At 40.0% G+C, this 115,343-nt stretch carries 116 protein-coding genes and 1 tRNA gene (1 of these 117 running past the window's edge); 65 read left to right on the forward strand and 52 right to left on the reverse strand.

From position 1 onward, the window contains the following. Positions 1-884 precede the first annotated feature (884 nt). From ABJN95_RS16110 to ABJN95_RS16140, 7 genes are all read right to left on the reverse strand, one after another. Entirely contained in the window at positions 885-2,147 is a 1,263-nt protein-coding gene (locus tag ABJN95_RS16110) for a hypothetical protein (protein WP_348371884.1), read from the reverse strand. Positions 2,148-2,220: 73 nt separating this feature from the next. Further along, positions 2,221-3,354, reverse strand: coding sequence for a carboxypeptidase-like regulatory domain-containing protein (locus tag ABJN95_RS16115; RefSeq protein ID WP_348371886.1), 1,134 nt, complete (start codon positions 3,352-3,354; stop codon positions 2,221-2,223). Between the two features lie 432 nt (positions 3,355-3,786). Continuing rightward, positions 3,787-3,945: a hypothetical protein gene (locus ABJN95_RS16120; protein WP_348371887.1), complete on the reverse strand. Its 159-nt coding sequence runs from the start codon at positions 3,943-3,945 to the stop codon at positions 3,787-3,789. Between the two features lie 105 nt (positions 3,946-4,050). Then, positions 4,051-4,176 carry a hypothetical protein gene (locus ABJN95_RS16125; protein ID WP_348371888.1) on the reverse strand — a complete coding sequence of 42 codons (126 nt, stop codon included), beginning with the start codon at positions 4,174-4,176 and terminating at the stop codon, positions 4,051-4,053. Positions 4,177-4,284: 108 nt separating this feature from the next. Beyond that, positions 4,285-6,177 (reverse strand): prenyltransferase/squalene oxidase repeat-containing protein, encoded by a 1,893-nt coding sequence (locus ABJN95_RS16130; RefSeq protein ID WP_348371890.1) that lies wholly within the window; start codon positions 6,175-6,177, stop codon positions 4,285-4,287. Positions 6,178-6,248: 71 nt separating this feature from the next. Further along, the gene (locus ABJN95_RS16135) at positions 6,249-6,533 is read right to left on the reverse strand and encodes an HTH domain-containing protein (RefSeq protein ID WP_348371891.1); all 285 of its coding nucleotides are present in this window, start codon (positions 6,531-6,533) and stop codon (positions 6,249-6,251) included. Positions 6,534-6,797: 264 nt separating this feature from the next. Next, positions 6,798-9,134 (reverse strand): DUF5916 domain-containing protein, encoded by a 2,337-nt coding sequence (locus ABJN95_RS16140; protein ID WP_348371893.1) that lies wholly within the window; start codon positions 9,132-9,134, stop codon positions 6,798-6,800. 240 nt (positions 9,135-9,374) lie between these two features. Between ABJN95_RS16140 and ABJN95_RS16145 the strand changes: the two genes are divergently transcribed. Further along, positions 9,375-9,830 (forward strand): Lrp/AsnC family transcriptional regulator, encoded by a 456-nt coding sequence (locus ABJN95_RS16145; protein WP_348371896.1) that lies wholly within the window; start codon positions 9,375-9,377, stop codon positions 9,828-9,830. Positions 9,831-10,072: 242 nt separating this feature from the next. Further along, positions 10,073-11,476 (forward strand): metallophosphoesterase family protein, encoded by a 1,404-nt coding sequence (locus ABJN95_RS16150; RefSeq protein WP_348371898.1) that lies wholly within the window; start codon positions 10,073-10,075, stop codon positions 11,474-11,476. Between the two features lie 50 nt (positions 11,477-11,526). Here the strand turns inward: ABJN95_RS16150 and ABJN95_RS16155 are convergent, their stop codons facing one another. The 5 genes from ABJN95_RS16155 to ABJN95_RS16175 all read right to left on the reverse strand — a co-directional run bounded on the left by ABJN95_RS16155 (position 11,527) and on the right by ABJN95_RS16175 (position 17,535). Next, a complete protein-coding gene (locus tag ABJN95_RS16155; protein WP_348371899.1) occupies positions 11,527-12,804 on the reverse strand; it encodes a PQQ-dependent sugar dehydrogenase in 1,278 nt (425 codons plus the stop codon). Positions 12,805-12,851: 47 nt separating this feature from the next. Next, the gene (locus tag ABJN95_RS16160; RefSeq protein WP_348371901.1) at positions 12,852-14,135 is read right to left on the reverse strand and encodes an amino acid permease; all 1,284 of its coding nucleotides are present in this window, start codon (positions 14,133-14,135) and stop codon (positions 12,852-12,854) included. 132 nt (positions 14,136-14,267) lie between these two features. Further along, a complete protein-coding gene (locus tag ABJN95_RS16165) occupies positions 14,268-15,641 on the reverse strand; it encodes an FAD-binding oxidoreductase (RefSeq protein WP_348371903.1) in 1,374 nt (457 codons plus the stop codon). A 134-nt stretch (positions 15,642-15,775) separates the two neighbouring features. After that, complete coding sequence (locus tag ABJN95_RS16170; protein WP_348371904.1) at positions 15,776-16,285, reverse strand: nuclear transport factor 2 family protein; 510 nt, start codon at positions 16,283-16,285, stop codon at positions 15,776-15,778. A gap of 179 nt (positions 16,286-16,464) precedes the next feature. Continuing rightward, positions 16,465-17,535: a nickel-binding protein gene (locus ABJN95_RS16175; RefSeq protein ID WP_348371906.1), complete on the reverse strand. Its 1,071-nt coding sequence runs from the start codon at positions 17,533-17,535 to the stop codon at positions 16,465-16,467. 381 nt (positions 17,536-17,916) lie between these two features. Between ABJN95_RS16175 and ABJN95_RS16180 the strand changes: the two genes are divergently transcribed. The 6 genes from ABJN95_RS16180 (at position 17,917) to ABJN95_RS16205 (ending at position 23,601) form a co-directional block, all read left to right on the forward strand. Then, positions 17,917-18,114, forward strand: coding sequence for a hypothetical protein (locus tag ABJN95_RS16180; RefSeq protein ID WP_348371907.1), 198 nt, complete (start codon positions 17,917-17,919; stop codon positions 18,112-18,114). 39 nt (positions 18,115-18,153) lie between these two features. Beyond that, complete coding sequence (locus tag ABJN95_RS16185) at positions 18,154-19,380, forward strand: hypothetical protein (protein WP_348371909.1); 1,227 nt, start codon at positions 18,154-18,156, stop codon at positions 19,378-19,380. Between the two features lie 104 nt (positions 19,381-19,484). Beyond that, positions 19,485-20,216, forward strand: coding sequence for a hypothetical protein (locus ABJN95_RS16190; protein ID WP_348371910.1), 732 nt, complete (start codon positions 19,485-19,487; stop codon positions 20,214-20,216). A 2-nt stretch (positions 20,217-20,218) separates the two neighbouring features. Continuing rightward, entirely contained in the window at positions 20,219-21,100 is an 882-nt protein-coding gene (locus ABJN95_RS16195; RefSeq protein ID WP_348371912.1) for a hypothetical protein, read from the forward strand. Beyond that, entirely contained in the window at positions 21,097-23,010 is a 1,914-nt protein-coding gene (locus ABJN95_RS16200; RefSeq protein WP_348371913.1) for a penicillin-binding transpeptidase domain-containing protein, read from the forward strand. The genes ABJN95_RS16195 and ABJN95_RS16200 overlap by 4 nt, the downstream gene beginning before the upstream one ends. 204 nt (positions 23,011-23,214) lie before the next feature. Next, complete coding sequence (locus ABJN95_RS16205) at positions 23,215-23,601, forward strand: hypothetical protein (RefSeq protein WP_348371914.1); 387 nt, start codon at positions 23,215-23,217, stop codon at positions 23,599-23,601. Here the strand turns inward: ABJN95_RS16205 and ABJN95_RS16210 are convergent. The 4 genes from ABJN95_RS16210 to ABJN95_RS16225 all read right to left on the reverse strand — a co-directional run bounded on the left by ABJN95_RS16210 (position 23,590) and on the right by ABJN95_RS16225 (position 27,141). Further along, positions 23,590-24,309 (reverse strand): hypothetical protein, encoded by a 720-nt coding sequence (locus tag ABJN95_RS16210; protein WP_348371915.1) that lies wholly within the window; start codon positions 24,307-24,309, stop codon positions 23,590-23,592. The genes ABJN95_RS16205 and ABJN95_RS16210 overlap by 12 nt on opposite strands. A 155-nt stretch (positions 24,310-24,464) precedes the next feature. Beyond that, entirely contained in the window at positions 24,465-25,349 is an 885-nt protein-coding gene (locus ABJN95_RS16215) for a dienelactone hydrolase family protein (protein WP_348371917.1), read from the reverse strand. 59 nt (positions 25,350-25,408) lie between these two features. Then, the gene (locus ABJN95_RS16220; protein ID WP_348371918.1) at positions 25,409-26,116 is read right to left on the reverse strand and encodes a LytTR family DNA-binding domain-containing protein; all 708 of its coding nucleotides are present in this window, start codon (positions 26,114-26,116) and stop codon (positions 25,409-25,411) included. Beyond that, positions 26,113-27,141: a histidine kinase gene (locus tag ABJN95_RS16225; protein ID WP_348371920.1), complete on the reverse strand. Its 1,029-nt coding sequence runs from the start codon at positions 27,139-27,141 to the stop codon at positions 26,113-26,115. Before ABJN95_RS16225 ends, ABJN95_RS16220 begins: the two co-directional genes overlap by 4 nt. 186 nt (positions 27,142-27,327) lie before the next feature. On the opposite strand from ABJN95_RS16225, the gene ABJN95_RS16230 reads away from it, so the two are divergent. Beyond that, positions 27,328-29,712: an outer membrane beta-barrel family protein gene (locus tag ABJN95_RS16230; protein WP_348371922.1), complete on the forward strand. Its 2,385-nt coding sequence runs from the start codon at positions 27,328-27,330 to the stop codon at positions 29,710-29,712. 194 nt (positions 29,713-29,906) lie between these two features. Next, a complete protein-coding gene (locus ABJN95_RS16235; protein WP_348371923.1) occupies positions 29,907-31,202 on the forward strand; it encodes a prolyl oligopeptidase family serine peptidase in 1,296 nt (431 codons plus the stop codon). 164 nt (positions 31,203-31,366) lie between these two features. On the opposite strand, the gene ABJN95_RS16240 is transcribed toward ABJN95_RS16235, so the two are convergent. Beyond that, positions 31,367-32,464: an alkaline phosphatase family protein gene (locus ABJN95_RS16240; protein WP_348371925.1), complete on the reverse strand. Its 1,098-nt coding sequence runs from the start codon at positions 32,462-32,464 to the stop codon at positions 31,367-31,369. 107 nt (positions 32,465-32,571) lie between these two features. Between ABJN95_RS16240 and ABJN95_RS16245 the strand changes: the two genes are divergently transcribed. Together ABJN95_RS16245 and ABJN95_RS16250 are read left to right on the forward strand one after the other, a co-directional pair. Beyond that, a complete protein-coding gene (locus ABJN95_RS16245) occupies positions 32,572-33,591 on the forward strand; it encodes a kelch repeat-containing protein (protein ID WP_348371926.1) in 1,020 nt (339 codons plus the stop codon). Between the two features lie 21 nt (positions 33,592-33,612). Further along, complete coding sequence (locus tag ABJN95_RS16250; RefSeq protein WP_348371927.1) at positions 33,613-34,026, forward strand: VOC family protein; 414 nt, start codon at positions 33,613-33,615, stop codon at positions 34,024-34,026. Between the two features lie 18 nt (positions 34,027-34,044). On the opposite strand, the gene ABJN95_RS16255 is transcribed toward ABJN95_RS16250, so the two are convergent. Next, positions 34,045-36,612, reverse strand: a complete 2,568-nt coding sequence (locus tag ABJN95_RS16255; protein WP_348371928.1) for a zinc-dependent metalloprotease — start codon at positions 36,610-36,612, stop codon at positions 34,045-34,047. A gap of 368 nt (positions 36,613-36,980) precedes the next feature. Here ABJN95_RS16255 and ABJN95_RS16260 point away from each other — a divergent pair, with 368 nt between their 5' ends. From ABJN95_RS16260 to mscL (ABJN95_RS16285), 6 genes are all read left to right on the forward strand, one after another. Beyond that, a complete protein-coding gene (locus tag ABJN95_RS16260) occupies positions 36,981-37,340 on the forward strand; it encodes a fructose 1,6-bisphosphatase (RefSeq protein WP_348371931.1) in 360 nt (119 codons plus the stop codon). 8 nt (positions 37,341-37,348) lie between these two features. Next, a complete protein-coding gene (locus ABJN95_RS16265; protein ID WP_348371933.1) occupies positions 37,349-38,212 on the forward strand; it encodes a cell envelope biogenesis protein OmpA in 864 nt (287 codons plus the stop codon). Next, positions 38,199-38,696 (forward strand): Rab family GTPase, encoded by a 498-nt coding sequence (locus ABJN95_RS16270; RefSeq protein ID WP_348371935.1) that lies wholly within the window; start codon positions 38,199-38,201, stop codon positions 38,694-38,696. Before ABJN95_RS16265 ends, ABJN95_RS16270 begins: the two co-directional genes overlap by 14 nt. Further along, positions 38,689-40,221, forward strand: a complete 1,533-nt coding sequence (locus ABJN95_RS16275; RefSeq protein WP_348371936.1) for an ATP-binding protein — start codon at positions 38,689-38,691, stop codon at positions 40,219-40,221. Before ABJN95_RS16270 ends, ABJN95_RS16275 begins: the two co-directional genes overlap by 8 nt. Before the next feature lie 938 nt (positions 40,222-41,159). Next, complete coding sequence (locus ABJN95_RS16280; RefSeq protein ID WP_348371938.1) at positions 41,160-42,260, forward strand: OmpA family protein; 1,101 nt, start codon at positions 41,160-41,162, stop codon at positions 42,258-42,260. Between the two features lie 602 nt (positions 42,261-42,862). Further along, a complete protein-coding gene (gene mscL / locus ABJN95_RS16285; RefSeq protein WP_348371940.1) occupies positions 42,863-43,267 on the forward strand; it encodes a large conductance mechanosensitive channel protein MscL in 405 nt (134 codons plus the stop codon). A gap of 1,062 nt (positions 43,268-44,329) precedes the next feature. Here the strand turns inward: mscL (ABJN95_RS16285) and ABJN95_RS16290 are convergent. Then, on the reverse strand, positions 44,330-45,085 hold the full coding sequence (locus ABJN95_RS16290) for a sulfite exporter TauE/SafE family protein (RefSeq protein ID WP_348371941.1): 756 nt from the start codon (positions 45,083-45,085) through the stop codon (positions 44,330-44,332). A gap of 75 nt (positions 45,086-45,160) precedes the next feature. On the opposite strand from ABJN95_RS16290, the gene ABJN95_RS16295 reads away from it, so the two are divergent. From ABJN95_RS16295 to ABJN95_RS16305, 3 genes are all read left to right on the forward strand, one after another. Next, complete coding sequence (locus ABJN95_RS16295) at positions 45,161-46,972, forward strand: sodium:solute symporter family protein (RefSeq protein WP_348371943.1); 1,812 nt, start codon at positions 45,161-45,163, stop codon at positions 46,970-46,972. 62 nt (positions 46,973-47,034) lie between these two features. Beyond that, complete coding sequence (locus ABJN95_RS16300) at positions 47,035-48,120, forward strand: DUF5009 domain-containing protein (protein ID WP_348371945.1); 1,086 nt, start codon at positions 47,035-47,037, stop codon at positions 48,118-48,120. A gap of 2 nt (positions 48,121-48,122) precedes the next feature. Further along, positions 48,123-48,734 (forward strand): hypothetical protein, encoded by a 612-nt coding sequence (locus ABJN95_RS16305; protein ID WP_348371946.1) that lies wholly within the window; start codon positions 48,123-48,125, stop codon positions 48,732-48,734. A gap of 23 nt (positions 48,735-48,757) precedes the next feature. On the opposite strand, the gene ABJN95_RS16310 is transcribed toward ABJN95_RS16305, so the two are convergent. Further along, complete coding sequence (locus tag ABJN95_RS16310; RefSeq protein WP_348371948.1) at positions 48,758-49,348, reverse strand: riboflavin synthase; 591 nt, start codon at positions 49,346-49,348, stop codon at positions 48,758-48,760. A 59-nt stretch (positions 49,349-49,407) separates the two neighbouring features. Here ABJN95_RS16310 and pdxA point away from each other — a divergent pair, with 59 nt between their 5' ends. The 14 genes from pdxA to ABJN95_RS16380 all read left to right on the forward strand — a co-directional run bounded on the left by pdxA (position 49,408) and on the right by ABJN95_RS16380 (position 62,208). Further along, on the forward strand, positions 49,408-50,454 hold the full coding sequence (pdxA, locus tag ABJN95_RS16315) for a 4-hydroxythreonine-4-phosphate dehydrogenase PdxA (protein WP_348371950.1): 1,047 nt from the start codon (positions 49,408-49,410) through the stop codon (positions 50,452-50,454). Positions 50,455-50,583: 129 nt separating this feature from the next. Then, a complete protein-coding gene (locus tag ABJN95_RS16320; protein ID WP_348371951.1) occupies positions 50,584-51,117 on the forward strand; it encodes a DUF177 domain-containing protein in 534 nt (177 codons plus the stop codon). A gap of 8 nt (positions 51,118-51,125) precedes the next feature. Beyond that, complete coding sequence (gene rpmF / locus ABJN95_RS16325) at positions 51,126-51,323, forward strand: 50S ribosomal protein L32 (protein ID WP_348371953.1); 198 nt, start codon at positions 51,126-51,128, stop codon at positions 51,321-51,323. A 214-nt stretch (positions 51,324-51,537) separates the two neighbouring features. Then, positions 51,538-52,533, forward strand: coding sequence for a beta-ketoacyl-ACP synthase III (locus ABJN95_RS16330; protein WP_348371955.1), 996 nt, complete (start codon positions 51,538-51,540; stop codon positions 52,531-52,533). Between the two features lie 29 nt (positions 52,534-52,562). Then, on the forward strand, positions 52,563-53,057 hold the full coding sequence (accB, locus tag ABJN95_RS16335; RefSeq protein WP_348371957.1) for an acetyl-CoA carboxylase biotin carboxyl carrier protein: 495 nt from the start codon (positions 52,563-52,565) through the stop codon (positions 53,055-53,057). 93 nt (positions 53,058-53,150) lie between these two features. Further along, a complete protein-coding gene (accC, locus tag ABJN95_RS16340; RefSeq protein ID WP_348371959.1) occupies positions 53,151-54,500 on the forward strand; it encodes an acetyl-CoA carboxylase biotin carboxylase subunit in 1,350 nt (449 codons plus the stop codon). Positions 54,501-54,813: 313 nt separating this feature from the next. After that, positions 54,814-55,926 carry an FAD-binding oxidoreductase gene (locus tag ABJN95_RS16345; protein WP_348371961.1) on the forward strand — a complete coding sequence of 371 codons (1,113 nt, stop codon included), beginning with the start codon at positions 54,814-54,816 and terminating at the stop codon, positions 55,924-55,926. Between the two features lie 345 nt (positions 55,927-56,271). Then, positions 56,272-56,817 carry a hypothetical protein gene (locus tag ABJN95_RS16350; protein WP_348371962.1) on the forward strand — a complete coding sequence of 182 codons (546 nt, stop codon included), beginning with the start codon at positions 56,272-56,274 and terminating at the stop codon, positions 56,815-56,817. A gap of 15 nt (positions 56,818-56,832) precedes the next feature. Beyond that, entirely contained in the window at positions 56,833-57,282 is a 450-nt protein-coding gene (locus ABJN95_RS16355) for a 3-oxoacyl-ACP synthase (RefSeq protein ID WP_348371964.1), read from the forward strand. Positions 57,283-57,351: 69 nt separating this feature from the next. Beyond that, a complete protein-coding gene (locus ABJN95_RS16360) occupies positions 57,352-57,885 on the forward strand; it encodes a helix-turn-helix domain-containing protein (RefSeq protein WP_348371966.1) in 534 nt (177 codons plus the stop codon). 6 nt (positions 57,886-57,891) lie between these two features. Further along, a complete protein-coding gene (locus ABJN95_RS16365; RefSeq protein ID WP_348371967.1) occupies positions 57,892-58,500 on the forward strand; it encodes a hypothetical protein in 609 nt (202 codons plus the stop codon). 15 nt (positions 58,501-58,515) lie between these two features. After that, entirely contained in the window at positions 58,516-59,004 is a 489-nt protein-coding gene (locus tag ABJN95_RS16370; RefSeq protein WP_348371969.1) for a (2Fe-2S)-binding protein, read from the forward strand. Further along, the gene (locus ABJN95_RS16375) at positions 58,997-61,150 is read left to right on the forward strand and encodes a molybdopterin cofactor-binding domain-containing protein (RefSeq protein ID WP_348371972.1); all 2,154 of its coding nucleotides are present in this window, start codon (positions 58,997-58,999) and stop codon (positions 61,148-61,150) included. The genes ABJN95_RS16370 and ABJN95_RS16375 overlap by 8 nt, the downstream gene beginning before the upstream one ends. Before the next feature lie 14 nt (positions 61,151-61,164). Then, positions 61,165-62,208 carry an MBL fold metallo-hydrolase gene (locus ABJN95_RS16380; RefSeq protein ID WP_348371974.1) on the forward strand — a complete coding sequence of 348 codons (1,044 nt, stop codon included), beginning with the start codon at positions 61,165-61,167 and terminating at the stop codon, positions 62,206-62,208. A gap of 10 nt (positions 62,209-62,218) precedes the next feature. Here ABJN95_RS16380 and arfB read toward each other — a convergent pair whose 3' ends face one another. From arfB to ABJN95_RS16420, 8 genes are all read right to left on the reverse strand, one after another. Then, positions 62,219-62,623, reverse strand: a complete 405-nt coding sequence (arfB, locus tag ABJN95_RS16385; protein WP_348371976.1) for an alternative ribosome rescue aminoacyl-tRNA hydrolase ArfB — start codon at positions 62,621-62,623, stop codon at positions 62,219-62,221. A 2-nt stretch (positions 62,624-62,625) separates the two neighbouring features. Beyond that, positions 62,626-63,603, reverse strand: coding sequence for an ABC transporter ATP-binding protein (locus ABJN95_RS16390; RefSeq protein WP_348371978.1), 978 nt, complete (start codon positions 63,601-63,603; stop codon positions 62,626-62,628). Positions 63,604-63,740: 137 nt separating this feature from the next. Then, positions 63,741-65,897, reverse strand: a complete 2,157-nt coding sequence (locus tag ABJN95_RS16395) for a prolyl oligopeptidase family serine peptidase (RefSeq protein WP_348371980.1) — start codon at positions 65,895-65,897, stop codon at positions 63,741-63,743. Positions 65,898-65,992: 95 nt separating this feature from the next. Further along, positions 65,993-66,295 carry an antibiotic biosynthesis monooxygenase gene (locus ABJN95_RS16400; RefSeq protein ID WP_348371981.1) on the reverse strand — a complete coding sequence of 101 codons (303 nt, stop codon included), beginning with the start codon at positions 66,293-66,295 and terminating at the stop codon, positions 65,993-65,995. A 67-nt stretch (positions 66,296-66,362) separates the two neighbouring features. After that, positions 66,363-67,352, reverse strand: coding sequence for an aspartate-semialdehyde dehydrogenase (locus ABJN95_RS16405; protein ID WP_348371983.1), 990 nt, complete (start codon positions 67,350-67,352; stop codon positions 66,363-66,365). A 314-nt stretch (positions 67,353-67,666) separates the two neighbouring features. Further along, entirely contained in the window at positions 67,667-68,068 is a 402-nt protein-coding gene (gene mscL, locus ABJN95_RS16410; RefSeq protein ID WP_348371984.1) for a large conductance mechanosensitive channel protein MscL, read from the reverse strand. A 99-nt stretch (positions 68,069-68,167) separates the two neighbouring features. Then, the gene (alr, locus tag ABJN95_RS16415; protein WP_348371985.1) at positions 68,168-69,277 is read right to left on the reverse strand and encodes an alanine racemase; all 1,110 of its coding nucleotides are present in this window, start codon (positions 69,275-69,277) and stop codon (positions 68,168-68,170) included. After that, entirely contained in the window at positions 69,270-69,914 is a 645-nt protein-coding gene (locus ABJN95_RS16420) for a thymidine kinase (protein ID WP_348371987.1), read from the reverse strand. The genes alr and ABJN95_RS16420 overlap by 8 nt, the downstream gene beginning before the upstream one ends. A 253-nt stretch (positions 69,915-70,167) precedes the next feature. On the opposite strand from ABJN95_RS16420, the gene ABJN95_RS16425 reads away from it, so the two are divergent. The 8 genes from ABJN95_RS16425 (at position 70,168) to ABJN95_RS16460 (ending at position 75,322) form a co-directional block, all read left to right on the forward strand. Next, positions 70,168-70,857, forward strand: coding sequence for a hypothetical protein (locus ABJN95_RS16425; protein ID WP_348371989.1), 690 nt, complete (start codon positions 70,168-70,170; stop codon positions 70,855-70,857). Between the two features lie 109 nt (positions 70,858-70,966). Next, a complete protein-coding gene (locus ABJN95_RS16430; protein ID WP_348371990.1) occupies positions 70,967-71,323 on the forward strand; it encodes a DoxX family protein in 357 nt (118 codons plus the stop codon). Between the two features lie 18 nt (positions 71,324-71,341). Next, the gene (rsmI, locus tag ABJN95_RS16435; protein WP_348371993.1) at positions 71,342-72,013 is read left to right on the forward strand and encodes a 16S rRNA (cytidine(1402)-2'-O)-methyltransferase; all 672 of its coding nucleotides are present in this window, start codon (positions 71,342-71,344) and stop codon (positions 72,011-72,013) included. A 63-nt stretch (positions 72,014-72,076) separates the two neighbouring features. Continuing rightward, positions 72,077-73,129 (forward strand): helix-turn-helix domain-containing protein, encoded by a 1,053-nt coding sequence (locus tag ABJN95_RS16440; RefSeq protein WP_348371994.1) that lies wholly within the window; start codon positions 72,077-72,079, stop codon positions 73,127-73,129. 74 nt (positions 73,130-73,203) lie between these two features. After that, a complete protein-coding gene (locus tag ABJN95_RS16445) occupies positions 73,204-73,557 on the forward strand; it encodes a hypothetical protein (protein ID WP_348371996.1) in 354 nt (117 codons plus the stop codon). Positions 73,558-73,578: 21 nt separating this feature from the next. Then, on the forward strand, positions 73,579-74,049 hold the full coding sequence (locus ABJN95_RS16450) for a YHS domain-containing (seleno)protein (protein WP_348371997.1): 471 nt from the start codon (positions 73,579-73,581) through the stop codon (positions 74,047-74,049). A 32-nt stretch (positions 74,050-74,081) separates the two neighbouring features. Next, entirely contained in the window at positions 74,082-74,435 is a 354-nt protein-coding gene (locus ABJN95_RS16455) for a hypothetical protein (protein ID WP_348371999.1), read from the forward strand. Between the two features lie 308 nt (positions 74,436-74,743). Then, a complete protein-coding gene (locus ABJN95_RS16460; RefSeq protein WP_348372001.1) occupies positions 74,744-75,322 on the forward strand; it encodes a uracil-DNA glycosylase family protein in 579 nt (192 codons plus the stop codon). Here the strand turns inward: ABJN95_RS16460 and ABJN95_RS16465 are convergent. From ABJN95_RS16465 to ABJN95_RS16475, 3 genes are all read right to left on the reverse strand, one after another. After that, positions 75,308-75,892 (reverse strand): Crp/Fnr family transcriptional regulator, encoded by a 585-nt coding sequence (locus tag ABJN95_RS16465; RefSeq protein ID WP_348372002.1) that lies wholly within the window; start codon positions 75,890-75,892, stop codon positions 75,308-75,310. The two genes, ABJN95_RS16460 and ABJN95_RS16465, sit on opposite strands and share 15 nt — an antisense overlap. 32 nt (positions 75,893-75,924) lie before the next feature. Next, positions 75,925-76,506, reverse strand: a complete 582-nt coding sequence (locus ABJN95_RS16470) for a DinB family protein (RefSeq protein ID WP_348372004.1) — start codon at positions 76,504-76,506, stop codon at positions 75,925-75,927. A 118-nt stretch (positions 76,507-76,624) separates the two neighbouring features. Further along, complete coding sequence (locus ABJN95_RS16475; protein ID WP_348372006.1) at positions 76,625-77,227, reverse strand: carboxymuconolactone decarboxylase family protein; 603 nt, start codon at positions 77,225-77,227, stop codon at positions 76,625-76,627. A gap of 105 nt (positions 77,228-77,332) precedes the next feature. Between ABJN95_RS16475 and ABJN95_RS16480 the strand changes: the two genes are divergently transcribed. From ABJN95_RS16480 to ABJN95_RS16500, 5 genes are read left to right on the forward strand one after another with little or no spacing between them, the layout of a single operon-like run. After that, positions 77,333-77,761: an OsmC family protein gene (locus ABJN95_RS16480; RefSeq protein WP_348372007.1), complete on the forward strand. Its 429-nt coding sequence runs from the start codon at positions 77,333-77,335 to the stop codon at positions 77,759-77,761. A 4-nt stretch (positions 77,762-77,765) separates the two neighbouring features. Beyond that, positions 77,766-78,656, forward strand: a complete 891-nt coding sequence (locus ABJN95_RS16485) for a haloalkane dehalogenase (RefSeq protein ID WP_348372009.1) — start codon at positions 77,766-77,768, stop codon at positions 78,654-78,656. Between the two features lie 45 nt (positions 78,657-78,701). Further along, on the forward strand, positions 78,702-80,390 hold the full coding sequence (recJ, locus tag ABJN95_RS16490) for a single-stranded-DNA-specific exonuclease RecJ (RefSeq protein ID WP_348372010.1): 1,689 nt from the start codon (positions 78,702-78,704) through the stop codon (positions 80,388-80,390). Continuing rightward, a complete protein-coding gene (locus tag ABJN95_RS16495) occupies positions 80,387-80,773 on the forward strand; it encodes a VOC family protein (RefSeq protein ID WP_348372012.1) in 387 nt (128 codons plus the stop codon). Before recJ ends, ABJN95_RS16495 begins: the two co-directional genes overlap by 4 nt. Continuing rightward, entirely contained in the window at positions 80,773-82,047 is a 1,275-nt protein-coding gene (locus ABJN95_RS16500; RefSeq protein ID WP_348372013.1) for an MFS transporter, read from the forward strand. The genes ABJN95_RS16495 and ABJN95_RS16500 overlap by 1 nt, the downstream gene beginning before the upstream one ends. Here ABJN95_RS16500 and ABJN95_RS16505 read toward each other — a convergent pair. The 7 genes from ABJN95_RS16505 to ABJN95_RS16535 all read right to left on the reverse strand — a co-directional run bounded on the left by ABJN95_RS16505 (position 82,037) and on the right by ABJN95_RS16535 (position 88,121). Beyond that, positions 82,037-82,807, reverse strand: a complete 771-nt coding sequence (locus ABJN95_RS16505; RefSeq protein WP_348372015.1) for a UDP-2,3-diacylglucosamine diphosphatase — start codon at positions 82,805-82,807, stop codon at positions 82,037-82,039. The two genes, ABJN95_RS16500 and ABJN95_RS16505, sit on opposite strands and share 11 nt — an antisense overlap. A 33-nt stretch (positions 82,808-82,840) precedes the next feature. After that, positions 82,841-83,290, reverse strand: coding sequence for a 6-carboxytetrahydropterin synthase (locus tag ABJN95_RS16510; RefSeq protein WP_348372017.1), 450 nt, complete (start codon positions 83,288-83,290; stop codon positions 82,841-82,843). A 121-nt stretch (positions 83,291-83,411) separates the two neighbouring features. Then, on the reverse strand, positions 83,412-84,632 hold the full coding sequence (locus tag ABJN95_RS16515) for a histidinol-phosphatase (protein WP_348372019.1): 1,221 nt from the start codon (positions 84,630-84,632) through the stop codon (positions 83,412-83,414). Positions 84,633-84,697: 65 nt separating this feature from the next. Continuing rightward, a complete protein-coding gene (locus tag ABJN95_RS16520; RefSeq protein ID WP_348372021.1) occupies positions 84,698-85,129 on the reverse strand; it encodes a hypothetical protein in 432 nt (143 codons plus the stop codon). 234 nt (positions 85,130-85,363) lie between these two features. Next, positions 85,364-86,131 carry an enoyl-CoA hydratase/isomerase family protein gene (locus ABJN95_RS16525; protein ID WP_348372022.1) on the reverse strand — a complete coding sequence of 256 codons (768 nt, stop codon included), beginning with the start codon at positions 86,129-86,131 and terminating at the stop codon, positions 85,364-85,366. 148 nt (positions 86,132-86,279) lie between these two features. Further along, entirely contained in the window at positions 86,280-87,617 is a 1,338-nt protein-coding gene (locus ABJN95_RS16530) for an MATE family efflux transporter (RefSeq protein WP_348372024.1), read from the reverse strand. A gap of 3 nt (positions 87,618-87,620) precedes the next feature. Continuing rightward, positions 87,621-88,121 (reverse strand): GNAT family N-acetyltransferase, encoded by a 501-nt coding sequence (locus ABJN95_RS16535; RefSeq protein ID WP_348372026.1) that lies wholly within the window; start codon positions 88,119-88,121, stop codon positions 87,621-87,623. 53 nt (positions 88,122-88,174) lie between these two features. Here ABJN95_RS16535 and ABJN95_RS16540 point away from each other — a divergent pair, with 53 nt between their 5' ends. From ABJN95_RS16540 to ABJN95_RS16595, 12 genes are all read left to right on the forward strand, one after another. Further along, a complete protein-coding gene (locus ABJN95_RS16540) occupies positions 88,175-88,969 on the forward strand; it encodes a universal stress protein (RefSeq protein WP_348372027.1) in 795 nt (264 codons plus the stop codon). A gap of 72 nt (positions 88,970-89,041) precedes the next feature. Further along, positions 89,042-89,118, forward strand: a tRNA-Ala gene (locus ABJN95_RS16545). 295 nt (positions 89,119-89,413) lie between these two features. Continuing rightward, positions 89,414-89,719, forward strand: a complete 306-nt coding sequence (locus ABJN95_RS16550; protein ID WP_348372029.1) for a hypothetical protein — start codon at positions 89,414-89,416, stop codon at positions 89,717-89,719. A gap of 168 nt (positions 89,720-89,887) precedes the next feature. Further along, on the forward strand, positions 89,888-90,445 hold the full coding sequence (locus ABJN95_RS16555; protein ID WP_348372030.1) for a type 1 periplasmic binding fold superfamily protein: 558 nt from the start codon (positions 89,888-89,890) through the stop codon (positions 90,443-90,445). Between the two features lie 653 nt (positions 90,446-91,098). Continuing rightward, on the forward strand, positions 91,099-93,351 hold the full coding sequence (locus ABJN95_RS16560; RefSeq protein ID WP_348372031.1) for a DUF5916 domain-containing protein: 2,253 nt from the start codon (positions 91,099-91,101) through the stop codon (positions 93,349-93,351). After that, positions 93,352-93,642 carry a hypothetical protein gene (locus ABJN95_RS16565; protein WP_348372033.1) on the forward strand — a complete coding sequence of 97 codons (291 nt, stop codon included), beginning with the start codon at positions 93,352-93,354 and terminating at the stop codon, positions 93,640-93,642. Then, complete coding sequence (locus ABJN95_RS16570; RefSeq protein WP_348372035.1) at positions 93,639-94,049, forward strand: MerC domain-containing protein; 411 nt, start codon at positions 93,639-93,641, stop codon at positions 94,047-94,049. Before ABJN95_RS16565 ends, ABJN95_RS16570 begins: the two co-directional genes overlap by 4 nt. Before the next feature lie 464 nt (positions 94,050-94,513). After that, complete coding sequence (locus ABJN95_RS16575) at positions 94,514-95,611, forward strand: helix-turn-helix domain-containing protein (protein WP_348372037.1); 1,098 nt, start codon at positions 94,514-94,516, stop codon at positions 95,609-95,611. A gap of 102 nt (positions 95,612-95,713) precedes the next feature. Continuing rightward, entirely contained in the window at positions 95,714-96,640 is a 927-nt protein-coding gene (locus ABJN95_RS16580) for a hypothetical protein (RefSeq protein WP_348372039.1), read from the forward strand. Between the two features lie 27 nt (positions 96,641-96,667). Next, entirely contained in the window at positions 96,668-97,279 is a 612-nt protein-coding gene (locus ABJN95_RS16585; RefSeq protein ID WP_348372040.1) for a hypothetical protein, read from the forward strand. Then, positions 97,279-98,331 (forward strand): alpha/beta hydrolase, encoded by a 1,053-nt coding sequence (locus ABJN95_RS16590; RefSeq protein ID WP_348372042.1) that lies wholly within the window; start codon positions 97,279-97,281, stop codon positions 98,329-98,331. The genes ABJN95_RS16585 and ABJN95_RS16590 overlap by 1 nt, the downstream gene beginning before the upstream one ends. A 479-nt stretch (positions 98,332-98,810) precedes the next feature. Beyond that, complete coding sequence (locus ABJN95_RS16595; RefSeq protein ID WP_348372044.1) at positions 98,811-99,227, forward strand: hypothetical protein; 417 nt, start codon at positions 98,811-98,813, stop codon at positions 99,225-99,227. A gap of 70 nt (positions 99,228-99,297) precedes the next feature. On the opposite strand, the gene ABJN95_RS16600 is transcribed toward ABJN95_RS16595, so the two are convergent. From ABJN95_RS16600 to ABJN95_RS16620, 5 genes are all read right to left on the reverse strand, one after another. Continuing rightward, the gene (locus ABJN95_RS16600; protein ID WP_348372045.1) at positions 99,298-99,921 is read right to left on the reverse strand and encodes a DinB family protein; all 624 of its coding nucleotides are present in this window, start codon (positions 99,919-99,921) and stop codon (positions 99,298-99,300) included. A 214-nt stretch (positions 99,922-100,135) separates the two neighbouring features. Next, positions 100,136-101,557, reverse strand: coding sequence for a DNA/RNA non-specific endonuclease (locus ABJN95_RS16605; protein WP_348372047.1), 1,422 nt, complete (start codon positions 101,555-101,557; stop codon positions 100,136-100,138). Between the two features lie 106 nt (positions 101,558-101,663). Further along, positions 101,664-102,470 carry a hypothetical protein gene (locus ABJN95_RS16610; RefSeq protein WP_348372049.1) on the reverse strand — a complete coding sequence of 269 codons (807 nt, stop codon included), beginning with the start codon at positions 102,468-102,470 and terminating at the stop codon, positions 101,664-101,666. A 75-nt stretch (positions 102,471-102,545) separates the two neighbouring features. After that, positions 102,546-102,848: a hypothetical protein gene (locus ABJN95_RS16615; protein ID WP_348372050.1), complete on the reverse strand. Its 303-nt coding sequence runs from the start codon at positions 102,846-102,848 to the stop codon at positions 102,546-102,548. A 12-nt stretch (positions 102,849-102,860) separates the two neighbouring features. Beyond that, positions 102,861-103,472, reverse strand: coding sequence for a Crp/Fnr family transcriptional regulator (locus ABJN95_RS16620; RefSeq protein WP_348372052.1), 612 nt, complete (start codon positions 103,470-103,472; stop codon positions 102,861-102,863). Between the two features lie 35 nt (positions 103,473-103,507). On the opposite strand from ABJN95_RS16620, the gene ABJN95_RS16625 reads away from it, so the two are divergent. Continuing rightward, positions 103,508-104,467 (forward strand): nucleoside hydrolase, encoded by a 960-nt coding sequence (locus ABJN95_RS16625; protein WP_348372054.1) that lies wholly within the window; start codon positions 103,508-103,510, stop codon positions 104,465-104,467. A gap of 43 nt (positions 104,468-104,510) precedes the next feature. Here ABJN95_RS16625 and ABJN95_RS16630 read toward each other — a convergent pair whose 3' ends face one another. The 9 genes from ABJN95_RS16630 to ABJN95_RS16670 all read right to left on the reverse strand — a co-directional run bounded on the left by ABJN95_RS16630 (position 104,511) and on the right by ABJN95_RS16670 (position 110,855). Further along, positions 104,511-104,882: a hypothetical protein gene (locus ABJN95_RS16630; RefSeq protein WP_348372056.1), complete on the reverse strand. Its 372-nt coding sequence runs from the start codon at positions 104,880-104,882 to the stop codon at positions 104,511-104,513. A 177-nt stretch (positions 104,883-105,059) separates the two neighbouring features. Then, positions 105,060-105,380, reverse strand: a complete 321-nt coding sequence (locus ABJN95_RS16635; RefSeq protein WP_348372058.1) for a hypothetical protein — start codon at positions 105,378-105,380, stop codon at positions 105,060-105,062. Positions 105,381-105,439: 59 nt separating this feature from the next. Next, the gene (locus ABJN95_RS16640; RefSeq protein WP_348372060.1) at positions 105,440-105,841 is read right to left on the reverse strand and encodes a hypothetical protein; all 402 of its coding nucleotides are present in this window, start codon (positions 105,839-105,841) and stop codon (positions 105,440-105,442) included. Between the two features lie 232 nt (positions 105,842-106,073). Beyond that, on the reverse strand, positions 106,074-107,195 hold the full coding sequence (locus ABJN95_RS16645) for a tetratricopeptide repeat protein (protein WP_348372062.1): 1,122 nt from the start codon (positions 107,193-107,195) through the stop codon (positions 106,074-106,076). Positions 107,196-107,285: 90 nt separating this feature from the next. Then, the gene (locus ABJN95_RS16650) at positions 107,286-107,687 is read right to left on the reverse strand and encodes a hypothetical protein (protein WP_348372064.1); all 402 of its coding nucleotides are present in this window, start codon (positions 107,685-107,687) and stop codon (positions 107,286-107,288) included. A 146-nt stretch (positions 107,688-107,833) separates the two neighbouring features. Further along, positions 107,834-108,691, reverse strand: coding sequence for an SUMF1/EgtB/PvdO family nonheme iron enzyme (locus ABJN95_RS16655; protein ID WP_348372065.1), 858 nt, complete (start codon positions 108,689-108,691; stop codon positions 107,834-107,836). 185 nt (positions 108,692-108,876) lie between these two features. Beyond that, positions 108,877-109,665, reverse strand: coding sequence for a hypothetical protein (locus ABJN95_RS16660; RefSeq protein ID WP_348372067.1), 789 nt, complete (start codon positions 109,663-109,665; stop codon positions 108,877-108,879). A 169-nt stretch (positions 109,666-109,834) separates the two neighbouring features. Next, the gene (locus ABJN95_RS16665) at positions 109,835-110,254 is read right to left on the reverse strand and encodes a hypothetical protein (protein ID WP_348372068.1); all 420 of its coding nucleotides are present in this window, start codon (positions 110,252-110,254) and stop codon (positions 109,835-109,837) included. A gap of 34 nt (positions 110,255-110,288) precedes the next feature. After that, a complete protein-coding gene (locus ABJN95_RS16670; protein ID WP_348372070.1) occupies positions 110,289-110,855 on the reverse strand; it encodes an outer membrane beta-barrel protein in 567 nt (188 codons plus the stop codon). Positions 110,856-111,470: 615 nt separating this feature from the next. On the opposite strand from ABJN95_RS16670, the gene ABJN95_RS16675 reads away from it, so the two are divergent. From ABJN95_RS16675 to ABJN95_RS16690, 4 genes are all read left to right on the forward strand, one after another. After that, positions 111,471-113,123, forward strand: coding sequence for a helix-turn-helix domain-containing protein (locus tag ABJN95_RS16675; protein WP_348372072.1), 1,653 nt, complete (start codon positions 111,471-111,473; stop codon positions 113,121-113,123). Positions 113,124-113,262: 139 nt separating this feature from the next. Continuing rightward, complete coding sequence (locus ABJN95_RS16680; protein WP_348372073.1) at positions 113,263-113,640, forward strand: BlaI/MecI/CopY family transcriptional regulator; 378 nt, start codon at positions 113,263-113,265, stop codon at positions 113,638-113,640. Continuing rightward, on the forward strand, positions 113,630-114,850 hold the full coding sequence (locus tag ABJN95_RS16685; RefSeq protein ID WP_348372075.1) for a M56 family metallopeptidase: 1,221 nt from the start codon (positions 113,630-113,632) through the stop codon (positions 114,848-114,850). The genes ABJN95_RS16680 and ABJN95_RS16685 overlap by 11 nt, the downstream gene beginning before the upstream one ends. A 140-nt stretch (positions 114,851-114,990) precedes the next feature. Further along, on the forward strand, positions 114,991-115,343 hold the 5' portion of the coding sequence (locus ABJN95_RS16690; protein ID WP_348372077.1) for a DUF664 domain-containing protein. The gene runs 211 nt beyond the window's last position; 353 of the gene's 564 nt are visible here — the first part of the coding sequence; its start codon is at positions 114,991-114,993; its stop codon lies off the right edge, out of view.

Here is a 115,343-nt window from a genome sequence, read left to right on the forward strand (position 1 = left end):
TCAGGACAGTTTTTTTCATCCTTAAGAAACAGCAAAAGAGCACAGTGGGCTCAGTACAGAAATTTTAATCGCTAAAACCTATTGGAAAGAAAATAATTACAATTGAGTCTTTAAAAACCACAACTCAGTAATTTCAATTTCCTTTCCCAAACAAATCAAAGCATTTTTGTACCAACATTAAACAACAAACAATTTTAAAAACATAGAAATTATGAAAGCAGCAATCAACAGAACAGCAACAGAAGCAAAATCAGGACAGTTTTTTTCATCCTTAAGAAGCAGCAAAAGAGCACAATGGGCACAGTACAGAAACTTTAACCGCTAATCACGGTTAGATATAATTAAGACCAACATTTAAAAAACAACATCATGAAAGCATCAATCAACAGAACAGCAACAGAAGCAAAATCAGGACAGTTTTTTTCATCCTTGAGAAGCAGCAAAAGAGCACAATGGGCTCAATACAGAAACTTTAACCGCTAATCACGGTTAGATACAATTAAGACCAACATTTAAAAAACAACATCATGAAAGCATCAATCAACAGAACAGCAACAGAAGCAAAATCAGGACAGTTTTTTTCATCCTTGAGAAGTAGCAAAAGAGCCCAATGGGCACAGTACAGAAACTTTAACCGCTAATCACGGTCTAGGAGTACATCATCATCAAACGAACAACGTCACTAAAACGACAATCATCAATCAAGCAGCAGCAGCGATAAGGTTCCCCCATTTTTTCTACTTCCAAAGACCATGAACCAAAACCTCGAGCCGCGGCCTGTAGCAAAACGAATTTAAAAAAGGGATAGACCTTCATCAAAGTCTATCTCTTTTTGATATATACCATCGCAACTGAAGGCCGTATTGCTTGATTCAAAACCGAAACTATGCAGGTTCTTTCATGCCTTTATTAACCAAAACTTTTATGATCACCCTTTTTATGAATCTATACACCAAATAATAAAATACCATGGGAACCAGAAATTGCTTTAGATCCGATAAGTTAAAGTTGATGGCATGGGTACTGTAAATCTCTTGCGCGTAATGATACAGGTTTTTGGGAAAATATAAAACCGAATCAATATCGTAAAAAAGCACGGATATAATATAAAATAAGATGAGGAAATTATTGACAAAGCCGTAACAAAGCAAAAAGACCATTTTCGGACTATAAGTATAGCTGTTGCCTTGGCACAAGCTTTTAAACCATTCCAGGAGATGTCTACTTGATTTTTTACTCAGATTTGGTGTGCCCAAAGCATCTGATAACACCCAATACCCATCATTGCGAATAAATGGCAAGAGGTTATAGAGCGAGTGCAAAAAAACGATAAATGCCATTACGCCTAAATACGAATTGGAAATCAACAACGAAAGCACACATAAAAAACTGCAAAATAATAACTCGAAATATACTCCTGCTACATTAACCATGATCCGTTGATTTACAGGAAGTCGCCATATATCGGTCACATCAGCATAATAGACTGGTGTAAATAAATAGAAGCCGCCACCAATTCCACCATGTCTAGCCCCATAGAACTTCGCTGCTGAAACATGTCCTATTTCATGAAAAGTAACGCTCAAAAACATAATGCCAAAAAAACATAGTACTGCTTCTGTAGTAGGAATGAACATATAAAAAAATTCTTTGATTTCTTCAAAATTGAGCCAGAGTGTTCCAAGGCAAATAGCAGCTGAAGCGATAAAAAAGAGTTTGATTAACCTAGGGACAAACAAAAATGCAAACAAGGGGGTAATGCCATCTAATGTTTTTGCGTCAACAAGGGTAAAACTAAGTTTAAGATAGTCGGGCTTTTCAATGTATTTTGCCAAATCGGAAGTATTTGTGAGTAGGCCATATTTAACCAGCTTCTTGAAAAAAAGGGTATAGGGCAGCTCTGCTGTGATCGCCTGCTTATACCTTGCGTTGTATTCGTCTGTAATCAATTGAAAGCTTTTTTTGCCATCGATCAACTCAAGCAATTGATACACCGCTTTGGATACTTTTACATAATGCCCATATTTTTTCTGATGCAACAAATAGGCACTATTAGAAAATTTTTGAATATGCAATTCAGGTGCTAGTATCGGCACAATATTGGCTATATCCTGTACTATGAATTGTCTGTCTATAGTAGAAATCATGGTGGTCTATTTTTGGAGAAAATCTAGGTTCTTCTGGAGTTGATTTTAATTACGTGCTATTGTTTGTGCTTACTTATTTCAATTTTCCTAGTGTACTTAATATTTGTTGTTGTTCTTTGAGAGGTAAAATGCCGTTCAATCTCGCCCAGTCCTCGGTATGATATTTTACCTTTAGTTTGCGCAAAGACTTCCCCTTTTTTAGACGTATCATTTGCACTTTTTCGGGGCAATTAAGCAAGGTTTTGGTGGTCAAGTAAAGTTGCTCTGAAACAAACTGATGTTTCATTGAACCATCGGTACTTACCAAAATACCTTTCCCTTTTTGATAAATGCGATTCAAGTAGTATTTACCTCCTATTTTCCGGTAATCATATTCAAGAAAAGCACCTTGCAAATAGCCGTTAAATTCGATTTTCTTACCGTCAATACGAATGGTTTGATTGTTATATTTATGCTCAAGTCCATCTGTTAAACTGTTCTGCAGAACTTTTATAATAGCGTAGTCGTAAATATTAATGGTTAAGGTCGATAGGGTTTTAGTATTTTCATCTTCCACAATGGCCTCTATTAGGTCAGAAGTAATCCAATTATAATCTACAATCGACCCCGCCTTTAGTAAATCTGCTGCAGTAGCTCTTAAAAGCCCTATAATTCCGCCGGATCGCATATTGATATAAGAGGTAATTAGATTATCTGTTTTTCGTAAGCCCTTGATAAATACCTCTGGGGTTTCAACACTAGATAAATACGTAACCAGACCTGTGGCTTCCAAATAATTTACGTAAGCTCCATTTTCCCTTAAAAATTGCTTGTAAAAAAACGCATCACAATCTGGATTGGAGTCATAATTTTTGTTGAGACTCGAAAGGATTTTATTTTTTAAATCGTCGGTGTCAATTAAAACTATCTCATCTAATTCGTAAGCTTTGGGAGAAAGATAAATGGTATCGCTCAACGCCATGGAATTCAATCGCAACTCTTTGTAACCAATGTGGGAGATAGTTATATGAACGCTATCTGACGAATTAAGAAACAACTCATACCTGCCTTCCTCATTGGCGATTGCCCCTTGGCTACTGTTCCAACTAAGCGCCGCATAGCGCAACGGCTCTTTAGTTACTGAATCGAGGATTATACCCCTATTATCTTCTTGACAAGTCAATGTGAGGCCACTATATAATAGCATGGCTATCAGTACGTTTTTCATAAGTTCAGAGTTAAGGTGCCAGAATATATCATAAAAATCAAGTGATAAGCTGCTACTTCACTTTTAAGGCAATCTAGTATTGCGATATGAAATTAAAACATATTTGGCACCTAAAACTTCGCCGCTGGGGTTGAAATCTAAAGGATTATTTCTCCTGGCAATCGTTTTCGTTACCAACACAAATGTCGGCCTTTACTCTCCAGCCCATCTCGAATCTTTGTTCCAATTCTTCAGAATTGAATAATTCTAACATGTCATTTTTCATAATATTTGGTTTATGTTATCACCTACTCTATTCAAAGGCTTTTCGGCTTCCTCCTTTTGGTATTTAAATTTTACGCTTCTTTACAATTCCTATCCGAACAAATTTTTATTGGCAGCCCAGCCCCATCTCCTATCGTTGCACCAGTTCTTCGTTGGTGCATAATGCTACTACCGCGTCTTTAATTTGACGTTCAATTGCGTCGCTATCGCATTGCCTTTGTAGTTCCAATCAAAGTCTCGGCTTCCTTGTTTTTCTATTGTAAAAGTACTTTCCTTCACTGCACCAAGCTTGCAGAAGGCCAGTGTTTCTGTAGAATTGGATACCATAACCCTGATTTTCGGTTTTGGATGTGACTATTAGAACCCGAACCATCAAAATTTAAAAGGGCCCAAAATATTTCGGGCCCCTATTTTTCCAAGTTGTACTAAAAACTATGCAATAGCAGGGTAGTCATCGGTATCAAAATCGTTGTATTTATTTTTACTCCACCCCATTTCAAAACGTCTTTCAAGTTCTTCTACTTGAAAGTTTACCAGCATTTCATTTTCTTGATTCATGATCTCGTAATTTTAAATTAGTAGTATGACCTTCTTTTTTGTAGTACTGGCCTCAGTAGTTTCCAGAGTATTGCATTTTGAGTTGCAATGCCTATTCGTATAATCTATTTATTCAGCAATCGATAAGGCCTTTAAGCAGAATGCGGTTGTCAGTGTTTTGCTTTTATAGGGCTCCTGTGTTTTGGGCTTTATAAAGTCGGTGGCCTCCCAGTGTCCTTCAGTACGTTGATTTGCTTTTAGAAAGGCTACAGCATTTTTGATCGAACTATGACTTGTATTTAAGAAGAAGCTTAGCGATAAGACTGCGAAGGCGGTGGAAAGGGCATCGGATACCTTATCGTTGGTCATTGAAAATCCGCCATCGGTAAGCTGTTGATCTAATAGATATTCCAAAGCTTTTTGAATAGCGAGCGCACACTCAGCAGCAGATGAATGCAATACGCGTAAACACACATAGGTGCCATAATAGTTTCCATAATACCATCTACTCTGCCAAAACCCAAGCGCGTTTTGATGATCTAGAATATAGGCTGTCGCATTTGCTATCGTCGCTGCATATAAGGTTGCATTATGCAGCGATAGCGCATATACAAAATTTGCGACCACCTCAACATCAGGACCCTTGCCCCATTTTGTACTATTAAATAGTTCTTGCTTTTCCTGCAGACTAGTTCTATCTACCTTGGGTATGATCCAGGTTTCTATGCCGCCAGATGAGTGCACCCTATCGGATAACGCCAAGTCGATTGCAGCTTGACAATAGTCTTGTACAAAATGGCTATTATCAGATTTGATAAACAGCTGCATGATTTGGCCCAAATCATCAATATCTGCGGCTATCTCTTTCACCGAAGGAAAATAAGACCATCCACCAATCTCATCTGTATTGCGCTGGCGAATTAAATACTGGCATTCGTTATCAAAAAAATCGGAAAAATCAAGCTTGTATTTTTCACAAATAGCTATAAGACAATCGTTGAGCATTGCACGCTGAAAAACGTCAGTCACATGAATATCTTCTCTGTTTTCAAAACCCTCACGATCACTTAAATACATAATGTGTTTCAAATCTGAATAGTTATTCAGGTAGCAGCCTTTCAAATAGTGTAGGCCAAGCTTCACCTCTTTACACTGTAGTTCGGCATAATCTATAAAAATGTAGAAGCCAGAGGTATTCTCTTTAATTTTTATGCGCTGCTCAATAGTTTTCACGTAACCCACGGTAATATCAAGATAATTGGCAAGGGTTCCTTTCATTTCTTCAATAACCCCCTTCCACTCACTTTCAACCTTCAGGCTTCCAAGAATATCAACAGCTATTTGGAAAAATGAAATAGCCGTGCTCATTACTTTTTGAGCTGTTCCATGTATAAAAAGTAGTTTGTGCAAGATTTCGATATCGGCTTTAAAATCTTCATAGTAACCCGCTCTTCGCAGCTCATAAATGGCCCAATTGAACTGTCCTTTTTCGAAATCTTCCCTAAAATCTTTTACATCATCGTACAACTGGAAGCCAATGGAAAAATAATGATGGCTTCTTAACAATACCTGATATAGCTTTTCATCTTTTTTATTCGATAAGAGGTAAAGACAATCAATCGCCACCTTTCCGAAAGCTGCTTTTTTATCAGCTAAATCTTTATAGGTAGCTAGGGTTACTTCTGCATCGTAGTTCAGTTTTTTTTCAATTTTTACCGCTTCAAAATAATCTTCCCTACGGGCATTCCAATACTTCCAAAATTCAGATTTCATACCATAGATATCGGTAAGCATCTTTATGGTCTCTTCCTGTAGCATTGTGATGATGGGAAAATTGGAAAATTTCCTATCGTCAATCAAGGCATCGCTTAAAAGCGTCGCGTGATAATAAAGATACCCCGCCTTCGAAAGTTGTACTACCTTAGCCGCATCGACCCCTTCAAAATAGCTATAAAACAAGCGGGGATAACGCTTATAAAATTCTGGTGATCCATCGTTTTCAAAAAAAGTATTTGGTATCATAGTTGTTGTTTGAATACGTTTTCATTTTATATCATATGTTTTTCGCTATGCGTGCTTTGTAAAGACCTAATTCAGGTAAGATAGCTAACACCAAAAATCTCTTTGGTAAGGTCATCGTGATTGATTTGAACCGATATGCTTACTTTGAATTGAAAGTCATCGCCATAGTAATAGGTTCTTCTACCACGGTCATAACAGATACAAGCATCGAACTCCTTGAACTGTTCAATCAAATTATAAACCATACGCTCACTTATGTGCATTCGTTTAGCCAACTCTTTTGGAGAACCGGTAGCTTCCTGCTCTATGAGCTGGTGCAATCGTTGCAGGCGTTCTAGGTTTTTAATGGAGTTCAAATCGTGGTCCGTTGGTTTTTATTTCATGCTTGTCAAAGCAATGAAACACATTTTGCTGGAACCAAAGTGCAACAGAAAACTAATATTTACAACCCCTTATTCCCCTGATTTATAAATGATTGCTTTGATTTATTAATCGTCGGGAAATAGAGCGTCAAACGGGCACTTTTGCCAGCTCTTCGGCTCTATTGACACAATACAATCCACTGTCCAAATTGATTCGTGCGTAGCAATCGGAAAGGCATAATCAGTTTGGTGATAGCGTTATAATTGAAAGGTATAGGTGTACTTCAATTGAATACTTTGATAATTGGTGGTGGGTAAAAAAGGTTGAACCCGGCCAAGGTCTTGGTTAAAATCTCCATTGTAGACCAGGAAGAAGTCGTTGCCTTCTTTTGGATTATACCGCAATCTGAAATTGCCAGCATAGGTCTTACTTAAGCTGTTGTATTGCAGCTGAGAACTCAACGTTAACTTAGTGCTAAAGGTGTACAAGAGTTTGAGGCTAGCCAGGGTGATATCTGTATTACTATTCGTATTGTCAAATGATAAGTTGTTATAAGACAGACTTCCTTGTACAATAAAATCAGGTGTGATATTCATAAAAGGAGCTACGCTAATGGTAGTTTTTCTTCCATCATAAAAATTTCCTATATCAACCGATGTGGCGTATGATAGGCGTTGCGCTACCGGACTTACTAGCGATGCACTTAGGGAGTTGAAATTATATACCCCTGTATTTAGGGTAATACCTCCAGCCAATTGCAAGGCTTCCAATAGAAGCTCTTTATTATTATTCAAAGAAATCGTGTAATTCCATCCAAGCTTGGTCAGCAATTGAAACCCCAGTTCATTGTTTCTTGATTCTAATGCTTTGGAGGTATTCCCCCAGATAGAAATGCTGTTGACATAGGGCCCGTATTGAACAATTTTCGAATCAGAACCCGGAAAAAAATTATAGGCCAACTGGGTTCCCAATTGGCTATAATCTAATCTCCTTTCGAAACCCATCTTTGGGAGGTAGTCTTTGCCAGTTCTGGCATAGTTAAGGGTGTAAACAACTCCTTTCTGAGATCTTTTGTTCATTTGAATGAAATATTTTGAATTGTCGGTTTCCTCGGTATTCAGCTTGGTATCATAACTTTGTGCCCAACGTGCAGACAGGTAATTATCACCAAATAGTTTAATATTCGTATCAATACCATATACAGTATTGTTGTTTCCCCTTAAGTCTGTACGATTGGTCGCAATCAGCCCAAAATAAGAGTTCTCATTTAGTATCCTTCTTCGTATTCGAAATACGCCAAAATTCTCAGAGGCGATATCATCTTGAGCCGCGGTCTGCATGTTTATGAACCCCGCTTCCCACTTTCCAAATTTCGCTACGGTGCGCAAACCTCCATAAATTCTAGTTTGGCGTCCATTTACAATTCCTATTTGTCTACTGTAAAAGACTTTATCGAATGCTCCGAAATTAAAATCGAATAAGCTGGCTCTCTCTTGAAAGAACAGTCTTTTCTCTGGAAAGAATAAATTGAATCGACTTAAGTTTACTTGCTGATCATCTACCTCTACTTGGGCAAAATCGGTATTCAATGTGATATCGGCAATTACATTACTACCAAGACCAATTTTGGCGTCCAAACCAATTTCACGCTTGAAGGTCTCCTCTAACTCGTATGCTTGTTCATCTTCAGAGAGGGTGTTATTGCTTTCCCCGCCCGTTAAAACATAAGGGGCAATTCGAAATGGCTTTTTTTCATCAATGTCTTCGAAAACAAATCGCTGGGTCAATGAGGGTCTAAAAGAACTGCCTGTACTAAGATCTCTTGGCGGGAAAATATCGGTTTCATCATTCCGTGCAAGATACCGCCAGGTAGTTATGCCCATAACGGTTTTGCCATCTACAGCCTCAAATGGAAGGCTTGAAAAAGGAATTCTGATTTCGGCAAACCACCCATCTTCTGTTATTTTTGACGCGCCATCCCAGAAGGTATTCCAGCTCAAATTAAATGCATTCGGGCCTACAATGTCATTCGACAAAGCCATATCTAGTCTTGCTCCAGTGGGGGTAACGAAGAATGCAAGCGCATTCTCTCGGTCATTATAGGTATCTATAAGCAGGCCACACCATTCTGTATTTTCGGTAAGATCATCGCGCCTTTTCGTATTCGTATTTATCTTATCGGGCTCATTGTCGAAAAGTCTTCCTGATAGATAGAGGTACTTTTCGTCGTAGGCAATTCTAATTTCGGTTTTTTGCGTTGGCTCGTCTCCAGCATTGGGTACCTTTTGTGTACTATGTAATGGTTCAATGGTTTCCCAAAATGGTTCATTCACTACCCCATCTATGATTACCTTGTCGGTAATTTTCACGATTTTTTTGATCGAAGTAAAATCATGCCCCTTTCGCGTATTCTTTTTGGAGTTTGTTTGCTGCTCCAATTGCGAAACATCTTGACTATAAGAAACCGACATTCCCATAAAGTATAGCGCAGTCAATACGTATAGGACAGGCCTTGTCTTTGCATCATGATTTTTAAATTTTGTTGCGTATACTTGATGACTTCTTCTTTTAGTACTTAATATACGTATAATCATAATATGAAGCTTTTGTTGTTTATTACTTCAAAATTAGACCGTATACATTTATATTATATTAATAATATAAGGCCATATATATTTAAAAATTAATTATATAATGTTAACGTTAATGTTTTAATTATTTTATTTGTTTAGCCTATTTATATCAAGTAATTATCTATAATATCCGTGAAAAAAATGGCAAATACTCCATAATTCTAAATATTTGAAGTATCTTTACCTATAGAATAAGGTATTATGCAAATAGATAAATTGAATTGGGCCATTCTCACAGCCTTGCAAAAAGATGCTAGAATTGCCGTTAAGGATATTGCCAAAACTGTCGGACTATCGTCGCCCGCGGTTTCAGAACGTATTCAGAAACTAGAAGATTTGGGAATTATAAAGGGCTATACAGCCAAGATCAATATTGAAGCTTTAGGATATCCGTTAGAAGTTATTATCTCTATTAAAGTACGCTATGGGCAGACACAAAATTTTATGGACTTTATCAATACCGTTCCTGAAATCTTCGAGTGTCAACAGCTAACGGGTCGCGATTGCATGCAGATGAAGGGTTATGTAAAAAACCCCAGTCACCTTCAAAACCTCAATAGCAGGTTGGCCGCTTACGGAGAGATGACGACATCATTGGTTTTATCTTCGGTGATTTCCGATAAAGTATTGGATGGGGAAATGCCATTTGCTGGATAATCTGGCTAGTAGTGCCGCACGACAGCACTTATAAATTAAAATCCTCCTTTCCACTTCAACATACAATAAGTGCCCCCAAGGCGCAACACCTAGCAACATCATAGCAACTTCCAAAGACGGTTCAACACCTCATCTGTAGTCTTGAATAGTTGATGTTGGTGTTAAGTTATCGATAAGATCTTCAGAGAATAGAGATAAATTATCGATATAAAACTATTTTAGTAGCTCCAAAGTCAAAACAAATGAAAGTACGACGGCATTCTGGTTCATTAGCCATAATACTATTGATAGTAGGGCTAATAGTAAATCAAGAATTGGTGCACGGGCAATCGCATGCAGCGGATGGGCATACCCATTATGAGGAACAAGATCGGGTTATTTCGCATAAATTGATTTTTCCTTCGAAGACTCCAGATCGTATTATAGCGAATCTAACAGCTGACCCAACCCATAGTTTTGCGGTCAATTGGCGAACAAATCAACAAATCGATTCAGGCTTTGTTGAGATTGCCATAGCTACAGATGGACCTGAATTTTTATTGAATGATATACGCAAAGTGAAGGCCGTTTCACAACTATTTGAAAATCAAAATAGCAGGGAGCCTTTGGTCAAGGCTAGCTATCACTCCGCAGTTATTTCAGACCTTAAACCCAATACTGCCTATGTGTATCGTGTTGGAAATGGATCTGAAGCGAATAGCTATTGGAGTGAATGGTACCAGATTACCACAGCAGACGATGACTTCGACACCCCCTTTAGTTTTATTTATTTCGGAGATGCCCAAAACGATGTGAAATCATTGTGGTCTAGGGTTATTCGAAACTCTTATCGGCAGTTCCCCGAGGCAGACTTTATGTTGCATGCAGGAGACCTAATTAACGATAGAGATGCTAATTTGGAATGGGGCGAATGGTTTCATGCCGGCAGCTTTATTCACGCTACAATTCCGAGCATTATGACACCGGGCAATCATGAATATCGAGAAGGTGTATTGTCTTCGTTGTGGAAGCCGCAATTTACCTTGCCTGAAAACGGACCCTTAGACGAATTGAAAGAGACCTGTTATGCCATCGATTATCAAAATATGAAATTGATATCTATCGATGCGGAAGGCTTTTATGCAAGCCAAGAGGGGCGCCTGGCTCAAGTCAAATGGCTCGATTCGGTCTTAGTCAATAACAAAAAAAAATGGACCACTATCACCTTGCATTTCCCGATTTTCTCCACAGCCGTTGGTAGAGACAACAAAGAATTACGAGAGGCCCTTAACCCTTTGATGGACAAATACAAGGTTGATTTGGTATTGCAAGGCCATGACCATACCTACGCCAGGGGATTTGTAGAAAATGAAGGAAAAGGACTTACCGTGGTAAAGGATGCCGGAACCATTTACGCAGTTTCGGTAAGCGGACCTAAAATGTACGAGTCAAAAGACCAAGATTGGATGGTGAGAAGGGGAGAATACACTCAGCTCTTTCAAATTATTTCGGTTTCTAAAGATAGGATAAGCTATGGAGCCTACACTCCTATTGGAACCCTTTACGACGCTTTTGAATTGGTAAAGAAAAATGGTAAAAAGAAGTTAATCAACAAAGTACCCGATACCCCCATTCGATTGCGAAAAGACTTTATAAAAGAGGAATAGCTTATCAAGCAAAAGGGGTTCTTTAGGCTAAGCCAAAAAAGGATTCTCGCTCAATAGGTTACTTTAAAAATACTACCGCCAAAATCATCTGCGATATATAATGCACCATCGGGGCCCTGTGCCAATCCGCATGGACGATGTTTTAATCCAGCACCTTCCGCTGGGTTCGCCAAATCCATACCAGCAAAGTTATCTAAGAATATCTCCCATTCGCCATCGGGCTTGCCATTCTTAAAAGGCACAAAGGCCACAAAAAAGCCTTTTTTAAGCTCTTTCGATTGGTTGTGAAAAGCAATAAATGCGCCATTCTTATACTTTTCAGGAAACATATCTCCGCTATAAAACAGTACATCATTCGGGCCTAAGTGTGCCGGAAAGGCTACAATCGGATCAACGAATTTTTCTTCACTTACTTTTTCGCCATCACCGCCGTATTCAGGCGATAAGACCCTCTTATTCTTTTGATGATCATAATAGGTCGATGGCCAACCTGCATCATCGTTTTCTTTTAATTCGTAAAAGGTTTCTGCCGGCAATTCATCATTTTGTTTTTTGGTGAATACCTCCGGATAAAAATTACTCAAACCACCACGGCCATGATCAGTCGCAAATAGAGAGTTGGTTCTAAAATTCCATGTGATCCCGACCGTATTTTTAAGGCCCGTGGCATATCGCGAACCGTCTGCATAGGTCTGATTCAGTTTATCAGCCTTGAATTTCCAAATTCCCCCTGCAGAATCTAGGATGGTACAGGGTATCATACCCGTATTCGTTTCTTGGTCTCTACAGGCATCGTTCCAAGAACCTATGGTCACATATAGGTTATCTTCTGTGTCGATGGCAAAAGGTTTTGCATTGTCACGCCCCATATCGATGAGACCTTCCACAATGGTTTCTGGATTATCGGTATCAATAATTTCGTGACGCTCATTCATCGCATAGCGATTCACTCCTGAATTTGTTGCCGCATAGAGGTAATTCCCTTTGACTAACATACCTGTTCCAGGAAGATCAGCAAACTCTTTTTGGTCATCTATGACCCCGTCTTCATCTTTATCCCAGAGCATAACAATGCCCTTTGCTCCATCTTTAACTACAGAACGATTCGCATAAATAGCACCATTTTTGGCAATGGTAAGATGACGAACTGCGCCCAATTCTTTTCCTATTTCTGCAACTGAAAATCCCTCGGGAGCTTTTAAGATGGTTTTATTGACCGCTACTTTGATCTCTTTTTTGGGTTCACTTTTACACTGTAAGCATACTAACGCCAGTAGCATCGCGGCTGCACATAATGTTAAGTTTCGCGGAGTGGTTGCGCTTTTCATAAATTGGTTATAAGAGGTTATCGATGGTTAAAGTTACTATTTCAAGATCATTTTGACTTCCTGTTCGACATAAAATATGTACCCACCCCAGTGGCTACAAAAAGCAACCCTATTGCACTTTCTTTGGGTCGTTCGAAGAGCATATAGCCCAATATCCAAACACTAAAAAGCACAAAAGCGATTTGAAGAACTGGTTTAAACGGACTCTTATAAGCGCCCTTCCTTCCTTTAAGCCAAAAAGCGGAAGCTATCGTTAAAGTGCCCATGAGTTGCAATACAAAACTGGCGTAGAGCAGCACTTGCTCAAAAGTGCCTGTTAAGGTAAATACGATGCTAATAGCAGCCTGTAACCAAAGGGCTCGTACGGGTATGCCATTGCTATTCTTTATCGCGATACTATGCCATAACGAATGGTCTTTGGCCATGGCAAAGGTCACTCTAGACCCGATCCATAAATACCCACTTACGGTGGCGATGAGCTGAATCGCAATAAAATAGCTAACCCAATTGCCCCCTTCAGGGCCGAATAGGTTTTCGAAGGCTATAAAGGCCACTTCCACTTTGCCCGATAGTTGATCTACAGAGGCATGCTTTAAGAAGATTATTTGCATTAACACGAACAAGATGGTCACAAAGGCGGTACCCACAATGAGGGCCCTGGGCAAATTACGCCGTACATCATTGATTTCATCTACAATATAAGCCGCTGTGTTCCAGCCGGTATAGGCATAAGTGACATACAATAAGGCGACAGCAAAACCGGGCAACCAAATTTCATCTTGCCAGCCCATGCTCCAATCCATGGCGTTTTCTTGTACGGGGAGATAACTGAACCCGAGACCAAGTAGCAGGAGAATAAAGGCAATTTTTATGGCCGTAGAAACATTGTGGAATTTTTCGCTTTGCCCAATACTTATAGAATGTATGCCCGCCAAAACCAAAATGACCCCTACCCCAAACCAGTCATTGAACAGTGAGGGGTTTATCGGACTCAAATAACTCTTCATCGCCATCACCGAAATCGCAATGGGAGCAGTAAAACCTACCGTCAACGATATCCAAGCGTAGACATAGCCCACCAAAGGATGTATCAATTTGGAAAGAAAAATATAGTCGCCGCCCGATTCATCAAAATTGGTGCCCAGCTCGGCATAGGTAAAGGCCCCAATAAGCGCAAAGACCCCACCTAAGACCCAAATCAAAATAATGCTCCAAGTATTTTGAATGTCGGTCAACTGAAAGCCTAAACTGGTAAACACCCCGGTACCGATCATACTGGAGATCACCAAAGCGGCTGCCGTTTTCCACCCTATTTTTTGATTTTGGTTCATGCAGCTAGCAAGCTACCTAAAAAAGTAACCCCTTGCAAAATGCTGATTTTGCAAGGGGTTACTTTTTTGAAAGGTTGCACAGAGCAGGCTAAAACCATAGGTAAAATTAGTAGCCTATACAGAGCTACATTCCTAATCGGCGGGTTTGATATTTTGATTGATATGAAAGAAATTAGTGGGATCATAGGTTGTTTTGATTTGCACCAATCGTTCATAATTGCCTTTGTAACTTATCTTTACACGATCTTGCCCTTCTTGCATCATAAAATTGACATAGGCGCCTCCCTCAGCATAAGACGCGACCCCTTCATGGTATGCCTTGCACCAATTTGTAATTTTATCCGCTTCCGAAGGGTCAGGAGAAACCCCTACAATGACCTGCACCCATCTCATATCTCTATTTGCCCAAGCGGTATCTTCCTGTGCTGTTTCATGTACTTTACCATCAATAGGATAAAAATGTGTTGTAGAGTGGAAATTGGGTACGGCAGAACCGTGCTTTATGTTTTCTTGAATGCATTCAGGGCTAAGTTCTTTGAGGTAATGCGCCCTCCAATACCATTGCATCCCTGTAGGATATAAATCATCGAACATTCCATTAAGTGCAGGCATCGGCATTTCACTTACCCAATCGAGAATTGGTGGTCCAAACGCACGAATGGGCGCGAAAATTTCTTCGGCTTTTTCAATGGGTCCGGTATAACACCATACCACTCCGCATACTTTTTTATTATGCAACTCCTTAGGGAATGGGTCGGCTGGCGGGACCATCAAAAAAGCAAAGAAACCATAGAAGTCATTGGAGGCATTTTTAGTTAGCTCATCATAAAATTTCATAGCTTCTTCAGCTTGCTCCATGGGCCAGAACATAGGGCCTGCATACACATTTTTGATGGGCAACAAATTGAATGTAAATGAGGTGACCACACCAAAATTTCCACCACCACCGCGCAATGCCCAGAATAAATCTGGATGTGAAATAGCATTCGCCGTGACCAACTCCCCAGAGGCCAATACCACTTCCGCCTCCAACAGATTATCTATTGCAAGACCCCCCTTCCGACTCAAGTAACCCAAACCTCCACCAAGGGTAAGCCCCGCTACTCCGGTAGTGCCATTTATACCTACTGGCAATGCCAAACCATATTCATGAGTAGCCTTATCTAAATCACCTAGAGTATTGCCTGGTTGTAGTTTGGCAGTTTTTTTCTCGGGGTTTACTTTGATCTCCTTCATCGTAGACAAATCGATGACAAGTCCGTCTTCAACCAAGGCCAATCCGGCCCCATTATGACCCCCGCTCCGTATGGAAACTTCCAAACCATTTTCTCTTGCAAAATTCACGGCCATGATAACATCATCTACATCTTTACATTTAAAAATTAGCGCAGGATGTTTATCGATCATAGCGTTATAAATTGTTCTGGCCTCGTCGTATTTTTTATCTGTGGGTAGAATAATTTCACCGCTTGCGCGTCCTTTTAATTCGGCTATGTTGCTTTTCATATCTAGTACTATTTTATTTTATGGGTTTGAGCGATTTTCGCTCTTACAGATTCATTGAGTTCTTTCATTTTTGCTGCCCGGCTAAACTCCATTATCCTTTTGGGTACATTAGTAATTGGCGTGCTATAGCACATTTATAGGATCCAAGGGGAGTGATGTTCGTGAACAATTTTCCATCCATCGGTTGTTCGTACAAATAACAAGGATATTTGTTCATTAATTATGGCTAAATCTTGTCCAAATTTCAAGTGAAAATCAGATTGAAAAGTCACATTAGCTACCTCACCATAAACCGCAACTTTGAAATCTTCTGTATCAAATTTTACTACTTCGGTTACTGCACCAAAAGCAGCTCGTTCGTAAGCTTCGTTTGCTTCAGCATTCTTTACCGCTTCTCCATTTGTATATTCAGTAAATTTCGGACTATAGCCGTGAAATTCAATGAGTTGATCGATATCACCAGCTCTAAGGCTTTGTACGATGGCATCCCAGGTTTCGACCACTTCTTGTTTCGCTTCTGGAAATTCAGTAGTAATTAGGTCAATTGGAACGGTTTCAAAAGTTTTTTTAGGGTCATCAGACTTACATCCTGAAATACATGATACTCCTATTATAAGTGCTGTAATGGTCAATTTAGCTTGCATAACTTTACATTTAATTGATTAATGGTTGGTTAACAGCTTATGAACTTCGGTTCTCATAAAGTGTTAAAACGATGATGTAAAACTAGAATGTCACTAGCTTCTACGATGTAAGTTTTGTTCCAAAAGCTGAAACAAATTCGACATTTGGGGACTTAAAAAAGTAAATTTGGGAATTCGTCTTATTTGAAATTCGCCATCAATGTAGGAAGTACGTTAAACCTGTTCCGAAATACTCGTGTAAAATAGGTCGGACTATTAAACCCCGAATCATAGGCTATTTCAGAAACGGTCTTATCGCCCTTTCTTAAGGCTCTAGCCGCATGTACCAAACGTAATTCAGAGAGTAATTTATTAGGTGGAATGCCAAATAAGGCCGATATTTTTCGATAGGTTTGGGTCTTGCTAAGACCTAACTCCTTGCTGAGGGCATCACTATTAAACGCGGAATTATTCAAATTCTTAAGCAGTACACGATCTAAATTTTCTATTTCAGCATATGAGGTTCGATCTACAACGGTAATGGTGGTGCTATCTATTTTGGAAACACCTGTACTCTTAGCTGCAGCGAGTTTGGTATCTAAATCCATACATAATTCTAATTGTAACCCGAGTCTGGACAGAACATGTACTTTTTTCTTCGTTTCTTCGAACAAATCTTTCCCATGCGCGTCAACTGGTTTTCCGGTGGCCAGACCAATACTGAATATCGTTTTGCCCTTTAAAGGTTGGAATTTTGTAGCAATTTCAAGACCACAGGCAACCGCATCATAGGCATCTATAAAAGAAGCCATCAACTTTTCACTAGGTATCTTGACAAGATTTCCGTTGTGGTTTTTGATATCATCTAAAATCTTCGCAGCCATCGAAGCATGACCTTCCTCTAATGCTAAAAAGTCTACCAACATAAGCGTTCGAAAGCCACTATCGATTGCTCCTGATACGGTCAAGGCCAAATCCATTTCGTTCTGACCCCCCTCGCCCATAAAGGGAATAAATTCATTATCACGTGATACCTCTATTACATTGCATGCGCCAATACCATGAGCCTCTTTATGGCTTTCCATACAGGCTTCTTTATTAGGGCTCTCCATTAAACAAAAAGCTGTTTTCTGTTGAAGATTTAGATAGTACTTCCTATAGATTAAACCGTGTTTATTCTGAACTGCCACATCTTTTAAATGTGCTCGATACATATCTTCTTCTGTAATTGCATCCCCATCGATTTGGTGAAAGTCCATGAATAATGGCATAAGTATATTTTAGAAAGCTTGATTTTAGATCAAAGTATAGCTAGGGGGAAAGCACTAATATACAATTTTTACAAAGGTATTTTAATTGGAAAACGATGGTATTCTTGTACACGAGATGACCAAAGCGGCTGCAGTTTTCAAATCGATTTCTTGGTTTTGTATTCGTAAGTGGTGCAAGCTACTCTAAAAATCATTGTACTTGCTGTTTTTTAACTTTGCAAAGAATCAACTCTTTACAGCAAGCAACTTCGGCCTAGAGTTAAAAAGCTCAAGTTGACTTTAAACAGTATCAAAAACTACTTTCAACAAAAAAAATTCAAAATAAAATGTCCCCAAATTTCAATGTGCCTGATTAACCAATGAACCACAAAACACATTGAAATGAACTTAGGTAAAAATCTCTTCAAAAAAGACCAGTCGATTTGGGGCAAACCCCTAATCGCCTATGACGACAGCAAAATGGATCAGCTGTTTTCAGAAATTCAACAAACTGAAAGCAGCGAGACAATCACTACCGTAGCTTCCAACAGCCCAGGTATTTCTTTAGAAACCGAGTTGTACCTCATGCTACATTCGTAACCGCTGGCACGCAACATCTAGCATCAAACATCACGCATCATGGTATTTTCAAATCAAGAGCTAAAAAATATGGCCTACCGTTCAGCGAACCTGGGTATGCTACCGTCGGAAGATTTTATTCTCGACGAAAAGAAGATCATCAACGGCTATAAAACCAAAAAGTATGGTCTGAACGAACGGATAGGCGAATTGGGCGAATCCTTATCTGACCATATACGTAAAATGGAAATCGTAAAAGGGCAATTGTCTAAAGAAGTGGTGGCACTCAACAAATCGAACACGGCCGCTATTGAACAAGAAATCATTCATCAAAAAGGGCTCATCACCCAACAAAAAACGGACATCAAAAACCATATTCGTCGTTGTCAACTCAATGGCGATACCCTAGAAAGTAAGTTCAACGTAGACGAAATTAATAGTGCCGAAGATTTCGAACCGTCAAAGGAGCAACCGAAACCAAAAACAAAAGCAACGAATGGCCCCAAAAGAATTCCGATATGGCTGCTCTATGTCATAGAAGTCATTTTTATTTTTGGAGAGGGTATTTTGTTTTACAACATACTCACCGAAACGCATGACCTGCCGGAGATCATCTTACGAAGCGTCTTTTTTATTCCTATTGTCTTTGCGGCCAGTTTTCTGACCTCTCGAAAGATTCCGCTGCGATGGGTATGGTTGCCAACACTGTTAATTCTCAGTGTATATGCCATTCTTTCCTTTACTGTGGCTGAATGGTTCTTTGAATCACAGGCCTTAGACGAAACCTTGACCTTTACCGATTTCTTTATCAAAAACGGCTTCCTGATTCTCGGGGCGGTCATGATGGTAACCCTGGCGCTCTTTTTATCTAATGCCGTAAAGAGCATTTACAATCGAGCTGATGGTAAAACCGGACGAAAGAAAAAACAAAAACCCATAGTGATAGTCGAAGAAGAGCCCGTTGAAAAGTCGCCCCAACAATTGGATCTGGACTTAAAATTTCACGAACTCAAGGGGTCGTACAAACGTCTGAAAAAGCTGGAAAATCAGCTCATGGAATCACATGATGCGGGAAAAAACGAATTCAAGCGCATCTTGGGTGACGTTTCCGTCTTGGAACAGAAGGCTGCAGGCATCTCCGAAAAAATTGGGGAGTGCGAAAAAGAACTGAGCACCCTAGAAATCAACTCCTTCGAAGAACTCAGCAAATACCGCGAGCATTTCGAGAATTACTGCGATAGCAACCAGGTCGTACGCTGGAAGAATTATGATTTTATGAAGATATAAAGGGGTAGGCAAGGAGAAGCTCGAAGTCGGAGAATAAATGTAGCCGAAACCCAAATAGTGAAAAGCAAATGCTCCGATTTCAAACAAATAAAAAACACAAGAAAATGAAAAAAACAACAATCATATGCAGCTTGGTCGTAGTGCTAGCATTCTTCAGCAGCTGCGAAACGGAATGCAAAACCGTTATGACCAAAAATATTACGGTGCTTGTTGATGCAACCGACTCGACACTTATCGATAAGGCCAAGTACGAGTTGCGCAAGGAGAACTTTGAACAGCTGATCAGTCAGGAGTTGGATTTGGAGGATAACCCAAAATGCTTTACGGTTAACTATGATTTCGGCATCATTTCTACCCACAGTTACTACAATCCGACTTCCACAGCACTTTCTCATACCGATTGGGGACAGGCTCGAAATAAATTGGTCATAGGTTGGCGAGATTTTTATGCTTCCCATGAGGAAAATCTAAAAAGTCTAGATTCTATCAACCAAATGGAAAGCACCTCACTCTTTCCTACCTTAATGAAAGCCATCAACAAAACAGACGGCACCATCATTGTAGTCAGTGATTTGATCGAGAACAATCCTGTGGTGAACTTTTATAAAAATCCGCCATCGACGCCCGAGCAGATGGAAAAGACCTATAATGAAATGGTCGGCTATTACTTGCCCGATAGTGTACGAAAAGGCGCAGAACGTGAGGTGGTCTTTATCGTGATGTCAGAACCGAAAAATTCGGGCGTAGTGCATAAAGCAAGGGCCTTTTGGAAATACGCCCTCGAAGAACATCTGGGGCTTAATGTAACCTTTGCCGACGGAATCTCAACCATTTAAACATGCCCGCTATAGTCGTATATCTCTTGCTAATTGTATTGGCCTTGGTCGTCTGTGTCTTTTTCTATATTCCGAGAAAGAACTGGTTTAAGCTACAGGTAGCCAAAGAAGAGGGCTGGGGCACCTTAAAGGTCTTAATTATTGGTATGGCCACCAGTTTGCTGTGTTTTGTCTTTAGCAAACTTCTTTTTTCGGCTTTGTGTCTGAGCATATCATCTAGCATTATCGAATACAACATTTTGATGAACAATGTGTATTGGTTGGGGTCTGATTTGCTCTCGCCACTAGCGAATCTCAAATACCCTATTTCCTATTTCGGCCTGCATGCAGTTTCCTATTTCTCAGGCTTATATGCCGTGCTGTTTTGCCTTAGCAAATTGAATATTACCTCGAGCTATAATCTATCGCATGACCGTTTGAAGCTGCAGTTGATGTGCTTAGGCTTATTTATGTTTTTTGAAACCTTATTGTATGTCTCCTACCCCTTTCAAACATTTGATAGTGGCTGGCGTATCTTCCATAATTTCTTTGCGGTATTTATCGCCAGGTTACATTTCACAGCCTGTTTGTTTATCGCAGCATGGTTGCATTTTCATTATACGTGGGTTAAAATGGCCCTCGAATCAAAAGTATTGTCTGTTCGATTTTACTGGCTGTCTGGTGTCTTCGAATCGACCAAGAATATGGTCGTCTTTTTTGTAGCCTTGGGGGCGCTGTTCTTGTTACCAGCTTATATACGTATGTATGCTCCATCCAATCTTGGGCTCATCATCTCCTTGCTTTTTAACGGTAGCCTTCTCGTTGTTTTTTGGAGATGGGTGAGCCCCGCCATCTATCACCTCATTAAATTTATTTCTGATTTTGAAAAACGAAAAGTAGCATGAACGACTGGTTAAAAGCGATAAAAATTGTAGGCGGAGTTTTCTTGGCGCTTATTCTCTTTCATGTGATTTGGCCGTCGAAAATGAAGTTGGAGCCCAATGCCAATTTTATTTCTTCGGTGCGTGATGAAGATCATAAACTCTTGGCAGTTTTTGGGGAAAACACCGTACTCAATAATCAGTTGAAAACGGAGGAATTGCAAGAACTCAATCGAAAGGGGGCCTTGAATAAATTTCCTATTGTTCCGATACTTTCCTATGAAGAACTTCCCGAGAGCTATGTCTATTTTTTGACCAAGGTAGAGAGTAAGAATTTCTTCGGCTTCGGAAAGGACAATGCCTATGGAATGTCTTTTTCAGGGATTGCCAGATTGTTTAAGGGAAAGGCAGACGGCGGTTCGAACATTCCCCAACAATTACTAAAAAACGCCATCCATAAAAAAGAAGGAATAGGCACCATTTACCTCTCCCGGAAGTACGGCGAGCAGTTAGCGGCCTTTCAAATGGTAAAGTCAGCCACGCCCGAAGAAATACTCATGGCCTATACCAACTACTCCGGAAACTTCTTTTACGAACGCGACTTCTCTGGACTCATTCTAGCTTCTTATGCCATTTTTAATCGGGCGCCACATGATTTGAACGATTTGGAAATGCTGCTGACCATCAAAACCTTAAAGGGCGCCAGTGAACTCAAAGCACTTTGCAATGACCGCTTTGCCAATCAAAAAGAAATCAAGGAAAATATACTCGGGTATTTCGAGCTCATTGCAGAAGAGGATATAGATAAAAAGAAATTGGCTGCCATGCGAACGATGGAATTGCGCTTTGCTCAACGCAACAGTCTTCGAAAGACAACCGCTTTTACCAACTTTCTAAAGGCGACCCGTGGTAAATCGAAAGAACGCTTTGCCACCCAGTATGTTTCCTCGATTACGAAGGCGAATCAGGAGAAACTGGCAGAAGCCTTGGCGCTTTTTACGAAATACAACCGTTCTCGCCTATCAGTAAAAGGCTATGATTTGGAAGCCTCCCTTATCGCCATAGATATCAAAACGGGGCACATTGAAGCCACATTGGGTAATCGTAAGAACAGTGGCGCCATGGCAAATTTTGTCGACTACGGTGACGGTTTCCAATGTGGTTCAGTACTCAAACCCTTGGTTTTTCTGGAGTTATTTGAAAATCATGATTTTGATGCCAACACCAGGCTGTTTAATGGCGATTTAAAGGAATACAAATACAATCCCGGTAATACAGGCAAAAAGTTGTTGAATAAGGAGGTAGTTGTGGGCGATGTACTCAAATACAGCCTGAACAAGGCAGCGGTCAACTATCGAGTACATGCGAACCCTTTAAAGGTGGCTCGAAAAGTGGAACAGCAGTTGCAGAAGTTAGATATTTCTTCAAATCCCTCATATAGCATAGGTGAATCTTACATTTTAGGCACCAAAACCATGACTCCATGGGAGGTGGCCCAGGCCTATCAAATGCTTTTCAATAAGGGCCAGGCAATTCCCTTAACGCCCTGGAAATACATTATTGACCCTCACCTGCAAGATACTATTTTCGATGGCAGCTCAAGAAAACGTAGAACGCTATACGCTACGAAAAGTGCCAACAGCATTAAAAGCTTGTTGCCCCTCGCTTTTGAGGCTGGCGGCACTTGTCATCGATTACTCCCCTTTCTACCAAAAGAACGCTCCTACTACGGCAAAACAGGTACCACTGGCAAAGCCAAAGATGGCTGGACAGTGCTTAGTGACGGAAAAAAATTAGTGGTGGTTTGGGTAGGCTATGTAAAAAATGACGAGGGTGTTTTGACTCGAAAAGGTGCTCCCGCCATTCCCTCGAAGTCAGGGGCAGGTTCCGCAGGAATTCTAGCCGCCATGGCCTACTCCAAATTGTATAAGTAGGAATAATTGGGTATTTTTATAGTACAGACCAACTATTAAAGAATTAATATTCGAAAAAACACTACTTGCCAAGTGTTAGTAACATTGTTGCTACAACTGAAATTCCTTCTATACTTTTACCACCAAACCTTGAATAATAGTACTGTTCAAAACAGGCTATCGTACCTTTGCAAGTAGATATAAATCACATAGAGCGTACCATCGATGAACGATTTAAGCAAAAAGGAAGCAACACCTAAGGAGGATAAGGCAACAACAAAGGAGAACTCCTTGTTGCAAAAAAAGCTCGAGAGTTATCTTTTGCTTAGCTATCAAGCCTATTTAAAAGGCGAGACGGTTCTTGCCCCTGAAATACGTACTGCGTTCTTGAGTAGGGTAAAACAAAACGAAGAGCTAGCGTTTAAAGTGCGTATGCTGCAACTCGATTACCTGCATTTGGAAAATCTGGTCTTGGAAGGCCCTTGGGATGAGCTTACCGAATTACTCTTTCCTAAAATTGAGGCCCTTGACAAACCGCTCGAGGAAGGTCGACAACATACGCTCGACGAGTATAGCGATACCATTCTTGCATTGTTAAACTCATCGAGCTAGCTTCGTTCTCAGGCCTAACAAATACTTTTCAATGAGTCGCGGATCGATTTTTTTGCTGATCGGCAAGCGGTGAAATTCGATAAAGGCAGGCAGTAGAATTTCTGCAATGATAGCCGCTATTTTTTTACCCTGTCTACAAGCCCATTTTCGCTGTGCTTCAAAAACGCTACGGTCAACATCCCTTAAAATCTCGGGGAATTTTCGCCCTTCGATAAAGCGTTTTCGTAACACCTCTCTTTTAGCGCGTGCAAAGCCTGAAAACTCAATAAATTCTTTGATATGGCGGCTCATTTCGGTCAACACCATATTCTTGTGTTCACCCCACAGCGAATCGAATACCCCGACTTCCGCCTCCAAATCAAGCGCTGATGGGTCTTCCGTAAAATGGGTTTCGCTTCGTAGCACTTTGATATAATCTAGGCAGAGGTTCTTAATCACCGGAAAGTAATAGGTGGTGATTTTGGCTGTACACTTTTCACGTACCAACTTCCCAGAGCGGTAGCGTTTCAGTTCTTTGAGAAAAAGGTCTGAGAAAATACTCTTGGCATGCCCCTCAAGGTCATCTTTTAAACCCAATCGAAGCAACCAATGCTTGATAATGGGTTCTACAGCAGTATAGAAGTGTTGATGTTTTATACGGTTACCCGGATCGTTCAAATAATCGTAGACGGTATTCCACGAAGTGTTATATAGTGTTTTGTGCCCCATAATTAAAATTTGGTCAGAAATGCGTCTCGAATGCAGATTCTAAAGTAAAAGTGCTATATAACTAGGAATTTATAGGGCTATGTTATTATAACGGAGGTTTTGGCTACTTATTTTAACAAAACCTTGAAAAATCGCTAAAAAAGTGGGGCATAAGGCTATCCTAATTTTTCTTTGAAAAAATCGACGGTTCTGCTCCATGCCAATGTTGCCGCTTCGCGGTCATAGCGCGGGGTGGTATCGTTGTGAAAACCGTGATTGGCATTCTCATACATATGAGCCTCGTATGCTTTGCCATGCTCCTTTAAAGCAGCTTCATAAGCTGGCCAGCCGGCATTTACACGCTTATCTAAGTCCCCGAAATGAAGTAGAAGTGGGGCTTTTATTTTGTCAATATCTTCTTTGGGCTGTCCGCCATAGAATGGTACGGCAGCACTTAGGTCAGGCACCCTTACCGCCATCATATTTGAAATCCATCCGCCGAAACAAAAACCGACTACCCCAACTTTTCCAGAACAGTCTGGGTGCTTTTTTAGAAACTCAAAAGCAGCGATAAAATCTTCCAACATCTCGTTGCGGTCACGCTGTCGTTGCAAGGTACGGCCCTCGTCGTCCGTTCCCGGATACCCCCCTAAAGGCGTCAAAGCATCAGGTGCTAATGATACAAAACCGGCTAAACCAGCACGTCTTCCCACATCTTCAATATGCGGATTCAACCCACGGTTCTCATGCACAACAACAATACCCGGAAGTTTTCCTTTGACATCTTTGGGTCTTGAAAGCAGCCCCTTCATCGAACCCCCGCCTTTTGGTGAATCATAATTGATGAATTCCGATCGCAAGCGTGAATCATCTTGTTGTATTTGAATCTTTTTGACGTAATCTGGAGAAATAAAGCTTAGCAAGGAAGAAACGGTAAGCCCCCCAACAGCATAGGTTGATAATTTATCTAAAAACAGTCTTCTACTCACCCTATCATGGGCATAATCATCATAAAGGTCAAATACCTCTTGTGTGATGTCTTCTTTTTTTAGCTTTTTCATGATGGTATGTTTTAATCAATTGTATATTCAAAGCTACGCTCGCGCTGCCTCAAAGCAGATTATTTTAAAACGTGCTTCATAAACCGCTCCTTAAAGGCCCGACCTATGGGTATCTTCGTTTGGTCATCTAAACGCACTTGGTTACCGATAATCTTTTCGATTTTCGAGATATTTAAGATAAAAGATTTATGAGTTCGAACAAATTTTTTCGAATCGAGCTGTTCTTCCCAAAAACGCAGCGGTTCTTGTGACAGGTATTTCTTTTCCGCAGTACTGATTTCAGTATAATCAGAATCGGAGGCTATATAAAAGATATCGGCAACGTCAATTTTGATATGTTCATAGCCCGATTTAATAAAAATCATATCTGACAAAGCGGTGTTCTCCATTTGATTTTCGCCTTTTACCTCTTGAGATATCGGTGATTTGACTTTAGAAATTGCCAGTACAAATCGTTCGAAAGAGAAAGGTTTTAACAGATAGTCTACTACATCATATTCATAACTTTCCAAGGCATAATCAGGAAAAGCCGTAGTCAAAATTATGTGCGGCTTCTCTGCCAATACTTTTAGGAAATCGATGCCCGAAATCTTCGGTAAATGAATATCTAAAAAAATAAGGTCTACAGTTTCTGCTTTTAGGAAGTCGATCGCCTGAAGTGCATCTGCAAAGGTGGCCAACAACTCCATATTGCCCATATCATTGATATACTTCTGTAGTACTCTTTGCGCTGGTGGCTGGTCTTCGATGATAATGCAACGTATCATGCCGGGTCCTTTTTTAATTGCATCTTCAAATATACCGTAAATAGGTCATCAATAACCTGAATGGCCAGTTCATGGGCATCAGGATACAAGAGTTGCAAGCGTTTTTTGACATTCTGAAGCCCTATTCCACTAGAGAGGTTGTCGACATTGGTAAGTTGTTGGAACGAATTTCTACATTCGAATGCAAGCATGCCACTATCTGTCACCTTAATCGCTACGTCGACGGTGATACCCTTTGATTGACTTGCCGTACTGTGCTTGAATGCATTTTCGATAAAGACGGTTAAGATTAAAGGCGCAATGCGATAGCCCGATTTGATATTTTTCGTTTCGAAGCTCACCGTGCCGCGTTCCTCGATTTGCAGCTCGTTCAATTTGGTGAAATTTTTTAAGTGTTCGATTTCCTTGTGTAATGCAACGTATTGCTCCTTGCAGTCATACAGCATATAGCGGAGTACCGAGGAAAGTTCCAAAATGATAGACGGTGTTTTTGCAGATTGCACCATAGCATAGGAATACAAATTGTTCAGGTTATTGAATAAAAAATGGGGGTTAATCTGCGATTTTAAAAACTGTAGCTCACTTTCTTTGACCGATGAGCGAAGCTCGTCAACTTCCAACTGCTTTTTCGAGGCATCCCATGCAAACTTAAAACCAGACAGTATCATAATCACAGGCATAACATCTAAGAGACTAAAGACAATACCTGGAAAATGTTTTCCGCGAGTGTCGGGGTAATAGATCACCTCAAGCACCATCTCTTCGATCATAATATTTGCCGTGATTATCACCGTTACGGAGAGAAAGAAAAGTAAGTATTTCTTGGTGTAGAAAAAACGGGGCAACAAAATGTAATTGATAACGAAAGCGCCAAACGCATAGTTTAAAAACGCCATTATTTTATATTCTTGAATCGAGGGTTCGTTCTTGTCGAAGGAGAAAAACAAGAAAAGCACAATATGAAGCAACAGCTGAAACACCACCTCTTTGGAAGTGCTATTTAAGAACGATAGTTTCGATGCCATATTCCAAAAGTAAACTATTATGCCAAGTGACCTTGTTTAAAACTGCCATCGACCGATTTAGCACCGTAAACGTCTATTTAAGCCAAGGGTGTTGTTTAAGGGGCAATCCCTGTCGTTCACAGAATATAGTCTATTGCTCTAAAATAAAAGTCCAACTTTGAGGTATCAATAAAAACGAATTCACTCATGATACATAAACTGTGCTATGGCCTACTTCTTGCGTTCCTATTTTTTACTATGGATGTGGTATTGGCCCAATCCAAGACCACTACCATTACTGGTAAAGTACTCGAGGAAACCAGCCAACAACCTATTGCCTTTGCGACTGTTATGGTGGGCGATAATGAAACCAAAAAGCCCATTGACGGCACCACAACCGCAGATGATGGCACTTTTGTTCTGGAAACAGATGCCACTGATTTCTTTATCGAAATTAGTTTTCTAGGTTTCGAAACCAAGACGTTTGGACAACCCCCTGCCCCAGGTGAAAAAATCGACCTAGGCAATGTCACTCTTTCGGAAGATGCCGAGCAATTGCAGGAAGTTGTGGTAGAGGGTGAAATTTCTCGTACTGAATTCAAATTAGACAAACGCGTTTTTAATGTGGGCAAGGATTTGAGCTCTACGGGTGCCAGTGCCTTAGAAGTTTTGAACAACGTACCCTCAGTAAACGTCGACATTGAAGGGTCGATTAGTTTGCGCGGAAGTCAAGGGGTGCAAATTTTGATCAATGGTAAACCTTCGGTAATCGCCAGTGAACAAGGCAATACCCTAGGCACACTTACTGCCGATATGATCGACCGGGTAGAAGTGATTACCAACCCCTCTGCGAAATATGATGCTGAAGGCACTTCGGGTATTATCAATATCGTAATTAAGAAAGAACAACGCAAAGGGCTGAACGGTTCGGTATCGGTAAATACAGGAGCGCCTGATGCGCATAGTATTGGCGTTAGTCTCAATCGACGTGGCGAAAAATTTAATTTGTTTAGCCAACTCGGCTTTGGTATTCGCGAACTACCCGATGACCGCATAAATCGGAATGTTGATTTGGTAAACAACACCACAGTACTTTCAACCGGAACGGAGTTTCGCAATGAAACCTATTACAATTTTGTGCTGGGCACCGACTATTACATCAATGAAAATAATATTCTGACACTTTCCGGAAATTTTTCGTTGGAATTGGAAGACCAGCCCTCCGCAACCAATTTCACCACACTTGATGCTGCAAACGAATTGGTATCTGAATGGCAACGTACCGAAGTTACAGAAGCCAGAAATCCGAAATTCCAATATGAATTACAGTACAAGAAGGAATTTAAAGATGATGAAGATCACACCTTACTGTTCAGTGGATTGGGGAGATACTTTGGTAAGGACCAATCTTCGGAATTTATAAATTCAACGATTTCGGGCATCGATAACGATGCTACCCAAGAAACCAGAACCGACTTCAAGGAAGCGGTTTATACCTTTAAATTAGATTATACTCGGCCCTTTGCAAAAAAGTGGAAATTGGAGTCTGGAGCCCAGTTTGTATTGAATGACGTTGCGAACGATTTTGAAGTCAATAATCTTATCAACGGAAGTTTTGTAAATGACCCCGGTTTGACCAACATTTTTGAATTCAACCAAGATGTATTGGGCCTCTATAGTACAACTGCCTATGAGGGAGAAAAATGGGGAGTGAAGGCGGGCCTACGTTTGGAGCAAACTAATCTCAATACCCTGCTGGCAACTACCAATGAGGTGAATGATCAGCGCTATACCAATCTATTTCCAAGCATGCATTCCTCCTATAAGTTTTCAGATAAGATTTCTATACAAGCAGGCTATTCAAAACGCGTTTACCGGCCTAGAATGTGGGATTTGAATCCGTTTTTCAATATTCGCAACAACTTTAGTATTCGGCAAGGAAATCCGAATCTACAACCCGAATTCACCGATTCTTATGAAATTACCAGCATTTATATTTTGGGAAACGCATCCTTAAATTTTGGCGTGTATTATAGATATACTACTGATGTCATTGAACGGGTATCGATCTTTGAAAACAACGTGAATACGGTAAGGCCCGAAAACATCGGTGTGAATACAATCACCGGACTTGAATTTAATGGCAAATATAGTCCGTTCAAATGGGTGACTTTAAACGGTGATTTCAATTATAGCCAATTCGCTCGTGAGGGTACTTTTGAAGCAACAGTTTTCGACTTTACAGGCGATCAATGGTCGTCAAAACTAATGGCAAAGTTTAAGTTGCCGGCCGATTTCGAATTTGAAACTACCGGAAACTATCGGTCGCGGGTACGAACGGTTCAGGGCATCAGAAGTGACTTTCTATATATGGATTTGGGTATACGAAAAGACATCATGAAAGGGAAAGCGGTATTGAATTTAAGTGTTCGTGATCTGTTTGCTTCGCGCGTCAATGAAAATTTGATCGCCCAAGAAGATTTTGAGGTGTATAGTCGCAGGTTGCGTGGTACTTTTGTGGCTTTTGGTTTTAGTTATGGCTTCGGCAAAGGCGAGGCCATGCAGTATTCAGGTCAGCGTAGACGATTTTAAAAGAATTTCTAAATAAAGAGCGATTGCTGTTGGAGCTAGTAAGAGAATCCCCAAGATGATTACAACGACCATCAGAAAGAATATTGATGCTTGCAAGCCTCAATGAGGGCTAATTTGATGAATAACATTGTTGTTCATGCCTAAAAACCAACCGTACTAAAATAGTATCTTGTTCCTCTAAAACTACATACTCCATGGAGAATACCAAAAAGTTCAGAAGCTTACCATTCCTTTTAGCCCTTATTTTTACGATCTCAAATTTGACTGCCCAAGTGGCCGAAGGGCAAGGCGATTACAAGCTTATCGTGAGTGCATATGACTGGGGCCCCGGTGTGAATAAAGTTGTTTTACCTGTGGAGAAAGAAGTCACCGAGGCAAAAGCAGCTGAATTTTCAGTTCGTGTCGAGCGAAGTGCAGCAGGGGTAGCAATGAGACCCGATGAAGCTGAAGGCGATAGAAAGGTGGTGTATGCCTATGTTTCAGATAACAAGGGAAACAGAACTTCTAAGGGAAATCATATTACCCTTGTTTTGTTTGTTAGTCCAGATGATGCGCTTACCTCCCCCATCAAATATGTTTTTCAAAATGGCCGCGGAAGCAATCAATGGATTGATTATAAATTAGTCATTAGCCATGTTTCAGGAAGCGTTTGGAATACCGAAGCGGCACGTATTGTATCCGAGATTGACAAGTTTGACTTGAGCGGAAGGCATACTCAAAATGGCATCACTTTGACCTATGGATCCTTTGAACCGAAAAGTGCAGACGAAAAATCTCCTTTGCTAATTTGGCTTCATGGGGGTGGCGAAGGAGGAACCGACCCAAGTATTGCGCTAATTGCCAACAAGGCAACGAATTATGCCTCTGAAGAAATACAGTCTATTTTTGGTGGAGCTTATGTTTTAGTTCCGCAAACACCCACTTTTTGGATGCAGCAAGCGAACGGTACCTATACCCGCGGAAAGGAAAACGATATTTATAATGAGGCATTGATGGGCTTGATCAAAAAATATGTAGCTGACCATCCTAAAGTAGATAAAGATAGAATTTATATCGGGGGTTGTTCTAACGGAGGTTATATGAGCTTAAAATTGTTGCTGTTGCATTCAGAGTATTTTGCTGCGGCCTATATCAGTGCTCTGGCCTACCACGAGCAATACATTACTGATGCCCATATCGCTAGCATCAAGAACAAACCCATATGGTTCGTGCATTCCAAAGATGATCCGGTAACCAAAGCTGATGAAACCGTGGTGCCATTGTACCATCGATTAATAGCAGCGGGCGCACCCAACATTCATTTTTCGTACTACGATCATGTTACCGACCTCAGTGGGGTATATGGAGGAAAAGACTATCATTTCAACGGCCACTGGTCGTGGATATATTCGCATGCCAATCATGCCGATTTTGACTTTAATGGTAAGCCTGTGATGTTTGACGCTACGCCGGTAACTTTAATGGAGTGGATGGCCAAGCAAAGTCGGTAAGATATCAAATGGCAAACTTCTGAAATCAAAAAACCGATGTCTCCACACCGGTTTTAACCAACTAACTCAAACCAAACCACCTCCGATAAGGTGAGTGGCAAAGTTCTGGCACAATAGTAATTCTTAGGTTATCTAAGCTTTAAGTTAATATTATCTCTGCGTTCTTATTCCTTAAAAATTGGTAAAGGTTTCCCAACCATAGCCGTACTTATCTTTTGCAATTCTAAAATTTTAGCTATGGTGGGTGCAATTTGGTTGCTGTGCAATTGTTCGTTTGTGCTCACTTCCCCGTCAGCTTTAATGCCACTTCCGAATAGAATAAGCCAGACGCTTCCCGCATCTTTTACCTTACTCCCATGGCCTGTCCATGTCTTAAGATCAATCGCTCCTCTTCCGTGATCTGTAGAAATTATAAAAACCGTATGATCTTTGTAAAAGGGGTCTTGTTGAGTAAAGTCCCACAGTGTTTTAATAAAAGAATCGGTAGTGTTTGCCGATTTTAGGTAGGCATCATAATGGCCTTCATGTGCAAAATCATCAGTTTCCCCATAGGCGATATACACTAGTTCAGGATGGTTTTTTTTCATATGCTCCAGGGCATAATTATGGGTAAAAGCATCTAGACGAACAGTGCTCCAAGGGCTTGGCACGGTGGGTTGTAATTCATTCAAGAACTTTTCGCCTGCTGTCAAATCATTACCTATGGCCAATTCAAAACCTGCATTTACGGGAACCCCAGAGCGTTCTTCGTTTATGATGTAGGGAAAGACATCCCAGCTACCAAAAGCGGCGACTTTGCCCTTATAGCGTTGGTCTTTGTTGGCGATTTCTAAAATGGTGGTGTTGGGGTTATTAATTTTGTCATTGCTATCTATTCTTGAGTCGTCTGCTTTTCCAGATAGAATTTCGTTATAACCTGGGTAGGAAAACCATTTGGTATTGGTCAAGTCTACCTTACTACCCAAATGTCTATTTCCGTGAATTTGTCCCATTTTTGATACTTCCTTCCATAGAAATGGAAATAGTAACTCGCGACGTTCTTGAGGTGAATCTCGCCAAAAACGTTTCTTCAATGCCGTAGTATCACTTACATATTCTTCATGGTTTATTAAAAGTGGGTCAGCGCCCGAAAAGAGTTCTTGCCAGCGTAAACCGTCTAAAGTAATCAACACCACTTTCATAGATGATGCTTCTTGTGCCATGGAAAGCGATGTAATAAAGCACACCATTAGGGCAATGGAAAAAGGAAAAATACGTCTCATACGGCTGAGTTTTTATCAATTTTGAGAAATCAAAAGAATAAAAGCAATAAATTTATGACTCATCTTAAGTTCACAACGCTAAAATTAAGACTTAACACCTAGAAATAATGCTAAAGACCCTTTTTTATATCTGTTGTTTGTTGCTATTAACCCAATGTAAGGAGGCTCCAAAAGAAATAGAATCTGAACCCCTGGCAGAGGAAGAAAAGGCCGATTTAATCTGGCAATCTGTAGTTTCAAAAGATGAAAGCAAACCCGTGCAGCGCCATGAAGCCGCTTTTGTTCGCGTTGGCCAGAAGTTCTATTTGTTGGGCGGTAGAAGCATTCGACCAGTGAGTATTTATGATACACAAACGGGCAGCTGGACGGAAGGCGCTGAACCACCCATTGAAATGCACCATTTTCAACCCGTGGTTTATAAAAATAAAATCTATTGTATTTCTGCAATGACGGGAGGGTGGCCCGATGAAACGCCGACTACACACGTATACATTTACGACCCGGCTACCGATGCTTGGAGTACAGGCCATGAGATTCCTGAAGAACGAAGAAGAGGTTCAACTGGCAATGTGTTGCACAATGGAAAGATTTATGTTGCTTGCGGCATCAAAAACGGACATATAGGCGACCACAAAACTTGGATGGATGTATACGATCCTGTTACGGGGAAATGGGAAGTCTTGGCCGACGCCCCACGGGCGAGAGATCATTTTCAGGCGGTTTTGGTCAATGGAAAAATTGTTGCCCCAGCCGGAAGAAATACTGGAATAGTACCCGATGAACCTTTTGGAGGAACAATTGCTGAGGTGGATGTTTATGATATCGCTTCAAATACTTGGGAAACCTTACCAAATAATATTCCCACAAAGCGGGCAGGCAACGCTGCTATTCTCTTCGAGGAGGAGATTGTAGTGGTTGGCGGAGAATCAACTACCCAAGAAAAAGCCCATGCCGAGGTAGAGGCACTAAATTTAGAAACCAATATATGGCGAACACTTCCTTCGCTTATCGAAGGGCGTCATGGTTCTGGCCTATTGGAATATGAAGGTGCTATTTATATTGCTTCTGGCTGTGGTAATCGCGGTGGTAATCCTGAGCTTTTTACCATGGAGAAATATGGCAATTAAACCGCTTAGAGGCCATTGTAAATGAAGCAGCATATTGCGCATATCGCCTTGGTTGTCAAAGAATACGATGAGGCGATTCAATTTTATACAGAGCAATTGGATTTTACGCTCCTTGAAGACACCCAATTAAGTGAAAATAAGAGATGGGTGGTAGTAGCTCCTCCGGGAGCAAATGAATGCGGTCTCTTATTGGCCAAAGCGGCAAACGAAAAACAAGCTCAAAGCATCGGAAATCAAACGGGAGGAAGGGTATTCCTTTTTCTTTTTACAGATGACTTTTGGCGCGATTATAACAAGATGCTCGCTAAGGGAATCAACTTTGTCAGACCGCCAAAAGAAGAATCGTACGGAATAGTTGCCGTTTTTGAAGATTTGTACGGGAATATGTGGGACTTACTAGAACCCAAAGAAAATAAGAGAGTAATTCGAAATTGAGCGATGTAAGAGCAGCCCTTATTCCTTCCCGTCCTCTTTAATCGAAATATCTTTCCGAAACGGAATAAATAGTGGATCTACATCTTCCGTTTCCCCTACAACGGCTTCAATTTCTCTTTTCAAATAGTTCAGGTGGGCAATGGTGAGTCTATCAGTCATGACGGGAATGGTTCTTTTAATTTTCCCTTGAAGGTTTAAGAGATTGTCTAGCGCCAAAGAACGAACATCGGTATTTGAAGTATATCCTTTCGAAAGTTCCGCTAAAAGTCCCTCAACAAAACCTTCGGTCACATCGGGTTTGTACAGCGCAATCATATTGGAAACATATGATTTCTGCAATTTTCTTCTATAGGCATTCGTCTGATAAAATACGTTCATGTCTCCCCACACCAACTGGTTTAAGTCATCGATATAATCTTCAGGCCGATACGGATTTTCATCTTCATACCGCTCAGCGATAAAGGTCATTCTACTAAGTCTGCTGCCTCCTAGCAAGTTTATCATCACGCTCTCCATCGTCTTGGTCACTGATTCTTTAGATCGTGGTGACTGTATCGCATTCAAAATATCGTTCCGCATCAACCATTTGGGTTCTTGAAAAATATAGTTGTTCAAAAATACCAACGCCTGTTTTTGGGTTTGAATATCTATTGGTCGATAAACTTCACCTTGCTCTCCCATTGTTTTCGGAGTTACGTAGATACCCCCAATATTTTTGGTCACGTGAAAAATGTAGTCGCTATATTGATTGACCAAATCGCTATAAATCTGATCAAGATTGGAGTAATCATCACTGTCACTTTCTTTCACCCAGTCTTTTATACAAGGTGCTATTCGCTGCAGGTTTAAAATACCATACATACTAGCCTCCATGGCATTATCCCCTAAGTCTTCTGTCTGTGATCTAGGGTCAAAATCACGCCCCTCACCACCAAACCACAATCTGCGGTTATTGCTTACGCTATCAACGATCATTTGACTTAACAGCTCTCGCTCTTCATTACGGTCAAGCGCTTCGCTACATCTTGCGTAACCCCATTGAATGGCCCATTTGTCATAGTCTCCAATACGTGGCATAAGATCTTCAACCGGAATATTATCTTCGGGCTGGGCAACATAATTGAAGCGTGCGTAGTCCATTATAGAACTCGTGTGACCGTTCTTTTTCAACCATGCAGCATCTCTCAATTTTTCTACCGGAGTTGCCGAACTTGCGCCCATATTATGACGAAGTCCTAGGGTATGCCCAACTTCATGTGAGCTTACAAAGCGAATAAGGTTCCCCATAAGGTCGGTATCGAATTCCATTTTTTGGGCTCGTTCATCAACCGCCCCCGCCTGCACCATGTACCAGCTATGCAACAAATTCATAAGGTTGTGATACCATCCGATATGACTTTCTAAAATTTCACCACTTCGTGGATCGACGATATTTGGCCCGTACGCATTCTTTGAGGGAGAGGCAAAATATCGCAGTACAGAAAAACGGGCATCCTCCAAACTCATGGTCGGATCATTTTCGGGCCATTCCATACCTATTATAGCATTTTTGAAACCAGCTTGTTCAAAAGCAATTTGCCAATCATTGATACCTTGAATCAAATAGGGTCTCCATTTTTTGGGCGTAGCCGGATCGATATAATATACAATGGGTTTTTTAGGCTCCACCAATTCGCCACCTTTCCATTTTTCGAGATCTTCTTCATTAGGTTCAAGTCTCCAACGATGAATGTAGGTGTTTCGATCTACCTTTTGCTGATCATCTCCATATTCTAAATAGGAACTGGCAAAATAGCCCACACGTGCATCGGCATACCGTTTTCGCATGGGCTCCTTAGGCAATAAGATAAAGGAATTGTTGATTTCTAGGGTAACTACCCCAGCAACAACGGCCGCCGGAAGTTGTTTTTTTCGTTTTCCGGTGGTTGATTTTGCCTTATAGGTTTTAACCGTTTTGATTTCGGTATTTATGGGAAAAGAATTGATGGCCTTGATATACGACTTGTCTTTTTCGATTCCTAAAAGTTTGTACGCATCTTTTTGAGGGCTGCTAAGCGCTAAAAGCGGGTTTTCACTATTTAAAAATGAGGTGACTTCAATCAAATGGGATGCTTTCTTTTCGTGAGAAGCCTTTATATCAAACGCCTCTAAAATAGGCGTAATATTCGAATTGTTGACCGCTTTTGAAATGGCATCATTTTCATCGGCAGCACTTACCAAGGTAGCAATGCGAAGAAAGACATTGTTGGTTGGACCTCTTTCAAAAACAATGGTGTTCTCTGAAATTTTTTCTCCCCCATAGTTACCCGCTCCAGATGGGGTTTTAATAAACCGAGTTACCACTAGAATTTCTCTATTGAACAGACTATCTGGAATTTCGAAATAGTACTTTTCACCTACCCTATGTACATCAAAAAGGCCTATTTGTGTAATGGCTTCCTTTGTAATAATACGGTCGTAAGCCTTGGTTTTACTAACAATTTGACTGGCAGAATCGCTAGATGTATTCTTTTTGTCAAAAATATTCAAAGAACTACAAGAAGTATTTAACAATAACAAACCAATAAGTAGGACAACAGGTCTCATATGTAGCGAACGTGTCAATTTTTAGTTTCGTATGAAGTAGTTGGGTCGGGGTATCTATTTAACATAATTGTATGTGAACAATACGTTATAAGTGACATAGATAGATTACTAAGATACAATTATTGACCCAAAATGGTGGTTTATCTAAATAAAAAGGCCTACGTACCCAGTAGCAATTCTATGTGTAAAATTCAACTGTAAGCTGCGGTAACAGTTCAGCTTGATAATGTGAACTTGAAAGAATTTCTAACACAAAATGAATGACAAAGCCCTGAAATGTTGTATTTTAGCCCTCCCTAGTTTATCAAACTATTGCCAGACTATTGATGAATCTTTGCTAGACCTGTTCCATTTAAAATAAAGACGCCATGGCCAAGAAAAACGACACTATGTTTAAGCTCGAAGATAAAATCGAAAGCTCAGTCTCTAAAATTGACGTTATCAAAAACCTGATTTTCGGCGAAACGATGCAGGCCTATGATACTGAGTTTGAAGCACTCAAGAAAGATATTCTTAAGAAAAAGAAAGTTTTGGAAGATCTCATTGAGGAAGTTCGAACTGATCTAAATACTACCATAGACAATGTATCGACTGATGCGAATATACGCATCACCGAATTGGAGAAGAACCTAGAGACAAAATTAGAAGACCTTGGTGAAGAAAGTGTCAACAAAAAGATTCTTGGGAAACTTCTGGTCGAGCTGGGCGAAAAAATCGGCTCTAAATAATTATTGTCATGTATCCTAAAATGGATGAAAAAGACAAGTTAGAAATCTTAAAGGATATTCTTCTGGCTGACGAGCATGAATTCGAGGCTAAGATTTCTCGTCGCATCGAACAGCTAGAACAAACAGTAAATGAACGTGAAAAGCTGTCTGAAAAAGTAGATCCTATTATTGCTTTTCAACTTCAGGAATTTAAAGAGAGTATTCCAGAAAATTTAGGACCTACAATTACCGAAACACTTAGAAAAGAAATAAAAATCAACAAAGATGTTGTGGTAGATGCATTGTATCCAATTTTGGGTAAAATGATAAAAAAGTATGTAGCACAAGAAATGAAGCTGCTTTCAGATAAAATGAATAATCAGCTAAGTTTCTTATCCATTGGTAAAAGAAAGTTCAGGTCATTTTTTACAGGAAAAAAAGAGGAAGAACTTATGATGGATGATTTGGCTACGGCTAGAATTCAGCAAGTACTTCTAATTGAAAAAGACTCTGGTATTTTAAAGGCAAGTTTCTCTCAGTCTGACGCAATGGATGAAGAAATGGTCTCGGGAATGCTCACTGCGATCAAATCTTTTGTTGAAGATGCCTTTAATCAAAGAGATCAGAACCTAGAACTTATAGAATACGAATTATATCGAATTCATTTACAGAGTTTCGCTACGCACTATGTTGCGGTTGTAATATCAGGTAATTTTGTGCTGAGTGCTAAAAACAAACTGCAAGATATCATCTTTGATTTCTACAACAGTTTTATGGCCATGAACCTTGATTTGGTCTTTGAAACGAACAATGCGCAAAAAAGTATCGTCCCAGTTCCCAAATCTCGAGTAGAAAGGGAATTGGCTAAATATTTTGGTAATGCAAAGCTCTAAAAAAGTTGTTGTTTTAGGGCACTTTGGTGTAGGCAAAACTTCTTTAATTCGCAGGTTTGTAACCGACACTTTTTCGGATAATTATAAGGTTACTATAGGAGTTCATATCACCAAAAAAGTGGTGGAAATAGCTGTTGATAGCACAATTTCTTTAATACTTTGGGATTTAGAAGGCACCGATGATATCCAATCAATAAGACAATCCTATTTGTTAGGCACCCACGGTGCTGTTTTTGTATTCGATATTTCTAGGCCATCAACCTTTCAACATTTGAATGAGGATTTACAACTTGTTGCTGAAAAAATGCCCGAAGTTCCACTCATGGTGGTTGGCAATAAGTCTGATTTAGTCGAAGATGCTGAATTGAAAAATCTATTGCAAGCACAAGAGCTAACGGTCGACTTTCTTACGAGTGCTAAAACAGGTAGTGCGGTCAATGAGCTGTTTTTAAAGCTGGCAACCATACTTTCTTCTGATGCTTAAAGAATTCAGACAACAATATACCAGTACAAATGAACAATTTGTTCTTACAGATAAAACAGGTCTGGTTCTTGAAAGTGAACAAACACTCTTCCATATTAAAAAAGGGAGTTCGATTTTTGAATTTCATCTCTTTTTTGAGAGTCTAGTACCCCTATTGGAAGGCATAGCGGATGAGGAAACCAGTTTTCATTGTATTCATATTGAACATGATGGTCAGTTATACATCGTTGACATTCTGGCTGTAGTGAAGAAAGCGGGTTTGCTGCTGATTATCAAAAACCTTACTGACCACTATAACGCCTATCAGAACGTTACCCAAACCCGCAATGAGTCGGTCATTAAAACAGAGTTGACGGTGCTAAAGAATCTCGAACTGCAAGAAAGAGAACGCTTTAAGAATCGATTCATACAGAATTTTAGTCATGAGTTGAGAAATCCGTTGACCAGTATTATGGGCATTACCGAATTGCTTGGTGATACCAAAATGAGCGATAATCAACAGAAAATGCTCGATTTTCTAAAAGAATCAAATACGAACTTGCGGTTGATGTTAGAAGACACCCTCAGCATTGGAATGATCGATGCTGGAAAGTTAGAAATTAAGCAAAAACTATTCGGGTTACAGCGACTATTTGAATTAATTCAATTTACTTATAATGCCAAGGCCAAGAGTAAAGCGTTGAATTTTGATTGCTCTTGGGATGTCAAAATACCCGAATTTGTGGAAGGTGATCGCTTAAGACTTTTTCAGGTTGTAACGAATTTACTAGATAATGCTATCAAATACACGGAAAAAGGAACAGTCTCTTTTAGCGTACAATTAAACCAAAAAAGAGCGAATACCGCAAGCATTCGATTTCGTGTGACCGATACGGGATTGGGTATTTCTAAGGAAAATCAAGAAGTAATTTTCGAAAGCTTTTATCGTTCAGATGGGAGTGAGAAAACCAAAGGTACCGGATTGGGACTTACCATTACAAAGAGGTTATTGGAACTTATGGGAAGTAAAATCAGGTTAAAATCGGAGTTGGATAAGGGATCGGAATTTTATTTTGATATGGTTTTTAAATACCCTTTACTTTCTTCATTGGAAACCAAATCACTACATACTGATCAAGAATCGTCAATTACATCAAACGGGAAAGAGCAACGCAAGTTCAAAATTTTATTGGTTGATGATGATGCGTATGTTCAAACTACCTTGTTCAAAATGCTATTAAATACCAATAGATTTAAAATTGACCTTGCTTATGACGGAGCCATGGTGTTTCAAGAAGTAGTTAGTAATAATTATGATCTGATTTTGATGGACGTTAACCTTCCCAATCTTAATGGAATTCAAATTACCAAGCTTATCAAAGATTTTCCTTTTAATAATATTAAAAACATACCAATAATTGGCATAACGGCAAATGCCTATCAAGAAAATATAGACCAATGTCTAAAGGCAGGTATGCGCAAGGTTTTGATCAAACCCTTTGAAAAAGAAGAGCTTCTCCAGACGCTTTACAAGGTGTTACTTTAAGCATATTCGTAGGAAAAAGATTATAAATATGTATTTTATCGATAAAACTTGCTGTTTATCGACACTCTAAATTAAAAATCTCATTCTTCTTTCAAATAGCCATTGACTGTATAGTTTTGGAGTACAAGGAAACTATAAGGCATGAATATTTTAGACACCCCATTTATTGCAGAATTTTTTTTCGTTCTCAGCACTACAGTATTCGCGATAACATTATACGCCATATTACCCGCTTTAATTTACGATAAAGCAACGCTTTCAAAGCCGTCTATGATCAATAGGTTGTGGCGTAGGTTTATGAGTACAAGAATTTCTAGTATGCCTTAATTGAAGTGATAAAAAAATGAACCTAATAATGACGATAATAAACAGTTGCAGGAACTATACTAACACTAACCATTAAGTTATGTTCCAGTACCAACAATGAGAATAGCTCAAAGCTAAGTTTACAACAAAATGGCGACGTTTTAATTGCTTGAAAAAAACTGTCGCAGGTAGTTCCCCCTTGCGATAAGTTGGGTTTGAATTTGAATAGTTGGTTGTAAAAGGCTCTGTAAATCAGGGCCTTTTTTCTAGAGTAAGCACAAGAGGAAAATTGAAAAACCCAATCAAAGAAAAATTTGCATAACCGTAAAGAAACATCAACAAAAGCGATACAAAAATTGGTATTTGGCTTTTCAAACAGCGCACTTAAGTTAAAGAAGAAATGATTTCAGAGTTCAAGAAATTCTATTGCCCCAAGAGACATCTTTTGGCATCATCGGTGATCTTGAACTATCATCCTGGAAGATCTCGATTATTAATTAGTTTGGTTGGATACAAAGGTCCACGGGGAATGGGCCTTTTTCTTCCCAAAATAATATTGAATATCTCTAAGCAGGAGGTAAACACTTCACAAAAATAGTAACACAAACAAGTATTAATTAACACTAACAATTATGAAACGAGTACTTTTTTTATGCGCGACTATGGTCGCAACACTAGGTATGGCCCAAGACCTACCAACCAACCCAGAACCAGGTAAATGTTATGTGCGTTGTACTACGCCCGACGTTTACGTTAATGAGACCCTGTCAATTACAGTAAAACCTGCCTATAAGGTTTTAAAAACCGTTCCAGCAACCTACAAAACCGTTACGGAACGGGTTATGGTTAAAGCAGAAGGGAAAAAATTAACGATCGTTCCTGCAAAGTGGGGTACTGAGACGGTAACCTATGTTTCCAAAGAAGGAGCGAATAGCTTAAAAGTAATTCCAGCTTCTTTCTCCTCCAGTTCACAAACAATCGAAGTGAAGCCGGCCTATGCCCAATGGGAGTTGGGAGCTGCCGCCCCCGATTGTGCATCTGGCAACCCAGATGATTGTAGGTATTGGTGTTATAAGGGCTATCCAGCCGAATTCGCCACCTATTCTGGTCAGGAGTTGGCACAAGACGCCTCGGTGAGTAGATCTCCAATCGCATCGCAAAACGGCTCGTATACCAAGGCGGTTATGCTAGAACCAGCTAAGGTATTGGAGGAAGTTATACCAGCTCAATACAAAGAAATAACCAAAACAGTTTTAGACAAAGACGCGTATACCACTGAAGAAACGATACCCGCTCAAACTAAAACAGTAACCAGAGAGGTATTAAAGGAAAAAGGTGGATTAACCACTTGGAAAGAAGTAGAGTGTTCATTAGTTGAATACCAAGCACTTCCTATCAATTGGAATACAGGTAGCGCTACTTTAACTGCTGCCGCGAAGTCAATCATTGATACACGCCTAATGCCAGTTTTAGCTCAGAACCCAGGCGTAAAAGTGGAGCTTGCTTCTCACACTGATGTTAGAGGAGGTGCATCTTCTAACCAAGCCCTATCTGAACGTAGAGCTAAGGCCGTTGCCGATTATCTAATTAGCAAGGGAGTGAACTCAAGTTTACTGGTAGCTAACGGCTATGGAGAGACCAAGACCAAAAATAGATGTAAAGAAGGCGTGTCTTGTACAGAAAGAGAGCACGCTGTAAACCGAAGAACTGAGTTTAGATTGATAAATAACTAAGACACTTACCTAAGTTCTCAGGATTGCCAATAGCAAATAGGCTACTCCGGTTCCTTACCGCTATTGGCTCAATTCCTAGGTGTAGAAAAAATGGGACAAAAATACATAGCAAATTGGTTTAGGGCCTATTATACATTTGTTTGTGTTTCCCTAGGGGGCATATTGAGAGTAATTTCACATGCCCCTTTTTATTGAGATGTTAAGACACTATAAATTATCAAATACTATACAGATGGAAAAACCATTTTTCCCTCTTCTCTTAGCCGGCTTACTGCTGCTTTTCACGATGATAAGTATTCTCTTGTTGATCTTTTCGTAAACAATGCGTAAAGAGACGCGGAAAGTACGAACAAAAAGAGGAGTTAAAATATCAATAGGTAGTATTACAATAGTAAATAAAGTCGCCCTAAAATCTCATATACAAATAGGAAGCCCTTGTCGGCAAACAACATCTTTGAATTGTTGCATTGGAGAAACGCATCACATACCAAGACAGAGAGCAAAAACAACCTTAGTAGTTTAAATCAATTAGGTTGCTCCTAAAGCTAAGATTCAAACAACCTTTTAATTCAATTATTAATTAATTTTTAAACCAATACAAAATGCTCAAAGAATTTAAGAATTTTATTATGACGGGCAATGTGATCGACTTTGCCGTTGCGGTTATTATGGCAACAGCACTTGGAGCCGTAATTACTGGATTCGTCGAAAATGTTGCAATGCCATTTGTTGGATATTTTTCAGGCGGAGCCGATTTCGCAAATATGTTTACAGCCATGGATGGGAAGGAATATGCAACTCTCGATGCAGCCCGTGAGGCAGGAGGTGCCGTCATTGCATGGGGAGCATGGATAAATACCATTGTGAACCTATTAATTGTTGGGCTGGTAATGTTTATGATTGTAAAAGCCTACAATAAAACAAAAGCTCCTGAACCAGAGGCGGCTCCAGCAGGACCAACGGCAGAAGAATTGCTAGCAGAGATTAGAGATGCATTGAAAAAGTAATGCAGTAAAGCAGTTTTACCAATTAAAAGCCTAGAATTAATTTCTAGGCTTTTTCTATTATTACCCTTTGAGAGCTACTTCGATAGATTTTGCAAACTTGTATACATGAGTATTTTCTTGAATAGTTAGCATACTGTGATTTATATGCATTTTAGAACGCAGCGCAAACGCCACAAAACCGATTTTAGTTGGTATTTTTTCTGAGCATTCGGGCAATTGTACATTATAAATACGCAGGAATAAACCTACTTATATGCCGTTTATCTGTAAAATTTGCTGTTCATCGACATGAAAAATTAAAATCATGCGCTTTCTTTTCAATCGCAGCTCACTTTTTAGTTTTGCGCAAAGCCAGTCCCCTAATCAGGCATGGCTACATGAATGGCTTTTTGAAAATAGAATCAGTTAATGAACATTTTAGACATTCCATTTGTTATTGAGATTTTTTTTGTCATTAGCACCCTAGTATTTGCGCTAGCCTTATATGCTATTTTACCGGTGTTCCTTTACAAAAAAATAAAAATTTACAAACCGTCTTTTATAAGTTCATTGTGGCATAAATATGTGAAAAATATCTTTTTCGGTGTTGGAAAAACATCCTTTCCACCGAAGTAAAAAGAAATTAAAAATTTGTTCTTGACTAGCTATAAGGGTTAAGATATTGAAATTGTGATATAAGACAGCACAGGGCTATACGAAACACTAACCGTTATGTATTACCCCATGTCCAACTAAGGTAAAAACCGAGTTTGATTTGTTGTAAGCTAGGGGCTTTTTTTACTCAAGCGAAGAAAACTCTCGTGGGTTTAGTACACCCACTCTTGGTTGTGGTTTTTACAAGTTGGACTCAAAAGCCTTGATTTTCAGGGCTTTTAAAAACTTGCCTTCCAATTCAACTGATATCAAATGATATCGGTTGAAGATAGGCTTTACATAGGATGGTTGCCAGTTTGGTTTTAATTATAAAAAGGGTTTCGTTAGTCCCACATTTCGAATATTCATTTTTATATAAAACCTTCCCTCAGCTGGCAGGTAATCCTCCTTTGGCTTCCAAAGTGAATCTTATTTGAAGAAAATAACGATGGCCCCTAAGGCCGTGAGTACCAAAATCATCTTGCGATAGAAATCATCTTTGATTTGTTTTACCACCTTTATTCCCACGATAATCCCTAAAATAATTCCTGGAATCAACTTTAAGTCAAACAACAGCGTCTCTGTAGAAATGGTCTCCCATATAAAAATGTGGAAGGGTAGTTTAATGATGTTTATGATCAAGAAAAGCCAGGCCGCTGTACCTATAAATTCGTTTTTAGGTACCCGCATAGCCAGAAAGTAGATGTTGCTAAAAGCACCACCTAGATTACCGATCATGGTTGTTATACCCGCTATGGTTCCTACCGTTCCAGCAAAAAGCCAGTGTGTTGGTACTGTTTTTGATTTCCTTTTATCCCACCAATACATCATCCCAACACTCACTAAAATGATAATGGCCATGCCTATTTTAAAGGCCTGCTCATCCAAATCATTTCCTAACAAAACACCTATAAGGATTCCAAAAATCATCCAGGGCAAAAATCGAATGATGTACGACCACTGTGCATGCCTATTGTAGTAAATAACCGCAAAAACATCTCCAAAAATCAATAAGGGAACTACAATACCTGTTGATTCTTTTGCTTCGAAGGCCAGTGCCATCAACGTGACATTAACAATAGCAATACCCTTGATTCCAGCTTTCGAAAGTCCAATTACAATAGCAGCAGAAATCGCTAATGCCCAGGCAGAAATTGAAATAGTAGAAGCTTCAAATATGGTCACAAGTAAGGTTTAACGACAAAAGTATTCTAATTTATTTTATCTTTAAACATTAACAACGAACCAAACGACCCAACTATGGAATTAAGCTCGCTCGATTATGGCTTTATAATTGTATTCTTCTCAATTGTCTTAGGAATTGGAATTTATGTTTCCAAAAAGTCAGGCGAAAGCTCCTCTGAATTTTTTCTTTCCGGCAGAACCATGCCATGGTGGTTGTTAGGGCTTTCAATGGTAGCTACTACCTTTTCTACAGATACGCCAAATTTAGTAACCGATTTGGTAAGAACAACCGGGGTTTCGGGTAACTGGGGCTGGTGGTGTTTCTTACTGACTGGAATGCTCACCGTTTTTGTGTACGCCAAACTATGGCGGAAATCAAATGTAAAAACCGATCTGGAGTTTTATGAATTACGGTATGGAGGCAAACCTGCTAGTTTTTTGAGAAAGTTTAGAGCCGTCTATTTAGGTGTCTTATTTAATGTGATAACCATGTCAGCCGTTACTTTGGCCGCCATTAAAATAGGTGGAATTATGCTAGGCTTAGAACCCTGGGAAACTGTAGTAGGGGCAGGACTAATCACGGTTGTATTCAGTGCTTTGGGCGGATTTAAAGGTGTGGTTTATACCGATTTCCTTTTATTCTTTGTAGCGATGGCAGGTGCTATCGGAGCGGCCTTTTATTTGGTGAATATTCCTGAAGTGGGGGGCTTACAAGCCGTAATAGAAAACGAGGCTGTAAAAAATAAGATGGATATTCTACCTGATTTAAGCGATACGAAAATGGTGATTACCATATTGGTAATTCCGTTGGCGGTGCAATGGTGGAGTTCTTGGTACCCTGGAGGTGAGCCTGGGGGTGGAGGTTATATTGCGCAGCGAATGTTAGCGGCTAAAAATGAAAATCACGCCATTGGCGCTACCTTCTTTTTTAACATCATGCACTACGCATTACGGCCTTGGCCCTGGATTTTAGTGGCGCTGGCTTCTTTGGTTGTTTATCCAGATGTCGCAAGCATTGCAGAGGCATTTCCAAATGTTCCCGCTGATAAATTAGGCCATGATTTAGCCTATTCAGCCATGTTGACCAAACTACCCAGCGGGTTACTCGGCGTTGTGCTTGCCTCTTTGATTGCCGCCTATATGAGTACCATTTCGACCCAATTGAACTGGGGTTCTTCGTATTTGGTGTTTGATTTTTACAAGCAACAAATCAACCCAAACGCCACAGAAAAACAAATGGTAACTTTTGGAAGATTATCAACCGTTTTGTTAATGGTATTAAGTGCAATTTTGGCGTTATTAATGCAAAATGCAATGGACGTATTCAACCTGCTCTTATCTTTCGGCGCTGGTACCGGACTGATTTTTATTCTGAGATGGTTTTGGTGGCGCATCAATGCTTGGAGTGAAATTTCTGCGATGTTTGCATCGGGAATATTATCGATTCTTATCGCAACAACCTCTTTGAAATCTTTCCTTTTTGATGCTGAAACCGGACTTTTACCCGAATGGGGAGAGCTGCCTTTTATTATGGTCACAACTACTATAATTTGGGTGTTTGCCACATTTGTAACACAGGCAGAATCAAAAGAGGTGCTTCGTAGTTTCTATCGTAAAATTCAACCGGGAGGACCTGGTTGGGCCAAAGTAGTTGAAGAGGCAAAAACCGACAATGTTGACATCGTAAATTCCAATGAAAAATGGAGCGTTCCGTCGGGCATTACTGCTATGATATTAGGGGTGGTACTTATCTACTCCATCATGTTTGCTACGGGCTATTGGATTTATGGCCGAACCACTTCGGCTGCCATCTTGACTGCGGTGGCAGCGCTTTCTGGGTTCCTTCTAATCAAAGCCTGGAATCGAATGAAAGAAAATATCCTGTAAAGTGTTGACCAAAAAATAAAAAGAATTCCGTCTTCACTGGAATCACCATAAAACATTTTATCATGAAAGACAGAATCTTATCCGTAGATATTTTCAGAGGGGCGACCATCGTTTTGATGATTTTGGTAAATACCCCAGGCACTTGGTCTGCAGTCTTTCCCCCCTTACGACATGCCGAGTGGGATGGTTATACCCCTACAGACCTTGTATTTCCTTTCTTTTTGTTTATCGTGGGCACCTCAATTGTATTTGCCTACCAGCATAAGGTAGTCAATCAAGGCACCTATCGAAAGATTACGGTTCGAGCGCTAAAATTAATCGGCCTTGGACTTTTTCTTGGGGCATTTACGCTTAGCTTTCCGTTTTTCAAAGATTTCGCCGATATCCGTTTCCCGGGAGTTTTGCAGCGTATTGGTGTAGTTTTCTTTTTTGCGTCTATACTGTTCCTAAATTTTAATTGGAAAACCTTAATAGGCATTGCGGTTTTTTTCTTGATTGGATATTGGTTGTTGATGACGCTAGTTCCGGTAGAAGGGGTGGCCTCAACCTTGGAGCGGGCCCCTAACAATTTGGCGAATTGGTTAGATGTCAAAGTATTTGGAACACACAACTATAAAGCAGATTACGACCCAGAAGGTCTTTTAAGCACCATTCCTGCTATTGCGAGTTCGCTACTTGGAATTTTTACAGGACTTATTTTGACATCAAAACAAGAGAAAAAAGCCACTATTTTAATGGGCATTGGTGGTGCAATGCTAATCATAGGTCATTTTTGGGATGTCTTCTTCCCAATCAATAAAGCCCTTTGGACAAGTAGTTTCGTTTTGGTTACCGCTGGATGGGCCAATTTAATTTTGGCATTGATTTACTATATGACAGATGTAAAAGGAATCCAATTCGGAAGCATATTCCGATATGCAGGTGCCAATGCAATCATACTCTATTTTCTGTCAAGTTTTATCAGCAAGGTAATGGGCATGATTAAGGTAGGCGAGACCTCGTTACACGGGTGGCTTTTTGATACCGTTTATACGCATGATTTTATATCAATGCAACTGTCTTCTCTACTTTACGGATTAACAGTGGTTGGCTTTTATATACTATTGGCACACGTTTTGTACCAAAGAAGGATATTCTTTAAGGTATAACTATGTACAAAGTCTTCCGCTTAGCGGGATTTCTGCTCACATTGACTTTATTAGCCTTGCCGTTGCAAAGCGCAGCTCAAAATGACGCTCAAGAGGGGTATGTGGTAACCTCTGCCAATGACACTTTATATGGTTTGCTACGAGACCGAAAAACTGGTGCTTTTAGCAAACTATACAAGAAAGTCAAATTTAAAGGGAAAAGAGGAAAATCGAGATATGGACCTAAAGAAATTAAATCATACACCATAGGGAGTAGTACTTTCGAAAGCCTTCAAATCATTCAAACTGGTGGCTTTTTAGACGATGAATATACCGAATCTGCTGCAGGTGATTTTCAATTCTTAAAAGTTGTTGCAAAAGGATCTCTATGCTATTACCTAATGGAATTTGAAGATGCGGATTCAGGATATATAGACACTATTGCTTTTTTTAAAAAAGAAGATGGCCATACCTTGGTTCGGGTGAACCAAGGCTTATTTGGTTTAAAGCGAAAGAAACTAGCGCTATTTTTATCAGATTGCCCTGAGCTAGCACAAAACATTATAAATAAGCGCATCAAACACCCCATGGAAATAGTTCGTTTTTACAACAATTGGAAACACAAAGATTTGTAAAAGAGTACGGGCTAAAACCGTTATCAATGGGTTTGCTGCATCAATTTAGCCACATATTTTCCAATTACATCAAACTCTAGGTTAACCACAGTTCCAACCTTATAGCTGTTGAATCGGGTATGCTCATAGGTATATGGTATGATGGCTACACTAAATGTATTCTTGCCAGAGTCAACCACCGTCAGACTGGTTCCGTCAATAGTAATTGAGCCTTTTTCTATAGTTGGGTTGTTGGTAGATACATCATATTCAAAAGAAAATAACCAACTCCCCTCTTCTTCTCGCACAGCAGTACATACTCCGGTTTGGTCGACATGACCTTGAACAATATGGCCATCTAGACGACTTCCCAAAATCATGGCACGTTCTAAATTGACTTTATCTCCAACTTCAAGATGGCCTAGACTTGACTTTTGAAGTGTTTCTGATATAGCCGTAACGGTATACGAATTCTCTTGCAAGGATACTACGGTCAAACATACCCCATTGTGCGCCACACTTTGGTCAATTTTCAATTCTTGGGTAATAGCAGAATTGACGGTAATATGCAGATTGCTCCCGTCTTGTTCCAATTTGGTGATTTCCCCCAAAGTTTCAATTATTCCCGTAAACATCTTCCGTTTAAATTAAGTAGTTTTGTAAATTCAACCCTCGCGCAAAGGTAAAAAATAAGATGGACGAAAACAGAAAAATAACGCTGGGCATTTCCATTGGGGACTTGAACGGAATAGGGTGCGAGGTAGCCCTTAAAACCTTTCAAGATTCAAGAATGCTCGATTTCTGTACTCCTGTTTTTTTTGCGTCTAACAAGACCATTGCGGCGCAAACAAAGGCACTCAGAATGGATATCAAGTACAATGGTATTCAAGAGGCGTCAAAAGCGATTGATGGGAAAATCAATGTTGTAAATGTTTGGAAAGAAATACCAAACCTCCAATTCGGTGAAGCCACTGAAGAAGCAGGATCCTACGCCATACAATCGCTAAAGGCGGCCGTAGAAGCACTTAAAAACAATGAAATCGACGTATTGGTCACTGCTCCCATCAACAAAAACAATATTCAATCTGAAGACTTTAAGTTTCCTGGCCATACCGATTATCTAGCACAAGAACTGGAAGGTGAAAGCCTGATGTTTATGGTTACTGACGGGCTTAAAGTGGGCTTGCTTACAGATCATGTGGCCGTCAAAGATGCCCCTGCTGCCATCAACCCCATATTAATACGAACCAAAGTGCGAACGGTTGAAAAATCACTACGGGCAGACTTTGGTATTCGCAGTCCGAAAATAGCATTGCTAGGTATTAACCCCCATAGCGGAGATAATGGCACTATTGGGAAAGAGGACGACGAAATATTGAAACCTGTCATCAAAGAAATGTCAGATGCTGGTCATTTCGTTTTTGGGCCTTATGCAGCCGACAGTTTTTTTGGTTCAGAATCACATAAGAATTTTGATGCCATATTGGCAGCGTATCACGATCAGGGGTTGATACCCTTTAAGACGCTTTCTTTCGGCAAGGGGGTGAACTATACTGCTGGTCTAAGCAAAGTGAGAACCTCTCCAGACCATGGCACGGCTTATGAAATTGCCGGAAAAGGGGAGGCAGATTTTGGCTCATTTAAAGAAGCCGTTTTTACAGCACTTCGTATATTTAAGAATAGGAAAGAATATGAAGGGCTAACTGAGAATATTTTGCAAAAACAAAGGGTACGACGTTAGAAACACAACGCCTTGTCACCCTTAGTTTAAGAGTATATTTTTTCGCGTTTTCGCTGTTGTCTATTATTAAAATAATAGTATCTTTGCAGCCGCCTTTCATACAGGTGCAGCGTTATAAACAACTGGGTTATGATGAAAAAAAAGGAGTTTAGCATTCCTTTTTCAGGATTGAAGCAAGGAAAACACAAGTTTGAATACGCAGTAAATAATGAGTTCTTTGAATCTTTTGGATACACTGATTTCAACGATGCAAAATTAGATCTGCAGGTTTTACTCCATAAAACGAGTACGATGCTGGAGTTTGAATTGAAAGCAGACGGGCTGGTTAATGTAGATTGCGATAGTACGAGCGAACCCTACGATCAACCCATTTCCACAGCGCTGGAGTTGGTGGTGAAGTTTGGTGAAGCTTACAATGATGAGGATGATGAAATATTGATCATTCCACATGGTGAGCATCAAGTGAACCTTGCACAGTACGTATATGAAATGATTGTGCTGGCTGTTCCTCAAAAGCGAATTCACCCCGGAGTTTTAGATGGGTCATTGGATTCTGAAGCTCTAAAAAAGCTTGAAGAACTCCAACCAAAAGAAAGAAAAGACAATACAAAAGATACGGATCCCCGATGGGATGCTTTAAAAAAGTTAATAACGGATAAATAAGTTGTAAAATGGCACATCCTAAGAGAAAAATTTCCAAAACTAGAAGAGACAAAAGAAGAACGCACTACAAAGCTGTAGCGCCAACTTTGGCCACCGATTCTACTACTGGTGAAATGCACTTGTACCACAGAGCACACTGGCACGAAGGTAAATTATACTACAAAGGTCAAGTTTTGATCGATAAAACAGAGGAAGCCGAAGCTTAGGCCGTATGCTGAGAAAAGTAAAAATAGAACTCCCGCTTTAAGTTGGGAGTTTTTTAGTGAAAAAGGGTTTCAAAAACAAACCAAACCCATTATTTTAAGTGGGAAAGCGCAATTTTTAAAAAAAAAGCTTTTTGTGCAAAATGTCATGAAAAATGAGTAATTTTCACCGTTTTTTAACCTTTTTTGAAGATTTTTTGACAAAAACCGCTTCAGTATGAGCAAAGTAACGGCAGCTATAACGGCTGTGGGATCGTATGTTCCCAAATTTGTTATGACCAACAAGTTGTTGGAGGAATTGGTCGAAACCAATGATGAGTGGATAACGACCAGAACAGGAATCAAGGAAAGAAGAATCTTAAAAAAAGATGAAGGAGAGGGGTCTTCTTATTTGGCAATTCAAGCGGCTACTGATTTACTTCAAAAAAGAAACCTAAATCCATCTGAAATAGACTTGATTATTGTGGCTACAGCTACACCAGATAGTATGGTAGCCTCTACAGCTGCCTTTGTAGCCTCTGAAATTGGGGCAACAAACGCTTTTGCATACGATTTGCTGGCAGCATGCTCAAGTTTTCTTTTCGGCATGTCGACCGCTGCAAGCTATATTGAATCGGGCAGATACAAGAAAATATTGCTAATCGGTGCTGATAAAATGTCATCTATAATAGACTATACAGACCGAACTACCTGTATTATTTTTGGTGATGGGGCTGGAGCCGTGCTTTTCGAACCAAATACGGAAGGTTTGGGCTTTCAAGATGAATATTTAAGAGCAGATGGATCAGGAAGGAAGTTTTTGGGTATGGAAGCAGGAGGTTCTTTGTTACCTGCAACTCATGAGACCGTAGATGCCGGACAACATTTCATCTTTCAAGACGGTAAATCAGTATTCAAGTTCGCCGTTTCAAATATGGCGGATGTAGCGGAGAAAATTATGATACGCAACAAGCTTACCGACGCTGATGTTGCTTGGTTAGTGCCACATCAAGCCAATAAACGTATTATTGATGCTACTGCCAATCGAATGGGCTTAGATTCAGAACGAGTGATGATGAACATTCAAAAGTACGGCAATACAACCTCGGCTACTTTGCCATTGCTTTTGTCAGACTACGAAAGTCAACTAAAAAAAGGAGATAACTTGGTTTTCGCCGCTTTCGGTGGAGGCTTTACTTGGGGCTCAATTTATTTGAAATGGGCTTATAACTAAAACGATACAGAACTTAAACCGAAATCTATATGGACATTAAAGAAATTCAGAGTCTCATCAAGTTTGTGGCAAAGTCAGGAGCCAGCGAAGTAAAGCTTGAAACCGATGATATTAAAATAACAATTAGAACAGGAGCCATTGGTAATGCGCCAGAGACCACCTATGTTCAACAATTGCCTGTAGCCCAGGCTACCATACCTCAAGTGATGGCCCCTCCTCCAATCGAGGCTGCAAGTACTCCCGCTGAAACTGCTGCTACAGATGCAGCGGAGGATGATTCGAAATATATCACTATTAAATCACCTATAATTGGTACCTTTTATCGCAAACCCGCTCCTGATAAACCTTCGTTTGTTGAAGTTGGTTCTGATATTGCAAAAGGAGATGTGCTATGTGTTATTGAAGCTATGAAGCTTTTCAATGATATTGAATCTGAGGTTTCCGGTAAAATCGTTAAGATTTTAGTTGATGATTCATCTCCGGTGGAGTTTGACCAACCCCTATTTTTAGTAGATCCATCATAAGTTAAATCCCAAATTCCAAAAAACAAATTCCAAAAGGAGCGTTTGTAATTTGGTACTTGATCCCGAAACATCGGGAGAAATTAATCTAATGATATGTTTAAAAAAATATTAATTGCGAATAGGGGAGAAATAGCACTTCGAGTGATTCGAACCTGCAAGGAGATGAGTATAAAGACGGTAGCGGTCTACTCCAAGGCCGATGAAGAGAGTTTGCATGTTCGTTTTGCTGATGAAGCGGTTTGCATTGGGCCTGCACCGAGTAGCGAATCATACTTGAAAATACCGAATATCATTGCGGCCGCTGAAATTACAAACGCTGACGCAATACACCCAGGGTACGGATTTTTATCTGAAAACTCCAAATTCTCTAAGATCTGTGCAGAACATGATATCAAGTTTATTGGTGCATCTGGTGAGCATATTGACAAAATGGGAGATAAGGCCACAGCTAAAGCAACCATGAAAAAAGCGGGTGTGCCCTGCGTACCAGGATCCGATGGAATTTTAAAAGATGTAGCCGAAGCGAAAAAGGTTGCGAAGAAAATGGGTTATCCGGTCATGATTAAGGCGACTGCCGGAGGTGGTGGAAAAGGAATGCGAGCGGTTTGGTCAGAAGATGCAATGGAAGACCTTTACGATAGTGCGGTAAAAGAAGCCACAGCAGCTTTTGGTAATGGCGGCATGTATATGGAGAAACTGATTGAAGAACCACGCCATATCGAAATTCAGGTCGTAGGTGACCAATATGGTAAAGCTTGTCATCTATCGGAAAGAGACTGTTCTGTACAACGAAGACATCAGAAATTGACAGAAGAGACACCTTCTCCCTTCATGACTGACAAACTTCGTGAGGAGATGGGTGCAGCGGCTATAAAGGCTGCGGAATTTATTAAATACGAAGGCGCGGGTACAGTAGAGTTTTTAGTTGATAAACATCGCAATTTCTATTTTATGGAAATGAATACGCGTATTCAAGTAGAACACCCTATAACTGAGCAGGTAGTTGATTACGATCTGATACGCGAGCAGATATTGGTGGCCGGGGGCGTTCCTATTTCAGGTAAAAACTATCTCCCGAAGCTACATTCTATAGAATGTCGTATTAATGCCGAAGATCCTTATAATAACTTTAGACCCTCCCCAGGAAGGATAACAACTTTGCATACCCCTGGTGGTCATGGGGTGCGTATGGATACCCATGTTTACAGCGGGTATACTATTCCTCCTAATTACGATTCAATGATCGCCAAGTTGATAACCACAGCTCAAACCCGAGAAGAGGCTATAAATAAGATGAAAAGAGCCTTAGACGAGTTTGTAATAGAAGGCATAAAAACAACGATTCCATTCCATAGGCAATTGATGGATCATCCAGATTATTTGGCCGGAAATTATACCACCAAATTCATGGAAGATTTTGAAATGGAGCCCGAAACCGAATAATATAAAAAACCCTCGATAAATTCGAGGGTTTTTTTGTGGCTTACATCAAAATTAAGTGTGGTCTTAAAAGTCTTAAAACCAACCCCGGAGTTGGTTGTGCAAGCATTTGATCGATCACTATCATAAGAATTGGTGCTTCATCGATAAAATACATCACAAAAACACAGTATTCACAAAGAGAAAGCGACTATTATTTGCTTAATAACAGACTGATTAGTCTGTTCAAGGGCCAGAATGAACATATAGACAAACCGCAAAAAGCGCGCTAAAAACACAGTGCTTTTATCATTCCTTTTGTTTGTATTTTAGTAGCATGAACCTCAGTTATTGGGAATACCAAACCTGGCTTTCCAACATCGATTTTACGGTTGTTGGAAGCGGTATTGTTGGGCTTAATTGTGCGCTATATCTTAAAAAGATGTATCCTGCGGCAAAAATATTGGTTTTGGAAAAAGGACCGCTTCCTCAGGGTGCCAGCACCAAAAATGCAGGTTTTGCCTGTTTTGGAAGTATTTCAGAGATTTTAGCCGACCTCAAACTTCATGCGGCGGATGAAGTGAAAGAACTAGTTCAAAAACGTTGGAATGGCATTCAACTCCTGCGAGAAAATCTTGGAGATATCAATATCGATTTTCAACAACACGGCGGACATGAATTGTTTCTAGAAACGCATAATATCCTTTATCAAAGGTGTTTAGATACTTTAGACGAAGTAAATAGGTTGTTGCTCCCGGTTTTTGGTGCAAAGGCATTTGAACCCCATGAGAACAGCTTCAATTTCAAAAATATCCAAGAAAAGTATATCACCAATCGTTTTGAAGCTCAAATAGATACAGGCAAGATGATGTCGGGCTTGCTGCGGTTGGCCCTAAAAAGCGGCATTACCATCTTAAATTCTATTAGCGTGGAGGAATTTGTTGAAAACCAAGATACTGTTGTTGTGAAAACGAAGCAGTTCGAATTTCACACCAGAAAACTATACGTTGCAACCAACGGTTTTGCTTCACAGCTGCTAAAAGAAAAGATAAAACCCGCTCGGGCACAGGTTTTAATCACCAAACCTATAAAGAACCTGCATATCAAAGGCACATTTCATTTAGACGAGGGGTACTACTATTTTAGAAATATAGATGATCGTATTCTATTCGGAGGAGGTAGAAATCTTGACTTTAAAGGTGAAGAAACCACCAAATTTGGAGCAACTGAATTGATTCAAAACCAATTGGAAACCATCTTGAGCGAAAGTATTTTGCCAAACACACCCCATGAAATCGAAAGAAGATGGAGTGGTATTATGGGAATGGGCCATCAAAAGAAGCCCATTGTCAAGCAGCTTTCCAACAACGTATACTGTGGCGTACGATTAGGTGGTATGGGTATTGCAATAGGGAGTTTGGTTGGCAAAGAACTTGCAGAGCTCATGTAGCAAACCATAGGAGTAGCTTCCTTTGAGATGTATGGTTGCAAAAGGCAATGATAATCTCCTTAATATTGTATAAATAGCTGACAATAAGCATATTGTAATTCCCTTTTTTCGAATATTCTAAAAAGGAGGTGTTTTTATTGCTACCAATTCCTTTTTATCGCTATATTGTCGTCCCCCGAAACAGCAGAATTCAGCCCTGAGTCCTGTGTTTTAGTAGAACTCAACCTTTCTTCCGATGTGAAATCATACATGTGGTCTTGTGCAATTGATGGTGCAGCATAGCAATAAAAAGGTCTAGAACAACCTGTTTATTGGCTGTGTAGTATTGTAACGAGAACACTATATATGAAAAACGGATTTGACCTATTTCAAAGGGGGTTTCTTTTGCTGCTATTTTTAGTTTGCAGCCCACTTTTCTCTCAAGAAAATGAGGGTTTATATGCAAGTGCAGAACAAACTAGTGTTCTTGTTTTAGAGCCTTCATACCGAAGTTCAAAAACCAATAAATCATTCGGAAAGAAATATCATTATCTCGTAGCTCGAGCCTATTTCAAATTACTTGCTGAAGCCCAAAAGTCTGAAAGAAAACTTAGAACAGAATTTGAGCGCTACACTTTTGAAAATGAAAAGTTCGATCGAGACGGAAATATTGCTTTTCAAAAAAAACTGAACCTTGCCTACACCAAGTATAAGGCGCATAGTGCTATGTTGTCTGGGTTAAAATCGTGGAATCTTTTCAGCGAGAATAGAACCGGAGATATGTTTTATTTCATGGCAGAAAACGAGGATCGTATTTTTCAAATGTACAAGGGAAAATTGGCAGAAGATAAAATGGTCAAATATTTAATCTATAAATTGGCCGACCTCTATCATCTTGAAGGAGAGAAATGACTATCTTCCCCCTCAATGAATGTAAAACAAGAACTTTCCGAGTTTTGCCAAGAATATGTCAATAGCAGAACCCTACGTATTCAAGACAGTATTAAGCGTATTCAAGAGTCGCTAAATGCCGAAACCAAAAGCAGTGCAGGCGACAAACACGAAACGGGTAGAGCCATGTTGCAGCTAGAAAGAGAGAAGCTTGGGCAGCAGCTACTTGAAGTTGAAAGAATGGCTATCATTCTTTCGCGGATTTCAATTGCAATTAAGACCAACGCCGTGGTTCTAGGCAGCTGGGTTAAAACTTCAAAAAGAGATTATTTTTTAGCTATTTCGGCAGGGGCTTTTGAAGGTACCACCAAGCCTATTTATTGTATCTCAAGAGCAACGCCAATCGGAAAATTATTGTTAGGGAAGTCTATTGGTGACGTAGTAGACTTTAATGGAGAGAAAATCAGAATATCAGAAATAGTATAAGAAACCTTTTCTTTGAAACGCTGTTGAATAATTTTTTATATCTTAGTAAGTGAGTACTCACTATTTTGAATGACAGACAAAAAAGAACAAATCTTATTTGTAGCCTTAGAGCTATTTGCTAATGAAGGCTTCAAAGGAGTTCCTACAAGCAAGATCGCGAAGCAAGCAGGGGTTTCTGAAGGGTTAATTTTTCGACATTTTACAAATAAACAAGGGCTTTTAGAAGCAATACTAGGTCTTGCCGTAGAAAAAACGAAAACCATATTTAAGCCCATCATAGCTGAAATGGATCCAAAAAAAGTACTTGAAAAAACGATTTTGTTTCCCTTTAGTATCAAAAAAGACGAATATCATTTTTGGAAACTACAGTTCAAATTAAAATGGGAGCTCGAGCTTTCTGGGAAAGAAAAAATGCAGCCGCTAATCGATAAACTAGCTTGGGCGTTTAGAGAATTGAACTATAAAAATTCAGAGCAGGAAGCAGTAATGCTAAACCACATCATCGAAAGCGTATCTGGAGGAATTCTAAAGGAAGGTTTGGAAACCCAACTTGCGTTAAAAGACTTTTTATTGAACAAATATGATATCACCCCTAAAAACTAGAACCGCATGAGTAAGTCAGTACTGTCTTTTTTAATCACGGTGCTCATCGTTGGAGGAGTCGTTTTTGCCTTAAACTATTCAAGTACGGAGTCAAATTATGTCCCTATGGCGCAAGTGACCGCTGTGGCCGAGCATGACGCCTACAACAAAATGATGGATGTTTTGATGAGTCCGAGATGTATTAACTGCCACCCAAATGACCATATCCCCAAACAGGCAGATGATGGTCATCCACATTATTTTGGAATGTCAAGAGGCGTAAATAATTTGGGCTATCAGGCTACAAAATGCACTACCTGTCACCAAACAGAAAATAATGATTATTCTGGCGTTCCAGGAGCTCCTGAGTGGTCTCTGGCACCCGATAAAATGAAATGGGAAGGATTGACTAGAAGTCAAATCGCACGCTCAATGCTTAACAAAGCGAACAATGGAAATCGCAGTCTAGAAGAACTTGAGCATCATTTGACCGAACATGAACTCGTACTTTGGGCTTGGAATCCCGGAGTGAATGCAGATGGCGTTCCACGAGAGCCACCACCTGTTCCTTTAGCCGAATATAAAGCCGCTGTTAAAGAATGGATTGAACATGGTGCTATCGTACCTGAAGATTAAAAATAGCTATATAGTATGAAAATATCATTCTTTATTAACGGCACTTCACAATCGGTTGAGATTGCAGACGAGAACACGCCATTACTTTGGGTAGTGCGCGATATACTTGACCTCAAAGGAACAAAATTTGGCTGTGGAAAAGCCGCTTGTGGCGCATGTACGATTCAGGTCGATGGTGCGGCAGTTCGTTCGTGTTCGTATGCGGTGAAGTTTGCTGAGGGCAAGCGAATTACAACCATAGAAGGGCTTGGCACCAAAGACAATCCGCATCCAGTACAACAGGCGTGGATTGAAGAAATCGTTCCCCAATGCGGGTACTGCCAACCTGGATTTATGATGGCAACGGCTGCTTTGTTAGAACAGAACCCAAAGCCTACCGATGAAGATATTGACAAGGATATCATCAATGTATGTCGTTGTGGCACGTACTATCGTATGAGAAAAGCGATTCACCGAGCGGCTGAAATCACCCAAACAAATTTAAATACCGAAGAAAATGGCTAAGGAAAAAAAGAAAGTCTCCAGAAGAAAGTTTTTGGTTCGAGGTGGCTTAGGAACGGTTGGCGTTTTAGCGGTAGGTTCCTATATTTTCAGAAATCCAATACGAAGGTCGCTATTGGCCATGGCGAACACCTTGGATGTGGCGTATATGGGTGATACTAGTCATCCGATGTTGTGGTTTGAATTGACCAAAGACAATAGGATCATATTACACTCTCCAAAGGTGGAAATGGGGCAGGGCTCCTTTACAAGTATGGCACAAATGGCCGCAGATGAACTTGAAATTGCCATTAATAAAATAGAGGTAGTTCACGCAGCTACCGCTACAGGTAATATTGATGGAATGAGCACCGGAGGCAGCACTTCCGTGTCTGGGCTCTGGCAACCTTTACGCGAAATTGCAGCAACCTTTCGCGAGATGCTTAAGAACGAGGCTGCTAATAAAATGGGAGTTGAAGCATCAACTTTGACAGTAAAACATGGCACTTTTACAGCGAATAGCAAGCAACTTACTTTTGCGGAAGTAGCTGAAGGTGTTACCGAATGGGAAATTCCAGACACGCCAATCCTTAAAGATATCAAAGACTATAAATACATTGGAAAACCCATTCCGCGAGTAGATTTAAACGCGAAAGTTTATGGCGAACCGATTTTTGGTATGGACGCAACGATGCCCAATATGCTATTTGGTACCGTGGTTAGACCAACCAAAATCGGAGCAAAGTTCATAAGTGCTGATGTTTCTAAGGCTGAGACTATGCCCGGGGTTGTAAAAGTTATTCAAGAGGATGATTTTGTAGGCGTTGTTGCGCATTCCTTGATCGAAGCCGAAAATGCCAAGAAAGCCATAGTAGTAACATGGGATAGTTTGACAAATCTTCAAACAGAAGATATTACTTCGGTAATGACTGTGGGTAATGGAAAATCGACGATAATTCAAAAGGAGGGTGATGAAGTGGATGAGGATGGTTTGGTATCTATGGAGTTTAGAAGCCCTATTGGCGCACATGCACAGATAGAACCCAATGGCGTATTAGCATCAGTAGAAGGTACCACAGCCACCATTATAATCTCCACTCAGGTCATTGGTATTACGCGTAGAGAAGTAGCCGATAGGTTGGGCCTAGAGGAAGAAGATGTAAACGTTATTCCCACCTATTTAGGCGGTGGTTTTGGACGTCGTTTGCATACACCGCATGCCGTTCAGGCAGCGGTAATGTCAAAAGCCGTAGGCAAACCCGTCAAGTATTTTTTTAGTAGAAAAGAAGAATTTCAGCATGATATGTTCCGCCCTCCTACGCATCATGTAATGAAGGGAAAATTAAATGCAAACGGGCTATTAGAACATCTCGAACATCATTTCGTTAGTGGTGATGTGGGAAATAATTCCGCTATGATTCCAAGTATGCTCCCTACCATTATCGGTGCCGATGTCGGAGCTATACGGGGGGGATTTATTCAATACGGCAAAATTCCCAACTATAGGTCGGTCTACTGGCATGTAGATTTACCCTTCGCGACAAGCTGGTGGCGTAGTCTGGGCCTTTTGGCCAATACATTTGCGATAGAAAGTTTTATGGATGAAATGGCGTTGCGTGCACAAAAGAATCCCGTTGAATTTCGATTAGCTCATATTCAAGACGATGAGGCTGGTACGCGATTGCGCCAGGTCATACGAGCTGCTGCCGACAAAGCTGGCTATACAGATGAGGTGATAAACGGGCGAGCCATGGGATTTGCAGCTTCTACAGATGCAAACACACCTTGCGCCCAGGTAGCTGAGGTTTCAATCGAGGGTAATGAAATTAGAGTGCATAAAGTAACGCTTGCAATGGATCCGGGAATTTCCGTAAATCCAGATCAAGTAAAAGCCCAATGTGAAGGATGCGTTATTATGGGCATGAGTGCCGCTATGTTTGAACAAATGCATGTTAGTGATGGCGAACTCAGCCCAACCATCTACGGCCCCTATAACATGGCTTTAATGAAGCATGCTCCTAAAGAAATCGATGTGGTTTTACTACAGGGTACGGATAAACCAGGAGCGGTAGGTGAGCCTCCTTTAGGACCAATCGGAGCAGCAGTGGCGAATGCTGTTTTTAGACTTACAGGAAAACGATTGCAAAATATGCCATTACAACTTAGCTAAAAATACAATCCTATATGAGCAAACAGTTTGGCGGAAAGGTGACCAAAGCCTTGGAAAATAGTTATGGTCGATCCGAACATTGGGATGGTAAGAAATTCCTAAACATAGAGGAAACTAGCATGAACATTAGCCCCAGTAAGATTCCAAAACTCTTTTACAAACAGTTTTTCGAAAAATCAGGTAGAGCTCCCAAAAAAAAACTCCCTATCCTTCCTTTTGAACAAGATGCCTTTCTTAGTCCTTCCGAAAGAACAAAAATTATTTGGTACGGGCACTCCGTTGCTTTACTGCGCATAGCTGGCAAGACCATATTAATAGACCCCATGCTCGGGCCAAATGCTGCGCCGATTTCTCCTTTTCCAATCCGCCGGTTTTCCGAAAACACCTTGAATTTGATCAACAGCTTTCCTGAAATTGATCTGGTTCTAATGACGCATGACCACTACGATCATTTAGATCTGGCAAGCATAGCAATGCTAAAGCCCAAAGTGAAGCAATATTTCGTGGCGCTAGGAACTTCTAGACACTTAGAATCATGGGGTATTTCTAAAGACATCATTCAAGAATTTGACTGGTGGAATACGGCAAACTTTGAAGACATTGAAATTACCTTCACCCCTACCAGACATTTTTCGGGAAGGGGTTTAACCGATCGGGCAAAATGCCTATGGGGTGGTTGGGTCTTGAAATACCAAACAGAAAATATATATTTCAGCGGCGATAGCGGCTATGGCCAACACTTCAAGGAAGTTGGATCAAAATTGGGTCCATTTGATTTAGGCCTTATGGAATGTGGACAATACAACGAAAATTGGCATCAAATACATATGTTTCCTGAAGAAGCGGTACAAGCCGCTCGCGATGCCAAGGCGCAAACGATTATGCCTGTGCATTGGGCCGGTTTTGCACTTGCGCAGCACCCTTGGAAAGACCCCTTTGAACGATTCATCAAGGCCTGCGCTGATGCGCAACAAGCGTTTATCGTGCCGAGACTAGGCGAATTGGTCAACTTGAATATACTTACAGATTCAACGGAATATTGGAAGGCATTGGAATAAACCCGATTCATTATTCCAAATCAGGCTTGGTACGATTGGCTTTTTTCAGTGCCGCCTTTTTCTTGTGCATCAACCTTTTTTCAACCGATGCCTTAGATGGTTTCGTTGCCTTTCTCTTTTTTGGAACTTTTAAGGCAGCTGCTATTAGTTCTAAAAAACGCTTGATAACAAGTGCTTTGTTTTTATGTTGGCTACGACTTTCATCGCCTTGAAGATGCAAAATATTTTCTTTGGTAAGGCGATGCCCCAATTTCAATACAATGCGTTCCTTTTCAGTATCAGAAAGCGCATCGGACGCATTCAGGTCAAAAGACAATTCGATTTTGGTAGCAACCTTATTGACATGTTGGCCACCTGCTCCACTACTTCGTACTGCTTTAAATTTGAGTTCCTGAATGATTTTCGATCTATCCATGCCTAGGAGTTACCCATTCGTTGGTTGATGGTTTCTATCGAGATATTTAGAAAAACTTCCTTCCCATCTTCCAAAGCTTCGTTGTGGTTAAAATATACATCCTTCCCTTCATAGGTGCCCACAATTAAATATTGCCCTCCCATATAGTAAGACCCCTTAACAGTGGCAGGGAGACCCGACTTGGCAGACACCTTGAATTCATGGGCATAAACAATGATCTGGCGTTTGGTATCGGCATAAGATTTTACAATATTGATAGGGATTTTATTGGCTTCCCCAAAAAGAGACGCAACGTAAAGGTCTTTTGGGTTTCGATATAAATTTTCAGGACTGTCTTTGGCTATAATTCGCTTGTCACGCAGTACTATAACACGATCTGCAAATGGAAGCATGTCATTATGGTCATGTGTTGCTGTCAAAACTGTAATATGCTGTTTTCTCAGATATGCGAAAAGATTTCTTCGCATGCTATTCTTTCTAAAGTTGTCAATATGACTAAAAGGCTCATCAAGCAATAGCAAGCGGGGTTCTTGTGCCAAGACTCTTGCCAAGGCCACGCGCTGCTGCTGCCCACCACTTAAAAAACGCACCTTGGTTTGCGCGAGATCTGTCATTTCAATCATCGCTAACAACTCATTGGTTCGCTCCTCTAGAAGTTCGGGTTCAAGAACAGAAAGGTATTGGCTTACATTTTCATAAACCGTGGTATACGGCATGAGGTCAAAGTCTTGCGAAAGGTATTTCATGTAAGGCTCCCCTGGAACAAGATTATATAACGGCCCTAAAACTTGCGAGTCGTTCCAATACACTTCTCCAGTTTTTATTTGAAGTAGCCCATAAATTATTTTGAGAAGGGTGCTTTTTCCACAGCCACTCTCCCCGATTACACAAACGTGTTCTCCTTGATTTACCTTTAGATTGATATCTTCCAAAACGAGGGTCTCGTCATATGCAAAAGAAACATGATCTACTTGAAGCATGATATAGGCAGAAATTTGATTGAATGTACTCTTTATTCGTTACGGAAATAAAGGTATTCTCTTAAGCAAGAGTCGGGGCCATACATTTAAAAGTACGGCTCTATCAAAGAAACGGACTTTAACATTAAATATTGAAGTTACTCTTTAAATTCTTTTAAAACTGCTTGGTTAGGTAACTCCTTAAACCCCATGTTGTGCAGTGTAAACCCAAAAATATCAGCATATTGTTCAATGGTTTTGCTCACAGGAGTACCTGCTCCATGCCCGGCGTTGGTTTCGATGCGGATCAAAGTGGGGTTTTTTCCCTCTTGTTTTTCCTGCAATTCGGCCGCGAATTTAAAACTATGCGCAGGTACAACGCGATCATCGTGGTCTCCTGTTGTTATCAAGGTTGCTGGGTATGCTACCCCTGCTTTCACATTGTGAACCGGAGAATATCCTTTTAAATAGTCAAACATTTCCTTGCTATCTTCTGAAGTGCCGTAATCGTAGGCCCATCCGGCGCCCGCAGTAAATGTATGATATCGCAACATGTCAAGCACCCCCACGGCCGGCAACGCCACTTTCATCAAATCTGGGCGTTGTGTCATAGTGGCTCCAACAAGCAAGCCACCATTACTACCTCCACGTATCGCCAAATAATCAGAAGAAGTATACTTGTTTGCAATTAAATACTCGCCTGCCGCTATAAAATCGTCGAATACATTTTGCTTTTGCATCTTGGTGCCTGCATCATGCCATTTTTTGCCGTACTCTCCCCCTCCGCGAATGTTAGGTACTGCATAAATACCGCCTTGCTCCATCCAAATCGAATTTACAATGCTGAACGACGGGGTGATACTGATATTAAAACCCCCATATGCATACAGAATTGTTGGATTCTTTCCATTCAATTCAATGCCCTTTTTGTGCGTGATCATCATTGGAATTTTAGTACCATCTTTAGACTCATAGAAAATCTGGTTACTCTCATATTCTTCGGGATTAAAGTCAATTTCGGGTTTCCAATAGGATTGGTATTCGCCTGTTTCTACATTGTATTTATAGGATGAACCAGGAATAATATAGTTCGTAAAATAGAAGTAAAACTCCTTGTCTTCCTTTTTACCTCCAAAGCCAGAAGCGCTTCCCAAGCCGGGAAGCTTTACCTCTCGAATCAACTTTCCATTATAATCGTATTGCAATATTTTAGAAAGCGCATCGACCATATATTCAGCAAAAAAGTATCCGCCGCCTGTATTTGGCGTAAGCACGTTTTCCGTTTCAGCAATAAAATCGACCCAATGCTCAGGGGCAGGGTTTTCAGCATCAACGGTAACTATTTTAGTGTTAGGGGCATTTCTATCTGTGACGATGAACAGTTTTGAGCCCACATTTTCAATGATCGTATTATCAGATTCAGTGTCTTCTACAACCGGAATCAGAAGGGCGTTAGGGTCTTTTAAATTTTGAATGAAAAGTTTATTCCCCGAGGTAGAAGTAGCCGCTGAAAGTACCAAATAGTTTTGATCTTCGGTTACACTAGCACCGATATAACGGTGTTTTTCATCAGGCCTGCCCCCAAAAACAAGTTCATCTTGATCTTGTGAGGTTCCAAGTTTATGAAAATACACCTTGTGTTGGTCGGTCTTGGCCGAAAGTTCACTCCCTTTGGGTTTGTCATAGCTTGAGTAATAAAACCCCTCATTTCCCCTCCAAGAAAGTCCGCTGAACTTGATATCAACAAGGGTGTCTCCTTTAATTTCTTTGGTCTCTGTATCAATTACAATGGCCTTTCGCCAGTCGCTTCCTCCTTCAGAAATGAGATAGGCTGCCATAGTACCATCTTTGGTAAAACTCAAGCCCGCTAACGAGGTCGTTCCGTCTTCTGAAAAGGTGTTTGGGTCTAAAAAGACCTCCGCTTCACCTTCGCCCTTTTTCCGGTAAACTACATATTGGTTTTGGAGTCCATCATTCTTATAGAAATAAGTGTAGTTGCCTTCTTCAAAAGGAGCCGTAATCTTTTCATAATTCCACAGTTTTTCCAATCGATTTTTGAGGTCATTTCGAAACGGAATTTGCTCTAAGTACCCGAAGGTTGTTCTGTTTTGGGTTTTTACCCATGCCTCGGTTTCAGGGCTGCGATCGTCCTCTAACCAGCGGTAAGGGTCTTTGACTTCAGTTCCGAAATACGTGTCAATGGTGTCGGCTTTGGCGGTAGTAGGATAATTCACGGCAATAGGTTCTTTTTTGGTTTGTGTTTGACAGGCGAACAGGAAAAGGGCAAGTGGCGATAAAAGGGCTATTTTCTTCATTACGAATTCATATTGATACACTCTAAAAATACCATAAAAAAACCTTTGACAACCAACTTGTGCCAAAGGTTTTAACATTCTTTAACGCATTCTAGTTAAGATGCGAAAACTTCGTAATGCTGTACGTTTTCTGAAAATTCTAGTAGAAAGTCGACATCCTCCGGATAATACTTTGCCTTTTCCATATCATCTCCTGCGAACTGCTTTATGACCTCTAAACTCTCCCAATAGGTAATCAAGGTGAAATGACCTTCTTTATCATTTGGTTGTCTTAGGAAACTAAGATTCACGAAGCCTGGTGTCTTTTGATAATCTGGAATTGCCCTGGCTTTTAAGAATGCAGTGTAGGCCTCCATATGCTCGATTTTAGTTCTTCCCTTCCAAATTCTGGCTATCATAATATGACGTTTACCGTTGCTATACCCGAATGCCTAAACAAGCAACCTATGACTCCCTACTACGGTTTTATACCAGTGCGTTTTCAACCAAATATTCGGCAATCTGCACCGCATTGGTAGCTGCGCCTTTACGCAAATTATCAGATACAACCCACATGTTCAAGGTATTGCGCTGGGTTTCATCTCTGCGAATGCGCCCTACAAAAACCTCATCCTTGTCATGTGCGTAAATTGGCATTGGATAAGTATTCGTATCTGGATTGTCTTGAACCGTTACCCCGGTGGTCTCGTTTAGAATTCGACGAACCTCATTAAGTTCAAAATCAGTATGAAATTCAACATTTACCGATTCTGAATGCCCCCCAGCCGTTGGAATGCGTACTGCGGTTGCGCTTACTGAAAAGGTTCTGTCATCTAGTATTTTTTGGGGCTCGCGAGCTAATTTCATCTCTTCTTTGGTATACCCGTTTTCTAAAAACACATCACAGTGTGGCAAGGCGTTTCTACTAATAGGATAAGGATAGGCCATCTCTCCTTGAATACCCGCCATCTCATTTTCAAGCTGTTTTACCGCTTTGACACCTGTTCCAGATACTGATTGATATGTTGAAATGACTACACGTTTCATTTGATACTTTTTATGCAGCGGAGCCAGGGCCATCACCAATTGAATCGTAGAGCAATTGGGGTTAGCAATAATTTTATCATCGGCAGTCAATAGGTCTGCGTTAATCTCAGGAACCACCAGCTTTTTAGAGGGATCCATTCGCCAGGCCGATGAATTGTCAATCACAGTAGTACCCACCTCAGCAAACTTTGGTGCCCATTCTAGGGAGGTATCACCTCCTGCTGAAAATATGGCAATGTCTGCCTGTGATCTTACCGCTTCTGAAAGACCAATGATGGTATGTTCGACTCCTTGATACGATAACTTTTTACCAATAGAACGTTCAGATGCTACCAATAGCAACTCTGTAATCGGAAAATTACGTTCCGCCAATACTTTCAACATAACTTCGCCAACCATTCCGGTGGCACCTACAACGGCTACTTTCACTTTTGTATGCGTTTAGAATTCGAGAGGTCAAAGGTAGCCAATGTCTTGAACTGTACAAGCACCAACATCAAGAATAATTAAAATATAACAAAATGTTATACATATCACAATAAATACTCTTAAAGGTCATCCTGAGTGCCTGCCTGACATGGTCGTTCAGGTATGCGAAGAGGTTGAAAGTTATAGGCTTATTGCGCTGAGGATGACATTTGGGTATAAAAAACCGCCAAACTCTTTAATAATAAGGAGATTGACGGTTAAAGGTTGGTTAGTATAGGGTGGTTATCCTAAAACAATTAGGACAAATATTCCTATTACTTTCTTAATGAATCGCGAATTTCGGTAAGCAATTCTTCTGCAGTAGGTCCTGACGGCGCAGCCTCTGGCTCAGGTGCTTTTGTTTTGTTATAGGCCTTAACAATTATGAACATTACAAATCCTACAATTAACAAATTAACAATAGTATTTACCCATGCGCCCCATCGAATAGCATTTTCAGCCACATAACCATCTGCGCCTTCTACTCCTTGGGCTTCGGTAAGTACAACCTTTAAATTCGCAAAGTCTACTCCTCCTGCAAAATGACCTACCACAGGCATAATAATATCGGCAACAAAACCATTAATAACAAGACCTATAGCTCCTGCCATAATAACCGCCACGGCAAAGTCAATGACGTTGCCTGTCATAATAAAATTCTTAAATTCCTTTAACATGATAAATAGTGTTTTAGTTGGTAAATTGTACTATTTGCAAATCAATGCAATGCAATGTAAGAAAAAAAAACATTCCTAACGAAATGTTAAATAATAAATTTATAGCTCTGTGTATACGCGTTTTACGCGTTGTGAAATACCTGTCAAGAGTTCGTAGGAGATTGTATTTGTGGTAGCTGCAAATTCTTCAGCGGTGGGATTTTCGCCGAAAACAACAACCTCATCACCTTCTTTACAATCAATATTTGTAATATCGATCATGATCATATCCATACAAACATTACCTATAAGAGGAGCCTTTTGTCCATTGACACTGACAAAAGTTTTGCCGTTGCCGTATTGCCTACCAATACCATCAGCGTGCCCTATAGGCAGCGTAGCGGTTATTTGGTAGCCGTTTGAAACAAATGCCCTATTATACCCCACGGTTTCACCGGGTTCGATTTTGTGAATTTGCGAGATGATGGTTTTCAAAGTTGCAACGGGTTTGAGTTCGGCATCAATATGAGGGTTATTACCAAATCCGTAGAGACCAATTCCACTGCGCACCATGTCGAACTGCGCTTCTGCATAATTGATTATTCCAGAGGTATTTAAAAGGTGTTTGAAAGCGCTATGAGCTATCTTCTCATCAAATTCGCGAGCTATTTTCTTGAAATTATCGATTTGGGATTGTGTAAATGATTTTTCGTTCAAATCTTCCGAAGCGGCCAAATGTGAGAATAGTGAAGTTACCTTAATCTCGTTTCGGCCATCAATTTTTTCCTTGATATAGTCTATATCGTTTTCCCAAAACCCTAAGCGATTTAGGCCGGTGTTGAATTTGATATGACAGGGATAATTTACCTGTTCAAGTTTTTTCGCCACCTTCAGAAACTCCCTTAAAATTTTGGGAGAATACAAGCTGGGTTCCAAACCACGCTCAATAAGTACCTCAAAATTGGTTGCCTGTGGGTGCAACACTAAAATCGGGGTTTTGATTCCAGCATCACGAAGTTGTACCCCTTCTTTTACATAAGCTACTGCAAAATAATCAATTCCCAATTGCTCTAATTTCTGGGCGATTTTGACCGCATCGCTGCCATAGGCAAACGCTTTTACCACTCCGAGAAACTTGGTTTCTTCTTTTAGCTTTCCCTTTAAATAGCGGAAGTTATGTTCTAAATGGTTAAGGTTGATTTCTAAAACAGTCTCTGCGGCTTTAGGCATTGGCGTCCTTTTTGGTTGAAGTGATTTCTTCAGAATCAACTTTCATTTCTTTCACCTTTTCTTTGAGCATGGCTTTATAAAAAGCTGCTCTGCTTAGGGGCTCGTATTCTTCGGTTTCTCCTAACATCACCAAATCGTCATTGTTCGATTTTCGAAAACTGTAGCTGGCCAAATTCCCTGTTCTTGTACAAATGGCATGCACCTTCGTAACATATTCAGCGGTTGCCATCAAGGCCGGCATGGGGCCGAAAGGATTTCCCTTAAAATCCATATCAAGTCCCGCAACCACAACTCGAACTCCTTTGTTAGCCAAATCGTTGCAAACCGTTACAATCTCATCGTCAAAAAATTGGGCTTCATCTATACCAACCACGTCGCAGGTATCTCCTAAAATTCGAATATTCGCAGCGGCCGGAACCGGTGTGGAACGGATCTCATTCGCATCGTGTGACACGACCATATCTTCATCGTAACGAACATCGACCATCGGTTTAAAGATTTCAACTTTTTGTTTGGCGAATTGCGCGCGTTTAAGACGACGAATCAATTCCTCGGTTTTACCAGAAAACATGGAGCCGCAGATAACTTCTATCCAGCCGAATTGTTCTTTGTGATTAACGGTATTTTCGAGAAACATTTTGTAATTTTAGTGACTTCGATGCAATCTTAAGGTAAACTTGAAATATCTAGAATTACCTAAAAATTTCAACGAAGTTATGTGCTAAATGAGACATAAAAAAGCAATTGAACCATTTTAAAACAGTCTCTTAAACTAAAATAGGGTGTTTTTTCGTTCTGTTTATACAGAACTTCAAGATTTCCTAAAGAAAGGCATGGGTTTTGCTAAATAAATTAAAGGAAAGCATTCCGATTTTTTAAAATAAGGCCAGATGAAACGAAAATTAAAAGAAGAGTTGGTAAAACTATCTACGGATATTATCACCTCTCGCGATATGAACGAGATAACCGATATGTACGAGGCGGCCAAAACCTTGTATGAGAAGCTGGCGGTCTTAAAGTTTATTGATGAGAAATTGACAGATATAGAAATAGATGTTTCTAAAAATGTTATTGCAGCCAAGTTTGAAAAAATGGCCAACGCGGTACTAAATGCCAATTCTACAGTACCTGAGAGCAATCCGCATGAAGAAGATATCGTGATTCCCGGTATGGATACCATAAAAGATATGGTTTCCGAAATGCCGACGGAAGCACCTGTTGATGAGGTTTTGGCAGACTTTTTAGGGAAACCAGATTTGATGAAAAACGACAAAGAGCTTTTTATGCCAACCAAGGAAGCTGGCCTTAAGAAAGAAACAGCGACCAAGTCACTCAACGACAAATTAAACAGCAAAGAAATAAAGGTAGATTTGAACAACCGTCTGGCTTTTGTAAAACACCTATTCAACGGAAGTACCGAAGATTACAATCGCGTACTGTCACAATTAAGTACAATCGATACTGAAGAACGTTCGATTGCATTTATTGAGAATATGGTGAAGCCCGATTACAATCATTGGGAAGGTAAAGAAGAATACGCCGAACGATTAATGGAATTAATCGAACGCAGGTTCAATTAAAGTAAACCACATAAATTTCAAGACCCTTCTCCGAATAGGACGAAGGGTTTTTTTACGCTCAAATTTATTTGCTTTCACTACCTTGGTACTTCACAAAAATAATAGGTGTATGAAAACGCAAAAGATTTTGTATTGGATAGCTACAGCTTTGTTATCTCTTATGTTTTTAGGTTCGGCTACTATGTATTTTGTCAAGAATGCCGATGTAACCTTAGTTTTCGAGAATTTGGGTTTTCCCACTTGGATAATTTACCCTTTGGCCATTTGTAAAATTGGTGCCGTTGCCGTGATCTTAAGTAATAAAGGAGGGGCCTTAAAGCAATGGGCTTATGCCGGACTCTTTTTTAATACCACCTTAGCCTTTTTTGCTCATTATATGGTTGGTGATGGTGAAGAAATAGGGGCGTTGATAGCAATGGTCCTTCTGCTTTCCTCCTACTTTTTAGGTAAAAACGTACGCCCTTAACGAAAGAAATACAGTTTCATGGGGAAATTATTTTTGGTTCCTACACCAATAGGCAATTTGGAGGACATCACTTTACGCGCCATTCGCATTTTAAAGGAAGCTGATGTAATCTTAGCGGAAGACACGCGCACTAGCGGGAAGTTGTTGCAGCACTTCGAAATAACAACGCCTATGCAGCGTCACCATATGCACAATGAACATAAAACGGTTGATGCTTTGGTAAAACGAATGTTGGCAGGAGCAACCTTTGCACTAATCTCTGATGCCGGTACCCCAGCGATCTCCGACCCCGGATTTCTATTGACCCGTGCTTGTGTTGCAAAGGGTATCGAAGTTGAATGTTTGCCAGGGGCAACAGCGTTTGTTCCTGCCTTGGTGAATAGTGGGCTTCCCAATGATAAGTTCGTTTTCGAGGGGTTTCTTCCTGTTAAAAAGGGAAGACAAACGCGTTTGACCTTTTTAGCCGAAGAAACGCGCACCATGGTTTTCTATGAATCACCGCATAAACTACTAAAAACATTGGAGCATTTTGTGGCGTATTTCGGCGCTGATAGGCCGATATCTGTATCACGGGAGTTGAGCAAACTTTACGAAGAAACAATTCGCGGAACTGTTAGCGAAGTACTCCAGCACTATATTGAAAAACCGCCTAAGGGAGAAATTGTAATTGTGGTAGGAGGCAAAAAATGACTACACTTTTGACTGTCAGTACTTTCACTATGCTACGACTAAACCTCTAAAAACCAACACCTCGTGGTCAAGAAGCTTCTTCCAGAAATTGATAAGGTTTACTTTATCGACAGCTATACGCTACTACATATCCTTAAGGGAACGGGAAATATACAAGTTGATTTTGAAAACTATTTTGATTGGCAAGACAAGGCCATTTACCTTGAGAAGGGCCAATACATCAAATTTTTATCAGATGATTTTGTAGTGCGTAAAATAGAGTTCCCTGATGAAACAATGTTCAGGAACAAAGACGTTCGTGTTCTTTTTAAACATCTAATATCTTTAGGATACATTGATTTTGCAGCATGTTCTGATTGCAAGCGTTTTTTAGATAACTCTATTTTTTCAGAAGATACCAAAGAGATTATCGATATTTCTTCCAAACAATGGTATTGGCAAAACCCCTTTAAAGCCAGCAAAAGCGAATACCAAATTATTTTCGATGTCAAGGAAGTGATTGATGAACAGTTTTCCAACAACCTGACCAATACTGACTTGGTCAAGTTGATTAATGAAAACGGGGTGGACGCGCAAGCATTGGTAAATAAAAAAGTTGGCTTGTCAATCAACAAATTATTGGGTAAAAAAAGATTGGTAGAGAGCAAACGCAAAATCGCTTTTACCGATAAGAACATACAGGAGATTTCCTATGAAACGGGTTTTAAAGACGTTGCATATTTTAACAGAGTATTTAAAAACACCACCGGAAATACACCTTCTGAGTTTCGATTGAATTTCGATTTTAAGGAACGAGATACTTTTGTTCAAGATATCATTAGTCTTATAAAAGCCTATCACACCGAGCAACGCTCATTGGAGTTCTATGCCGATAAAATGAACCTAGCGGTAAAGACCCTATCTAAAAAAACCCGAGATAAACTGAACACTTCCTTGGGGCAATTGATTCGAGCTGAACTGATAAGTTCTTCGAAGATTAGACTGGCAGAAGGTATGCCGATTCAGGAGATCGCATATCAAATGGGTTTTGAGGAATCCAATCATTTTTCGAACTTTTTTAAACATTACACAGGCATAACCCCTACAGAATTCAACTCAGAAAAGTACAATTCTTAGCGCCTTTTTTGTAGCATTTAAACTTCGCTCTTCCTTCATCTTTGCAGTGTAAAAATTCACTAAAAATTATAAAGATGAATATTAAAGCACAAGTAACAAAAATGGATGCTATAGTAGCTCAAGGAGCTATTGTTGAAGCCGTAAAAGAATTTTTTGCTGACCATGCCATTACATCAGACTACGGAAATGGCGAAACAAACGGAAAGCCCGAAATGATCAATAAGATGGAAGGTTTTGCCGGAGCGATTGCCCAGGTAAATGGTATTACACATCATCATTCTATTGTTGATGGGCATGTATCCGCCTCAGAATTCACATTCGATTTTGACATGAAAGATGGCAGTAAAATTTACTGGCACGAAATCATTCGACGTGTATGGAATGACGAAGGGAAAGTAATTCAAGAAGAATATTTTAACGCAGCATAGTTAGCATAAAAACATCTAATAATGAAAACAATAAAATCAACATTTGTATTAATCACATTCGTTTTTGCCAGCATCGTATCTGCCCAAGATAAGATGGCGAACAATATTGATAATAGTAATATAGCCCTTGAAGGGTATAGCCCAGTATCCTATTTAGATTTAGGGCTAGCACAAAGAGGAAGCAAAGAATTTAAGTCTGAGCATAATAAGGTGACGTACTACCTGACCTCTGCAGAGCAGAAAGCCACTTTTGACAAAAACCCAGCCAGGTACTTACCTCAATATGGTGGGTTCTGTGCTTTTGGAGCATATGCAGGCGCTAAATTTAGAGTAGACCCCAATAAGTTTATCGTTAAAGACGGAAAGTACTACTTGTACTTGAACAATGTCGAATTAGATGCAAAGCAACTATGGCTGCAAGAAAATAACCATGGCAAGTTAAAACGTATAGCCGATACGAACTGGGAAAAGTTGAGTAAGACACACAATTAAAATTCTTTTTATAAATTTTTAATACTAAAATCATGAAATTCATAACCAAGAGAATACACGCATTTTTAGATTACCCCGTTGCCCTTGCGCTGATAGCCCTTCCCTTCTTGTTGGGTCTAGGGAGCTCAAATCCATTGGCCTTACAGCTTTCAGTTGCTACGGGAATAGCAGCACTTATTTTGACCCTGCTAACCAATCATCACTTAGGCGTACTTAAGGTTATTCCTTATACGTTTCACCTAGCTGTTGACTTTTTGGTCGCTATCGTATTCATTTTAGCACCTTTTATTTTTTCCTTCGAAGGAATAGATGCCTATTACTATTGGATTAACGGTATCGCCGTACTTGTTGTTGTAAGCTTACACAAGTCAGAAGTGGCCGTATAGCATAGCATAATAGCGGCAAATAGAAGTTTGGTTGGTTATGGCACTGGGCATGTCAATCTTATGATTGATGTGCTTGGGGTCTTAGCCAGTATTTAAAAAACTCAAAATGAAAGTGGTTTTAATCTAAAATAACAGCAAAGAAAAAATGGGAGAACTTCTTTTAAGAACCCAAGCTCGCAATGGTGAATGGATTGAATTTAAGCAAAGTAGGTATTCAATTCACAGAATACTACATGCCGAAGACGGAATAAAGTTAATGGTGATAGGTGTTCGCCAGGCTTTTTCATACATTTAAGGAAACAGGTTGGATGAAAAAATTACTCTCTGAAATTAGAGCTTGCGAAGTTTGCAAAGCACATTTGCCCTTAGGACCAAGACCTATCGTCACCGCGCATTCCGAAGCCAAAATCATAATAATAGGTCAAGCACCGGGCACCAAAGTTCACGAAACGGGAGTGCCATGGGATGATCCCAGCGGGAGACAATTGCGAAAATGGCTCGGTGTTACGGATGAAGTATTCTATGATGAACGTAAAATTGCGTTAGTCCCAATGGGATTTTGCTACCCTGGAAAAGGAAAAGGTGGTGATTTACCGCCACGAACTGAGTGTGCCCCTTTATGGCATCAAAAACTATGGCATGAGATGCCGAATTTAGAACTAATCGTTCTCATTGGCACCTATGCACAGAAGTACTACTTAAAGGAAGAAATGAAAAAGAACTTGACCGAAACGGTCAAGGCCTATCAAAACTATTTGCCCAAATATTTTCCCTTGCCGCATCCATCTCCTAGAAACAGATTTTGGTTAGGAAAGAACCCTTGGTTTGAAACCGAGGTGCTACCTCATCTCATAGCACAGACCCAAAAAATTCTAATAACTGACTGATGCGCGTAATCTACTAAAGGTCTCAGGTTTCATATTGAGGTACGAGGCCAAATATTTCTGAGGTATTATCTTCAATTCGTCAGGACAGCGTTTCATAAATGAGATATAGCGATCTTGAGCATTTAGCGTCAGCAGCTCTACCTCTCGAGAAAGTCGCCCTAAAAGCACGGCTTTAAAAAACTCGTGCCCCCATTCATGAAATTTTGGATAGTGCTGAAAAAGACGTTGATAGTTTGTATAGCTGATAGCTAATAATTTAGAAGGCTTTAAGGCTTCTAAAAACAAGGTGGCAGGTTTTCTGTTTACGAAAGAATCGAAAACGCCTGATGGGCTTCCACTATATGAAAAGCCCAATACTACTTTTTCGCCTTTTTCATTTACTAGATACACCGCTTGAACACCCTCTAAGACATAATAAAAGAAGTTTTCTATACGCCCTGCTTCAGTGATTAGATCGTATTGTTTGAACGTCTTTATTTGCCATAAATCGCGAAAATAGTGTTCAGATTCACCAGAGAAATCATTCTGAGGGAAAAACTGAAGAAGCTTTGAAAATTCCGAATCGGTCATTGAGATAAAGTTACCGATTTCAATACTATGTTTTATAGCACACCCTTTTGAATTATTTCATCAATTTGAAGCATATGACGTTCGATATGCGCCAGTAGAAATTCAAAGCATTCGGGTAAATAGAAGGATACAATAGGACCAATCGCTGAACTAATTTTGAGTTTAGAACTATTTTTTGAACGACTTTCTACTATGGCATTTTTCAAATGTAAATGCAGTTTTTCAAATCGCTCAAAAATGGCTTCCATAGCGTCTTGGTCAAGTTTCGCTATTTCTAAAACCGGTTCAAACCTTTTTAGGGTTTTCATTTTCATCTTTCGCTTATTATTCTTTGGTCGCGTACTGTCAATGACGAAACGCTGCCACCATCTTACCTTAAATGAGGTGTCGGTATTTTCTTTGCATGGAAGATTAACCAGGGTAGTATCGATTTTGTCTATATAAAGTTGGTAGGCGATATTCAAATGTTCGATAGTTTCTACTACCGACCATGCCTTTGAATTCGGAGGGGTCATCAGCTGGTGATTATCCAAAAGTCTAAGCTCATTAACCTTATGCAGAACTGAATTTAGTCGTTGAATTTGATTCTCAGGAGTCACTATGAAGCTCGCCATAACTGTTCGTTTTTGATGTTACCAAAGTTCCAGTATTTGAGAGTGATAAATGTTGATTTGCATCAAGAAATTATAGTGCTGCTATTAACATAGTAAATGGGTTTAACAATGTAAGAATCTAATAGCGAGACCCATCATGCTTCCCTTTCTCCCAACCGTGCTTTCCTAAATATTGGTCGCCACTCTCAACAGCGCCATCTTCGATTGAGGTTCCCATTGAATCATTCCATCGATTCAGATATCCAAAGAGTGAAATTACCCCTAGCATTTCTACAATTTCACCTTCATTCCAGTGCTCATATAAACGCGCTTTGATGTCGGCATCAACGCCGTTGGGTACTTGAGAAGCTTGTAGCGAAAAATCTAAAGCCGCACGTTCTGCTTCAGAGAAGGCAGGATGCGTTCTGTATTCCCAAATATTATCCAATTGTTCCTGCTCAGCTCCGTAACGCTCTGCAGCTCGAATGGCGTGCGCTTGGCAATAACGGCACCCGGTCGAATTACTACTTACCCAGGCTATCATACGCTTTAAGGCTGAGGTCACTCGCCCTTCATTGGCCATAACGGCTTTATTTAAGTTGATGAAAGCTTTTGAAATTGCAGGACGATGTTGCATTGTCAACACCGAATTGGGGCAAAAGCCAAGGGTTTCATTAAAAAATTTTGCCAGCTCTGCAGTTTCTGGACTATGACTAGGATCAAGCGGGTTTACTAAAGGCATATGCTAAAGTTAGAAGTTAGTATTACAAGGCACGAAAGCAAAAACGAACCATTTTCTAAGGCTCCAAATTATCGTACATTTATCGCTCACAAGAAACGAAAATTTATGGCGACTACAAATCATATCACTACGAAATGGCTGGGCAATATGGCCTTTGAAAGTAACAACCCCTCAGGGCATAACTTAACTATCGACATTGCAAAAGAAGACGGCGGTGATAGTAGCGGTTTAAGGCCAAAAGCGTTGATGCTAAGTTCGCTTGCTGGTTGCTCTGGTCTTGATGTGGCATCACTGATGAAGAAAATGAAACTAGAAGTAGATGAATTTACCATCGAAACCATTGCCAATCTTACTGATGAACATCCAAAATTCTACGACAAGGTAGTTGTGGAATACCATTTTCACGGAAAAAAACTACAAGAAAAAAAGCTGCATAAAGCGGTTGACTTATCTATAGAAAAATACTGTGGTGTAATGGAGATGTTTCGGCAGTTTGCGGAACTTGATATCAAAACTATTTTTCATCATAAATAGGTAAATGAAATTTATAAGCACCCCTTCAGAACGCTTTGAAAATTTGCCGGGTTTCAGTTTTAAAGAAAACTACGTGCAATTTCAGGATATGAAAATGCACTATATAGATGAAGGAGCAGGAGAGATCATATTGGCGCTTCATGGAGAACCGAGTTGGTGTTATTTGTATCGAAAATTCGTACCCGTATTAGGAGCATATCGCTTCATTGCTCCTGATTTTTTTGGTTTTGGAAAATCGGACAAACCCACTCAAACAAAGGACTATTCGTATGAATTTCATTTAGAAACCTTGATTCATTTCTGCAAGCAACTTGCACTTCGAGATATTACCTTAGTTGTTCAAGATTGGGGAGGCTTATTAGGCCTCGGGCTGCTTGGTCAACAGCCCGAGTTGTTTAAGCGAGTGGTTATTATGAACACTTTTTTGCCTGTTGGAAAAAGTTTGAAATTTCCCTTTAAGATGTGGCAGTGGTTTGCCAAATACCACCCTTCAATTCCGGTTGGTGGTGTTATTCAGTTTGCCAGTCACCGCACCATATCAAAAGATATTTTAAAAGCCTATGACGCCCCTTTTCCAAGCAGAAAATACAAGGCTGGCGCGCGAATTTTTCCGTCATTAGTACCAGGTAAGAAGAATGACCCTGCAGTGCCGTATCTTAAAATGGCACGAGAAGTATTGTCAAAATGGAACAAACCCGCATTGGTTCTTTTTTCAGATAAAGACAAAGTGCTGGGAGGCCTTGAAAAGTTCTTTTATAAACTAATCCCTACCGCCAAAGACCAACGGAAGATCTTGATTGCCGACGCCGGCCACTTTTTACAGGAAGAAAAAGGAGAGGAGATCGCCAGGTATATTGATGCGTTTGTAAAAGGGGAATTGGAGATTAAGGCTTAATCTCGTGAAATTTTGAACGTGACACTTGAACTTGAATTTTAACCCATGCGCTGGACCATAAAACCCAAACCAGAACAAAACGAAATCGACCGACTAGCCGCTGAGCTCAAGGTCGATCAACTGGTTGCGCATTTGTTGTTACAACGTGGCATCACTACTTATGACGAAGCCAAAAAGTTCTTTCGACCTCAACTGTCTGATCTACACGACCCCTTTTTAATGAAGGATATGGATGTAGCTGTTGCCCGCATCGAAAGAGCCATTTCCAACAGCGAAAACATTCTGATTTTCGGTGATTACGATGTCGACGGAACCACCTCAGTCGCTTTAGTGTCTTCCTATTTGTTGCGCTCCTACCCCAATGTGGCTACGTATATTCCTGATCGTTATGAGGAAGGATACGGAGTTTCCTACCAGGGCATTGACTTTGCTGAAGACAATGGTTTTTCGCTCATTATCGCTTTAGACTGTGGTGTAAAAGCCATTGACAAAATAGCCTACGCCAAGGAAAAAGGCATTGAATTTATCATTTGCGATCATCACCGCCCAGGTGACAATTTACCAGAAGCTATTGCGGTATTAGACCCCAAAAGGGCAGACTGTGCATACCCCTACGATGAGCTATGTGGTTGTGGGGTTGGTTTTAAATTGATACAGGCCTTGGCTTCGCAAAAAGGGGAAACCATCGACGATTTGATTCCCTATTTAGATTTGGTGGCGACCGCCATAGGCGCAGATATTGTTCCCATAACCGGAGAGAATCGGGTATTGGCCTACCACGGGCTGCAGCTCATCAATTCGAATCCAAGAATAGGCTTTAAAGCTATTATAAGTCAACTAAATAAAACGGTACTCACGATTACCGATGTGGTATTTATTATTGCCCCACGTATCAATGCGGCAGGCCGCATGAAACACGGGCAGCACGCGGTTAATCTATTGACCGAAACCAATTTGGAAGTAGCTCAAAAATTTGCGGCTGAAATTGAAAAATTCAATGTAGACCGTCGAAGTCTTGATAAGGAAATCACTCAGGAAGCCCTGAAGCAGATTCAAGAAAATAATGAAGAAAAGCGGTTTACCTCTGTTGTTTATAAAGATTCGTGGCACAAGGGAGTAATAGGTATTGTTGCATCTCGCTTAACGGAAACCTATTATAGGCCAACATTGGTTTTTACCAAAAGTGGCGATAAACTCGCAGCCTCGGCACGTTCGGTAAAAGGTTTTGATGTCTACAATGCACTGCAAGCTTGCTCAGATTGTATCGAACAATTTGGCGGGCATAAATATGCTGCAGGCCTAACACTGCTTGAAGAGCAGTACGAAGCGTTCAAAACCCAATTTGAAAAAGTGGTTTCAGAAACAATAGACCCTAATTTATTGACCCCCGAAATTACGATTGATACGCGTATTGAGATCAAGGATATTACCCCTAAATTAATGCGGATTATGCGCCAATTTGCTCCATTTGGACCTGGTAATATGACCCCTGTTTTTATGGCCGAAAGCCTTCAAGATTCAGGCTATGCAAAAGGGGTTGGGCAAGAAGGGGCACATCTCAAACTTGCGGTTACCCAAGATGGTTATGGCCCATTGGGTGGCATTGGTTTCAATTTAGGAGATAAACTACCATTGGTCATTAATAGAAATACATTTGACGCTGTTTTTTCCTTGGATGAAAACGAATGGCAAGGGAAGGTAAGCCTACAGTTGAAGTTAAAAGACTTAAAATGAGGATTGAACATATTGCCATTTGGGTGTCAGATATAGAACGTATGCGAACGTTTTACGAACACTATTTTGCCGCTAAATCGGGAAAAAAGTATGTAAATTCTAGCAAGAATTTTACTTCATACTTTCTAAGTTTTGAGGCAGGCACCCGCCTAGAATTGATGCACAAACCTGAAATAGTATCTTTAGATAATGCGGAAAAAGAACATCTTGGGTACATTCATTTTGCTATCTCTGTAGGTTCAAAAGAGAAGGTAGATTCGCTCTCAGAAAAACTTAGAAAAGATGGATTCACCATTGCTGGTGAGGCAAGAACTACAGGCGACGGCTATTACGAAAGTGTAGTTTTGGATCCGGAAGGCAACCGAATTGAAATCACCATTTAATGTCGAAATCTGTTGACCCTTATGCTGCTCTAAGATTTCGAGAATTCAATATCTTTTTAGTAGCTCGCTTTGCCATGGTATTTGCTTGGTCAATGCAATTCATTGTTATAGAATGGCAGGTATATTCTATGACAAAAGACCCCTGGTCTTTAGGCATTATCGGACTCATGGAAGTCATTCCTGCCGTATCAACTGCTTTGATTGCAGGTCATATTGTAGACCAAAAGGAAAAAAGAAACTTGCTCCTTAAATGCATTATTGGGTTCACTCTTATTGGTTTTGGCTTGTTCTTACTGAGCTCACCAACCATCTCTCTTGAAATGGGGTCAAAGGTAATTCTATATGCCATTTATGTCTTAGTTTTTCTGGGAGGAATTGTGCGCGCATTTTTAGGGCCCACTATTTTTTCGTTGATCGCTTTGATTGTACCCAAAAAGGCATATCCGAATGCAGCCACATGGAGCAGTACTACTTGGCAGATGGCAGCGGTTCTAGGGCCTGCAATGGCAGGCTTATGTATTAGTTGGATTGGAGTACAGTGGTCGATGCTGGTCATTATCGCATTTTCCATCACTGCCTTGTTAATCGTTTTTAACATTTCGCAAAAGCCCATTTTAAACACAAAAATAGGAGAACCTATGCTTCAAAGTTTAACGGAAGGATTGCGATTTGTATTTCGTTCGAAAGCTATTTTCGGAGCCCTTACCCTTGATATGATCGCTGTTTTATTTGGCGGTGCGGTGGCTTTGCTTCCTGTTTTTGCGCAAGACATTTTACAAGTGGGGTCAGAAGGCTTTGGCATACTAAGGGCAGCTCCTGCAGTAGGGGCAGCAATTACAATGATAGGGTCTACGCGCTTCCCTATTCATAAATATGCAGGCAAAAAACTCCTGTGGGCTGTATTCGGTTTTGGCATCAGCATTATCGTATTCGGCCTTTCAACTTCCTTCTGGCTATCGGTATTTGCATTGTTTATGAGTGGTGCTTTAGATGGCATTTCGATGGTCATTCGGCAAACCATACTACAACTGAAAACTCCAGATGAAATGCGGGGTCGAGTAGCTTCAGTTAACTCGATGTTTGTAGGCTCTTCGAACGAACTAGGTGCCTTCGAAAGCGGTGCGACAGCCAAACTTATGGGAACGGTGACCGCAGTGGTTTTTGGCGGCACCATGACGTTGTTGACGGTTGGTATTACGGCATTCGTTTCGCCAACGTTCAGAAAACTTGATTTACAAACAGCGGTAGCCGAGCATGAGGCTACTAGTCAGTGATATATTTTTCTAAGGAAAGCCGTTCACCATCAAAGACGGCATAGGTAAAATATGTGATCCAATCACCAAGATTGGTGTACCTTGATTTTCGGTTTAAATCAATTTCTAAAGGAAGGTGGCGATGACCGAAAACGAAGTGGTCGTAGTGCTGGGTTTCTAGTTTTCGTTTGGCATATTGCACCAGCCATTCTTTATCTTCCCCTAAAAACTGTGCATCTTCGTCACCAGAAATTAACTTGTTCTTTACCGAAAAATACTGTGCTAAGCGAACACCCCAATCTGGATGCAACCATCGGTATAACCATTTAGAAACCGGATTGGTAAAGACTTTTTTCATTCGTTTGTACCCCTTGTCGTGTGGCCCCAAACCATCGCCATGTCCTATAAAGAATGATACCCCGTTGATTTCGTATTGCTGAGGTTTATGAAAAACGGGGATATTGAGTTCTTCCTCAAAGTATCCATCCATCCAAAGATCATGATTACCTACGAAATAATAAATAGGAATTCCAGAATCTGAAATTTCTGCAAGTTTCCCTAGTGTTCGGGTAAATCCTTTTGGAATAACGGTTTTGTATTCCATCCAGAAATCAAAAAGATCGCCCAAAAGAAAAATAGCTCCGGCATCATCTTTTATTTCATCTAACCAAGCCACAAATTTCTTTTCGCGCGGGGCGCTCGCTTGCCTTGTGGGGGCGCCCAAGTGATTGTCGCTAGCGAAATAGACCTTCTTACCTTGAGGAATGTTGATGCTTGTCATTTGGTTATAAAGATAGGAAAAAGCAAAGCTGACTTAATTATCTGAAGCATACCACTCTGCAAATGAAGTTTCAGTTTCCTGCAGTTTTAAGGAATGCAATTCAATATTGTTAGGCAATCGCGCTTTTATTTTCGCCGCGAAATCAATGACCATATTCTCGCTCGTAGGCTGATAATCGGCCAAGATTACGTTGTGACCCCGTTCTGTTAATTCTTTGGCCAACTCCACATGCGGCGTATTTTTATTAAAGACCGTGGCATGATCAAATTGACTTACGATTTCTTCTTTTACGATTTTCTTTAGGTCGCCAAAGTCGATTACCATACCTAATTTCACATGAGAAGTGTCTGTAATGGGATTACCTATAACGGTTACCGAAAGTTTATAACTGTGCCCATGCACATTTCTGCACTTACCGTCATAACCAAATAAGGCATGGCCAGTTTCGAAATTAAATTGCTTGGTGATTCTGATGTTACTCATTTGTGTTTTTTGCCTTGCAAAGGTAACTATTTACACGATAATCGAACTTTGAATGTACGGTGGCTTAGCTAAATTTTAGCCGCCTTTTCTTCTACCTTATCAGAGATTGCTAAGAGGCGAGTTAATCATCTCTAAGCACAGGTTGTGTCCAGGCCATTTCATACAACATACTTTCAATCGGATTAGCTTGCAATTTTGAAGAGGTAATTCGAGCACGTACAAAATGGAGGTCATCGGTGAGTTCAAAATCGGCTTTTGTTCCCTTTATAGACCGCAACTCTTCTGTTGCTGAGGCTCCCTTTCGAAGCCCAATGAACGTTATGGTATAGGCAACACCCTCTTCCTTAGCTACTTCAATAGCTAGCTTATTGTTTTCGTGTTTTATGCTCTTCAAGGCGGTTCCGGTACTGGCATAAAACTGCCCTGCTTCTAATGCCTTGATTAGGGAAGAGGCAGAGAGGGTATCTGATTGTACCATGACCCATCCTCGGCCCGCATTGCTCCATTCGCTACCTGATTTATGGTAATGATGCGAGTCATCTGTGGCTAGACCATACATGATAGGCTTGTTATTTTCCAAATAGGAAATATTGATCAGATCCCACATCGTTTCAGTTGAAATATGTGTTGAATCACCCATGTTATGTACCATTGGATGACCATTATATAGCTCAAAAAAACGCTCACCGCTTAGAGAAATCATATCATTCAGGGCGATGCCATACCCGAAATTAGGATGGTTAATATGCGGTAGTATGGGCGCCTCTGTTTGCTGTCTTTGCTGTAGTACTTGATTGATATTATTTTGCAGCACTTGTGACACGCTATTACCACCCTGAGGTTCAATTTTGGTTTGAATATTTGTGGCGTTCATATGCAAGGGTTTGCCCTCAAAGTCATCGGTAATTTCTTCTGCTTGAATAACCAAGAAGCGCCCTTCCTCTTCTGAACGGCTCTTGTACTCGGCATAGGTTTTTAGCTTCACCAGAGTTCGCCCCGAATCTACTTTGTGGTTTACCCAATCTGGCCCAAAGTCTTCAAGATACCTTTGAAACGCTCTTTGATATATCGAATCTGCCGAAATCTCAATCCATTTTTCACCTTCGGCCAAGGTATTGTGATCTGACAGGGCTATAAAATGATAGCCTTGAGATTTATACCAATTCAATATCACTTCGGGAAATTCATCACCATCGCTCCAGTAGGAATGTGTATGTAGATTTCCCTTGTACCATTTTTGTGATAGCTCCTTTTCTTTGGAAGCCTGTTTGTTTTCTTTACAGCTAACCGCTGCTAGAAAAACCAACAAAATCACAACCTTAGCGGTTTTGAAGATGCTCATGGGTTTTAAGAATTGCGTTGAAAGCTAAAGGTAGGAAATTTTGAAGCTGGCCGTTAGGGTTGTACCTAATTGATACTGATATTGGTATCTCCTATGGCGATATTAACATGGCAGCAATCGGTATCAATGACGTATTCGGCCTCCGCAACTTTTTCCTCATTAATAAAGCCCCTGAAAACAAGGTTTCTTTTGGTGTTCTGGTTGGTAGCAACAAAAGAGTCGTCATATAAAGGATATTGGCCACTTCGCCTTGCCATTTGAAAAGCATCAAAAGTAATATCTAGGGTAATATTTTCAGAAGTTTTTAGATCGACTACCTCAAAACGATCGAGGGGTATCAATGCACCATCGGCATCGGTTACTGTCACGATTAAGGTGACAAATTGTTCGGTACAAGCAACTACCGAACAGTCTACTGCAATAGGATCAATTGGATTGCTGTCGTCACAATTCGCTAAAAACAAGAAAAGAAAACAGAAAAGAAGCAGCTTTTTCATAGGTGTACATCTTGATAATTATCTATACGAAAGATGCGATTTACTGCGAGCGTTGCGTAAACATTTTAAATTTAACGTTTGAACTTACGTCTTGTACGAACGCGGTTTACGAAATAAATAACCACCACAAAAAGCGCTAGAATAGGAAAGACCAGGTCTCCGTTAAGAAAATTTAAAATATCCATAGTACTACAAATCGCATTAGGCAACTAGAACGTAAAATACAGGCGCTTATTATTTTTTAAATTTGGAGAGTGCATTTCTCGTAAATTCAGAAAGTACTAATCTTCCTGTAATGGCAGCGCGATCGATTAATAAGGTATCCCAATGGGCAGTGTCTTTCCAAAGCACTTTTTTCCATTCCTCCAAAGCTTCTGCATTATAGGCTGATAGTTTTTCTACAAAGAATTCTAACTCCTTATCAAGCGCTTTCATGCTGTCGAAGACTTTTGAATACAAACCTTTCTCTTGCGCCCAATAAGCGTTTTTCCATTCTGATGGAGAAAGTGAAAGTTCGGAAATTGCTGCCGTTCCAATTTTGCGTTCTACTGCTGGTTCGATCACCAATGGAGCGATACCGATAGTCAATTCTGATAAGCGAATGGAGGCATCTTCGGAGGCAAACACGTAATCACAGGCTGAGGCCAAACCGACACCCCCCCCTACGGTTTTACCCTGAACTCGGCCTACAATCACTTTTTTACAGCTTCTCATGGCATTGATAACGTTTGCAAATCCGCTAAAGAATACTTTCCCTTCTTCCAAATTGGAAACCGCCATCAACTCATCAAAAGAAGCTCCGGCACAAAAGGCGCGGTCTCCTTCAGATTTCAAAACGACCACCGAGATAGCTGAATTATCAGAAAGGGTGTTGAATTCTGCGGTTAGTCTATCTAAAAGTTCTGCTACAAATGAATTGCTAGCCGGGTGACCGAATTCAACCGTGGCGATTTTGCCGTCAATTTTGGTATATAAGCTTCCGTTTGCTCTGCTCGTAGGCATATTGAAAAAATGTTTGGGGTAAAGGTAGAATTTTATTAGAAAACTAAGGCTGTTTTCAGCGGACTGTCAGCTTGCATGCAGTCGAAATACTTCGGAACACCAAAAGGCTACCTTTGCATACAGAATGACATCAGCCATAAGGTCACTATCAAGAAAGCAAGGGTCGAAACTTGCTTCGAAACTTCCAGACCAGCGCCAAACCACGAATCAACATCCAAACGGTAAAGGCAATCCAGATACCGTAAAGCCCCCAATTCAAATACTTTCCCAAAAAAAGAACGGGAATAAAACCAAGAAAGGTAGCCGTTAGCAGCGTATTTCTAAGGTATTTCATCTCCCCCAGCCCTTTGAACAGCCCATCTAAAACAAAGGCCATGGTATTCATGGGCCATCCTAAAATCACAATAAAAAAGATAGCGTAAAAGGTTTGCAACACCACGGTCTCATTGGAGAACAAACGTCCGATAGGGTAATAAAACAAGAATCCGAAGAGCACCAAAACGAGACTTACGAGTAATCCGTACAACAGTATCCTTTTGGCCAAAAACCAGAGGCCATTGTAATCTTTTGCTCCTAAGAGTCGTCCGCCCATAATATTTCCTGCGGCACCATAGCCATCGATAAAGAAGGCAGAGAACAACCAAATGTTCAGGGCTATGGTATGAGCGGCTATGTATTTGTCACCCAAGGCGGTGGCCTCACGAACTGCTAGTATCAATGCTGTGTTTAAGGCAATTGCTCGAACAAATAGGTTGAGACTCATGATGACCAGTCTTCCCAATTCATCGTGAAGTGGAAATTTCAGTTTCAGGCTAATATTTGTTTTGGTAAGCAATAGCACAAAAGCCATAATTGCCATGATCGCTTGTGCAATAAGGCTAGCCCAGGCGGCTCCCTCTAGATACATGGGTGCTATAACACCCTCTATACCGTATACTAGTATCACATCAAGGAGTACGTTTAAAAGCGCTCCAACCAGAGCGATCATCATGGGCCAATAGGTGTTTTGGAGTCCGCGGAAAATACCCATCACCGCAAACACAAATAAGGTCAACGGAAAGCCCCAAACGCGAATAGCATAGTACGAAATACAATACTGCAGTATTTTACCAGAAGCATTGAGAAGCTTAAAGATATCCTCCACAATAAATATGGTCGACAGCAAAATTAGAATGCTCAGACTGATATTCAGAAAAATAGCTTGGGCCGGAAGTGTTTGTACTTTGTCAAGTTTTCCTGCCCCTAAATATTGAGAAATTATGGCAGAAATCGCACTTCGTGTTTGGCCAAGAATCCAGATCAGCATTGATAAAAAAGAGCCTACGATTCCTGCGGCGGCCAGCGATTCAACCCCGTCTACGGGAATATTCCCTACAATCGCCGTATCGGTAATTGACAGCAGCGGCTCTGCAATGCCGGCAATGGTTGCAGGAATGGCCAGTTTGTTGATTGTCTTAAAATTGATTGCCGTTTTTTGAACGCTCATGGGCTAAAAGACGAGTTCATAACAATGAAACGGATGTTCGCTCTGCTTTGGATAGTAAATATCTTCAAGGCGCTGGTAGCCTCTTTTTTCATAGAACCGTTGATTGCGTTTGTTTTGGCTAAAGGTATCGAGGCGTACTGAAACAAAACCCTGTTCCTTGGCCCGATTTTCGGCAAAATCCATGAGCTTTTGGGCATAACCACTACCCTGTTGGTCAGGGTCAATTGACAGGCGGTGAATATAGACGTTCTGCTCATTTGGTGTTAGCCATTTCACGGGTTTATATTCTTCATCTACAAGGGTAGATACCACTACAGTTCCAATAATTTTCTTATCGACCTCAAGTACAAACAGTTCGTCTCTTTCAATGTCTTTTTCAAAGGCAGCGGCAGACGGATAATGTTCGTTCCATTGGTAGATTCCGTTCGAAATCATGTATGCTGCGCAGGCTTTGCAAATAGTAATAATCTCGGGTATTTCCGATATCTTTGCATGTCGAATCATTCGTACAGTTGAATTTAATTGTAAATTTAGAATATTAATCAACATTCTTTTCCATGAAAAACATTCTTGTTCCTATTGGCACTTCCAATACTGGCGAAACGCTGCAATATGCAGTTGATTTCGCATCCGAATTTTCAGCACAGGTTTTTGTAATGGATGTTTTTACCGTATCGGCAAAGGCTGGTAGTTTGGCCAATATTTCGGAAAAAGTAGCAAAAAGCGCCAAAGAACGTTTAAAAGAAGTCATTGACAAAGTCGACGCAAAGGGTGCAGCGATTAAAATTGCCACTTATAATGGGGAGATTACTGACGGGCTGAAGGAAATAGACCGTGAATTGGGTATTGATTTGATCATTGTTGCACCGAGAAGTAACGATATCAAAGAGGAACTCTATTTGGGAAATACCACCGGTAAAATCATAAAGAAGACTGATATACCTGCACTTATCGTACCCAGGGGCACAGTTTTCGCACCTTTCAAAACGGTTTTGACAGCCTTTAAATCGGGTATTTTAAAGAAAAAGCGCATGTTGGAGCCGCTACTATCTATACAAAACAAATTCGGCACTAAAGTGAATTTACTTTTGGTAAAAACACCTGGTTACGACACTGATGATTTAAAGGTGAATCCGGCTCTGATGGATATCAGTGAACAATTGACACTGACGGAAAATGCAACTACCTACCAAGGGGTGCTAGAACATTTTCAATCGCAGCATCCTGATTTGCTTTGTGTTTTTCGACGAAAGAGAGGTTTCTTCAAAAAGCTTTGGGAAAAGAACACGATTTTGAAATCAGAGTTCTTTGTCAAAATACCTGTTTTGATGCTTCGTGTGAAGAAGGACTAAATAACAGCCGAATTACAGCGGGTTACATTTTGATACTTATACTAAAAGTATTTTCTTTGCCTCAGCCAAAATGGGGGATTAGCTCAGCTGGCTAGAGCGCTTGCCTGGCAGGCAAGAGGTCACCGGTTCGACTCCGGTATTCTCCACCAATATTTAAAGGCCTTCACAGATGTGGGGGCTTTTTCGTTTTTTAGCAATGCACAGTTTGTGCACACTTTTGAAATTTTCTTCTTTTTCAGTTAAGATTTAACATAAATAGACTGAATTCAAGTCGAATGAGTGCAACCAAAAGTACAATAATACCTTCGTTTTACGTTTCTGGACATTCTTAAATGATAGGATCCAGAAATTCCCTTTAAAAAAACTCTGAAGCCAAGGTTATTGTTTGATGGAAGTGATTTTACATAAGAGAACTATTCGAAAAATTACTAAGTTTGTTGTTGAATGAAAAAAATCTTAGAACGTTTTAGTGCTGTTCTTTTAATCGGCTTACTGCTGATCAAGGTTTCTGCGTTCCATGTTTATGAGCATCACGATTCTTTAGACGATTCAAACGATCATTGTGAGCTCTGTGTATTGACAATCGAAGGACAACAGTCGGAAAGCTTGACACCCCCATTGACAGTTGTCGTACACTCACCGTTACAATTTCCTTCTCTGCCCAAAATCCACTCCTTAGAGGAAGGATATGTTCAGACTATTGTAAAGGGCAATCTCTTCGCTAGACCCCCGCCACAGCAGTTGGCTTAAGAAGCCACTCTATTATTTTTCTACACTTTCAGAACTATTCAGCTTCTGATTGTACTTCCATTCTTAATTGGGTTTTCCGTACTTATTACGGAGCATTGTGACTTAAAAACCCAATTTTAGCCGGGAGTAAATCAAACAATATTTTATAATTAATTCTATATACTAGCGATGCGCAAGATTAAATTTTTATCACTATTAGCTTTAACCGGATTTCTTTTTATGGGCTGTTCAGAAGACGATAACGGCCCCGAACCTATTAATGAAGAAGAAGTGATTACTACAATACAGGTAACATTAAACCCAGACAGCGGGGGAACAGTTATCACCTTATCGTCTCAAGACCTCGACGGTGATGGGCCAGATGCCCCTGTGGTTGAAGTTTCAGGAAACATGGTTGCCGGAACAACTTATACTGGCAACATATTGCTATTAAACGAAACCGAGACCCCACCGGAAAACATTACCGCCGAAGTCGAAGAAGAAGATGATGAGCACCAATTCTTTTATACGGTAGGTGCTGGTCTTGACCTCACTACAGAATATGTCAATTTTGATGGTGATGGCAATCCATTGGGTACACAAATACGAGTAACTGCTGGCGCCCCCAGTACGGGAACGCTAACGTTCACCTTACGACACGAGCCCAAGAAACCGAATGACGGTACTTTAACCGATGCAGGCGGGGAAACCGATATCGCCCAGATATTTACCATAACCGTCGAATAAGGATTGAACTACATTTAAACATAAAATAGGGAGTGGATATACTCCCCTCCCTTTTTCTTATGAGCGCGGAAAAGACAAAAAAAAAGTTTGGAATACTATTGGCAACGATTCTATTGTTTCAGTTGTCATACCATACTGTGCATGTCTTTACGCAACATAGCTCAGATAATCATATCGAGCATAGTACTCACGATACCCAAATCGATACAGCCTCTGTAACCTGCGAACTATGCGCCAAATTATTGGGTCACACCCAATACTTTACGGTATATCCCACTGTTCTTTTAGGTATATATTTCCCTTTGCTTCACTTCAATCTAGGCGAATCCATTGGTACGCTAGGAGTGAAAAAAAATCATCTTCTTAGAGGACCTCCCTCGCATTTTGTTCGGTAACATTTTCAATGTACAAGGCGGTATGTTTTGAGCATTCAACCTCAACACTTTGTATTAAAACTTTAGTTTGCAAAGTGATTGTTGCAGCCGATTTGGAAACATTCCTTCAATTTCAAGACTTGCATCATTTGCAATACAAAGAAAGCAGTGCTGCCCTACTGGGGTCTTGATGGGCTTTGGGGAAATTGGACTTTTAGCAGTACTCATCTTTTTGACTGGGTTCTTCAACATAAATAAAAAATCTAACACGAATCAATAATGAGATATACATTATATTTTTCTGTGCTATCCATAATCAAGCATCGATTGAACACAATTGCTTTAGCAACAATGCTATCAATTGGTCATTACGTTCAGGCACAACAAACCGACAACTTCCCGCCCCCTGAAACACCGGTAAGCATTTCCGCATTCAAAACAAATAGCGCCATAACCATTGATGGGCAATTGAACGAAGCGGATTGGAATTTGGCCGTACCCGTTACCAACTTTTTCAGGGTTGAGCCAGTACAGGGAGGTAGCATTAAGAATCCTACCGAGGTGCGCATCTTGTTTGATGACAAAAACTTGTATTTTGGGATTTTTGCTCAAGACTCATTGGGTAAAAAAGGCATTCGAATGCAAGATTTAAGTAGAGATTTCAATGGACTTGAAAATGATGTCTTCGGGATTCAAATCGATGCCCAGAATACCAAACAATATGCGGTTTCCTTTCAAACAACCCCTTATGGAAACCAGCAAGACGTACAGAGCTTTAACGACAATAACCGGGATGAGGATTGGAATGCCTTATGGCGTGTTCGCACTGAGCGCACCGATAAGGGCTACTATGCAGAATTTGCCATCCCATTCAAATCCATTCGCTATGACAAACCCATAGAGGGTGTTCCTGTGGAATGGGGCATCACTTTTTTTCGATTGGCACGTAAAGACTATGAAAAAACGGTTTTCCCCGCTATTCCACAATCCTTTTCTGAAAACCGGATGACTTATGCCGCCAAACTAATAGGATTGGAAGTTCCCCCACCATCGGCGAACATCAGAATAGAACCGTATGCACTATATCAATATAGCGAAAACAAAACGGGTGATCTCGTGACCGATAAATTAAATGAGCCAAAGATCGGAGGCGACGTCAAATGGGCCATCAACCCAAACGCTGTACTCGACTTGACCATAAATACAGATTTTGCGCAGGCTGATGTAGATCGAGCGGTAAACAACTTGGAACGCTTTAATATCTTCTTTCCAGAACGGCGGCAGTTCTTTTTAGAAAATTCTGGTATTTGGGCAGGTGCAGGTGGCTCTAGGGTACGGCCATTTTTCAGTCGCACCATTGGTCTCTCTAATAGCTTTAATGCTTCTCCCGCACCTTTGGATGCCGGTGCCCGGTATACTGATAGAGACGAAAACCGAACCATAGCCGTATTGGCCGTTCGCCAACGAGAAACAGATGACAGCCCGGGAAGCACTTTTGGTGTGGCGCGCTATACCAAGAATTATGGTGCGGAAAATAATATGGGGGCCATGGTTACGTATCGGTTGGATGATTCTTTAAATGATTTGGGTGTTGAAAGCCAGAATAATACCACGATTTCAATTGATGGATTGATTCGTCCAAAACCAGATCTTACATTCACCTATCTGCTATCTACTTCACTTGATAGTGAGACAGAAGATAATGGTTTTGCCGGAAGAATAGGGATAACATCAAGAACAAACAAGTATTATATGGGTTACATCACTGATTTTGTAAGTCGTGATTACGCTCCAGATATGGGATTTGTTGCCCAAAAAGATTTCATGCTTCATAGTCCGGGAGGGTATGCCATTCTAAGGCCCAAATGGTTACCTTTTGTGCGCCGTTGGGATCCAGGAGTCTTTTTTAATTACTTTCATGATTTTGAGGATTTTGGGAAATTTCAACAATCGAATCTCTATATTTTCCCGATCTACACTTGGTTTAAGGACAACAGCTTTGTAGAAGCTTCCTTTACACCCACATGGCAGAACATCAATTTCGACTTTGCTCCTCTGGGGCTTCAAATCGCCCAGGGCGATTATAGTTACACCCGATACCTCTTACGATACAACACCGATCAATCTAAGAAATTTTCAGGATCTATCAGCTATGATTTTGGCAACTTTTATGACGGCACTAGAAATACCCTAACGGGTGGCCTGAGATATGCACCCTTACCCCATATCTCGTTGACCGCAGACTATGAGTATAATAACATAAATGGGGTGGGTGTAGCAAATGATAACTTGGATACCCAACTATACACGGGAGGTCTTCGCGTAGCGCTCAACCCAAGGGTGCAACTTTCTACCTTTTACCAATACAATAGTTTTGACGAGCAAGGACGGTGGAACGTGCGCTTTAGTTGGGAATATATGCCCTTATCGTTTATCTATTTGGTATTTAATGATACACAAACCAATGTTTTCGACCCGGTGCAACAAAGCACCCAGTTTATCAGTAAGATAACTTTCTTAAAACAGTTTTAAATGAAGCCCAACAAACGAAACTATCTGGTAGTCCTACTGCTGCCGGCTTCATGTCAAAAGAAGGCCCTGAAAGGCTACGATGATTCGGTTATCGACCGGGAGGAATTTATGATTTCGGAAGGGGCGCCATATATCATAAAAGGGCTTCCTATTGGGCAATTGAATATTCAACTAGAACTTGTCGGTGCTGACGGCAATCTAGTTTCAGATTCATTTAATAAGGTGAAGCGCATCGCTACACTTAAACCATACGTATTTAATTCTTATTTCAAAATACCACTAATTATATGAAAGCAATTACAAAATTGAGTGACCACCCCAATATATGGGGTAGTTTTGCTAGCGGATTATGCCTTGCACATTGTGTGGCTACCCCTTTTCTATTCGCAGCACACACGGGGCATGTTCAAGGGCATCATTCGCATCCTCAGTGGTGGGGGTTCATAGATATATTATTTATGGTTATATCTTTCTTGGCTGTGTTTTGGTCCGTAAGAAATACCTCAAAATATTCGATGAAGGTTGCTCTGTGGATTTCTTGGGCTCTATTGGCAATGACAATCGTAAATGAAAAACTAGAGTTGATTGGGCTTATCGAGGCATTTATATACATTCCCTCTATGGCACTAATTGTATTACATCTTTACAATCGCAAGTATTGTCAGTGCGAGAAAGAATGTTGCGCTAGTACAAACTAACTTTTTTACCCTTCTGGATGCATAAATATTTTTAATTCAGGATGCAATAAAAGCATATAGTTGCGCTACGCATATACAACTTAATTCTTGGCATTATATACCATAAAGTTGCTTATTAGGTAGCACCGCTTGAAGAATATTGTCACTTAAAACGGTCGTTTTAAGTGACAATATTATGGAATGAATCAACCCGTTTTATCTGAGTCTCATTCGTGTTCTCTTTTAATAGTTTCGTAACACATAGTTTTTTAAGATACCTCTGCACAGCGAGGTAAGTCTTTGAAATGGGTCTTATCGTAATTTGTACTTGCTACGGAGACTATTCTACGATTAATCTTCCAGCGCGCAACAATTGCTGTTGTTTCCCTCGATTTTTGCCTCCCTTTCATGCAACTTATGAAAACTTATTTTGTCTTTGGATATGTTATGTAATAGTTAGGGAGCTTAGAACACAATATAAAAAATTGAATAGAACAATACTAGACTTTGCGATGATTGCAAGTACGCTCATCGGATATTTTTTAAGTATCGCACTGCTTACAACTTCCTTTTATAGGAGCCGTGCCAACAACTATCTCTCCTTCACATTATTCTTAATAGCGAGCCTCACCTTTTTAGAGTGGTATGGCCTTAGTACCGCTCATAGATTGATACAAATTTTTGACAGTCTCAAGTTAGATTTTCTAATAGCCGCTACTTTATTTACCTATTTTTTGTTTCAGATTAAGCATCCTCTTCTAAATGGTCATCAATACAAATGGATCTACCTGCCTTTCTTAGGCTCTGTTATTATAGAAATAGCACTATATCTCTTTAATCTTTATGGGTCATATTTCGATATTCTAATATGGTACAGTAAAGATGTCTTGTCGATGGTCTTTAATGTGTTTTTAATTTTTTCGGGAAGACACTTCATACGAAAAGCGGAAACTATTTCTGAAGAGAAAAGACGTTGGTTACTGCAATTAAACCTGTTTATAATAGGTATTATTATCTGCTGGATTTTGTCGCGAGTAGAATTTTACCTTATGAATTCATTATTTACGTATTACACCCTTTGGTTACTACTGTGTTTGTTCTTATGGTGGGTATTGTATCATGGTATATTTAAACTACGGGTTATCACACACCAAAAAGAACTACATGCGTATTTAGTTTCAACAAAGCATGGGGCTATCAAGACGACATCACACTCAAAACGACGAAAGGGTACCGCTGTTTCTGAATTAATTTCTGAATTATATAGGGTAATGGAAGAGGAAGAGCTGTACAAAGACCCGCTTTTAAGCAGGCTAGATTTAGCCACCCGATTGGGAACCAGCGAAGGTTATTTATCACAGATTATTAATCAAGAAATCAATAAAAGTGTCATTCAATTTGTGAACGACTACCGTGTTGAAGCTGCCAAAAAACTATTGCATACACCTTCATTTAATAAATACGCTGTAGAAGCAATTGGCCTAGAATCTGGGTTCAAATCCAAGAGTGCATTTTACGCTGTTTTTAAGTCTAGCCTTTCTATGTCACCAGGTGCTTATAGAAAGCTCCAATATCCGTCCTGATTCGTTTATTTATGCTGTTTCAGCACCTCTCCAGCACTAAAATTACCCTTTTATTTTTTCGACGGGAATACTTTTACCGCATTAAATAAAAATAATATTTCAATGAAAAAAGTATTCTTAAAAATGACAAATTCACAGCCTTTTTATTTCCGTACCCATATCATGCTTATTGCATTCTTAGCGCTTCTAACGAGCGGCTGTTCTAATGATGACAACCAGCCTACCATTACCCCAGAAGAACCTGCAGTGGCTATTACCGAAATAGCAGATGACATTAAAGAGTTAATTTATTTCCAAGGAGATGAAAAAGCCGCTACAGTACTGATTGCTGTGCCAGGCGGACCAAGTACAGTATTCGCTACCGATGTGGTAGACGAATTTTTCCCCGTACTTAATCCAAAGAATATATTAACTGTTACTGTACATCAGGCGCAAACCTTAGATTCTACTATAGTAAAAAGCGCTGATATCACTTTAGAACAGGCCGTTAACTATAATGCCGAAACTATAGATATGCTTGATAAAGTGACTTCGTATTTCAAGAATCAAGGCCGAGCCGTATATGTTTTGGGATTTTCCTTCGGGGCCTTTGTAACACAAGAACTTATTGCAAAGAAAGGAATAGATAGCGCTGATAAGTACCTTATTATGACAGGGCGATTAGATATGAATGCTGTTATATGGCAAGGGGCTGCCGAAGGAAGAAATGGATTTTTCGAAAATGGTGTAACTCCCAATGTAGAGCCAGACCCAGACCCAGAGGTGAAAGAAAGAAACCTCAATAGAATAAGTGCCGGCTTCTCAATGAACAGGTACACACAACTTTTTAGTACCATTTCAGACTTATCTAGCATAACATACATTTATGGGGCTACAGATCAAGCTGTCGGGAGTCTTACCGATAATGAAGTACAGTTCTTAGCGTCAAAAAACACCACTATTATTGCTGGCAGTGGAGATCATGGTGCCACTTTGGAAAATTTAATAGTGCAGGGTTTTAAAGATGCTTTTGGAATTGATTTAAAATAGTAAATAACAATACCGCAATTGAAAAACATGAAAAAATATACGCTTATATTTCTGCTTATCAGTGCCCTACAACTGAAAGGCCAAGACAAGATCGATGCTTCTACCTTTTTAGCTAAAACAGAATTCAAAATTGGATATTCTGGAACTATTCTATGGAGCAACGGCTTTCTGGTTGGAGCTGAATACCTCTTAAAAGAGCTCGATAAAACCAAAGAAAGAAGAGGAGCAAAACGTACGAATACGCATCAATTTCTTTTCAATGGAAATCTAAGTTTTATGACGAACTTTTCTTCAAAAACTGATACGGGAGGTTATGCAAACTTTGGACTTACTTGGAGACGTACCAATAAAAAAGGAAAGCAGTTTAGTATCGATTTAAATCCACTTGGGTATTATCGCTCCTTCCTACCAGAGACTTATAAAGTGAACGGAGACCGTGTAGATAAGGTGTTTCTGCCAGGACGTGGATACTATAGCCCTTCTATTTCTGTTGGCATTGGTAAAAGGCGCAAAGGAAAAGTACGCTCTGGTAGTTATGTAAACATCACCTATAGTCCACGGTTTAATTACAATGCAGGAACGCTACCAACATTTTCAATTCAATACGGTTTCCGTTTTAATTTTAAAAACAAAAAATAATGAAACAGTTTAATACAATCTTCTTAAAAATTGCATTCGTCTCAATTACCATATGTTTGGCAAGCGCTTGCTCAAACGACTTCGAACTTGACAACTTAGATGAAACGCTATATGTACGACATAAGAATGCAGATATGCCTGCCTATATACGAGGCAATAGCAGTGAAAAGGTATTCTTAATTACCTTACATGGTGGTCCTGGTGGTACAGGATTAGGATTTACAGGCAAAGCCTTTGATGCTATAGAAAATCAGTTCGGCCTTGTTTATTTTGACCAACGCGGATCTGGAAATTCACAAGGACATTATTCTGAAGATGATGTAAGTATTGATCTTATGGCCGAAGACGTATTGGCCCTTGTAAAAGTACTACAACGCAAATTTGGAAGCGATTCACGTTTCTTTTTATTAGGTGGCAGCTGGGGAGGAACATTAGGAACCGCTACTTTGCTAAAAAATCAAAGCTTTTTCAAAGGGTGGATAGAGGTAGCTGGAGCAAACAATCCGGCTGGACTATACGATTGGTACATAGAAACCTTTACGACTACCGCCAACAACCAAATAGCGCTGGGTAATAGTGTTGATTTTTGGGAATCTGTTTTAGAGCTTGTAGCTCAAGTAGGTGCTGTAAATAATTTGGATGATTTCTTAGATCTCAATGGAAAAGCTTTTGAGGCCGAGGAAAAATTATTTGAAGATGGCTTTATAGATGCTGTTGAAAATGGTATCGGAGGTAATGAGACATTCTTCACCTATAATTTCTTAACCAGAGGATGGAATAATAGTCAAATTGCTTCGATACTCGATAACCAAGGGTTATTTCAAACAACTGACTTTACAAGTCAACTTTCAGAAATAAGAATACCATCCTTATTTATATCTGGACGATACGACATGGTCGTACCAATGGTTTCGGCTCAAACTGCCTTTGATGCTATAGGTTCAACATCGAAAGAATTAGAAGTATTTGAAAGGTCAGGTCACGGCCCGATGTTTAGTGAGCCCGAGCTTTTTGCAGAGAAAGTAATTGAATTTATGAATGCACATAAGTAATTGGTTTTCTAATTTTCCTATCAAGGTTATTTTACCCAAAAAAGTTGTTTTCAGCCAAACCAAATTGCCAGACTAAAAGTATTATCTGCAATACAGTGTTAAAACGGTGTGCTTTTAACACCGTTTTTTTGGCTGAGGACTGAAATCAGAATTTGTCAGCTATAACATATTCGTCAGGAGAGCTCGTTGACATATTTTGTGCTATTGCCTAACGCCTTGTAGGTTTATTAGTTGCTCTTTAAAGATAAATAATATGGCCTGTTTTTAAACTTCTAAGGGCCTTCAATTGCTATAACAAACCGCAATTGCCTGCCATTCACACATAATTTCGATCCAAATATGAAAATAAGGTTTCCTTTGAACTGAAGGTTGTCTATCTTATGGTATCTATCTCGAATATGCAAGTAGCAATTCTTATTCCTTGTATAGGTTTCCTCCATGATGCTTTGTACATATTGAATAACTTAAAGTTATAGGCCATGAAAAAACAGTGCGTAAGCTATTGGTACCCCATCTGCTTCCTAGCCATGTGGTGCATACTATCATGTTCTAAAAGCAGTGATGCTCAAGAACCGGAAATCGAACCGCCAGTAGGTGTTATAGACGCAGCTTTGGTAGGCACTTGGACAGGCACCCTCAATGGTAGTTTTGGGGAAGCCGACATGTCGATGATGCTCACCGACAAGGGCGTTATGTCTGCCGAAGGATCAACCTCTTTGTACTGCCCCATAAATGCAACATGGGAGGTTATCGGAGGCAAATTCAAGGCCAAAGGTAATGATGAATGTGACGGTACGGCCGTAACTTTTGATGCCCCTTATTCCAAAACAAAGTTAGTCGGCTCATGGAATGCAAACAGTGGAAATAGCGGGACTTTTACCGCCGAGAAGCAATAAATCTTAAGGTGGTTGGCATCAGTGCAACTTAACTACGATTTCAATAGCAATCGTTTTTGAACCTTTCAATTTACAGCGTATTATTTTTAGAATAGCCAGGGGGTTGAATACCCTTCATGCGTAAATACGTAATGGCCTGGGCCCTGTGATGTGCTGTATGACTTTCACCTCTTAAAATAAGGTCTAGGTTCGAATGACCTTCTAGGTACCAAGGCTTCTCTTTAGTTTTCCCTTGCGTTAACACAGCATCACTTAGGTTCTCTAAACTCGAAATCGCATAATCAAAGGTATCGATCACATAGTTGGCTACCAGGCCTTTATTGGTATTCGCATCTCTTTGCTTCAAAAAGTCTGGTTGAAACAGGTTTATTGGGTCTGGGCGCTCGAGGAAGAAAGGTGCGTCTTTAAGAGCGTCATAATCTGGGTAGGTTTTGGCATCAACCAATACCCCTATAAAAGCATTGTTGGTATAGCCTAGGTGCATGAAGTGTTGGGCAAAAGTCATTTGTTCTTTTGAGGGGCTATATTCCAAATGGTCTGCAGGCATAGCCTCGAATACGGCTAAGGTATACGCCTTAGACTGTTTCCATCTTTTAATTAGGTTTTGAACAATGGAGTCAGCGGAAGGAATTTTAGCAGCAATCAATGTTAAAGGGCTTAGCCCTATCAAACTCAATATTAGTCTTCGGTTCATCGCATTCTTTTTAGAGGTTACACGCAGTATAAATGTATTCTATAAAAGATCAAGCCCGAAGCATACCAAATTGAATTTTTGCCAAAGACCTAAAAATCAGACGGGACTAGTACTTTTTTAGCTCGTTTACAACTAGTGTTTCTTTAAAAGGAAGCTGCACTAAGTCGTTGACCAAAGTTGCGATCATGGTATCGATGCAACCAAAACGTAAAACTTAAATTGATGGTCCGCCATCGGTTACGGCTTCTATAACAGCTTCGATACCATCGGGAATATTTTCAAAGAGATCATAGCCTGTTAGGTTTTCTATGTCATCAACCGTGGTAATGAATTGTGCCCAATCGGTACTAATGGCCTGATCATTGGGTACGTTTATGGCGATAACGCGAGTGCTGGTGGTTACACGACCAATATCATTGCCGCCGTTTGGCAAAATTAAAGCTACTTTCCAGAAAGAATCTGGCACGTTTATTTTGCCATTATTAATGGTATTTGCCGCGCCATTACTACCCGTACCTCCTGTACCAACTACACCGGCTACTATATATAATTCCATTCCTTCATCGGTAAGGCTTCGTAAGTAGTTTTCAAAATACGCCCAAGAACGTCTATTGTTATCTGGCGCTTGCGGAGCGACATTGGTCATGTAATAGGTATTTCTATTGGAATCTTCGGTACCATTGCGATCGGCAGAGGCACAAAGGTGACCGCGATCAAAACCAGAATTGGTGTAATGACTTTTGGCCGCCTTATAAAAGGAGCTTGGCAAATCTTGGTCGGTTCTAAAACAGTTGCACCTAGGAACGTCACCCAACCATGCGCTACTCAAATGCCAGCTCACCCAATTCGCAGTGCCGTCACTGTTGTTGTACGATAAGCTAAAGTCTGGCTTATCTAAAAAGTAATTGTTTGCATCTGAGGCAGCGTCAGAAGGGTTGCCAAAGGTGATGTTGCTGTCTGTTGTCGGGTCATTACCAGCTGAAGAAACAACAATTTCTACATTATCTATATTGATACGATTAGAGCCCCCTGTTAGTTTTACTACACCATATCGTACGGGTTGCGTATCGTTTACATCAAAGGTTACTGTATTTAAGGTGGTTTGGTTTGAGGTGACCGTAGCACCTACATCATACCAGGTTACGCCCTGATCATAAGACAATACCAGTTTCCAAGTAGAGTTGCCGTTGGTTCCATACACCGCATGGCGTATACTGATACTTTCGGCACCGTTGTCCATATCAAAATCCATCAATAGGGTTCCCGTATTTCGTATTCGAATTGACTTGTTACCGTATTTGCGATCGTTGGCTAGTGAACCCGCTAAGGCATCATCGAGAAACCAAATACCCGTGGTTGCAGTAAGGTCTATAGTACCAGCCGCATAGCTGCCTTTTACTGCCGATTCAAAGGTTTCAATAAAGCCCGAAGCCTTTGAAGTTTTGGTATTCTTGTGTTTGTGAACCCCATGATTGTCATAAAAGTGGGTAGGAACATCTATTTTGCCCGAAATGGTTAATTCATTGTCGGCAATAGCAAGGCTATTGTCAATTAGAAGATCATCTTGTTGGCTACAGCTTAACAAAACTAGGGCGCTCGTAAGCACTGCTACGCTTGCATTTGAAAATAGTTTCATAAATAATGGTTTTAGGGGGTGAAGTGTGTTATCAAATATATGTAATATTTTACTTACATTTAACGTAATCCCAAATTTATGATACACTCATTCAAATGCTTGAGTTTCAAATATTAGAATCAATAAAGATTTTCCAATTGCCGTTCGCGTCTTTTTTCCAAACTAGTATATATTTTCCATTATAGCTGCCGCTGCACTGCCCAATTTCAAAGGCGAAGTTCGCGTTTACTACCCTTAATGTTAAGGGGTGTAGCTGAAGCGAATAATTTTCATTATTCATATAGGCATACTCCTTTATCAAGTCTTCCATACCTCTTACCAATGGTTTGTGATTGAAATATATGGTATTGGGGCTGTAGAGTGCAATGACCAGCTTTTCGGCATCATGCGCATTGCAAAGCTGCATCCATAATTTTCTGCTATGGGCTATCTCGGTGGTATCTACGTTCACAGCTGCTGCATTACTTGCCTCGGCAAACTCAAATTCTCGAATGGCCTTATTCGCTTCTTTTTTCCAAATTACAAGCTGAACATATTCTTGAAGGCTATCGGTCTCATAGCGAAGCAATTCATAATGTATACCCCGTTCTTCGTTTGCCTCTACTTTAAACAAGGTTTCAAGAGCGGTAATTTTATTTTTGCGCATCGTGTAATACTTGGCTATTTGCGCTGAACCATTGCATACGCTGTCAGCCGTAATCACAGCAATGGCATGAGCGGCATAGTTCTTTTCTAAAGCCTTGGTGTTCTTGTCGTTTATGGCATCGACCCAATCAATACTATTAGCGGCAATCTTTTTAGAGCGAACTACATCGGTCTTTGCATCGGGCATTTTTTCTCTTTTGCCCTCCGCTTGCTTACAGGCAACGATGGTCAAGAGCACGAGTAACAGCAACAAGGTTTTTAATTTCATTTGTATTTTCTTAATGATGATTCATTTGTTTAGGGGTAGCTCCTAATTCGAAGCGACTATTTGAATTTATATGGGCTATGGGCTCATCTTGGTTAACTTCAGGTATTCTTTTGCCCTAAAAATAATTCGAAATAGCGAGGGGCCATCTCCACTTTTTAGCTCAAGCGCGATATGCGAAAGCGTGTCTGCTTCAAATTCAATTAAATTTGAAGAACACCAATCAATTTTTGCCTGAACGGTATGTTTGCCCGTGGGAACATCCAATTCGAGTTGCTCGCCATTCTTAATGGTTGCAACTATCTTTCCATCAAGGTTTATTTGAATTTTCCTTGCCCGGTTTTCAAATTCTGAAATGCGTTTTATGCTTAGTTTTGGCATTGCTTTTGAAGCTTATATTTGCTCGGAGTCTAATTTTTTTAGCAAGCGATTCAAGGCTCTTGCAGTTATTCCCAAATAACTTGAAATATCACTTTTTATCAATCTTACCTTGGTGTCTTTTGACAGCATCATCAAATTTTTCAAGGTTTTTTCGGTGGAGTAGGTTTGTTGATACGAAGCCCTGATGGCCGTATCTTTTAATTTTACGGCAAGGGCCTTTGATAAAAGCACATTAAAGTGCGGATACGCTGCTTTTACCTCAGCGAATGCCAATCTTGAAATTTTTAGCGCGCTCACTTTGCTGAGTGCGATGACACTGCAAAAGCTTAGGCCACCAAGTAACAGTTCGATCTCTCCGACCAGTTGGCCTTTTCCGAGGAACTCTTGCACGAATTCTTTTCCATTCTCCTCGGTAACGAAGCATTTTGTCAACCCATCTCTGATCAAAAAAATATCATTTCCCATTTGCCCCTGTTGAATGATGCTATCACCAGCACCAAAAGATAGCTCAGAAACTCCGGGCAATTCTAGGAATCCTTTTGTATGCTCAAGGAAGTTCAAAATCTCGGAACCCGTTCGTATTATCGTGTTCGTTGAGACAATTGTCCTTTCAGAACTAAACATATTTATTTTTCTTTGAATATAATTAATAATTCACCATGAAAAAACTGATAATCGACACCGACCCTGGTATAGATGACGCCATGGCAATTCAGATGGCTTTGAACGCTCAAGAACTTGATATTATGGGTTTAACCACTGTCTTCGGGAATGTCAATATTGACCTTACTACGAGCAATGCCCTACGAATACTTGATCTTGCCGGAAGAAACGACATTGCCGTGGCAAAGGGAGCCGAGCACCCTTTAAAGACTAAGTTTGCCGGCGGTGTTCCGTTTGTTCATGGTGATGATGGGCAGGGCAATACCTATAAGCCAGCCAGCAAGAGTTCAGCAGTGGAGCTTTCCGCTTCGGCATTCTTAGTCGAACATATTCTAAGGTATCCTGGAGAAGTGACCATAGCGGCGCTGGGGCCTTTGACCAATCTGGCAATGGCCTTACAAATGGAACCTCAGATACAGCAGCTTGTAAAAGAGATCGTCATTATGGGCGGCAATGCTTTTTGCGCTGGCAATGCCACCCCTGCTGCCGAGGCGAATATGTATTCCGATCCGGAGGCAGCAGATATCGTATTTGGTGCTGATTGGTCATTGACAATGGTCGGGCTTGATGTTACCCATAAAACCGTACTCTCAAAGCACGATATTGCTGAAATTTCTACCTCGAAGACGCCCTTGAATCGCCATGTGATGGAGGCCTATAAATTCTATCAAGACTTTTTCAAGAAAGCCAATAAAATGGACGGAACATATCTTCATGATGCTTCGGTAATTGCCTACCTACTAGATCGTAGTCTGTACCAAACCGCCGCCTACCCCATACGTGTTGAAACTAGCGATTGCCTCGGAAAGGGTAAGGTTTGGCCATCTGATGGAGCCTCAGATCAGGAAGAAAGACCCGCTTTGCGCCCATGGCGAAACCGGCCTTTGGTGAATGTATGTGTTGATGTGAACGCCAAGGAGGTCATCGACTTGGTGAAAAGTAAGCTGATGCTATAATACCCTGTTCAACGCCTGAGCGGCATATAGAGGTGCCGCACTTTTAATCTTTGATCAGCTTGTCGCTAAGTATTTTGTTTTGCACGTCAAAACGGTATTCAAAGGTATACTTGCCTTCGGCTAGGGGCGTTTCACCTACGTAATCAATAGGTATCCAACCGTAGGCCTCACCATCAATGGTAATACTGACACTCCCATAATGATAGGCCCCTTTAAAAAGTCTGTATTCCGATTTTTCATTGGGCGCCAAGTTGCCAAAATTCTCACCGTTAAAGGTGGCGTCTTCAAAGGCAACCGTACTGGTATTGGCTAACCTGATCTGCACCTCGGTGTTAGCATCACCGCCATCGTCGGTATCGGAACATGATACCAACAAGCAGACGGAAAGTATAAAAAAAACAGTTCGAATAACCATATCAGTTTATTGATAAGATTCGGATTTGCTTTAGGGGTTGCGTCTTTGTGTAAGAATCTTAATAGTTGCATGTTTATTAAAGCCTAATAAATTTAACCATTATACTTTAGCGCATCGATATAAGGCTATTCTGAGCGCTTTTGTTCGCCCGTTTTGTTTTCAAAAAAGCGCATTTCCTTATCGAGATGAACTAATACCCACCAAACTCCATATAATAAATAGTCCGATTAATCCTATTCGTGCATACCCAAGGAAGGCACTTAGCAATAGTAAAAGACTTAGAATCATTACTATGGTTTTTATGCCTTTACCGAGTTTTCCTTTCGGCTTAGCGGTCTTGTTATTACGATGTAGTCGATTTAAGAAAATTTCATCCGATCTTTTGAGATAGTGGTCTATTTCAGATTCCTCAAACCCGTTCTCTTTCATTTTCTTTTTTATCGCATTAGCATCAAAACCTTTTTCTCTCAACGAAATACTATATTCTAATTTTTTCATAACCCGATTGATTGTTACTACGGTCTAGGCTTGTATATCAGTGCGTGCTGTGTTTTTACTTATTTGAGTTCCAATGCATTTATCTGGGCCGCTACTTCTTCAACTTGGGTTCTATTACCATCGGTTTGAAATCTATTTCCAAAAACCATTTGATATGTTCTCCCAAGATACAACGAGAATGCATTGTAATCTAGCTCTCCTTCTTTATAAGCTTGGTATATTTTGCTAAAATGCTTTTTTCTTGCTGCTATAGAATTTGAATGATGAATAATGGCCCATGGAGCCATAAATGCTTTAGTTCCGTGTTTATTTTTACTTGGATAGCCGTGTTTCAGAAGATACCCGTCGATTTTGATGAAATTTAAGGAATCAAGTCTCACGAACTTCTTTGAAAACTCAATATCTTCCTTTGAATTCCGACCAAATTCAAGAACGATTTTTGAACTTTGGTTTTGTCTCAATCTTTGATCTTCGTCTGCTAAAAATTCAAGATACTCCTTTTGTGATTGGAAGGTTGTTAATTTGTCAATGTTTGAGTTAATCCTTGCTAAATCAAATTCCGAATTTTGCCTACATCCAAGCAGAATGCATAGAAAGGCAATAACGATATTCAATTTTTTGATTTTAAGCCAAAGAAATACCCGCGCTTTTAAAGCGCTATTAAAAATATCCATTATTTGAACTTCACTATTCTTAATTGCAATGTTTTTCTATAAACTCATTCGCGTCAGAATCTCCCAACTGTATAGCTCTTTTGAAGTCGATACAAGCCTGTGAATTTTGTTTTAGTTCAATTCTTGATTTGCCCCGGTTGCGATATGAAAAGGCATAATTCGGATCGAGTTCAATTGCCTTATCAAAATCATCCATTGATTCCCTAAAATAACCTAGATTATACTTGGAAAGACCACGATTGTTATATGGTAATGCCATATTAGGAGCCATTTGAATTGCTTTTGTAAAATCTTTTATAGAACCCTTATAATCTTTTCGATTACTTCTTACCCGGGCAACTCCTCTATTGATATAAGGTATGGGGTAACTAGGATCGACTTTAATTGCTTTAGTGTGGTCCTTTATAGCACTTCTAAAATCATTTTGTTTACTCCTTAAGTTACCTCTATTGGTGTAAGAAATTGCATGCTTGGGGTCAATTTTAATTGCTCGATTATAATCCGATAGCGCACCGGAAGGATTTTTAAGACTTTCCTTCAGTAAACCTCTATTGCAATAAAAAGGCGCGTGATTAGGATTAATTGAAAGAGCCTGATTATAATCATCCATCGCACCCTCATAATCTCCTAAATGAAACTTAGACCTACCTCTACCACCGAAAACTAAATCACTTCTCAAACCTAATTGAAAAGCCTTATTTAAATCATCCAATGCTTTTTCATAATTCTTCAAATCGTTTTTGGCCGTACCTCGACTAGAATATGCCTCACTGTAATCTGACTTTAGGGTAATGGCCTCAGAAAAGTCTTCAATTGCATTTTCGAAGTTCTTAAGCCTTGCTTTGGCAAGACCTCTTTGGTAATATGCTTCGGGAAATTTGGGGCGAAGTTCCAATGCTGTGGTAAAATCCACAATTGCAGATTCATAGTTCTTGAGATGTAACTTACCTTGCCCAATGTTAAAATATGCTCCAGGGGAATCGCCTTCATTCTTAATGACCTTTTTAAAATTCCTTATAGATTGTTTGAACTTCCCCTTGGCAAGAAGGAATTGTGCGTTTTTATATAATTTACTATCGGTTTGACCTTGTGAAGGAATACAGGCACATAAAAAACAAAGTGTTATAATAAATGGTTTCATTGGTTGGGATTACTTATTAATATTAATTTAATTTTTGATGAGTAATTAGTATTATCTATAATTTAGAGCTATTCATCGTTTAACTGAACTTTAAATGGAGGTGTCTCCAGTCTGAATCAATTTTTTGAATTCATTTAATTTGGAATCGCTTGCTCCTATCCAGAACTTTAATTTTTCATCCATGGAGTTTTGATTGATAAATACCATCTGATGAAGATAAAACGGGATGCCTAATAACCGTATTCTTGTAGATGTCGACTCGATTGACTTTATCTTCTGTATTTTAACTCTCCTGTTTTCATGTTTGCTTTTTAAATATAAAAAATCAGAGTCGTAAAAGAAGTTGAATGTAGTAGAATCAATTTTCTTAAGCCAGAAATATGATAGTCCACTTACGCTGACCAAAGCACAAAGTAACCAATAGTAGTCGTTTCTTAAAAAGACATAGGATAGGAGAAATCCAATTAATCCAAAAATTATTGGAGTAGACATCCGTATGTTTCGATTATTTGCTGAAAGTTCCTTCACAAATTGTTATCCTTTATTTGAACTTTGGTTATGCTTACTAAAATAGGCATATCAATTAATCTTTAAAGAACAGAACTATAGCTTTTCATATGAGGTTTTGTTAGCAACCGTTATTTTACCTTCAATAATCGTTGCCGAGCAATATTCCTAAATCCTGTCCAAGCATTTACTGAGTCAAATGGTAAATCCATTTCAATTTGGTTATCGGTGAACCTTGTTTTCCAATTTCCTCCTTTAGAAATTCCATTGTTAGAGGTCAGTTCAGAGACATTTCCGAGAATCCCATACAATCCATAAATGTTTGCTCCCAAAGCCATTGCTTCGCATGTTGCAATTCCACATCTACTTTTCTTAATTTTCGTTTTGGCTTTTGAATGGAATTCTGTTGTATTATATAAGTAATTGTACTTCTTTAATGTTTTTTTATTTTCTCTCCAATTAGAATCAATTCCATTAGGAAAATTTGAGCCCCGTCCGGCGATTAATTCCCATTCATTTTTGTTCGGTAAAATGTATTCAGGAACTAATATATTTTCTTTGGATATTATCCAGTCGTAATTACCGTTTATATATTTTTCTATTGTAAAATAATTGTCCTTTGTATAAGTGAATTCGGGTTTAATCAGACCCTTTCTAATTAGTAATATTTCAGCAACCCTATCCGTTCTCCATTTACTAAATAATTCTGCCTGTTTAAGAGAAATTCCAACAACAGGATACTCAGCAAAATGTGGTTGGGTAAAATACTGTTCATTTAATTTGCCAGAAAATTCGGTGTTATCCCAAATCGATTTATCCAACTGTATTTGTTTAAATTCAATAGAGTTTTTTCCAAATATTTCTTCAGTCCAATCTATAAATTCTAGGTACATTACATTGGTGGTTTCTGTTTCGTCGGCATAGAGATTTTCATTAATAAATATAAGCCCCGGTCCAGTAACAACTTCATATTGTTGATTGTCAATCATCAAATATTTGGTTGTATCACAGGATGATAAAAGGATAAAAAAAAGAATTAATGTAATTCTATAAATCATTTATTAATGGTTGCTAACGGTTGGGCTCGCATGTTAAATTATCCTTTATTAAACTTTAGAAAACTTTTAAACGGCTTTGTAAAAGACACCTTAAAGCTTAAGCTTGCTTGCCAAAACTACACATAAACATATAGCGGTGAAACTATTCGTTTTTCTCCATTCCTTTCGGTCATCGCTAGCTTAGCCGGGTCAGCATTAGGCAATACCACAGTCTTAGTTGTAGTAGCGATATCGGTATACGTTAATTGAAATTTAGGTTTGATAATTCCTAAGGGTATTGCAAATTCGCTGGTCAGTTGCCATGCGTTCTGGCCATTTGCAAGGGTGGTTTCTACTGCTTTGCTAAAGGGTATGTCAGCAGCACCGTCAATAGATCGAATATTCAATTGCGAAATACCATGGCCAAATATATGATATTGCCAAAGCGTGTGTCTAGTTTCGAAGCGAATTTCAAATTGACCAGGGCTATTGGTATCAAAAGATGCCTTCATGCTGGCACTAGCAATTTGTAATGTACCCAGCTTAAGTGCATCTGGCTGATCAACAAATCGAGGATGGAGCGTTACACTTTCATTGTTGCTTTGGTTGAGTTCATCTTCACTTGCATAAACCAAAAGCCCCTGAAAATCTGTGGGAAGCTTGGTATAATTGAAAAAATTGGGGTCGGTGCTTGCGATATTAAAATCAAGTGGCGCCCTCTCATCGAAATAGGCATCATAAGAAGCTTCGGTTTCGGCATAAAGTTGAACCCCGTTTTGCACCTGCCTCAGAATAAAAGCATGCCTGGCAAGCAATGCAATTGTAGCTTGGCTGGGGCTACATCGTAAAAAAGAATGCGGCTTATTTTCAAAATAGGCATGCCGTGCTTGCATTGAAAACAAGAGTTTGTAATTCGTTCTGTTCATTGTTTCGCTTGATTGATTTAGTGATAGTTCTTCATCGTTGAATTGGACTTTAATTCTATTCAAGAATTGAAACGGTAAGCTGGAGACACCACTTTAAAGCCATCCTCATAAGTTTCACCTCTTTCATTCAGACTTCAGGTTCGCACCCTTACCCTAAGTTGGTATACTTTTATTTTTGTTGGTTCAGGTTTTCATCGCTATCAAGTCTTTCATTAAAGGCATTATTTTGCTGAAGTATCTTTTTTTGTTGCATTCCTCTAATCAAAAAAGAAATTCCCGAAAATGTAATTATAGCACCGAATAATAGAGAAAGAAATAGCAGCACAAAAACTCCTGAGATCATTAAAAAGATACCGTAATTAATGTTTTTCTTAGGATGCAGAGAACCCTTTTGAGATTGGGCATTTCCAGCGGCATCAAGTTTAAGATTTAACTTTCTATCAGCTTCTTTTTCATCTTTCAAGAATAGCTCACAGCTATCTTCAAAGTCAGGTTTTTCATTGGTTAAGGCACAAAGCAGCCCTTTTTCGAAATCAATCTTTCTATTTTGACAAATGGTACAAAATACGAGTCTTTCATTTAATGTCATTAGAATGTTTTTAGCGTTTCTTTGAACTTTTGAGTTAGAATCGAAAACCAACCCCAATTTTTAGCAGGTTGATGTTGGTGTTGAATTTGAGGTCGGGAGCACCGTCAACTGGTGAAAGCTTGATAATATCATAGTGTAGGAGAGCGAAAAATCTGGAGCTGAAATTGATCGATAATCCAGCGTTTGCATTAAATCCGCTTTGGTTCTGATTTAAATCGGCACTATCTAATAAAAATGAATTTGCCCTAAAATTCACAAAAGTATACCCTATACCCAAGGAGGGTGTGATTTTTTGCAAACCAGGCAAGTGTAACGCTCCAAAAATACCTGGTTGAATAAATAAAGCCTTAACCGTACTTGATTGAGGAACTAAATCATTGTCAAAAACCAGGTAACTCCCATTGGCTGATGCGCCTATTTTCACAATACCCGTATCAACAAAACGGTACTGTACCCCCATATCTGCAACTCCCGTATAATTTTCACCTATAAAATTCTTATCAATAGGCAAGGGGTAGGATAGGGTTACACTAAATTTAGTGTCTTGCGCATAACTGACGGAAACAAAAAGAAAACAAACTATAGGTACTAGATATTTCAAAGTTTAGAGCAAATTGGATTTGATAGCCAAAATTAGCGGTTTTCTAAACTTTTCAACCTAAATTTCGTCAAAACACATAGGATTGCCCCAATACGAATCTTGACGTCTTGGCAGTTTGGGTTCTCCGGAGGTAAGTAGAGCTTTCTAAATTTTACCTCGACCCTGGCACTTTTATTTATTGTCATATGATCCGCGTTTTAAGCTCATGAGCACGCGCCAAAATCAAGCTGAGCCTTTGCTATTTTGTGCGTTTTATCGATAATCACGAATTACTGTGGCTTTTTTTATTATTTTACTTACTCTAATACCAACCACTTCCCTATTTGCGGTGATATACCCAAAGTATCAACCCTTGTATAATATTAATTGTGGTTCGGTGTACCTAAAAACTGAAGATGCCTATTATTCGTTAGTATTTTGAGTTAAAAGATTTATAGAAGTCTTTAGGAATAAGGACAGAACTTAAATTGGAAATGAAAAGGTCTGCTGATAATGTGTTTGCCGAAGATTTATTACTTAAAATAATATTTTTGTCAGTTCAAGAGCATATGACAGTAGGCATCAATCTTAATTTAACATTCTTGTTGAAGTAAATAATTGACTAAAACCTATTGAATGTGGAAAACTAATCTCATTTGGGTTATTTTATATATTGCATTTGTACCACCAATATTTGGTCAAGACAGTTTTGAGGACAAAACACTGGAGGAAATTGACAAACTAACCCTTGCTGCTTGGCGAAATGGTGATATACAAAAGAGCCGGATTTATGCAGATTATCAAATAGAAAAAGCTAAAAAATTGAAAGATAGTTTAGCTATAGCGTTTGCCTTTTATACTTACATGTATTCCGAAAATTTTGAAGAAGCATTAAACTATTGCGATTCCACAATAATCTTTACAAAAAATTCAAAGAACAAATTTTACCCTACGTTAGGATACTTAGTAAAAGGCAAAATATATAAGCAGAAAAAAATGTTTAAGCTTGCTTTAGACAATTTACTTATTGCAGATAGTTTAGCAAAAGTAAAGCAAAATATCGCCCAACAGTCTTCAGTTAAGCAAGTTATTGCCAATATTTATAGTCATTTAGGCAAATATGAGGAAGCCCTTGAAATGCATAAGAAATATTACTTGCAAAAGTCTGAATATGGTGGTGAAAATTGGGAAATAAGTCGGAACCATACTATAGCACTTTACAATCTATCTTTATCATACCTCAAGGTAAAGAAAAGAGACTCCGCCCGTCTTTTTTATCAGTATGCTGCAAACAAAGCAGAGCAAGCAAACTTCCATGATTTCTATACCAGCAAACTTGTTAGCATCCATGCTCAAATCGATTTTTACGACAAAAGATACGATAGTGCCCTAGATACTTTAAGGAAATATAGGTTTGATAATTCCGGCAACTGGTTGGCTAATAACTATTATTATTCAGGTAAAATCCACAGATTTAAAAATAACAATGACAAGGCGATTGAGTTCTTTACCAAAATGGATTCAATGCTCACAGCTGATAAGGAGCCCTTTTTTCATGCAAAAGATGGTTTGGCTGAACTTTCAAACATTTTTAAAGAACTAGGAGACTCCGAGAACCAGCTAAAATATATTAACAGATATCTATGGGTTGACAGTATTCTTATTGAGCAAAAAGAAACCATTGACCCACTTATTGTTAACAAATATCAGAAGCCAATTATGCTTGAAGAAAAGCGGAAACTTCTTGACCAAGCTTCAAGGAAGCAAGTACTTTTAAATTACCTCTATGTTACCTTAGGTGCCTTTGTGAGTGTAGGGGTTTACTTTGGGATCAAATCACGAGAACATTCCAGAAGAATTCAGTACCTCATTGAAAACGGAATCCCAACTTCAAGTGCGTCATCTATTAGAAACAAAACACCCAATTCAATCCCCGAAGAAGTTGCGGAACTTTTAACAAGAGGGCTTGACGAATTTGAAAACGCTAAACTATTCTTGGACAAAGAACTTACCCTATCAAATTTGGCGAAACAATTTGATACCAATTCAACTTATTTATCAAAATACATTAATGAGAAAAAAGGGGAAAATTTTCCTAGTTATATAAAAGGTTTAAGAATAAAATATGCCATAGAAGCACTTAAAGAAAATCCCGGCTTACTTAAATTCAATATTAAAGGTCTGGCCTCAGAATTTGGATTCCAAACACCTGATGCCTTCTCACGGGCATTTCAAAAAGAAACCAATGTGAAGCCGTCACAGTTTATTAAACAACTTCGAAAACTCTAATTAAGCGACGATTTGCAAATGAAAAGCAAGGAGAATTTTTTTTGGAATTTGCTGCTCAAAAAATAGTAGTGAGGCCGGTGCTCCGGATTAAAATTAATAGTTTAGTTGTCGTAACTAAATATTTAGTTATATTTATATCGTGACGAACATTAAATTAACCAAGGCGGAAGAATCGGTTCTCAAAATTCTTTGGGAAAAAGAAAAAGCCTTTATCAAAGAAATCATAGCAGAAATACCGGGCAAAAAACCGGCATACTCTACCGTTTCTACCATTGTACGTATACTAGAACGCAAAGGCTATGTCGCCTATGAAAGTTTTGGAAAAAGCCACCGGTATTACCCCTTGATACAACGCGAAGACTATACCAAGGGCGTACTTTCTCATATGATGAATACCTATTTCGGGGGTGATTTTAAACAAATCGTAAGTTTTATGTCGAACTCCAACAACATTTCGATCGCAGAACTTGATGAAATTTTGTCTGAACTAAAAAAAGAAAAGCTAAATGGTACTTGATAGCAATGCCATTCTTATCACAGTGGGTATCACCGGCCTCGGGCTGCTGCTTTATGAGGTGTTGTTAAAATATGCTGTACCCACAAAGGGTATTCGATTGTACTTCTATTTCCTTTTTGCGCTTCATATCGTGGCCTTTCTAGACCTTGATATCCTTAACGAATTACACTTTGCTGGCGGTTTGACCACTTTGCATTTAGAAACCTATATCAAGCCTATTGACCTTGATGCACCAATAGGAAATCGCTTAGAAAATACGGTGGTACTCCTTTATGTTTCGGGGGTAGCTTTCGGCTTGCTCAAAATGACGCTCGGCATTGTCAAGCTGATCAAGCTAATACGCATGTCCTCCGCCGGAAAACACAAATTTGAAAGATTGGTGCCGGTTTCCAATTTTCAACCTTGCACTTTTTTCAACTACATCTTAATGCCGACCGATCTTCCAAAAACCCTCTATGATACGGTATATCAACATGAACGTTATCATGTGCGTCAGTTACATACGCTTGATATGGTGTTATGGCGTTTGTTAAGTGTGCTCTTTTGGTTTAATCCGTTCGTGCATATCATTCGATCAAGGCAGTCACAAAATTTAGAGTACGACACTGATGCCTATATCACCCAATCAATTCCGAAAGACTACTACTGTGCACAATTGTTGCGTTCGACCTTTAATTCGCGAAAAATTGATTTTTTCCCCATGTTTAACCGATCTAATGTTTATCGTAGAATTAAAAGGCTACAGCAGTATCGCGACCGAAAAAGACCTTGGTCTAACTTGACTTTACTGCTTGCTGTCGTACTACTTTTTACAGGTACCATGATGTCAAAAGCCAGTTTGTTACCGCAGACGCGAACGGGTATGGCCAATACTATCTCAAAACCTGAATTTCCACCTGAGGGCCTAGGGTATTATATAGACTCGGTCTTGCAAGCCCGTATCGGAGATACATTCGATGACATAAATACAAGTTATAGGTTGCAGCTCTTCTTAGACATCACTATTGATGAAAAAGGAAAGGTCATCAAGGTGCGTACTGATGATAGCCAATCTAAACAAGCAGGTGATACCAATACCAACTACGTTATAAGCAAGCTGTTACTAGAAACTATAGCAAATATGCCCCCTTGGATACCCGCTAAACAAAACAACAGGGCGGTTAGATCAACCATACATGAAGAATTTCTTTTTACAGGTGAAAGCGAATAACAAAGAGGCCTCGAGACTCTGAACCATATAGAAAGAACCCGCCGTTTTTAGTTGCCTTTCGGTTATGACATATTCAATGTGCACTATTTCAATGACCATAGCAGCCTTAAAACGCGCATCACTAATTTAAAAATGATACGATGAACACGCTAAAGAAAACAACTGCTTTATTAATGGTATGCTGCTCACTTTCATTGGCGCATGCCCAATACGAAATCAAACCCTCAGCAGACTACACGCCCCATATTGGTGTATTGGTGAGTATGCTTGAAGATTTAAAAGGTAGAATAACCGAACAGGTAAAAGATTTAGACCAATCACAAACCGACTTTTTATATGACGAAGACGCCAACAGCATTGGGTCGTTGGTGATGCATTTGGTGTCGACAGAAGCCTATTACCAAATAGAAACCTTGGAGGGAAGGCCATGGACTGATGCCGAGCAAAAGCGATTGGGTGTGGCTGGCGGACTTAATGATGAAACAAAAAAATT

The organism is Maribacter sp. (assembly GCF_039974175.1).
Lineage (GTDB): Bacteria > Bacteroidota > Bacteroidia > Flavobacteriales > Flavobacteriaceae > Maribacter_C.

Bases quoted from the DNA above. Each gene is read 5' to 3' on its own strand.
- ABJN95_RS16150 (WP_348371898.1), top strand. From the start codon at position 10,073: ATGAAAGTACGACGGCATTCTGGTTCATTAGCCATAATACTATTGATA.
- ABJN95_RS16215 (WP_348371917.1), bottom strand. From the start codon at position 25,349: ATGAAAAAGCTAAAAAAAGAAGACATCACACAAGAGGTATTTGACCTT.
- ABJN95_RS16160 (WP_348371901.1), bottom strand. From the start codon at position 14,135: ATGAACCAAAATCAAAAAATAGGGTGGAAAACGGCAGCCGCTTTGGTG.
- accB (WP_348371957.1), top strand. From the start codon at position 52,563: ATGGACATTAAAGAAATTCAGAGTCTCATCAAGTTTGTGGCAAAGTCA.
- ABJN95_RS16230 (WP_348371922.1), top strand. From the start codon at position 27,328: ATGATACATAAACTGTGCTATGGCCTACTTCTTGCGTTCCTATTTTTT.
- ABJN95_RS16650 (WP_348372064.1), bottom strand. From the start codon at position 107,687: ATGTCTACTCCAATAATTTTTGGATTAATTGGATTTCTCCTATCCTAT.
- ABJN95_RS16375 (WP_348371972.1), top strand. From the start codon at position 58,997: ATGGCTAAGGAAAAAAAGAAAGTCTCCAGAAGAAAGTTTTTGGTTCGA.
- ABJN95_RS16425 (WP_348371989.1), top strand. From the start codon at position 70,168: ATGAAACGAAAATTAAAAGAAGAGTTGGTAAAACTATCTACGGATATT.
- ABJN95_RS16600 (WP_348372045.1), bottom strand. From the start codon at position 99,921: ATGAACCGAAGACTAATATTGAGTTTGATAGGGCTAAGCCCTTTAACA.
- ABJN95_RS16310 (WP_348371948.1), bottom strand. From the start codon at position 49,348: ATGTTTACGGGAATAATTGAAACTTTGGGGGAAATCACCAAATTGGAA.
- ABJN95_RS16565 (WP_348372033.1), top strand. From the start codon at position 93,352: ATGAAGCCCAACAAACGAAACTATCTGGTAGTCCTACTGCTGCCGGCT.
- ABJN95_RS16625 (WP_348372054.1), top strand. From the start codon at position 103,508: ATGAAAAAACTGATAATCGACACCGACCCTGGTATAGATGACGCCATG.
- ABJN95_RS16220 (WP_348371918.1), bottom strand. From the start codon at position 26,116: ATGATACGTTGCATTATCATCGAAGACCAGCCACCAGCGCAAAGAGTA.
- ABJN95_RS16400 (WP_348371981.1), bottom strand. From the start codon at position 66,295: ATGATAGCCAGAATTTGGAAGGGAAGAACTAAAATCGAGCATATGGAG.
- ABJN95_RS16170 (WP_348371904.1), bottom strand. From the start codon at position 16,285: ATGCAAGCTAAATTGACCATTACAGCACTTATAATAGGAGTATCATGT.
- ABJN95_RS16665 (WP_348372068.1), bottom strand. From the start codon at position 110,254: ATGACATTAAATGAAAGACTCGTATTTTGTACCATTTGTCAAAATAGA.
- ABJN95_RS16120 (WP_348371887.1), bottom strand. From the start codon at position 3,945: ATGGTATCCAATTCTACAGAAACACTGGCCTTCTGCAAGCTTGGTGCA.
- ABJN95_RS16395 (WP_348371980.1), bottom strand. From the start codon at position 65,897: ATGAAGAAAATAGCCCTTTTATCGCCACTTGCCCTTTTCCTGTTCGCC.
- ABJN95_RS16260 (WP_348371931.1), top strand. From the start codon at position 36,981: ATGGCCAAGAAAAACGACACTATGTTTAAGCTCGAAGATAAAATCGAA.
- ABJN95_RS16515 (WP_348372019.1), bottom strand. From the start codon at position 84,632: ATGAGCATCTTCAAAACCGCTAAGGTTGTGATTTTGTTGGTTTTTCTA.
- ABJN95_RS16145 (WP_348371896.1), top strand. From the start codon at position 9,375: ATGCAAATAGATAAATTGAATTGGGCCATTCTCACAGCCTTGCAAAAA.
- alr (WP_348371985.1), bottom strand. From the start codon at position 69,277: ATGCCTAAAGCCGCAGAGACTGTTTTAGAAATCAACCTTAACCATTTA.
- ABJN95_RS16510 (WP_348372017.1), bottom strand. From the start codon at position 83,290: ATGAGTAACATCAGAATCACCAAGCAATTTAATTTCGAAACTGGCCAT.
- ABJN95_RS16275 (WP_348371936.1), top strand. From the start codon at position 38,689: ATGCTTAAAGAATTCAGACAACAATATACCAGTACAAATGAACAATTT.
- ABJN95_RS16465 (WP_348372002.1), bottom strand. From the start codon at position 75,892: ATGACCGATTCGGAATTTTCAAAGCTTCTTCAGTTTTTCCCTCAGAAT.
- ABJN95_RS16370 (WP_348371969.1), top strand. From the start codon at position 58,516: ATGAAAATATCATTCTTTATTAACGGCACTTCACAATCGGTTGAGATT.
- ABJN95_RS16360 (WP_348371966.1), top strand. From the start codon at position 57,352: ATGACAGACAAAAAAGAACAAATCTTATTTGTAGCCTTAGAGCTATTT.
- ABJN95_RS16210 (WP_348371915.1), bottom strand. From the start codon at position 24,309: ATGGGGCACAAAACACTATATAACACTTCGTGGAATACCGTCTACGAT.
- ABJN95_RS16445 (WP_348371996.1), top strand. From the start codon at position 73,204: ATGAATATTAAAGCACAAGTAACAAAAATGGATGCTATAGTAGCTCAA.
- ABJN95_RS16540 (WP_348372027.1), top strand. From the start codon at position 88,175: ATGAAAAACATTCTTGTTCCTATTGGCACTTCCAATACTGGCGAAACG.
- ABJN95_RS16380 (WP_348371974.1), top strand. From the start codon at position 61,165: ATGAGCAAACAGTTTGGCGGAAAGGTGACCAAAGCCTTGGAAAATAGT.
- ABJN95_RS16200 (WP_348371913.1), top strand. From the start codon at position 21,097: ATGAACGACTGGTTAAAAGCGATAAAAATTGTAGGCGGAGTTTTCTTG.
- ABJN95_RS16390 (WP_348371978.1), bottom strand. From the start codon at position 63,603: ATGCTTCAAGTAGATCATGTTTCTTTTGCATATGACGAGACCCTCGTT.
- ABJN95_RS16140 (WP_348371893.1), bottom strand. From the start codon at position 9,134: ATGATTATACGTATATTAAGTACTAAAAGAAGAAGTCATCAAGTATAC.
- ABJN95_RS16470 (WP_348372004.1), bottom strand. From the start codon at position 76,506: ATGGCGAGCTTCATAGTGACTCCTGAGAATCAAATTCAACGACTAAAT.
- ABJN95_RS16610 (WP_348372049.1), bottom strand. From the start codon at position 102,470: ATGAAATTAAAAACCTTGTTGCTGTTACTCGTGCTCTTGACCATCGTT.
- ABJN95_RS16485 (WP_348372009.1), top strand. From the start codon at position 77,766: ATGAAATTTATAAGCACCCCTTCAGAACGCTTTGAAAATTTGCCGGGT.
- ABJN95_RS16190 (WP_348371910.1), top strand. From the start codon at position 19,485: ATGAAAAAAACAACAATCATATGCAGCTTGGTCGTAGTGCTAGCATTC.
- ABJN95_RS16245 (WP_348371926.1), top strand. From the start codon at position 32,572: ATGCTAAAGACCCTTTTTTATATCTGTTGTTTGTTGCTATTAACCCAA.
- ABJN95_RS16125 (WP_348371888.1), bottom strand. From the start codon at position 4,176: ATGAATCAAGAAAATGAAATGCTGGTAAACTTTCAAGTAGAAGAACTT.
- ABJN95_RS16255 (WP_348371928.1), bottom strand. From the start codon at position 36,612: ATGAGACCTGTTGTCCTACTTATTGGTTTGTTATTGTTAAATACTTCT.
- rpmF (WP_348371953.1), top strand. From the start codon at position 51,126: ATGGCACATCCTAAGAGAAAAATTTCCAAAACTAGAAGAGACAAAAGA.
- ABJN95_RS16520 (WP_348372021.1), bottom strand. From the start codon at position 85,129: ATGAAAAAGCTGCTTCTTTTCTGTTTTCTTTTCTTGTTTTTAGCGAAT.
- ABJN95_RS16295 (WP_348371943.1), top strand. From the start codon at position 45,161: ATGGAATTAAGCTCGCTCGATTATGGCTTTATAATTGTATTCTTCTCA.
- ABJN95_RS16270 (WP_348371935.1), top strand. From the start codon at position 38,199: ATGCAAAGCTCTAAAAAAGTTGTTGTTTTAGGGCACTTTGGTGTAGGC.
- ABJN95_RS16480 (WP_348372007.1), top strand. From the start codon at position 77,333: ATGGCGACTACAAATCATATCACTACGAAATGGCTGGGCAATATGGCC.
- pdxA (WP_348371950.1), top strand. From the start codon at position 49,408: ATGGACGAAAACAGAAAAATAACGCTGGGCATTTCCATTGGGGACTTG.
- ABJN95_RS16570 (WP_348372035.1), top strand. From the start codon at position 93,639: ATGAAAGCAATTACAAAATTGAGTGACCACCCCAATATATGGGGTAGT.
- ABJN95_RS16560 (WP_348372031.1), top strand. From the start codon at position 91,099: ATGAGATATACATTATATTTTTCTGTGCTATCCATAATCAAGCATCGA.
- ABJN95_RS16645 (WP_348372062.1), bottom strand. From the start codon at position 107,195: ATGAAACCATTTATTATAACACTTTGTTTTTTATGTGCCTGTATTCCT.
- recJ (WP_348372010.1), top strand. From the start codon at position 78,702: ATGCGCTGGACCATAAAACCCAAACCAGAACAAAACGAAATCGACCGA.
- ABJN95_RS16590 (WP_348372042.1), top strand. From the start codon at position 97,279: ATGAAACAGTTTAATACAATCTTCTTAAAAATTGCATTCGTCTCAATT.
- ABJN95_RS16535 (WP_348372026.1), bottom strand. From the start codon at position 88,121: ATGATTCGACATGCAAAGATATCGGAAATACCCGAGATTATTACTATT.
- accC (WP_348371959.1), top strand. From the start codon at position 53,151: ATGTTTAAAAAAATATTAATTGCGAATAGGGGAGAAATAGCACTTCGA.
- ABJN95_RS16175 (WP_348371906.1), bottom strand. From the start codon at position 17,535: ATGCCATTATTCATGGACTTTCACCAAATCGATGGGGATGCAATTACA.
- ABJN95_RS16460 (WP_348372001.1), top strand. From the start codon at position 74,744: ATGAAAAAATTACTCTCTGAAATTAGAGCTTGCGAAGTTTGCAAAGCA.
- ABJN95_RS16595 (WP_348372044.1), top strand. From the start codon at position 98,811: ATGAAAAAACAGTGCGTAAGCTATTGGTACCCCATCTGCTTCCTAGCC.
- ABJN95_RS16305 (WP_348371946.1), top strand. From the start codon at position 48,123: ATGTACAAAGTCTTCCGCTTAGCGGGATTTCTGCTCACATTGACTTTA.
- ABJN95_RS16685 (WP_348372075.1), top strand. From the start codon at position 113,630: ATGGTACTTGATAGCAATGCCATTCTTATCACAGTGGGTATCACCGGC.
- ABJN95_RS16185 (WP_348371909.1), top strand. From the start codon at position 18,154: ATGGTATTTTCAAATCAAGAGCTAAAAAATATGGCCTACCGTTCAGCG.
- ABJN95_RS16365 (WP_348371967.1), top strand. From the start codon at position 57,892: ATGAGTAAGTCAGTACTGTCTTTTTTAATCACGGTGCTCATCGTTGGA.
- ABJN95_RS16265 (WP_348371933.1), top strand. From the start codon at position 37,349: ATGTATCCTAAAATGGATGAAAAAGACAAGTTAGAAATCTTAAAGGAT.
- ABJN95_RS16585 (WP_348372040.1), top strand. From the start codon at position 96,668: ATGAAAAAATATACGCTTATATTTCTGCTTATCAGTGCCCTACAACTG.
- ABJN95_RS16450 (WP_348371997.1), top strand. From the start codon at position 73,579: ATGAAAACAATAAAATCAACATTTGTATTAATCACATTCGTTTTTGCC.
- ABJN95_RS16180 (WP_348371907.1), top strand. From the start codon at position 17,917: ATGAACTTAGGTAAAAATCTCTTCAAAAAAGACCAGTCGATTTGGGGC.
- ABJN95_RS16525 (WP_348372022.1), bottom strand. From the start codon at position 86,131: ATGCCTACGAGCAGAGCAAACGGAAGCTTATATACCAAAATTGACGGC.
- mscL (WP_348371940.1), top strand. From the start codon at position 42,863: ATGCTCAAAGAATTTAAGAATTTTATTATGACGGGCAATGTGATCGAC.
- ABJN95_RS16345 (WP_348371961.1), top strand. From the start codon at position 54,814: ATGAACCTCAGTTATTGGGAATACCAAACCTGGCTTTCCAACATCGAT.
- ABJN95_RS16615 (WP_348372050.1), bottom strand. From the start codon at position 102,848: ATGCCAAAACTAAGCATAAAACGCATTTCAGAATTTGAAAACCGGGCA.
- ABJN95_RS16110 (WP_348371884.1), bottom strand. From the start codon at position 2,147: ATGATTTCTACTATAGACAGACAATTCATAGTACAGGATATAGCCAAT.
- ABJN95_RS16320 (WP_348371951.1), top strand. From the start codon at position 50,584: ATGATGAAAAAAAAGGAGTTTAGCATTCCTTTTTCAGGATTGAAGCAA.
- ABJN95_RS16280 (WP_348371938.1), top strand. From the start codon at position 41,160: ATGAAACGAGTACTTTTTTTATGCGCGACTATGGTCGCAACACTAGGT.
- ABJN95_RS16250 (WP_348371927.1), top strand. From the start codon at position 33,613: ATGAAGCAGCATATTGCGCATATCGCCTTGGTTGTCAAAGAATACGAT.
- ABJN95_RS16455 (WP_348371999.1), top strand. From the start codon at position 74,082: ATGAAATTCATAACCAAGAGAATACACGCATTTTTAGATTACCCCGTT.
- rsmI (WP_348371993.1), top strand. From the start codon at position 71,342: ATGGGGAAATTATTTTTGGTTCCTACACCAATAGGCAATTTGGAGGAC.
- ABJN95_RS16675 (WP_348372072.1), top strand. From the start codon at position 111,471: ATGTGGAAAACTAATCTCATTTGGGTTATTTTATATATTGCATTTGTA.
- ABJN95_RS16555 (WP_348372030.1), top strand. From the start codon at position 89,888: ATGCGCAAGATTAAATTTTTATCACTATTAGCTTTAACCGGATTTCTT.
- ABJN95_RS16655 (WP_348372065.1), bottom strand. From the start codon at position 108,691: ATGATTGACAATCAACAATATGAAGTTGTTACTGGACCGGGGCTTATA.
- ABJN95_RS16500 (WP_348372013.1), top strand. From the start codon at position 80,773: ATGTCGAAATCTGTTGACCCTTATGCTGCTCTAAGATTTCGAGAATTC.
- ABJN95_RS16240 (WP_348371925.1), bottom strand. From the start codon at position 32,464: ATGAGACGTATTTTTCCTTTTTCCATTGCCCTAATGGTGTGCTTTATT.
- ABJN95_RS16505 (WP_348372015.1), bottom strand. From the start codon at position 82,807: ATGACAAGCATCAACATTCCTCAAGGTAAGAAGGTCTATTTCGCTAGC.
- ABJN95_RS16205 (WP_348371914.1), top strand. From the start codon at position 23,215: ATGAACGATTTAAGCAAAAAGGAAGCAACACCTAAGGAGGATAAGGCA.
- mscL (WP_348371984.1), bottom strand. From the start codon at position 68,068: ATGTTAAAGGAATTTAAGAATTTTATTATGACAGGCAACGTCATTGAC.
- ABJN95_RS16495 (WP_348372012.1), top strand. From the start codon at position 80,387: ATGAGGATTGAACATATTGCCATTTGGGTGTCAGATATAGAACGTATG.
- ABJN95_RS16130 (WP_348371890.1), bottom strand. From the start codon at position 6,177: ATGATACCAAATACTTTTTTTGAAAACGATGGATCACCAGAATTTTAT.
- ABJN95_RS16330 (WP_348371955.1), top strand. From the start codon at position 51,538: ATGAGCAAAGTAACGGCAGCTATAACGGCTGTGGGATCGTATGTTCCC.
- ABJN95_RS16475 (WP_348372006.1), bottom strand. From the start codon at position 77,227: ATGCCTTTAGTAAACCCGCTTGATCCTAGTCATAGTCCAGAAACTGCA.
- ABJN95_RS16635 (WP_348372058.1), bottom strand. From the start codon at position 105,380: ATGAAAAAATTAGAATATAGTATTTCGTTGAGAGAAAAAGGTTTTGAT.
- ABJN95_RS16580 (WP_348372039.1), top strand. From the start codon at position 95,714: ATGAAAAAAGTATTCTTAAAAATGACAAATTCACAGCCTTTTTATTTC.
- ABJN95_RS16550 (WP_348372029.1), top strand. From the start codon at position 89,414: ATGAAAAAAATCTTAGAACGTTTTAGTGCTGTTCTTTTAATCGGCTTA.
- ABJN95_RS16355 (WP_348371964.1), top strand. From the start codon at position 56,833: ATGAATGTAAAACAAGAACTTTCCGAGTTTTGCCAAGAATATGTCAAT.
- ABJN95_RS16620 (WP_348372052.1), bottom strand. From the start codon at position 103,472: ATGTTTAGTTCTGAAAGGACAATTGTCTCAACGAACACGATAATACGA.
- ABJN95_RS16660 (WP_348372067.1), bottom strand. From the start codon at position 109,665: ATGAACAGAACGAATTACAAACTCTTGTTTTCAATGCAAGCACGGCAT.
- ABJN95_RS16605 (WP_348372047.1), bottom strand. From the start codon at position 101,557: ATGAAACTATTTTCAAATGCAAGCGTAGCAGTGCTTACGAGCGCCCTA.
- ABJN95_RS16300 (WP_348371945.1), top strand. From the start codon at position 47,035: ATGAAAGACAGAATCTTATCCGTAGATATTTTCAGAGGGGCGACCATC.
- ABJN95_RS16530 (WP_348372024.1), bottom strand. From the start codon at position 87,617: ATGAGCGTTCAAAAAACGGCAATCAATTTTAAGACAATCAACAAACTG.
- ABJN95_RS16165 (WP_348371903.1), bottom strand. From the start codon at position 15,641: ATGAAAAGCAACATAGCCGAATTAAAAGGACGCGCAAGCGGTGAAATT.
- arfB (WP_348371976.1), bottom strand. From the start codon at position 62,623: ATGGATAGATCGAAAATCATTCAGGAACTCAAATTTAAAGCAGTACGA.
- ABJN95_RS16430 (WP_348371990.1), top strand. From the start codon at position 70,967: ATGAAAACGCAAAAGATTTTGTATTGGATAGCTACAGCTTTGTTATCT.
- ABJN95_RS16420 (WP_348371987.1), bottom strand. From the start codon at position 69,914: ATGTTTCTCGAAAATACCGTTAATCACAAAGAACAATTCGGCTGGATA.
- ABJN95_RS16155 (WP_348371899.1), bottom strand. From the start codon at position 12,804: ATGAAAAGCGCAACCACTCCGCGAAACTTAACATTATGTGCAGCCGCG.
- ABJN95_RS16350 (WP_348371962.1), top strand. From the start codon at position 56,272: ATGAAAAACGGATTTGACCTATTTCAAAGGGGGTTTCTTTTGCTGCTA.
- ABJN95_RS16235 (WP_348371923.1), top strand. From the start codon at position 29,907: ATGGAGAATACCAAAAAGTTCAGAAGCTTACCATTCCTTTTAGCCCTT.
- ABJN95_RS16225 (WP_348371920.1), bottom strand. From the start codon at position 27,141: ATGGCATCGAAACTATCGTTCTTAAATAGCACTTCCAAAGAGGTGGTG.
- ABJN95_RS16115 (WP_348371886.1), bottom strand. From the start codon at position 3,354: ATGAAAAACGTACTGATAGCCATGCTATTATATAGTGGCCTCACATTG.
- ABJN95_RS16195 (WP_348371912.1), top strand. From the start codon at position 20,219: ATGCCCGCTATAGTCGTATATCTCTTGCTAATTGTATTGGCCTTGGTC.
- ABJN95_RS16630 (WP_348372056.1), bottom strand. From the start codon at position 104,882: ATGGTTATTCGAACTGTTTTTTTTATACTTTCCGTCTGCTTGTTGGTA.